This window comes from Brucella sp. GW823-FHT04E01 (assembly GCF_058796175.1).
In genome coordinates, this window is sequence record NZ_JBXAIK010000002.1 from 114,281 (window position 1) to 225,227 (window position 110,947).

The window sequence follows — 110,947 nt, forward strand, 5'->3', positions numbered from 1 at the left end:
ACCCCGAACTCCTGTTTCCAACACATGGCGCATACTTATGCAAACCAAGCTAATTTTGCCTACATAATGAGCACAATTAAATTAGCCCAAAAAATATGCGCATTTTCTTGACGTTACCGCCATTCGGACGTAACTTAAATCCCAGACAGGTTTTCCTGTCGATGCCTTTCGGGGCATTTCCTCCCTAGTCTTTGACCGCGCTCGTATCGTTCGGGCGCGGTTCTTTTTATCTGCGAGAGGCGCTCGTCGGAACGGATTATTCTGCGGCCAGAGGCGGCGCGATAAAGAGATCGTCCGGCAGGGATGTCAGGTCGCTCAGAAACCCATGCAGATCGGCACAGAGCGTTTCGAAACCGGCAAGCTTATGCAGGTTCTGCTCGTTCACATAAAGACTGCGATTGATTTCAATCTGCAGGGCATGACACGCCATAGCAGGCCGCCCGTAATGCTCCGTGATGAACCCGCCCGCATAGGGCTTGTTGTGCGCAACAGTGTAGCCCAGATCCTGCAACAGATCGATGGCAGCCTGCGTCAGCCTTTCACTGCACGAGCGACCGAAACGATCACCGACGATGAAATCCGGACGCGATCCAACTTCGCCGGGCCGTGCGCCGCCGGGCATCGAATGGCAGTCAATCAGAACCGCATAACCGAAACGCTGACGGGTGGACTTAAGCAGTGCATCAAGCGTCTGGTGGTAAGGCTTGTAGAGGTCTTCGATACGGTAAAATGCTTCGGCGAGCGGAATGCGCCCCGGATAAATCAGCTGACCCTCACCGACCAGACGCGGCACCGTGCCAAGCCCGCCTGCAACGCGCGCCGACTGACTATTGACGAAAGGCGGCAATGGCTCGGCGAACATGCGCGGATCGAGTTCATAGGCTTCGCGATTCACATCGAGAAACGCACGCGGAAAATGCGCCTTGAGCAAGGGCGCACCGAGCCGCATGGCGGAAGCAAAAAGCTCATCGACATAACAGTCTTCCGAATGACGTATGCTCAAGGCGTCGAGACGCGACGCTTCGACGAAAGAATGCGGGTAATAGCGTCCGCTATGCGGTGAATTGAAGACGAACGGAATGCGCTGTTCCGCCGGAGCGCATATCTCGAAGGGCGGTATCAGACTAAAATCGCGCTCCAAACTCATTCTTCACCCGTTTTCGGCCGGAACATTCAGGCCATTCGACGACGATCCACGTCAGTATTATAACAAATTACGTCAGGCGGCCCATGCGTGCAAATGGCTGGCAGCCGAATCTTCCGGCCTTTGCATGGCGTGCATATGCGACAATCCTGTCACACTGAACAGCTTGTTGCCAAATACGCGCCATAACAATTAACATTCGCGCGAGCATTCATTCCATATTTACCAAAGAAGCGTTTTCTACGGTGGATATTGAGTCGTTAAGGGTCAGCTTTTGGGCGATGAACACGACACAGAATTCGGACGGAACAATGAAGAGAATCCTTCTAGCTGAAGATGACAATGATATGCGCCGCTTCCTCGTCAAGGCGTTGGAAAAAGCCGGCTATCACGTGACGCACTTCGACAACGGCGCGAGTGCCTATGAAAGATTGCAGGAAGAGCCTTTCTCCCTTCTGCTGACCGATATTGTCATGCCGGAAATGGACGGCATCGAACTGGCGCGGCGCGCGACAGAAATCGACCCGGATCTGAAGATCATGTTCATTACGGGCTTCGCCGCTGTCGCCCTCAACCCCGATTCGGACGCGCCGCGCGACGCAAAGGTGCTTTCCAAGCCGTTCCACCTGCGTGATCTGGTGAACGAAATAGAAAAAATGCTGATCGCCGCCTGAGGCGATCCCACTGATTTGCGGCTCTTTGTTTTGTCATCAACAAAAAGACGAAAAAACTTCATAAAAGGGCATTGACGGGCGCAACGCGATATGGTGTATGCGCCACATCGAATGGGCGTGTAGCTCAGCGGGAGAGCACTACGTTGACATCGTAGGGGTCACAGGTTCAATCCCTGTCACGCCCACCATTCGATCTCATTGAAACTGTTAAGATAATTTTTGCAAACTGAACGTTTGCGCCCAGAATGAGTTTAGCTTAGCAACACGCTAGCAACTTGAAAATTATGATAGCTTTTTGGTACTAACGCAGACAAACGCCGACTCCTTAGCGCGGCTGATTTTCCCTGACGTTCCTTCTGACGATCGGTATTCAATCGTCACATCTCATTGCCAGTCGGGATACTACCCGTCTATCGTGAAATCCAGCAGTTGATACCGATATGATGATCCGGGAGCAAAGCTCGCAATCAGCACACGGCCTTTCTCATGAAATGCTGCATCACATTTGATTAGCGTAGTACTGATGCCACGCTCGCCTATGGGCCGTTCATTGGAACCATTTGGACGGGCCTTTCGTTTTTCCTGTTTCTCTGGCCTTGGTGCTGATGTCTACAGAGAATGGATTGGGTCCATTTCGACCCGAGAGAGCGACAGTGAGAAATTTTGAGAAAGCTCGTGTCCAAATGGTGGAGCAGCTTGTCCATCGCGGTATCCATGACACGCGCGTGCTGGAAGCGATGGGCACATTGGCTCGTGAGAAATTCATCGATGAAGGCTTTATCGAGTTTGCCTATGAAGACACACCTCTACCAATCAAAAATGGCCAAACGATCTCACAACCATATATGACTGCCTTTATGATTGCATCGGCGCATCTGGGTGGGGGTGAACACGTTCTCGAAATTGGAACAGGCTCCGGCTACGCTGCGGCGATCATAGCACAGATTGCCGGTCAGATATTTACTGTCGAACGGTATTCCACCCTTGCCGAAGCCGCGCAACAACGCTTCGAAGACCTCGGCTGCGATAATATCCATGTGCGCACGGGCGACGGCAGCAATGGTTGGCCAGAAGAAGCTCCTTTCGACGCGATAATTGTTGCAGCGGGTGCTCCGGAAATCCCCTCCCCGCTCAAAGAGCAGCTCAAACCAGGCGGGCGGCTCATCATACCGGTCGGCAGTATGGCGGGTACCCAGCGCCTTTTGTGCATCACCCATAAATCTACGGAGGAATTCGACGAGGAAGATCTCGGCGGTGTGATGTTCGTACCGCTTGTGGGAAATAAGGCCTGGCCCGACATGAACTGATATGATTTTGGCCGCGAAGAACGGGAGAAGACCATGATAGAAAACGGATACAAACTTCACAAAAATGGCGATGGTACGTGGTCGGTGATTGACGCTTTCAAGGGTAATCCGATCACGTTCGAAGGCAAGCTGCAGATCGCATTGAACGAAGAAGAGGCAAAGCGGGTTCTCGACTGTCTCAACAGACAGAATCTCGAACGCCACCCCGAAGACGGCAGCGGACGATTACCTTGATCCCTCAGCGCGCTTGAAACACGAAGTGATCAAATGGGGCTATCTTAAATAGTCTGGAAGCGTATCGTCGATGCTTCGGAAAGGAGAAGGAGATGCCGCTCTTCAACGAAGCGAGCCGCATTTATAAGCCAGAAGAAGTGAACTTCATGCGCAGCTGCTTTTCCAACGCCGCGATCATTCTTGAAGAAAGCGACAGGGAATATGCTGCGACTGACCTTTCGTCTGCAATCGTTATGCTTTACCAGAACGGGCTGAGGGATTTGAACTACATCGCGGAACTGGCGTCGCGACTTGCTCACAAGAGATATATGGAGCGTCACCTTGATACGCCCGTCGCAGCGAATGTGAACGTTCTGCCCGGTTCGAAGGCTCCTTCCTGAATTCCGAACCGAACTAGGGTTTGCGGGTTAGTTGCAATCAGGAATTCTGCTCAGCATCTATAAACTTGTTAAAGCGGCTATCCTCCGTTTCTTCGTAGAAAAAAGCCAGCTTTCTATCGTCAAAGATGGCGAAGAAATCATCCCAATTGATTTCCTCCAGATTCTGGTCTTTTTCTGCGAAATCGATACGCAATAGACCGCCTTCACTACCGGTTTCCACCATTGCGGGCCGCCCATTTCGGTCTTCAACCCACTGGCGGATCTCATCGTGGTCACGTGTGATCTGAGCCATGGTTCTACCCTTCCGCTTTAAATTTCTTTGCTTCTTCAAGCAATCTTTGTCGATCTCTTCCAAAACGCTCGATCAACTGCCGAGCCTGCAGCGGAGAAATATCCGAGTTCTCGGCCAGGAACTTGATGTCTTCATCATCCGTCAGTGGGGTAGTTGATTTCTCGTTCATGATTGATCCTCATTTCTGGTGAGCGGGCGCCTGCACCGGCTGGTCGCCGCCCGTGCCGGTCTCTGGTCGGTCATTTTCTACCGGCGGCTTGGTCTTCTGGTCGGCGGAACCTATGGCGGGAGGTGTCTGGATGCCTTGCTTTTGCGTTACCGATCCACCACCGGTCAGGCTCCACCCGAGAAGGAGAAGGAGCAGAACTGCCACTATGACTAATACGAAGCGCGGAAAATATCGGAGCGCTCGCGGCGAAGCCTGTCTCTCCCCTCGTTCACGTTCTGATCGCTTGTTCATGACCACATCCATGAGACTATAAAATATCCGATGACAACCACGGCAATGATGAACCACCAGACCATGTAGGCTGGACCTTCACGCATCTGCGTAGTTTTTCTTGCGGATCGCGCATTCTCTTTCGGTGGCCATGCGCGCAGGCCGGACGCATGACTGGAAGCATTGCTATCATCGGGTTTTACCGGAGCCGCTAACGGCCGTGTCCCGTGATCTTCAGCCGGTTGAGCGCTGCCGCCAGCCTCTGCATCTGTTTCCATTGGCGCTACCGCAGGATCAAAGCCGGGAACCTTGTCGCCGGTTTCACCCCGTTGGATCGCGCCTCTTGCGCGAGCGCCAGAGCTTTTATCCGGTGGAACTGTTTTCATCATTATGGGCCTCTAAGCTCCAACCATGAGGAAAACCAATTGTTCCGCAGAATTTCATTGCTTCAACCTTGCCATTTCCCGCTCCATCATTCGGTGCTCCTTTTCACTCAATGAAACAATCCGAGGTTTGAAAGGTTGGGCCGCCGTCTCAATAAACGGAGGGTTCCATGAAACACGATCCGAAAACCGGCACCACCGATCAGAAGCCGAAATGGGAAGGCCAGCCCGAAAACCGGCCTCGTGGTTACGAACCCGCTGACGACGATCCCGCAAAGAAACGCGATGCCGCGGGGCACAATCTTGCCGATCCTGACCGCAAAAACCTTGCTGATGCGTTGAGTGAACCCAAGCACACCAGGAGAAAGGGAGGTGGAAAATGACAGTATCTTCCCTTCCTCCCCTCAAAGCTATCGCGCTCAATGCCACCTTGAAGCGAAGTGCAGACCAGAATCCATCTTCGACCGACAGGATGCTACATTATCTCGATACACATCTTGTTCCTTATGGCGTGCAAACGGAGCATGTGCGGCTGAGTGAATTCAACATCGAACCCGGCGTTACATCGCGCGAAAGCGAAGACGACGAGTGGCCGGCACTCAGAACCAAAATCCTCGATGCGGATATTCTTATTTTCGGCACGCCGATCTGGCTCGGTCAACCATCAAGCATCTGCAAGCGCGTGCTGGAACGTATGGATGCATTTCTTTCAGAGACCGATGATGCCAACCGAATGCCGTCTTACGGGCATGTCGCCGTCGCGGCAGTGGTTGGGAACGAGGACGGGGCACATTTCGTGTCATCCCAGCTCTATCAGGCGTTGAACGATGTGGGCTTCACCCTGCCTGCCAACGGCGTAACCTACTGGGTGGGCGAGGCGATGCAATCAACCAATTTCGTCGATCTGGGAGAGGTACCCGAAACAGTCGTTTCCGCTAACAAAATACTGGCTGCCAATTGCGTACATCTGGCACGATTGTTGAAGGCCGCTCCTTATCCCGGTTCATAATAACAGGAGGGTGGCGCGCAAAGCATTGTCGGCTGGCCCGGATTGACCGGCCCGGGTGATGGATGTTCAGGTATAGGAAGGGGCGGTATCTGTTCAGGTTCGTCGGGACTGAACGGCCCCTTATCTGGTTGCGGAATGGTCTCCGGCGGCTCAACCGGAATGCCTTCAGGTTCATTTTCAGGAATTTCCGGCGGGTCGGACGCTGCCCCGGAACCCGCAGATAAAGCGATCGTCCACCATTCAGCGATATAGATTTTCACTGGTCCCTCCCTTGTCCAAAGCAGGTTAAGTCCGATCTGGTTTGCCGTAAGCCTTGCGCAATTCTTCCTTGGCGGTTTCCAGCACTTGTTTGCGCGTTTCCGGCAAGTTCTTGCCAGCGCGGTTGATGTAGAAGGTCAGCATGGACATGGCCGAGCGAAACGGTTCCGCCTTGCGTTTGTGGCTCTTGTCAGCCGAGCGTTTCAGGGAAGCTGCGATTTCCTTCGGATCATCCTGCTCGAACACATGCGGTTCGATATCTAACGCGTCGCTGTGTTCGGTCACGTCGGCTGACCATTTCTTTGCCTGGACCATATCAAAACTCCTCTGTTGCAAGTTTCGATAACCGTCGAGGGCAGTTCATGTTCCCCTTTCACTGCTCTACAGCCGTGACCCAGGATTACGCGCAGCTTCGCAAAGCTTCCTGCTCTTATGGAACAAAGTATCTGCCAGCTTGTTCCGGACCATTATTAACCACCCGGGTCTTCGCAATGGAGAAAGTACAATGTTCAATACTGACCCTTCAAACTGCGGGTTGCTCTTTTTCAACAAAGATCGAGTCGGCGCGGGCGAACCGTCCCAGCGCGAAACACGGGACCATCAAGCACGCCCGACGCATGAGCAGTCCAACGCACCTGGCAATCCACACCAGCCCCAACCGAACGATCCGCAAAAGAACTTCGATTTTGACGACCCCAATGGCGCGCGTCCGAATGACCTTGCCAATCCCGGTCCGCGTGTAATGAGACGCGAACGCAGCGATCGAGACTGACCGACCCCTTACAGGAGATGTAAGATGCCTGCGAAATCCAAAGCACAACAACAGGCTGCCGGCGCGGCCTTGGCTGCAAAACGTGGAGACAAATCAAAAAGTCAACTCCGTGGAGCATCCAGGGAAATGGCCAAGTCCATGAGTGAGAAAGAGCTCGAAAAATTGGCCTCCACCAGACAGAAGGGCAAGCCGGAGCATAAGTCGAAGTCCTGACAAAACGGACAGGAAATAACGATGATTATCCTGAAGTGGCTTGCCGTCATCATGTTCGCCGCCGCATTGTTCGGGCTGGGAACCCTGTTCATCACATCGGACAAGGGGGACGTCTCTCCAGAAAGTCCCACCCAACCGTCCAGCTCCCCGACGCAACCCTGATCGCGACTGCTCGCCTGTTTTTTTCGATCGCGCGAAACAAAATTATTCCTAGCGGGTTAGGTGCGCCGTCGTCGCAATTTTCAACCGCACGACAAGAACAGTTCATAACCACAAGGAGGAGCCGGAAATGGCCAGCACCAAGCAACGCAATCTCGATGACCTATTCTACGACACGCTCAAGGACATTTATTATGCGGAGCGTAAGATCTTGAAAACGCTTCCCAAAATGTCCCGAGCGGCCACTGATGAAAAGCTCAAGAACGCGTTCGAAAAGCACCGGGAACAAACCGAAGGACATGTCGAACGTTTGCAGCAATGCTTCGAGATTCTCGGTAAGCGTGCGCAAGGCAAGACCTGTGATGCCATTGAAGGTATTATCGCTGAAGGGGAAGAGATCATCGAAGAGTTTTCGAATAGTCCCGCCCTTGATGCCGGTTTGATATCTGCGGCCCAGGCGGTCGAACATTACGAAATCACGCGTTACGGCACATTGAAGCGTTGGGCCGAAACCCTGGGCCACAAGGATGTGGCGAAACTCCTCGACCAGACCCTGCAGGAAGAAGGTCAGACCGATAAGGACCTGACGAAACTCGCGGAGTCCTCTGCCAATCCCCGTGCGGAAGCCGCCTGAGCGCAGACTTTTCAAGACCGCTAGCGAGGTGATGACATGGAAAGTACCCTATTCCGGGGTGATCCTACGGGAAAAATTCGTGTCGTTTGCCAGTCTTCCGACAGTCCTCACAATGTAGCCAGCGTGGAAGCGTTGGCTGCCCGCCTATGTTCGCTGACCGGCAGGCAATTGCGGCCCACCCTGCAAAGCTTTGACGAGAACAACGAAACGTTTTTCGTACCGACTTTTGCTCTGGTCCGCCAGGACGGGCACCCCGAAATGAGCATTGAGAACTTCTACGGCGGCATCGTTCACCACGGTTTTATGGCAACGAAACTCGTTACCCATCCACACTGGCACGACGATGACAATTTGCCGGAAGGTTGGGCAGGAAACTTTGCAGCTTGTTTACAGGATTGTGTTCTACCCGGCTTTTCGGTCTTTTCACATGGCCATGCACTGGATGCCGCTGGTGCCCTGCTAAAAAAGCACAAGGTTCGATTCAAAAATCCCTATGCGTCCGGCGGCAAAGACCAGACCGTCATCGAAACCGTTCGCGCCCTCGACGGATTTCTGGAAACCGTATCTGATCGCGAAATTGCGAACGGGCTCGTCGTCGAAGAGGATGTTGAAAACTCTACCACCTATTCCGTCGGACAGGTCCAGATCGAAGATCACATCGGAAGCTATCTAGGCCGTCAATATACTTCGCACGACGAGGACGGGAGTAAAGTTTATGCGGGTAGCCGTTTGCGTGTGGTGCGCGGCGGCTGGGACGCTCTGCTTCACCAAGTCCAATCGCCCGTTGCACGCAGGATCGTAGAGAATGCCAGACGTTACGATGAAGCAACTCTTCAACATCTCGGTCTCGTTGCGTCGCGCAGAAACTACGACGTTCTTGTCGGGCCGATAACGGAAAATGGCGTCCGCTGCGGCGTATTGGAACAATCATGGCGTGTGGGAGGTGCCTCCCCTGCCGAAGTTCTGGCATTGGAAAAACTGGCGCAGGACGAAACTGTTACCGCCGTACAGGCAGTATTGCGCGAGAGCTATGGTCAGCCATCTACATTCAACGAGGACGATTTCGTCGTTTACGTCGGCGACGACGATTTCGGACGACCTCTCCACAAATATGCGCGAATAGAGAAAATCTATCATGATCCGTAACGCCACCGCCGTCAGCGTCGACCAGCACGAACTGGCCGCGACTGTCATCTCTCCGGATACCACCATTCCGGGCGTTCTATTTCTGCACGGTTGGGCCGGTAGCCAGGAACGCGATATCGAAAGAGCAAATGCGATATCCTCGCTCGGTTGTGTTTGTCTTACCTTCGACATGCGCGGCCATGGGGAATTGCTGTCCAGCAACAAAACCGTAACGCGCGGTGAAAATCTTGACGATGCTATTGCTGCATATGACCGGCTGGCCAGCCTCAAAATGGTCGAAGACGGTTCGATTGTGGTCATAGGAAGCAGCTATGGAGGGTATCTCGCGACATTGCTGACCGAATTTCGGCCCGTCCGTTGGCTGGCATTAAGAGCACCGGCACTTTATCGTGACCAGCTTTGGCAAGTCCCTAAAGCACGGCTAGACCGCAGTGACCTGCAATCCTATCGTTCGACACTCGTAAAGTTTGATGATAACCGCGCACTTCGACAGGCCCGAGAATTTCTTGGCGATGTACTGCTGGTCGAGTCCGAACACGACATCATCGTCCCACATCCCACGGTCGCAAGTTATCAAACTGCCTTCATCAATTCTCAATCGTTGACCGTTCGGATGATAGGTGGCGCGGATCACGCACTTACCGGAGACCATCATCAAAAGGTCTACAATCAGCTTTTGACCCGTTGGATCAGAGAAATGGTTCTCGGAGCACGCTAACGGAACAATGTAAGGGTTCATTGGTTGGGACAGTCCCTCAGAAACAAGGGAGCCAACGATGAAACGGTCTATTCGAAATCTCGCAGGCGCAGCCTTCTTGCTGCTCGCACCAGCGGCGTTTGCCCAAACTACACCTACTGAAGAACCTCAGACTCCCGCAGTTACCACGCCCGGAGAGAAAAATCCGAAGGCACCGGTGCCTGGGCAGAACAGTTTTACCGAGGATCAGGCAAAGGAACGCCTGACCGAAGAGGGGTTCAGCAACATTATGAATCTTCAACTCGGCGAAGATGGCATCTGGCGCGCCGAAGCCGCGCGTGACGGTCAGCCTGTCAAAGTTCTTCTCGACTTTCAGGGAAACATCACCACGCAGTGACCGGTTGTAGTCGCAACACCATAAAGGAGATGAAAATGGCTTATATCACGGGTCTATTCGACAATCACGACGAAGCCGTCGATGCCGTTAGAGCGCTCGAAGAAGCCGGGATTCCGGCTGAAAATATCAGTCTGATTTCGAATAACACAGATGGTCGATATGCAGGCGAGGCCCTGAAGGACGAAGAGAGCGCAGTCACAGGTGCTGAAACCGGCGCCGGTCTTGGTGCAGTAGCAGGCGGTTGTGCCGGGCTGTTGACCGGGCTGGGCCTGCTATCCATACCGGGTGTCGGTCCGGTCGTGGCGGGCGGTTGGCTCACCGCCACACTGGTCGGACTGGTCAGCGGAGCGACTGCCGGCGGCGTCGCAGGCGGTATTGTGGGCGCTCTCGTGGAAACCGGCGTGCCCGAAGAAGAGGCGCAGGCCTATAGCGAAGCCATTCGCCGTGGCAGTACTCTGGTTGCCGTTCGTTGCGATGAGACGGAGCGAGAGAAGGTCGAAGCTATTCTTGATGATTGGGCGCGGGTCAATATCGGCCAAAGACGCGATGCTTATATCGAAGAAGGATGGGAGAGCTTCAATGCGTCGGGCGCGCCCTACACTGCGGACGAAATTGAACGCGAACGTCAGCGCTGGGGCTAGGCGGATTGACTATGAAAGAAGTAGATCCGCGCAAGGCCCGTCAAGGTTTGAATGGACGGCGTATTCTAATGATACTCATTTCCAGCCTGATACTGGCCGTGATTGTCTGGGGCGCAGTCGAATTTTACGGGAAAATGCGCCCCGGTCGCGGTTTCATGGATGACAATAGCAAGCCGCCTGCATCCACGGAATCACAGACGCCGCCTTCGGCAACAGGTCGGCAATGACAGTACCAGCAATCACCCGTCGCCAACAGAATCTTGAACAAGTCTGCGCGGAAGCGCGGACTTGTCGGCGTTGTGAGCTCTATCAAAATGCAACACAGACGGTTTTTGGCGAAGGGCGCACCGGCGCCCGAGTTTTCTTTGTTGCCGAACAACCTGGCGACAAGGAGGATATTGGAGGAAGGCCCTTGATTGGACCTGCAGGTCGGCTCTTCGATGCCTGCCTAAACGAAGTCGGTATCAAACGCGAGCGATGCTATATTACCAATGCGGTAAAACACTTTCGACATACACAGCGCGGTAAAAGACGCATTCACCAGCGCCCGTCAACCAGCCACATTGAAGCTTGTCGCTGGTGGCTCCAGCAGGAAATTGAACTGGTTGAACCCCACATCATCGTTGCGCTGGGCGCAGTTGCCGCCCGTTCCCTTTTCGGAAAGCCGATGAAAATCGCAGCGATACGCGGCATCCCTCTCGAGTTCGAGAACCACCTTATCCTTGTGACGATCCACCCATCCTACCTGCTACGCTTACGTGCCCAGAGCGGCTTTGATCGCGAACGGGCGATGTTTCTCAAAGAACTGGCCAAAGTCGCGGAGTTCGAGCGCGCCGCCGAAACGTGAAGTTTATTACAGTCGTTTTCCCGGAACATCATTTGCTCTGTCTTGTTAGGCTTATGTCACGCGCGACAAATTCCACTCCCAACAATCAATGGTCTAAAACCACTGAAAGGAAAGAGAATGGCACAGAACCACACGCAAGGTGGCACACACGAACAACACGTGAAAGCCGGCCAGCAAAGCCACAAGAACGATGGCAAGCATGCGAGCAGCGGAGGCGGCGACAAGCAACAGCAGCAGACGTCTTCCCGTGGGGGAACCCATGAGCAGCATGTAAAGGCAGGTCAACAGAGCCATAAGAATTCGTAATTCAAAGGGGCGGTCTCGTGCCGCCCCATTCTCAAACCGGACTTTTGTTCGGAAAGGCTAAGACGATGTCTTTCAAGCCAAATCCCGACTACATGCTGGAGCCGGAACATCTCGTTGAGATGATACCGGCTTTGCGCGCGTTTTCCCGCACATTTTACCGTCAGAAAGAAGATGCTGAGGATCTTGTTCAGGAAACATTGTTGAAAGCACTGGCCAATCGAGAAAAATACGTTCCCTATTCGCCCCTGAAATCCTGGCTTTTCACCATCATGCGCAACACGTTCTGCACGCGTATTCGCATCCAGAACCGTGAAGCACCGGGCGTGAGCGAGTGCGTTTCACCCATAGCTTCAGTCAAAGCCTCGCAGGAGCTGACGCTCGAGGCGCACGACGTGCAAACAGCAATGGAAACCCTGCCTCACAAATATCGCCGCGTTCTGGCATTGGTAGTGTTGGAGGGCAAAAGCTATGAACGAACGGCCCAGCTTTGCGATTGCTCGATCGGAACGGTGAAAAGCCGCCTGCATCGCGCTCGTCATAAGCTCCACGATATCGTGGAACGCGCCTAGATGATGTTATCCAGGCATTTGCATTCGCAAAATCGCGTTGTGGTTCGTGATGCGAAATCAGCACGAGACATATTGTCATTCGGTTTCAGACATGGCCAACTGTTTGTAATGATTAGATCTAGCGATGATACAATGCGTTTATTCTCAGGAAAGCGTATTTTGGTTTTTGAAGATGGTTTTCTGCTTTCAGAGGAAGCAGGAGCCTGTCTGACGAAGGCTGGCGCTGTCGTTCTCGGTCCGGTAAACACGGCTTATCAAGCACTGTATTATCTGGAACGTGAGAGGGTAGACGCTGTTGTTATGGATGTCACTCTGGAACCGGAAGCGGTGCTTCCGGTTGTCGCCGAACTGGAACAGAGCGCCATACCCTTCATATTCGCCCTATCAGACAACCCCATCCTGGACAGCCTGGGCTTCGCAGGATTTGTACTCAGCGCGCGCCACAGAGACCTGTCCACAATAGCGGAAGCATTGTTTCTTCATCGTAACGTGGAACATTAATAGTCCTCCCAAATCTATTGATCACTGTTTCTCCTTCAAATGCTTCTGAACGCCTGGAACAAGCAGCGTATTTCGTTGTTAGGGCGACAGGGTGAAAAGGAAGGACAAGCCGATATGGAAAGCCAATATCCCAAGCCACCATTCGAAACAAAGCAGCAACCGATGCCGGGCATAACCAATAAGATGAATCCGAAACCGGATCACGGCGAAACAACTTATAGCGGTTCGGGGAAACTGAAGGGGTTGAGGGCAATCATTACTGGAGGAGACAGCGGCATTGGTCGTGCGGTTGCGATTGCATTTGCACGGGAAGGCGCGGATATCCTGATTGCTTATCTGGAAGAGGATGAGGATGCACTGGAAACCAAAGCGCTTATCGAGAAAGACGGTCGAAAAGCCGTCTTGATGAAATGCGACATCCAGCATGCCCAAACCTGTCGCGACCTGATTGATCGTGCGGTAGGCGAACTAGGCGGAATCGATATTCTGGTGAACAACGCCGCTCATCAGGCAAGTTTCTCCGAACTCGGTGATATCAGCGACGAAGAATGGGAGCTAACATTTCGCGTCAATATTCATGCGATGTTTTATCTGACAAAAGCGGCCCTTTCTCATATGAGACCCGGCGCTGCGATCATCAATACGGCTTCCATCAATTCAGATATGCCGAATCCAACTCTTCTGGCCTATGCGACGACAAAGGGTGCGATCCAGAATTTTACCGCTGGGTTGGCCCAGCTTCTTGCAGAAAAGGGAATCCGTGCCAATGCGGTCGCGCCCGGCCCGGTTTGGACCCCACTCATACCGTCGACCCTTCCTGAGGACGCGGTACGGAATTTTGGCAAACAGACGCCAATGAAAAGACCGGCCCAACCAGCGGAACTCGCTTCCGCATATGTCATGCTGGCAGACCCGCTATCGAGTTTCACGTCCGGCGCTACAATAGCAGTCACTGGCGGCAAGCCGATTTTGTGATGCGTACTCGTTCGCTTTGCGGCCATGGCTCCATTGCATTGTTATTTTCGTGGATCAATCAGCGCTATGCCGAATTCCGGTCGATAGGTCCGCACCATAGTGCTGGTATTTTCCTTAATCATTACTTCGAGCGTCGGCCGCACCAAGGCTTCAATCAGGTGCCCGCCTTTCGCCTCACCGTTACGCATTCCCAAAACCACATGCAAATGAAGAATCGGACTGCCCTCTTCGCCCAGAGCGCAATCACCCAGCAAGCTGAGTACCTCGCACTGCTCGTCAAGTTCGATCCGGTGATAGTCTTGTCGCTCAAGGTCGAAAAATCCAAGCGTAGCGCGTCGGAAAGCTCCAATCGCGGTCACCGAGGCTGCCGTTAAATCCCTTTTCTGGACAAACCGGGTAAGTGTCGCGACCACCGCTTCTTCCGGAGCGAGAATGACGACGAAGATCCGCTGCCCCGCTCCTTCTCCCAACAGTTTGAATTGCATTATCTGTGCCTCCTGTTTTCGAGTTTTGAAGATGCAACCAATAGCGGGACAAAAAGTTCAGCTTGCCGTCAAAGGAAAATTTGGTCGCAACTCATTTCCAGATTTGTCCGCTACCGTACCAAAAATCATTTGCCGGATCAGAGTGTTATAGAACTCAATCGTCAAAGAGAGTTGGGGGGCACAACGGCGAATAGCTGGTACTTTGCCCGAAGTAGCACAGATGTACGACGAATCTAAACTGCACAACCGCCTGTTGAAGAGCCTGCCTCCAGATATTCTCAATAGTATTTGTTCGTCCCTGGAACCTGTCACGCTTGAGCGTGGTCAAGTTATTGTCAGGGCCAATCAATCGATCGACTATCTATACTTTCTTTGCGGCGGGATCAGTTCGGTCATCGCCGTATCGACCAGAGGTCAGCTGGCAGAGGCTGGCATGGTCGGACGCGAAGGGTTTTCACCAACGTCAGGAGCGGTTGGCGCTACAACCAGCATTCATGAAATTATCATGCAAGTCAGCGGCTATGGTCATCGGATTGCCGTCAGTGCTGCACGAGAGGAAATCAATCGCAACAGCGTGTTTGCCAGTTTGTTGGCCCGTTACATTCAGACTTTTGCCTCACAGGTTTCTTATACTGTCTGGGCCAACGTAAACTTGCATGTTCACGAGCGGCTGGCGCGCTGGCTCTTGATGTCACATGATCGTGTTGACGGAGATGAAATTATCCTGACCCACGACTTCATCGCTCTCATGCTCGGTGTAAGACGCCCCAGCATTACGACAGGACTTCACCTACTGGAAGGCAAAAAACTGGTGCGATCAGAGCGAGGCCGCATCACAATACGTGACCGTAGGGGTCTCGAAGAATTTGCTGGCGAAGCCTACGGAAAACCCGAAGAAGAATATAGCCAGCTTTTCGGCGCTCAAAACTAGACGTCACCGACAGGTTCAAATCCCTGCATCAGCCGCACGTATTCCTTTTCCGGCCAGCCATAGGCATCTCGAGCATAGCGTTCCAGCCCGTGACGATTACGAATAAAGACAACTCCTCGTTCAGACTTGATCAAGCCCAATCCTTCAAGAACATGAAGAGAATTCGTGACACTTGGCCGACGAACTGCAAGCATTATCGACAGGAACTCGTGAGTGATTGCTATTTCTTTGCCTAATATTCGGTCATCACACATCAGCAACCATCGGGCCAATCGTTGCGTGACTTCATGAATGGCATTCGAGACGGCGGTATAGGCAAGCTGAACGGAAAACGCCTCGATAGAGCGGATCATGATCCTGGAAAAACTGCGGCTTTCGTCCATCCACCGCCGAAACTTCTCATAAGGCATTTCATAACCTTGCGCAGCAACCTGAACCAGGACGTCATAAGAACTGTTTTCGACACCAGCGATTGCAGACGTTGGAATATACCCATCGAAGCCGAAAATTCCCGCTTCTGCACGTTTTCCTTCGGCGGTCGTCACAATAACCGAGCCGATACCTGTCGTAAGAAAATAAACTTTCGCGATCGGTTTCCCCGTTTCTGCAAGCACCGTCCCACGCGGAAGTTCCACATAAGTAGTTTCCTGGATAAGGGCTTCATAATCGGAGGGCGGAAGCAAAGCCAAAAGTTTGTTAGCAATGGCATTCTGTGGAGGAAACGGCATTTCGTGATCCTCATTCCATCATCATGAAGTGGAAACACCGCGGAAGGATGGTTGGTTCCGAGAAGCAATCGGTAAACGCTTTTTTCGGTACGCTACCGCACCAATGCGAAAGAACAGGTTTTAAGACTATCTAAGTCCAGTAAACAGCGTATCATTGAAGCTTCGTTTCTTGATGGAGGCTGACATGCCGTTATTTAATGAAGCCAGCAGAATTTACTCATCAGTTGAAGTTAATTTCATGCGTAGTTGTTTTGCTCAATCTGCAATAATTCTCGAAGAAAGTGACCGTTCTTATTCGGCCACTGAGCTCGCAGAGTGCATAATACGACTATATGAAAGCGGCTTGCGTGATCTTAATTACATTTCAGAGCTAGCTGCAAGGCTCGCTCACTCACGATTTGAGATCCGGCATCACGATTTCGCGGCCAACACCGATCACTCGCAGAAATTCGTTTAAGCTATCGTTTCCGAAGACTCTTTTCAGCCGGATACAAGTCGCTTTCGAGTCGCGCTCTTGCTCTGTTAAGCCTGCTCTTGATCGTTCCGACCGTGCAGCCTGCCGCCATCGCAGCCTTTTCGTAACTCAGCCCGCGAAATATCACTAGGTCAAGAACGCTCTTATATGCCGGCGACAGTTTACAGAAAGCCTCCCCGACATCCTGCAATTCCATGGCCCAATCCTGTGATGGGTTGATTGTCGGTCCCTCCCAATCCTCAATTGCATCTTCGCGGCGGGATCTCTTGATCCTGGTGCAGAATGTGTTCTTCATGATCGTGAACAGCCAGGATTTGAGCGATCCATAGGGGACGAACTTATCGCGATTGCACAGAGCTTTTAATAGCGTTTCCTGAACAAGATCCTCTACGTCGGAACGCTGGTGGTACATCGTTCTGGCGAACTGATGAAGCGCAGGTCCAAGTGCCAGCAACTCTTCTTCGAACTCGGATATCGAGGGCATGTGTCTCCTCCTTCCCCAGGTAAGGTAAGGCCCAGCCAGCCAGTTAGTTCCTCCGCAAGGTCTTTCTGTACGATAGCGTACGGTTGTGAAGCGGAGCGCGATGAGCGTGGGAATCAGCCGTATTCGGCTTCGCTCGTCGCTGAAACCTCGGGTATTTCAATCTGGAACGAAAGCAATTCTGGCGGGTTCGGCATATTTGGCAGGAGTTTGGCAAATGACTATGGAAACCCAAGTCGTTTCGATGGAAGACGATGAAGCTTATTCGGTTCAGTTTTTTGACGATGAAGGAACTGCCGTTTCTGTCTACTTCCAGAACCCGCAGCATGTTCACTTGTCAACAGCCGACGCGGTGAACGAAGCAACGACGCGGATGTTGCGTCTGCTTGAGGGCGCCTGTGGGCAAATCGTCGTAGAAAGACTTGAAGGATAACATGCCTCTGGAAACCGGGCTTCTACGCGGAGATTTGCGAGGCGGCTGCATGCATCTATGCATAGACATGCAGAATCTTTTCGGACCTGCTTCGCCTTGGCACGTGCCATGGATTGAAGCGATCTTGCCCAATATCGTGGATATCTGCTCCCAGCGCAGTGAAGAAACGATCTTTACCCGCTTTATACCTCCAAGGTCACCCGACGCTGCCCTGGGAGCATGGAGAGGTTATTACCGCAAGTGGGAAACCCTTACTCTCAATCGTATCGATCCGTCATTCATCGACCTCGTGGACCCGCTAGGAGATTTTTCGCCGCCTGCTGTTGTACTCGATAAGACTGTTTACTCCCCCTGGACCGAAGGCTTCCTCCAGCGATATCTGCACAAAAGGCGCGTTCATACTTTAATCGTTAGCGGAGCGGAGACCGATCTTTGTGTTCTCGCAACACTATTGGGCGCCGTAGATCGCGGATATCGGGTGATCATTGTCCACGATGCAGTATGCAGCGTTTTCGATCAAACCCACGACGCAATTATCTCTCTTTGTCACCAACGATTTAGTGAGCAATTGGAACTCGTCTGCACGGATGAGCTGATCGAATCCTGGCGATAAGACTTGGCAAGGTCACAAACCACGGAACTTTCAAATTGATGAAGGGTTTGACCTGCTCCCCTTGTTGTCCGCGATTATAAGCTCGCCATGGAAAATGGTACACCGGGATGACGCTTTGGTCATTAAAATTGCGGACGGCTTCACGCAGACGGTGAGAACAGTCGCAGATGCCGAGAATATATTGCTGTCTCAATGGAATAGGTTCAAACTAGATAGTCTCAGCGTCGCTATCACGGTCTGCCTTTTATGCACGCACGACATTGGGAGTACCGAAGACGCAAGACTTGCTTTCGAAATGCCGCTTCGATGTCAAGAATTCTGGCTTAACTCTTTGGCTGAGCATGACCTTTCAGGATCCATCTCAAAGCGACCTAAACACGTCAGATACCCATCTGTCAGCCGTATAATAAAGCTCATGACGCGGGGGATTAGAATTAAGCATTCCTGAGCCAACTAAGTAGAGTCAAAAAGACGACCTTCACCCTGCAACTGGCGAAGAGGGGCAGAGAATTTCGCAACAAACCCTTCGGTTCCATAGTCAGCGTCAACCTCACCGGCGCCTAACAGTCCCATTTTTATGAGCTTGGAACCAAACCCGGTCTTAGTTGGCGCGATAACAGGTGGCCCGCCAAATTCAGCCCAACGCAACGAGAAAACTGCATCATCCTGTTTTTTTGACACAGCTACTTCCAACAGCACATGACCCTCATTGTTTGAAAGAGCGCCATATTTGATCGCATTGGTGGTCAGTTCGTGAATTAGAAGCGACAGCGTTGAAGCTCCTTTAGGGCCGATCAGCACATCCGGTCCGCTTATCTGTACGCGATCCGCCACCGCCAGCGCGTTTGTTATTCCGCTCACAATCTGACGAAGCGAACCTTCGGAGCTTTTGCCCAATCGTAACACATCGTGTGCATTTCCGAGTGCAAACAGGCGTCTGGTAAAGGTGTTGATCACTTCTTCATCAGCATTGTTATTGAAAGTCTGACTAGCAATCGCCGCTACTATGCTAAAGGTATTTTTGATCCGATGAGCGAGTTCGGCATTCAGTATGCGAGCATGTTTTTCCGCTTCAACCTTTGTCGTGGTCTCGATGACAGTATCCATCATGCCGGCTATTTGTCCCCGTTCATTATAAATCGGGCTATAGCAGAAGGTAAAATAACATTGCTCGGGGTATCCGTGCCGATCGATGACCAAGGGAAAGTCTTCAATGAAGATGGCTTCACCCGCATAGGCCTTCTGGACCATCGGTTGAATTTCATCCCAAGCCTCGGCCCAAATATCGCGGAATGAAGCTCCCATGCAGTTCTCTTTCTCACCGAGAATCTGTCGGAAGGCATCGTTATAAATCGTGGTGAATTCCGGTCCCCAGATAATGGCCTTTGGGAAATGCGAAGCCAGCATCATCTGAACCGCGGTTATCAGAGAGGTGGGCCAGTTTTCTGGCTTTCCGATTGGATTGCTGTTCCAATCCAACATCCGGATTTCATCGGCCGACTGTCCACGCGCATGCAAGAAAAGCACTGCACTATCCATAAATTTTTCCATACCGGTATGCGGAAGATTCAAAGGCGACCAAGGAAAAACATATTGGATTCAAAGCGTAAATGCCAGGCGAATGTTACTCATGAGACTTCGCAACAAAAAGGCGACCTCGTGGACCGCCTTTTCATATCTCTGAGATAATGCTTGTCAAAACTTGTAAGCTACACCTAAACGAACGTCATGTGTTTTGAACTTGTCTTCGACACTTACATCCGTGCCAAAATCAAAGTCCTTCTTACCATAATCAGTGTAGCGATATTCAAGGCGCAGAATGAGGTTGTCAGTAGCAGCGTAGTCCACACCCGCACCGGCCGTCCAGCCAGTATAGGTTTTGCTTTGCGATACGCTGATTTCATCCACACCGTCCGTTGCTGAAAGCGTGTTTTTCACACTACCGAATGCAACACCGCCCGCGATATAGGGCATGAAGCGATCAAATGCGACACCGGCCCGTGCGCGAACAGCACCCGACCACCGCAACTTGCTCTCAAGGTCACCAGCAATATCTCCGTCAGTAGCGCTGTAGTTGTCCTTTAGATTATTATAGGTGATATCGCCGTCGACACCGAGAATGAAGTTATTGCCGACATCAAAGTTATAACCGGCATAAAGACCACCGAGAAAACCGTCCGGTTTCACACGGAAAGCATCTTCGAATTCCGATTTTCCCCACCCGTAGCCGATCTGCCCACCAATATAAGCGCCAGTCCAGCTAAAAATAGGTTCAGCAACGATTACCGGCGCAGGCTCCTCAACGATAGCGTCAGCAGCTTTCGCACCCGTTGTAGCAATAAGAGCAACAGTTGACGCCAAAAGAAGAGAATTAATTTTCATGGCATTTCTCCGTGACCTAATAAGCCTAAGGTTATTTCGTTATTTAAAAGATAACTCATGAATGAAATATGTCTGTAGTATTAATGTCACAACCAGATCGAGAGCCGACATTTCGCCACCTACTGTTAAAAGCAGTTAATTAAGTCTTTCCGCTAACCTAAAACATGTTGATCGAGCATCATGATGACCAATGGCGTTCTGTGCCTGCCAATCCATAACCGCATCGTGTTGCGAGATCGCGAACCGTCAACAGCCGTCGTCATCCGTTGGTCAGCTCTTTTCCGCATCGATGAAAAGTAGCCATTTCAAAGTGCGACGCTCGGCATCGCTAAGTTCGGGCGCAACTAGCCGGATAGCTCCAGCGGCATCGATCTGCGAGCCAAGTTTTCCGGCCAGCCAGTGTTCGGGGATGGCAGGATGTATGTAAGACTGCCGGCATACCGTTCTTGTATTGCCGAGCATGTGCGCAACCTTATCGATTGCGCTATTAAGCCTTTGCTTTTGCGCCCTGTCACTGTCAGGCAAATCGAGACAGCGTAGCAACTCAAGGGCAGTTGCCGTTGCAGCCCAAGTTCGAAAATGCTTCGACGTGAAATCGGACCGCATAGTCACTCGCAGATAGTCATTTATATCCTGAGAGGAGACGGGACAGCGATCACCCGCCCCGTCAATATATTGAAATAACTGCTGCCCAGGCAGTTCCTGTATGGAGCGTATGATACGCGCAATTCGTTTATCGGAAAGCTTGAGACTCCACATTTTGCCCGATTTGCCAGTAAATGCGAGCCGCAATCCGCCACGCTCATCCCGCAAATGCCGATTGCGAAGCGTAGTGACCCCAAAGCTCTTGTTGTCGCGTGCATAATCTGGATTTCCGACCCGCAGCAATAGTCGATCCATCAGCCAGATGACGGTCGCAACGACCTTTTCACGACAGAGCGAGCGTCGCCGCATATCGATATCGACCACTTTGCGCAGTCGGCTGAGTGCACCGGCGAAATCTGGCAGACTTGAAAATTTGGTTTCCTCCTGCATCGCCATCCACGCGGAGTGATAACGATATTGCTTTCTTCCGCGCGTATCACGCCCGGTTGCCTGTATATGTCCGCGCTGATCGCAACATATCCAGACATCGTTCCAAGCAGGCGGAATGGCAAGCTTAGCAATCCTGTTTCGATCCGCGACTGAAATCGCCTTTTTGTCAAACCGAACATAACGAAACCTGGCTCCACAACGCAGGCGCCTAATTCCCGGCGCGGTGTCGCTGACATGGACCAACTCATGAGCAGCATTGTTTTGTAGCAGCGGAACAGCGGAAGACTTTTTAAGCAATTTGCAACCCCAGTCGTACTTTCCTTGCCGAATAACCACTACAAACCACAACAGGTTCCCAGACGGAAAAAATCTAATCGGGAACTATCGGGCTTCAAACAGGTTATCCTGTTCTTCCGGAGGATCAGTTCGTGCCCCACGCTTTCTGGAAAGGCTATCTCAAACTCTCGCTCGTCACCTGTGCAGTGGAGCTGACACCTGCGACCAGCGAAAGCGAGAAAGTGCGCTTCCACACCCTGAATGTTGAGACCGGCAACCGAGTGATCAGCCGATACGTGGATTCGGTTACGCACAAGCCAGTGCCGGATGATGACGAGGTCAAAGGGTTCGATAAAGGTGACGGAAGTTATGTCATTCTTGAAGAGGATGAGCTGGAGGCTGTGGCGCTTGAGAGCACAAGAACTATAGACATCGACAAGTTCGTACCGCGGGACAGTATCGGCTGGATCTGGTACGACAAGCCGCATTATCTCGCGCCTTCCGACAAGGTGGGCCAAGAAGCCTTTTCCGTCATCCGGGAGGCAATGGTTAAAAGCGCAGTCTTCGGTCTGGCCCGGCTTGTCATGTACCGACGCGAAAGAGCAGTGCTTCTCGAACCGCGCGGTCGCGGAATTGTTTTGTGGACGTTGCGTTTCGGCGATGAAGTGCGGAATGCCACCGACTACTTTTCCACTATTGAAGATAGCAAACCCGACAAGAAGCTTCTTTCCATGGTCCGCAGGCTCATCAAGGGCAAGACAGAAGATTGGAAACCCGATTTTCTTCAGGACCCAATGCAGAAGAACCTTCAGTCGATGATTGCTGCAAAGAAAAAAAAGAAAACGGCATCGGTATCGAAGCCGCGCAAGACGGCACCTGAAACCGAAGGCAATGTTATCAACATCATGGATGCCCTACGAAAAAGCCTTGCCGGTGAAAATACAAAAAGCTGATGCGAAGAGTTCTGCCTATTTCTTCAGCTTAGGCAGCGGCGTTTCCGCGTTGCGAAAATCCTGCCAGGGATCGCTATTCAATGCGGCCAGCCGGTTCGGCGTGTTGACAATAGTAAAATGGGCGGGGCCTATTGCTGACGTCACTTCCTCCCACCCAAGCGGCATGGAAACTGCAGCACCAGGACGTGCCCGCGGCGAATAGGGTGCTACAGCAGTCATGCCGCGCTGATTGCGCAGATAATCAATAAGAATTTTGCCTTTGCGCTTGGCCTTGGAAATCGTCGAAACATAGCGATCAGGACTGTCTGCAGCCATCTGGTCGGCAATAGCCTTTGTAAAGCTCTTGAGGGCGTCCCAGTCGACCTTCGGCTTCAATGGCGCGACCACATGTAGTCCCTTGCCACCGGACGTTTTAACAAACGTCTTCAATCCGAGTTTTTCCAGACGTTCCTTGGTCTCGATTGCGGCTTCGATCACGCGCGACCATGGAACGCCCTCACCCGGATCGAGATCCATTGTCAACGTATCCGGTAGCTCCCAATTTTTGAGCGTAGAACCCCAGGGGTGAATTTCCAGCGTCGCGGCTTGCACCAGACCGATCAGCCCGTTGAAGTCCCGAATGCTGATATAAGGCTCCTCTTCCTTGTTCTCTGGATCTTGAACTTCGATAATATGTTCATTCAACCCCTTCCACGCGTGCTTTTGAAAGAAGTGTTCTCCGTCAATTCCGGTTGGGCAGCGTAACAATGCCAGGGGGCGGTTGACGATGAAAGGTTCGATGCTGGACCAGATAGCGGAATAATAATCTGCGAGACCCTGTTTTGTGACACCTTCGCCCGGCCAGTAAACCCGGTCGGGATGTGTGAGCTTCACGTCGATCTCCTCGGGGCCTTTACTGGAAATACGGGGTGACATGGTTTGCTTCTCCCATATGACGTCCTTGGCAGCCTTATCGTCTCGTACCCCCCTGAAGGACGCGTGACGCAATCGCTTATCGGCAGTCCAGGCACGAAATTCGATTTCCGCTACCAGCAGCGGCGTAACGAACTTGGCTCCGCGCCTTTCATCTGCCGTCAGCGGCACGGCGAATGGGCTCCCTCCCTGCCGCATGGCTTGCAGCCGTTTGTAAAGTTCTTTTGCAATCCTGACCGAAAAGCCTGTTCCCACCCGGCCTACGGGAACCAGCCCCTTCTTATCCTGTACACCCAAAAGGAGCGAACCGATTGCCGCTCGCGTTACCGTCGACGGAACATAGCCTGCAATGACGAATTCCTGTCGTCCAATGCATTTCGACTTACGCCAATCGTTGCTGCGACCGCTTCTATAAGATGCCTCCCTGAGCTTCGACACAATGCCCTCAAGGCCAAGTCCGCAGGCATTCTTCAGTACCGCAGCCCCATCGGCATCAAAGGCCTCGCTGAAGCGAAGTGTTGACGATGATGCAGAAATTAATTTTTCGAGCAACGTTTTGCGCTCAACCAGAGGCGTCTGGCGAAGGTCTTTGCCATCAACATGCAGTAGATCGAAGAGGTAATAAACGAATCGATCAGAACGTCCCTCCCTTAGATCCTCTTGCAAAGCTGAAAAGTCAGACAGTCCCGACTGGCTTTCGACAACGATCTCCCCATCAAATATGGCTTCGTTCACGCTCGTACCAACAAGATCTCTGGCAATCTGCTGGCCAAATTTTTCAGTCCAATCCAGTCCCCCACGCGAATAAAGGGCGACCTTGCCCCCCGCAATATGAGCCTGGATGCGATAACCGTCGAACTTGATCTCGTGAAGCCAGCGGTTTCCATCTGGAGCAACTGATACGAGCGTAGCGAGCTCAGGTTTGACGAAACTCGGCATCGGTCGCTTCTTCGCATTTTTGATATTTGCGCCCCCACCATCCCCTTGAGCGTTCGACTTTTTGTTGATCGAACCAGTTTTCGATGACCATCCTGGCGCTTCGTGTTCGACATCGGCGATGGCGCGGCCGGTTTTTACCGATTTCGGCATCTCTACAAGAATGTCAGGTTCACCAGGATTTCTGGAAAATTCGTCCTCCCCCTTGATGAGGAGCCAATTCTCTCGCTTCTCGTCTGGCTTTCCGTGCATCCGGATCAAATGCCAGCGACCTTTGAGTTTTTCCCCTGTGAGCTCGAACTCAAGATGCCCTTTCTTGTATTGCTGATGTGCATCAGCAGTGGATTTCCAACGCCCTGTATCCCAGACGATAACTGTACCACCACCGTACTCGCCTTTAGGGATCGTGCCTTCGAAGTCCGCATATTCAAGCGGATGGTCCTCCACATGCACGGCCAGTCGCTTTTCGCCAGGAACAAGGCTTGGACCTCGCGTCACCGCCCAACTTTTCAGCACGCCATCCATCTCAAGGCGAAAATCATAATGCAGTCTGCGAGCATCATGTTTTTGCACGACAAAGAGCTCGCGTTTTGTGCGCGAAGACTTACCGCGCGGCTCGTTAGTCAGGGTAAAATCGCGTTTCCTGCGATAGGTTTCGAGTGACTGTCCCATGATCAGCCAGCCTTTTTTCTAGACTTTGTTCCAGATGCCGCCCCGGACTTGGCTTTGCCTTTTATTGCTTTGGTCGCCGCCTGCCCGACCCGACCTAGGTTTGCACTCTTGCGAAGAGCCTCCTTGAGATCGATAACCTCGGCAGTCTTCGGCGCAGCCGGCTTCTTGAGCGGCTTCCCCTCAATCTTCGCCTTTATCAAATCTGCCAGTGCTGCATCGTACCGGTCATCGAAGCCTGCGGGGTCGAAACTGCCCATCTTGGTGTCGATAATATGCTGCGCCAGGTCGAGCATTTCTTGATCGAACTTGAAAGTGCCCAAGTCGGCAAATGCCTCCGCTGCCGCTCGTACCTCATATTCGAAATTGAGCGTCGTGGCTATGAGACCATCATCGTCGGCACGGATCAGAACTTGTCGCGCGCGGCGGAAAAGGACAGTCTCGGCAATTGCAGCTACATTTTCAGATTTCATACCCTCGCGAACGAGTACGAAACCATCGCTGTCGCCGACTGGGGCAAGATAATATGGCCGGTCGAGATAGACATCGTCGATTTCGTCGCATTTGACAAATCGGGTGACATTCAGCGTCTTGTCGCTTTCGGGAATGGCCGCGGCGATTTCCGCTTCGTCGAAACTCAAATAGGTGCCCGACGACACTTCATAACCCTTGACCTGATTTTCCCGCGGCACCGATTTGCCCGTGTCACCGTCAACAAATTCCCGGTTGAGGCGGTTTCCGGTCTCGCGATTTATAAGATTGAATGACACACGATCAGACGTTGATGCCGCGGTGAAAAGTGCAACGGGGCACAAAAGCTGATCAATTTTCAGCTGCCCTTTCCAGTTTGCACGGCGTGCCATCGATTTGGCCCTGCTTCCGCTAAGCGCCATCTTCGCCTGGCCTGGTACCACCGGTACGCTTCAGATAGTGTGCATATGCGAAGCCGCTTACGAGAAGCAGTGGCGGTCCCACCAGAACAATCCAAAACAACAACTCACCCATCTCACTCTCCCCTATGTTTCGTTGAAGACATAGATTTGCTGCGTGAGACAAACTCGGAGAACGCCGCAATTGTTCCGATATTGCTTAGCGACGCGTAATTATAAATATTCTATCTATAATGATAATTGAAGAATCCATGATGTTATCAGAGTTATCTAGAAAAAGCTCGATCACACCTAGCTTTTCAAAAGGGATGAAATCGATCCTTTTGGCAGATATTGAAAGAGCAAAGCCTTCAAAAAATTACAGCATACGCCAAAATGGCACTTTTGCCATATGTCATACATTTCACTGTACCTGTGCACTACCGGCACTTTTGCCATGTCTTTTACCGAGGATCTTTCCACAGCCGTTCGTATAGTTCGGTCTAACCTTTAATCCCGGCACAATACCGCGCTCGAAATGCGGCGTGGGGGTAACTCCACCGTGGGTTCGAATCCCACCCTCTCCGCCATATGCTTCTATAAGTTTCTGATTTTAAGTGTTTTCTTGCTGGTCATCTTCTTGGCCCATCATTCAGCCCATACTGTTCAATTGGATCTTCTCGGTGTAATTTTTTCACGTCAGCGTGTTTCGCCATGAGAATATTCTGATACGCATAAAAGCACATCCGGTGAAATAGTCCTTAATGGTGCAACATATTTGGGCCCAACTGGACCACCCAAACAGCGCTCTATTTTCGCCCGCGCTGGCGCTCAACGCAGGTCTTTGCATCCTTTCCCGGTGCGCATTCGTCTTCCTCTTTTTTCACGCGGTCCTGCTTCTGTGGCTCGGAATTTAGCGGAACGTGAACCGCATCTGGGTCAGACGGCGGCTGATTAGGAGACGGTGGCGGATTGCCTGGCACCTCCGGTTCTTGCGTGCCTGACTGTGTCGGCATACCGGATTCCTGTGCAACTGCTATATTCGGGGCAATCAGTAGTAGCGCAAAAATGACTAAGTTTTTCATTTTCCTACTCCAAGTTTAAATCATGGAACTGCCTCACATCTTCACTCCGCACCTTACGAAAGAAGGGCCTATTGAACCTCGGAAGAGCCTTGTTCGCCGCTGTTCTGAGGAGACACCCCATAATAATAAGGTGTTGCGAAGATAAATCCCAAGATCACAGCAACGGCTAAAATTAAGAACAATACCGACTTACGCATTCATTTCTCCTGTCCAAGACAGACTAAACGAACCGCCACCATTCGGGTTCCGTCCTCTCGACAAACATCTGAAGCGCACTATTTGCCGAAAGCGAAAATAATCAGGGGATCAGGATGTCCAGTTCGGAAGAGACGGAGCCGACAGCAGACGGGCTGAAGGAAAGGCTTCCATCCAAATCAGCCGCCATCCATGAGCTAATCCGACGTGATGGTGAGAAGGAAATCAACCGAGATGCAATGGCGCTTTTCTGGTCAGCCATTGCAGGCGGAATTTCTATGAGCACATCCATGATCGCTCGGGGAATTTTGGAGACTTACCTTCCAGACAGCGATCTTTTCTTCCTTGTGAGCTCCGCAGGATATACGGTCGGGTTCATCATCGTCATCATCGCCAATCAGCAGCTATTCACGGAGAATACGATCACTCCTGTCTTGCCATTTATGACGGAGCCGACGCTGTCTCATTTCGTGAAAATGATCAGGTTGTGGACCATTGTTCTCTTCGGGAACTTGATTGGCGGTGCAATTGCAGCCTTCGTTATGGTTAACATGCCTATTTTCTCGGACGAAGTGACCAGGACGTTTGTTGACATGGGTAAGCACCTTATGGCCAACAGCAGCAATGAACTATTCAGTAAGGGAATAATGTCAGGCTGGCTTATTGCTACGTTGGTCTGGATGCTTCACAGTACAAAGCAGGGGCACATAGCATTAATATTTCTCATCACCTACCTCATAGCTATCGGCGATTTAACGCACATCGTAGTGGGTTCAATTGAGGTGCTGTTTTTACTTATGATTGGAGAAGTCACCCCGTTTGACAGCATCTTTAAGTTCGGGCTCCCAACTTTGTTCGGGAACGTCGTTGGAGGAACGTTCATCTTCGGACTAATTTCGCACGCACAGGTGCGTGCCGACGAATAGTCAGGCGGTTTAGTCATACTGCGCAGCAAGCAGCACCTTTGTTTTTGGTGAAAGGTGCGCTCAAGCAATCCATAGACATTCTTCAAATTCAGTTCTGGGATTTCCAGGCAGAAGCGAATGGGCTGATAGCCATTCTAACGCTTTTGATAATCACCACAATTAATTTGCTATGCCGACCTCATTGAGCGTCGGCGATGACAATTGAGGACCCTCCACATCAAGGCGTCATCAGACCAGGGCTCTTGATCTAGGAAACGCAGCAGAGATTGATGCTTGGCAGAAACCAAGCCCCGGCGATGTCACCGCCGCCAGCGGCTCTACGCTTTCGCGCGCCACTGGGATCATCAACCCAGTACAATAATCCTGAAGGGTTCAGCCCTATCAACATGCCCGATTACTTCGATCAGCGCCTCCAAAAGCGCCTCGAACACACTTTCTTGTCTATTGTGAGTCTTATCCATGCCGACCATCTACGCACGGGGTACATACCGTAGCTGACGTGACGATGTGACGTCCTCTTGCTGCAAGCGATAGGCACACAACGGATGCCGCGGTCAGTTGTCGCGCACGTAAGCGTTGCCTGCGGGATGTCTCTCGTAGAGTTTGCGGTAAACTGCGGCTTCCGTGCTGCGGCTGTTTGGTCTGGACGTGCTTGCCTTCGCACTGTTGATCAAGAGTCAATTGCTCTTTAATTCGTTGCAAGTATCGAGATCAAACCTTGGCCCCCAGTCAAGAGCGCCACCGGGCGGTCAGCACCAAGAAATCTTCCTTTGGAACAGTTATAGCTTCGATGCGTTCCTTAGGAAGGAACAGTAGGGAGGAGGAATGATGAACAATAACGAGATGAAAGCCTGCATTGATGCATGTTTAGCTTGTTATCAGACATGCATCGGAATGGCGTCCACACACTGCCTCGAAGAAGGTGGGGAACATGTCGAACCCACGCACTTTCGAACCATGCTTACTTGCGCCGAAATATGCAGGAGCTGCGCCCATATCATGCTCTTGCGGACGCCTTTGCACCAAGCGGTATGTCGAGCCTGTGCTGAAATATGCGAGGCCTGCTCCAGGAGCTGCGAGGCACTCGACGGGATGGACGAATGTGTCGCCTCTTGTGATCTATGTGCCGCGACTTGCCGGGAAATGGCCGCTTAGTGGCCAGGCATAATATGCAAAAACTCGAACAACTCCTTACTGTTCGCCGTTTCGGTCCGATAATTTAAAAGGAGAATCTTATGGCATGGACCACCGAAAGCATGCTTTCCGAACAGATCTACGCACTGCGCGGAGAGGTCAGCAGCCTATCCTCCCGCCTGTCAGATCATCTCAGCATTTTATCCAGCACGACTGATGACGCGCTCGCATCAACGAAAGACGCTGTAAATGTTCTCGCCGAAGGTGCACGTGAACGTGGCCAACATGTTGTACAATACGCACGAGAAGTCCCAGGCACCGCTCCGCGTGGGTTTCTGTTGGTCTGGTGGCCTTAGTGGCCTACATGCTCATGAAGGGCAGACGCAGCCGTTAACAGTAAAATACAATCGGCCGGCAGCCTACCGCAATAGGCCTAACCGCCGAAACAGCAGCCGGAGGAGAAACCGCGCTAGGGAAGTTATTCCGGTCGTGAACGGAGGCATAGAACGCCCAGTAAAAAGGCCTGCGCACGGCGTTCCAATTAGTATATGCCTTATTCACCCCGGTGATGACTTGAATGCGCGTTACCGACAATCAGGCTGTTTCTTATTGTTTGTCAAATATGTCCCCATAAAGCCTTCAAGAACAGTCAGGGCACGACAAACAAGGGCCTTTTTCTGAAATCTCGGCGGCTCGGCTAGAATGCCCATCTTGCTCGCCAATTCCACCTAACGTCTGCCCAAGGGAACAGCATCTTCAACCCGGTCTAGCAGCGCGCCCAAGGCCGAACGCCGCCCATTATCCTACGAGCCCAGGGCTACTCGTTCGCCAGAGCGTGTCTGTGCAATCACAGACATATCCGGCTCGCTACCGATAACTGCTTCGATCTGATGCTTGTCCATGAGGCTGAACGCAGTTGCCCAGGCATCGGCTCGCGCTGCATCACGGGCAAGCACAGTCACCCGGCGATAAAGTGCCGCTGAAAATCCGGTTTTTGGGTTGAGCAAATGGTTAAACCGTCCGGACTCATCGAACTGAAAGCCCGTGAAGCTGGATGTCGCGAGCGCCTGATTGCGAATCTCAATATACTCTTCGGCAGCAGCTCCGGCTTCCAGATCGGCGATGCCAATGCGCCATGCCGTGCCGTCAGCTCTTGAACCGAGAGCGCGATACTCCCCCATATCGATCAGTGCATGTTCGACCCCTGCCCTTTGCAACAATGCCGTCACGCGATCGGTGACATAGCCCTGCGCAATACCATTTAAAGTCAGAGACATAGATGGCTTGGAGAATGCAATGCGGTTATCATCGAATAGAACGTGACCGAACCCTACCTTTGCAAGCGCTTCGTCCCAAAGCTGTCGCGATGGTCCGTCGGGAGAAGGACGTTCTTGCGAGAAATGCTTTTTCAGACAGTTCCAAAGGGGCTGTACTGTCGGATCGAAAAGGCCGTCGCTGGCCTGCCAGCATTCATGGCAGATACGCAATACCTCGACCAGATCAGGCGAAGGCGATGCCAGCGCCCCATTGCGATTAAGTTTGGTGAGTTCTGAATCCGAGCGATAGAGGCTGAAGATGTTCTCCAACCTTTCCGCTTCTTGAGCAGATTCACGTAGCAACCGTTCGGCAGTCGAACGATCAGGATGATAGAGTATGATCTTGGCAGGTGCCCCCATCGCCTGGCCACGCCAGATGATGGGCTCAGGAAGGTCGAGTGAAACTGCGTGTTTTGGAATGGCCCAGAACACTACTCCAGCCGCACCACCCGCAAGTACAAGCCGACGACTGAGACGCTGTCCACCTTCAATGCGCATGGCTTTCGGCTCCATGATCGGAGGGCCGCACCGACTGACCGCCGAGAACGTAATCCTCCGGTATTTCGGTAAAAGTGCTAATACGGCCGCCCTTTTCCGCAACGAACTTCTCCGCTGCTTCTCGTGTCGAAAACGGTACGGCCTCCTGTGCCCCCATTCCACCTACAGCAGCGCTTTCAATCACGAAAAAGGCTTTGCGCGCGTCGACCCAGTTTTCCGCTCCCGGCTCTTCCCAGCTTGGCGCTTTCGCCATATCTGAAACGTAGATCGCCGCGATCCCCTTCGGCTCCTCAGGCAGCATCGTAAAGGCGAGCGTATCACGGGCGGAAGAGAACCATACTGCCTCGTTTGTCGGCTCTAGAATGATTTGCCCCTTGGGGCCGGGGTGCTCCAGAACATTCATTCCGCAATATCGGCCCATTGCGCTTTCCGTCAGCGCAAAAGGAGCCATCACGGCATCATTCTTTTCGTCCGGAGAACATCCTGCAAGCAGAACCAGAAACAGGGGGGCAAGAAACAGAGCGCGTTTCATAATTCTTTCCTCGAAAAAACCAGCATGGAAAGGGACAGTGGCAGCATGACCCAGAGGCCGAGCGCTAGCGTCAGAGCTGGAGCCGAGAGTGTGGCGTTACCGGCTATTCCGCCCATGCCAGTTAAAGATCCGGCCTGTCCGAGACCGAAATTGAGAAGCCGGTAAGAGTCGGCTGGATTGAGAAGAAGCAGACCGTTGAGTATGCCACCGCCAACAATGCGGCCCTGATCGAAAACCAGCAGAGCAAGAACTGCTGCGTCATAGATCAGCACGAAGAACAGCCAGACGCCGATGGCGATACCTGCTGCCGTGCTCCGCTCCCGCACCAAGGTGCTTGCAAGAAAACCGATGGCGATGAACACGGCTCCCAGCAGGACCGACGAGATAATAAGTTTGAACAGCGACAGCCAGCTTCCAGCATCCACGCCGGACCCGGTCACGATCAGCGCCACAGCCGCCGCGCCGTACCCGAGCAATGTCGCGAAGGACAGAATAGCAAGCTGACCAATGAATTTTCCAAGAACCAGCTGAAACCGGCTTATCGGATAGCTCAGAAGCAGCAGCATCGTACCGCGTTCCATTTCCCCGACAATCGCGTCATGCGAAATGAGAAGGGCAATGAGAGGGATGAGAAAGATAGTCAAGCTGGAGAGGCTGACGATCACAACGTCCAGCTTGCTCGCGGCAACCGAACTCCCGGTGGGTGCGCTGCCGAGAAAAGTCATGCTCAGGGCTAATGCCGCAAGCAGCAAGGTGGTAGCCAGAACCCAGCGATTACGCAGACCTTCCTGTATTTCCTTGGAAGCAATGATGAGAATATTGTTCATTCCGCTGCCTCCGCGAGGGCCGCTTCCCCGGCATTGAGGAAGTGGGCGTACAGTTCGTCCAGCGTCGGCGGAACGAGATCGAGTTCCATGAGATTGTCGTTCATGGCCACGATTTCACGGACAAGAGCCATCTTGCCTTCCGTCGGAGCTTCCGTTTCGAAGATATCCGGGCCGAGACGATGCCAGCGCAATGCAGCATTGGCGGTTGTCGAAGGCAGCCGGGAGACGTCTGGCGTTTGCACCCGTATGCGAAGCGGTAATTGTGAAATCCGGCGCAACGCATCGATGGAGCCATCAGCAATGATCTTGCCCTTGTTCGCGATGATGACGCGCCCGACCTTGGTTTCCAGTTCGGTCAAGGCATGGGATGACATGAGGATTGTCGTGCCTTTGCTCCGCAATTCTTCAAGGACTTCATAGAAGCTCTGACGCAAGGCGGGATCGAGACCGGTCGTCGGCTCGTCAAGCAACAGAACGGACGGTTGCCCGAGCAATGCCTGAGCAAGCCCCAGTCGCTGGCGCATCCCCTTCGAATAGGTGCCAACCCGCCTGTTCGCAGCATGGGCGAGGCCGACGCGCTCCAGCAACTCTACATTTTGGGCAACCGGCATTCTCTTGAGCCGCGCATAGAAGCCGAGCGTTTCCGCTCCCGTCAGCGCCAGATTGAAAGAGACGTGCTCAGGCAGATAGCCAAGCCGCAATCTGGCGGCAAAGGCACCGGTCGCTGGATCCTCGCCCAACACGCGAACCGCGCCCTTGGTCGGGCGGATCAGACCGAGCATGAGCTTTATCATCGTCGTTTTTCCAGCACCATTATGGCCGACCAGCGCAATGCTTTCTCCAGCGTGGAGGCGAAAACTCGCATCGCTGATGGCATTGAACCCGCCATAGGACTTTGTGACCTGATCAAGAATGACAGTCTCAGTCATTTGGTTTTCCTTTCGCCGGATCGGCCGGATGCGGCGGCTTCATAAGGGGATAGCTATCGACGACACCGCCCGGCAAAAGCGCCGGGAACTGGGTCTGTGCCCAGCGGATTGTCTCGATTGCCGGACTATTGATGAGAATTTTTGCCTGTGGCGCAGTCCACAAAACCTTGTCGATCAGATCATTGGGCCGGTAAGGACTATCTGCGACACCGTCACCATTGAGATCGAAGGCCGGATTATCGCTCCAGTAATTGCCGCGCCCTTTGACCGACCAGTCGAGGTTGCGCGTGCCGACATATTTCACCTGATTGCGGTTGTTGATGAAGGCGTTGCCGCTCATGGCATTGCCCTCGGAACCGGCAGTAAAGTGAATGCCTATGCTGCAGTTCTCGAAACTGTTTTCGGTGAACTTGTTCTTGTTGGCATTGTAAATGAAGACGCATTTTTCCGGACCGAGCCGCGAGGTTTCGCCCGTCTGGGTTTCCGTCTGGTCGTCCGCAGGAAGACCGTGTTCAGCCTTCTGAACACCGGCATCAAGCCAGCGATCTATCGGTTGCATGCGCCCGATCACGCGATTACCGGAAATGACCGAACTGTTTGCATAATTGAGCAACAAGCCATGATCCCGGTCGCCGTCAGACAGGTTGTCCAGCACCTTGAGACGGTTGGTGTACATGATCGCGAAACCAACCGAATTGTTGCGCGAAACATTGCCGATGACCTGACTGTCATCCGTGTACATGTAATGGACGGCGAACCTGACATTCTCCATCACATTGTCGCGAAAGATATTCTTGCGGCTGGCATTGGTATAGATGCCGTCGCGCCCGTAGCGAATGACGTTGCCGATAACCTGTGCGCCGGGCGCATTCCAGATGGAAACGCCGCTACCGGTTTGGGCCATGCGCACGCCTCGACGGCCAACGATCTCATTGCCGCTCGCGATGGAATTTGCGGCGCCGTGCAAATAAATCCCGTAGAGGTTATTGATTAGTCTATTGTTCTCGACGCGTGCGCCCGTGGCGGTTTTGGCCACGAGAATTCCGGAGTTGAGGTCGGGCATGTTATCGCCCGAACCGCGCACTTCCAGCCCGCGCACGATAGCGTCCGGTGCGTTGACCGTTATGGCATTGCCCGAGCCAAGTCCGTCCACAATGGCGCCTGGTTCGCCAGTCAGTTCAATGGCGCGGTCGATCGTAACCGCGCCATTGTGCTTGCCTTTCAGAAGCCGGACGACATCGCCCGGCTCCGCTTTGTCGATAGCCGCCTGTACGCCTTCGCCTGCTACGACATCGATCTGCCGTGCCTGCAAACCGTCGCAAAGAACGACGGTCAGCAGCATTGCGGCACTGAAGGACTGAAACCGGCGGGGGAACCTCATGGCAGTCAGGCCTTCTTCGGTTCCACGAGCATCCGGCCCTTCATTTCCATGTGCATGGCGTGGCAGAACCACGAGCAGTAATACCACCACACGCCCGGCTTGTTGGCCGTGAAGGTGACAGACGCGGTCGCCTGTGGTCCGATCTCCATGTTGACCCCGTAATTGATGATGGCGAAGCCGTGCGTAAGATCTTCGATCTCGTCGATATTGGTGACATACACCGTCACCTCATCGCCCTGCTGGACGGTGAACTCGGTGAGACCGAAGGCTGGCGCGGCAGACGTCATATAAACGCGCACCTTGTTGCCATCCCGGATCACCTCATTGGCGTCCATCAGGTCGAGGCCATCGGCTTTCGCCTGAGTGACAGCATCGGCGAAGAATGGATCCTCACGGTTCCAGAAGTTGACGGGATTGATCTTGGAACGATGAACAATCGTTGCATCGTGCGGTTCGGCAAAACTTGGCCCGTCATGGACAATCACCATCTTCTCACCGGAAATATCGATGAGCTGGTCATTTTCCGGCTTGAGCGGGCCGACATTGAGATAGCGATCCTTGGAGAACTTGTTGAGCGAGATCAGCCACTGACCGTCGGCTTCCTTGGTTTGCCCCATGGAAGTGTGATTGTGACCGGGCTGATAATGCACATCGAGTTTCTGACGGATCGGATCGACCTTTTCACCCTTGAAGGCTCGCTTGGCGTCCTCGATATTCCATTTGCAGATCTGGCTGTCGATGAAGAGCGTTGTATAGGCGTTGCCCTTGCCATCATAAGCCGTATGCAATGGCCCAAGTCCGAGTTCAGGTTCCGCAACCACAGCATCGCGGGGCTTGATCTTGTCGTCGAAAAGTTCATCGAACTTGCGAACGTCGAACACGGTAACGGTCGGCGACAACTTGCCGTTGGCAACCACATGGATACCGTCTGGCGCAGTGTTGATGCCATGCGGGCTGTTCGGCACAGGAATGTAACGCGTATATTTGGAACCGTGACGTCCATCGATGACCGGCACACCGTTGATTTCCTTGAAATCACCCTTGGCAACCGCCTCTTCGATACGCTTCAGGTTGAAGATGACGATCCAGTCCTGCTCGCTCGACATCATTTCGGCGAGCGTCGTACCCTCTTCCGAATTGTAGCAGGTGGCAAAAGCATATTTGCCCTGATAATCGCAGTCGACATTATCCAGATTACCATCGACCATGATCTGCCAGGCAACCTTCATGGTCTCGCCGTCAACGGCCGTGAAGATCGCGTGATATTGCTTGGTATCGGTCAGATTGCTGCCGTCGTTTGGGATCGGCGCGCGATCTTCACCGTTGCAGAAGACATATCCGGTTTTCGGATATTTCTGCACGCGCAAACCATGCACGGTGTGCTGGTTCGGGAGCTGAATGATCTTGTCGCATTTCATCACATCAAGACGGATGCGGCAGACACGCGTATTGGCCTTGTCGTTGGCATAGAGATAACGCCCGTCATAGGTGCCTTCCGTGAAGGACGGGTGCGGGTGGTGCAAGTCACCATTCAGGAAAATGCCACCGCGATCCTTGAGGAACTCTTGGTCCTGCGGCAGAAGGCCTTCGGTCAGCACCTTAAGGCTTTCATTTGTCTGGCCCCAGCCGGTCGCACTATCGCGATTGAACACTGGAATGCGCATCAGTTCGCGCATTGATGGCAAGCCGACAATACGGACCTCACCGCTCTGACCGCTGGAAAAGAAGACGTAATATTCGTCCAGTTCTCCGGGCTTCACCTCTGCACTGTGGCCAGCACCGCCGGCAGCAGCCATTGCCGGTTCGGTTGAACCTGCAAACAGCGCGCCACCAAGACCACTTGCGCCGGCAGCAGCCACAAAGGCTGACGAGCCGAGCAGCTGTCTTCGACTAAGCTGCGTTTTTTTGGTTTCTTCAGACATGCTTCTCTCCTTTAAAAAAGTCAGACAGCAGGACCGGTATCGGCAACGCCTTCAACCGGTTTTCCTTTGACTGAGATGACGGGTCTGGCCGGTCCACCGCCACGTTCGGCAGCCGCTACGAGGGGGGCATTGCGGGCTGCGAATTTTTCACGCTTCACGCGCACCTGGATCATGTGCGGGCAGCGCTGGTCGTCGTGATAGAGTTCCTGACAATGCATGCAGTAAATGCATTCATTGACATTGATCTGCCCCTCCGGATGGATCGCCTCGACCGGGCATTCCTTGGCACAACGGTGGCAGGGCGAACCGCATTCCGGCCAACGTTTCAGCCATTCGAACATGCGGATGCGTCCGGGGATGGCAAGAGCCGCGCCGAGCGGGCACATATAACGGCAGTAGAAGCGCTCGATGAACAGGCCTGCAGTCAGAAGTGTCAGCGCATAAATGACGAACGGCCACTCACGTGCGAATTTGAGAATTATCGAGGTCTTGAACGGCTCGACTTCTGCAAACACTTCTGCCAGCGCAACCGAATAGAGCGACAACCCAAACAGGCCGAGGAAGATCATGTATTTGAGAGGCCAGAGACGCTCGTGCAGTCCCCATGGAAGCTTGACCTGCGGCACCTTCAGCCATTGGGCGAGATTATTGGTAAGTTCTTGCAGGGCGCCAAACGGGCACAGCCAGCCGCAGAAGGGGCCACGCCCCCAGAACAGCAGCCCCGCCGCCACCGATGCCCACAGAATGAAGATCAGCGGCGATGTCAGGAAAAATTCCCAGTTAAAGCCGGTAATCAGGGAGTTGGTGAAGGTCAGGACGTTGACGACCGACAATTGTGCATTGTTGTAGAAACCAAGCCAGACAAGGATGAACAGAAGATAGCTGCGCCGCAGCCAGGTGAAGAAGCGCGGATGCCTAACCAGACTGTTCTGGAAGAAGAAGATGCCGACAAGAACCGTGATGGCAAAAGCGGTGATGACCACATTGGCACGATTCATCTCCCACATCCGGACCCAGAGCGGATTGCCCTCGCCCAGAATGTCGGCTGCATTGGCTTCGCCGACCGGTTGCGGCTGACGCGGTGCATCTGCAGTCGTTGCTGCAGGCTGCGCGGGAGCTGGTTCCGGCTGCTTCGCCAGATATTTTTCCGGCAAACTGTAGCCGAGATCGTAACTGATATTGGCCTTGTCCCGCGCACCGAAACCGCGCTGTACCAGAAGCTGCAGATCCCACGGTTCTGTCACGTCGAAGCCAAACCCGTCAGGCACCTCGAACAGTGCTATCTCGCGCAGACGCGGTGCGCCTTCGGCCATGATATCGCCGATACGGGTATGGTTCTTGTCGCGGAAACGTACGCCCTGCCCGTCCTGCATCAACTCGATGCGGTCAAAGATACCGCCGCGCACATATCCGGAGCCCTTGAAAGAATAGGCTCCGTCGCCCGCAACCAGGATCGCCTGACGTCCTGGCTTCAGCCGCTTTTGCAAACGTTCGAAGCCATCCTTGCCAAGCAAGCTGATACCGATCGATGGCACCGATACTGGCGCAACATAAAGCTCGATGAATTCGTCTTCGGGATTGGTTGTTTCGGGGTTTTCGGCGGCACGATCATGTTTGGCGTCACGGAATGCCTGTGTAACGTCACCAACCGACAGTTTCAGGCTGCGGACCGAACCGTCACCGATCAGTGCCTGCCAGTCCTGCTCATCACGGATCTCCAGATCAACCGTGCGCTGCGCATCGGCTGCGGCGACCTGCACAGGCGCATTACCGAGCCGCCCACTACGAACGAGCCCGACGGCCGAACGAACGACGCTGTCTCCCATGACGAGCACAGTAACCGTGGCACCGCTGACGATTTCCACCTGCGGAGGCTTGTTCTGGCCAGCCGCGACAGCACTCATGTCACTGTCGACCAGCGAGTTCAGCGCAGCCACAACCTTCGCTTCGGGAATGCCGATCAGCACGATCGGCTCTTTGTGGTCGACCAGTTTTATGCCGCGTATGACGCCTTTGGTATCAATGCCGACGACAATATGGATAGGCTTGCCGGAATAACCGATGGAACTGGTGAAATCAGAATTCAAATAAGCATAACCGATTACCTCACCCCGCTTCATCAGTGGTGCGATTGGCGGCTCGCCCTGCGGCTTGCCGATAGCATCGGCCTCTTTGAAGAGCGCGCTTGCCTCAACCTTGGGAAGGTATTTTTCCAGATCAGCGGCGGATGCTGTGGTCTGCCAGCAGAGCGCCAGAACCATCGCCGCCAACGCGACGACCCTGGCGGCTTCTAGTAAAAATGAAAATGGCTGACTGACACTTGGAAAACCCTGTTCCGGCAGTCGGAAAGCAGGCGCGACCATACGGCCCAATAATGCTATTTTCACGTCCAACCTGCATTTGCTCTGCTATTATTTGCGAGCATGTCTTTCGGTTGGAAATTATCGGATCAGACAGAGAGTTCATTGATTTGGAACAAATACAATAAGAAATCACCCAACAACTCGACAAGCAGAAATCCAAAGTGTTAAAGGCTCGCCGACACAAAGCCGAGCAAAGCATCCGAACGCGGCTTTCTAGAATCCTGCTATGAACCTAAGGTATCTCGCCGCGCAGATGGCTCGACAGGAAGCCCAGATTGTCCTGTCCCCAATAAACTTCATCTTCATAGATGTAGGTTGGAAATCCGAATACGCCCTTTTCGACGGCAATCTCGCGATCATTTCGCCATTTTCCCTGGACGTCCTCGTCCTGCTCCCGTGACAGGAGATAGGCCCCGTCGAAGCCTGCGATGTCAGCCACCGCGCGGCGGACATTCGGTTGCCCTATATCCTTCGCTTCTTCCCAGAAGGCATGTTGCAGCGCCCGCACCAACTGCAACCAGTTCTCGCCGGCAAGATAGGCGGCGATCACCAAAAAGGAAGCAGACGTCGGGTCGCCGAGTGCCGGGCGATTTTCCACCAGCAAAGGTTTACCACGAAACTTCGCCCATCGTTTCAGATCACGCGTGCCGTAAGCACGGCGCGCATCGGGACGGTTTCTGGCGAATATTCCGCCATTCTCCTCGATGACAGTCGCCAGATGAGGCTTGATTTCAACCAGATGTCTTGAGGACAGCTCCTCCAACGTATCCAGCCCGAGATATGACCACGGCGATCCGATGGAGAAGAAATATTCGACAGTTTTGGGCACTTTCGATCCTTCAGTTACAGGGAAACAATATTCGGCTCAGTTGAACTTCGGCAGTCCCGGCGGGTTTGTTTCGGATCGGGGAAGCGCTTCTTCATCCAGCTGCCAGCGCTCGAGAATTCTGGCATAGGCTCCATCCTCAATCAGACCATTGGTAGCCACCGTCAGTGCATCGGCCAGACCGCTCCCCTTGCGGGTTGTGATCGCGACATCGGAACGATCCGGCCAACCTGCGCTCAATGTTCCGACCCGCTTGATATTCTTGTCACGCGCTGCAATGAAAACGAGCTGCGCATGAGGCTGCACAATCACGTCGGCCCGTCCTGACCGGAGCGCAAGCAGGCTTGCGGCTTCATCGTCGTAATATTGCAATTCAATCGGTTTCAGACCGGCGGCAACGTTTTCCTCGCTCCATTTGACGAGAATGCGCTCCTGATTTGTCCCCGCACCTGCAATGATGCGCAAACCCGCAGCATCCATCGGTTCCTTAATAGAGGTGACCGGACTGTCCGACTTGACGAAGAACCCGTGCAGACCCTGGCGATAAGTCGAAAAGTCGAATTTTTCCTTGCGTTCCTCGGTCACGCCAACGTTTGAAATGACGGCATCATACTTGCCGGAAGCCAGCCCCAGCGGCCAGTCGATCCACGCCACCGGAACGAGCTCCAGCTGCAGGCCCAGACTTTCAGCGATCGCAGAAGCATATTCCGGATCGGCGCCGACGACCGTTCGCGCATCAGTGGCATAAGTCGCCAGAGGCGGGCCACCGGGAGCCACGGCCACGGTAAATTTACCCGGCGCAACGAATTTGAAGTCAGCGGGAATGGCTGTGGCCGCCGTCTCATTCTTCTTCGTATGAATACGACCCGGTTGCTCCGGAGAAAGGTCGAAACCGTCTCCTGCCACGGCCGTCAGAACCGGAAATGCCACCCATGCAAGGGCCGCGATCAACAGAGCTCCTGCTCTCATGTAAATTTTCTCCAGTATCACAGAAATATGCGGGTCAGTTCGCGTCCCCTCGAACCGACCCGCCCCTCAACTTTCAACTCATGAGCCGCTCTTCGGCAGTCCCTGCGGGTTGGTTTTGGCTTCGGTGATTGCTTCCGGTCCAAGATTCCAGGTTTCCAGAACCTTCTGATATGCCCCGCTTGCGATCAAATCATTCAGGACATCGGTCAGCGGCTGGGCAAGGCCACTTCCCTTGCGCGTCGTGACGGCAATTTCAGCCGTAATCGGCCAGCCCCCGCTCACAGTGCCGACCAGCTTCGTCTTGCCGTTAATGCCTGCAGAGTAAGCTTGCGTCGCATTTACGCTGAAAACGGCGTCGGCGCGTCCGCTCTGGACGGCGAGATCCTTGACCGCATCATCATCGTAATACTGCACCTCAACGGCTTTCAGACCGGCAGCTACGTTCTGGCGGTCCCATTCCAGCAGGATTTTTTCCTGATTGGTGCCCGCATCTGTGATGACCTTGAGACCGGCAATATCTTTCGGAGACTTGATCTCGCCGATCTCGCTGTCGGATTTCACATAGAAGCCAAGCTCATCCTTGCGATAGGTGGAGAAATCGAATTTCTCCTTACGTTCTTCCGTCACCGTCACATTCGAAATCACTGCATCGAACTTGCCAGAGGAAAGACCCAGCGGCCAGTCAGCCCATGCGACAGAAACCAGTTCCAGCTGGAGGCCCAGACTATCGGCGATGATCTGCGCCAGATCGACGTCGTAACCGATGACGGTCTTGGAATCCGACGCATAGTCATGCAGTGGCAGATGTCCGCTGGTGCTTATGCCGATAGTCAGAACGCCGTCCTTGACGAACTTGAAGTTCCTGATTTCCTCGACACGCTTGGCGATCTTCTCGACGCGCAGCCGGTTCGGCTGTTCCGGGCTGAGATCGAACTTTCCCTCGCTGCGCGCAGCACCGGAACCAAGCAACCCAATAGCGATAACTCCGGCGGTCCAGTAGCCCGCTTTTCTGATAAATGTCATTTCCCGTCTCCTTGTTGTGTCGGTTCTTCCAGCACCGGTTCAAAGAACCTTGGCCAGAAATTCACGTGTGCGCGGATGCTGCGCGTCGTTGAAAATGCGGGATGGCGGACCGGCCTCTACAATCTGCCCGGCTTCCATAAAGACAACCGTGTCGGCAACTTCACGCGCAAAGCCGGTCTCGTGAGTAACGATCACAAGGGTAGTGCCAGTACGGGCAAGTTCCTTGATGACGTCGAGCACCTCACCGACCAGTTCCGGATCAAGCGCCGAAGTCGGTTCGTCGAACAGGATGACCTTCGGACGAAGCGCCAATGCCCGCGCTATCGCCACGCGCTGCTGCTGCCCTCCGGACAATTGACGCGGATAGGCTTCAACCTTGTCACTGAGGCCGACACGCGCCAGCAGATCAAGCGCCAGCCGGACCGCTGCATCCCGCGCAAGACCGCGTACCTGGATCGGCGCTTCGATGATGTTTTCAAGAACTGTCATGTGCGGAAAGAGATTGAAGTTCTGGAACACCATCGCAATATCGGCACGGCGTTTGAGAATGTCCTTTTCCTTCAACTCATAGAGCGTGTCTCCGTCCTGACGATAACCGACCAGCGCGCCATCAACGGCAATGAAGCCTTCATCCACACGCTCCAGATGATTGATCGAGCGCAGCAGCGTGGACTTACCGGAGCCGGACGGGCCGAGAATTGCCGTCACACTGCCTGCCGGAAGGGACAATTCCACATGGTTCAGCACCGTGTTCGGGCCGAAGCGCTTGGAAATATCGTGGATATGAATAGGTGCGCCTGCAGACACTGTGCCGACATCGCGGAAACCCGCGACCGGAACCGTCTTGTGCACTTGTCCCGACAACTCCGAGGTCAGCGGCAAGGAGCGCTTGTAGCGATTGAAGAATGCCTGGAATGGCAGGGGAACCGGATTGCGAACCGCACCCTTGGCGAAATAACGCTCGATATAATACTGCGCCACCGAAAGCACGGTCATGATGACCAGATACCAGACCGTCGCGACCATGAGCAGTGGAATGACTTCCAGATTGCGCCGGTAGATCACCTGAACTGTGTAGAACAGCTCCGGCAAGGCGAGCACATAGACCATGGAAGTGCCCTTGGCGAGACCGATGATCTCGTTGAAACCCGTCGGAAGGATGGAACGCATGGCCTGTGGCAGAACAATTCGCAAGGCTTGACGGTTGCGCGGCAGGCCAAGCGCGGCAGCAGCTTCATGTTGACCCTGATCGACGGAGAGAATGCCGCCGCGTACGATTTCGGCGAAGAAGGCTGACTGGTTGAGGGTCAGGCCGAGAAAGGCAGCTGCAAACGGTGTCAGCAATTGCACCGTCGGGTAATCGAACAATACGCGATCTGTGAGAGGCACACTCAGCGTGATGTTCGCATAGAGGTAACCGAGATTGTTCAGGATAAGCAGCAATACGATCAGCGGTATGGAACGCAACAACCATATATAACCCCAGGAAAGGCCCGAAAGCAGCGGCGACCTCGATACACGGGCTAAGGCCAGCAGCGTGCCGAGAATGGAACCTGATACAGCCGCGAGTGCTGTCAGCAGCAGCGTCCGCCCGAGGCCGACGAGCACCGGTTCGGCAAAGAACCATTCAGCAAAAACGTTCCAGCCCCACTGCGGATTGGTAAAGATCGAATAGAGCACAAGCCCGATCACGAGGGCCGCGAACACACTACCCACAAAGCGTGCTGGATGCTTTGCCGGAACGATCCTGTAGCGCGAATAGTCCTGCTTGCGCTCCACGGGGCGGGTTGCAATCTGCACGTTTGAGAATTCTGTCGTTACTGCCATCTGGTCATTCCTTGGCCTTCAGCCCTGTGATGATGTTCACTGGCTGGCGATATGTTGTCGGTCCGTGATGTGACGATCGTTGCCGCGCCCGAGCGGAGCGGCCAGATGGCCGATCTCCTTTTCAAAAGGCAGCGTCTTGTAAATTTCAGGATCCGCACCTGTGTCGAAAAGCGCCGTATAGCCGTTGTGAAGATAGAGACCGACGGCTTCAGGCTGACGGAAGCCGGTCGTCAGATAGATGCGGGAATAGCCCTGTCTTGCCGCCTGTTCTTCCAGTTCCACGAGAAGCTTGCGCGCCAGCCCCTGTCGCCGCAGATCCGACCGCGTCCAGATGCGCTTGAACTCCGCAGTACGCGCATCAAAAGCCTTAAAGGCACCGCCGCCGATGGTTTCACCGTCCCGGATCAACAGCACAAAATTACCGCCGGGGGGTGCAAACGCCTCGGGCGGATAGCGGTTCATTTCTGCCGCCGCACCTTCCGCGTTGAAATAAGTGCCGTAACGACTGTCATATTCATACAGAAGCTCATCGATGAGCGGCTTCGCACGTGGATCAAGAGAACTGGTGTACAGAAAGATATCGCTCATCATCATCACCGTCTGTTTTCGTTGAGAAAGGCTTCGGCAAGCTGCACCCAATAGAGGGCAGCTGGCGCGATGATCTGATCGTTGAAGTTGTATTCGGCGCTGTGCAGCGGCGCGCTGTCGCCGTTACCGACGAAGAGATAGCTGCCGGGCTTTGCCTGCAGCATGAAAGCAAAATCCTCGCTGGCAGTGCGTGGCGCAAATGCGCTGTCTAGAGCGTCATCGCCGAAGGCGTCGACTGCAACCTTGCGGGCGAATGCGGTCTCCTCAACCGGATTGATGACAGAAGGAAAGCCCAACCTATAGTCGACCTCCGCAACGGCACCAAAACTTTCAGCCTGCGCGCGAGCAAGCGCCGGGATGCGTATCTGCAATCCGCGCCGCACCTCTTCGCTGTAGGAACGGATCGTCAGTTGCAGTTCCACCGAACCAGGAATGACGTTCGAAGCTTCACCGCCATGAATGGAACCGACCGTGACAACCGCCATTTCACGTGGATCGACATTGCGCGAAACGATGCTCTGCAAGGCGGTAATGAGAGACGCAGCGGCGACAATAGGATCGACAGCATTGTGCGGTTCAGCCCCGTGACCACCCTTGCCGACGATCTTGATGACAGCCTTGTCTACAGATGCCATCGCCGGTCCGGCGACAAACCCGAAACGTCCTGCGGTGACACCCGGCCAGTTGTGCAATCCGAACACGGCATCAGCGGGAAACCGTTCGAAAAGCCCTTCGCTTATCATCTTGCGTGCTCCGGCACCGATTTCTTCTGCCGGTTGAAAAACAAGATCGAGCGTACCGCTGAAATTCCCCGCCTCGGCCAGATATCGCGCAGCCGCGAGCAGGATCGTCGTATGCCCGTCATGACCGCAAGCGTGCATCACACCTTTGTTTCGGCTGGCATAGGGAAGCCCCGTTGCCTCTTCTATCGGTAGAGCGTCCATATCTGCCCGGATCGCGAGACGGCGCTGACCTTCCCCCCGCACCAAGGTTGCAACCACGCCGGTTCCCGCAACTCCCGTCGTGACGTCATAGCCCCAGGAAGCGAGTTTTGAAGCAATGAGGCGGCTCGTGCGATGCTCGTTGAAGGCAAGCTCCGGATGCTGATGAATGTCATGGCGAAGCGCTATGAATTCATCGAGATGCGCGGCAATGTCTTCTCTGGCGGCATCAAGCCTGTTGCGGGATCGGGAGGTAACATCCATGAAACCGGCTCCTCAGGCTCGCGCAACCTTGTTTACCGGTTGTTCGGCCGCCGACGAATAACGGCTTTCGCGGAACGGCAGCCCCAGATGATCGCGTAGCGTTTCACCTCTCAGTTCCGGGTTGAAATAGCCACGCTCTTCCAGAATCGGCAGTACATGTTGGATGAAATCATCGAGACCTTCCGCAATGACGGGAAAGCCGAGAATGAAACCATCGGCGGCTTCGCTTTCCACCCAATCGATCAGTTCATCGGCAATGGCTTTCGCCGTTCCAATAAAGGCGGTGCGGGGTGTCGCGACGTCGAGTGCGATCTCGCGTAATGTGGCACCGGTTTCCCTTGCCGTCTTCTTGATGCGATCTGTTGTGGCGCGGAAACTGTTCTTGCCGATCTCGCCGAGTTCAGGGAAAGGCTCGTCGAGCGGATAGATGCTGAAATCGTGATGATCGAAGAAGCGACCGAGATAAAGCAGCGCCTCTTCGACCGACACCAGATTACGGATCGCCTGATACTTCGCGTCGGCTTCCTCCTGCGTCCGCCCGACGATCGGGCCAATACCGGGGAAAATTCCTACATCGGAAGAACTGCGCCCCTGTGCAACGGCACTTTGCTTTACCTGCCTGTAGAAAGATCGCACGTCCTCAATCTTGGCACCGTTCGTAAACACCGCATCGGCATGTTTACCGGCAAGCCGGATGCCCGAATCCGACGATCCGGCCTGAAATACCACTGGCTGCCCCTGCCTGGAACGGCCGATATTCAGCGGTCCTTCGACATTGAAAAACCGCCCTTTGTGATTAATGCGACGTAACTTGTTTGTATCGACATAGACGCCGTTTTCGCGATCGCGGACGAAAGCATCGTCATCCCAGGAATCCCAGAGCCCTTTGATGACGTCGAGATATTCGTCCGCGATTTCATAGCGTAGTTCGTGTTCCGGATGCGGGCGCCCGTAATTACGGCCTGACCCCTCCAGCGGGGAGGTGACAGCATTCCATCCGGCGCGTCCGCCAGAAATAAGATCCAGCGAAGCGAACTGGCGCGCGATGGTGAAGGGGTCACTGTAGGACGTCGATACCGTACCTACCAAACCAATTTTTGAGGTGGAAGCCGCGAGTGCCGAAAGGATCGAGATCGGTTCAAAACGATTGAGGAAATGCGGTATCGACTGTTCATTGACGTAAAGTCCGTCAGCAACAAAGGCGAAGGCGATCCCCGCTGCCTCTGCCTTGCGCGCGGCATTGACGAAGAACTCGAAATTGGTGCTTGCATCGGCGGGTCCACTTGGATGCTTCCATGCGTTCATATGGCCACCGGCCCCCTGCAGCATGACGCCAAACGTGATTTGTTTTCGTTCACTCATGTCTTTTCTCCAAGGAAGAGTTCGACGCCATGCGTCTATCTTGCAGTTCCGGTCGCGCTGCATCCGCACCGAGCAGCTAGACGTTTTCCATGGGGAGCAGCGTAAGCACCCGTCGGCCTGCCGATAAGAAAAGTAATTCTATAATTTTTATATACTTTAAAATTGCAATGCAGCATAAAGCGGCACAATACAGAATATGCCATAGAGTCAATTAGATAGCGTGATTATGACGTCATTCATTCTTGTCCGTGACAAGCTCAAAAGAAAAATCTGACTGAAAAGAGGTGGATTTGGAGACGTCTGTTCCTTGAGGAAGAATGTTTGGTGGCCCACCATTCAAACATGGATACGAGCTATACCTATATCATCATCGCCCTGCTCCCGTTTCTGCTTTGGAGCGCGATTATCTTCGTATTGTCGGAAGCCGACATCCAAGCCGATTGCCGGGACTCCGAGGATATGAATGACGATCGCCCGACCGACGATCAGATGGCCGATATCGTGACCATTCCCTACGGTCTAATTTTCCCGCTTTATTATCATACACCGACCGCATCGCGCGAAATCGGTTAAAACAGCCACTATACTGCGACACTCGGCCAGCCACGGTAAGCTATTAATTCTCTCGATTTCATGCAAAGCATTCCGGCGAAACATCGGCGGAGTGGTTATGCTTACGAAGAAGGGCAAATACGGTCTGAAGGCTCTGGCTCATCTCGCCGCACTTGAACCGGGAGAAAGTGCGTTCGTCGCCGATATTGCCACCCAGAACAATATCTCCAAGAAATTTCTCGACGCAATCCTGCTGGAATTGCGCAATGACGGCATTCTGCGGTCGAAGAAAGGTCCCGGTGGCGGTTATAGCCTTTCCAAGCCTGCGTCGGAAATTACCATTGGTCAGGTCGTCCGTGTTCTCGACGGACCACTGGCACCAATCCGTTGCGCCAGCCGCACAGCGTACGAGCCGTGCAACGACTGCGCGGATCATCGCGCCTGTCAGGTGCGCCGGTCCATGCTGCTGGTGCGCGAAGCAATAGCAGGTGTTCTCGATAGGATGACGCTGGAACAGTTTACCCGCAACGGTGGGTTGGAAGACGACCGCTCTGCGCCCGCTTGGGCGCAGTTAAGCGCCTGATATAGCGTCCAGAAGGCGATAGCCGCCATTGTGATATAGAAGCGGTTCACCGGAACCCGTAACGATTTTCAGAACGCGACCGATCACGATTGCATGTGTATGGCGTTCGATCACGTCTTCCACGGCGCAATCAACGGAAGCCAATGCGCCAGCAAGTGCTAGCGCACCGCTTTCTAGTGCATACCATTCAGCATCCGCGTAACGTTCAACGCCCTTGATGCCACCCTTGCCAGCAAAACGATCGGCAACGGACTGATGGTCGGAGGACAGCACATTCACGCAGAAATGGTTATGGCGACTAATCGCCGACCAGACCGATGAACCGCGATTGATATTTACGATAATCGTTGGCGGCTCAACCGAAAGCGCTGTGGCTGACGTCACTGTCGCCCCGGTGCGCCCTTCATCGAAACCCGCCGTGACAACGCTCACGCCACCTGCAAGCTGTCTCATGGCTGCTTTGAGTTCGCCTGGAGAAACCTCAATATCTTCAGGCTCTTCAACATATTGCGGAATACTCTCGCGGAGATATGTTACCGTTGATCCCATCTCTGTTTATTACTCCAGATTTATCAATCTGCCATACGGTAGCAGCGCTCGGCAAATTGGCCGAGAATGCCATTTCTATAATCGACTGATTTTGTAGAAAATTAGAACCCGCCTCTAAAACGGAAGTAGATGTGCGGCGGTGTCACTATGTGCCACTGATTAATGCTCGCAGCAGTTACGCTGAAAGACCCAAATTACTTACAATTTTGGTTCATTAGAACCGTCTCGAAACATACTCAGAAACAGATCTTGAAATTTGTTTCATGACTTTATTCCAATCGTAATTGAATTGATCGGAGGGCTAACCTGCCCAAACGACACTGAGTTCTGGTTTCCTTGTGCCAGATGCGGGAAGCAACCGCCCAAAGTCCGTGAGGATTTGCGCATAATCCTCTGCGTGGAATTCATAGGGAAGCTCCAGGCGGAATTCAGACACAAGCGGCAGAACCGGGTCGACTGCCAGCTTTTCGAGAATTTCTTCCGTCGTCCCGACAATATCAGGCAAGAACAGCGTACGGCGTGGACCATGAGAAAGCCCCGTCCGCTTATCACGTTCAGCCGCAAATTCCGCATAACGACGACGCGCGTCCGGGCTGGCGCCATCTGTTGGCAATATCACACGCCCAAGTGCGACGCGTGGCGCACGTTCATGCGCCCATTCCTGACGGAAACGTTCAATCAATGCTTTCTGCGCAGTCAGAAAACTGTCGGTGTTTTCACCGCTGACAATATTTCCAGTCAAAAGATTAAAGCCGGCTTGTCCCGCCCATTTGGCAGAATTTTGCGAACCCCCGCCATACCACAGGCGTTCGGTCAGCCCTTCCGCAAACGGTCTCAAACGCGGGATTTGGGCACCAGCGGCATTGCCTGCCTCCGTCTTGCCGGACAGTGGCTCTGAACGTAGGGCACGCGCCAGCTTTTCAGCCCGTGAATGACTGTAATCTGCAATTGGAACAGCATCGACGAAGTCCGCGATCAGATGAGCGAAGGGCGGTTCGCCGACTGAAACACCAACATTCAGCCTGCCATTCGAAAGCAGATCGACCGTCGCCAGATCCTCAGCCAGACGAAACGGATTTTCATAGCCAAGCTGAATAACCGCGGTGCCAAGACCAATCCGTTTTGTCCGCTGCGAAGCTGCTGCGAGAAAGGTGGCGGCGGATGAAATGCCGCGCTCCAGATGGCGCTGCCGCACCCATGCACTGTCGTATCCCAGCCGCTCTCCATGCTCGAAAAGCTGCAATGTATCCTCTAAACCCTGCGCGGGATCATTTTCGCGATGACTGCCAGGAATGAGAAAGGCAAAATGTCCAATGTGTGAAAGGGGCATGGTTTGTTTCCCTGCTCATGCAGCGGCTTCGCGATAGCTTTGAAGCCGCGCCAGAATGTTTGCTTCCTGCACCACCTTACGCTCCTGTACACGCTGGGTTGCTTCTTCGAAGGAGGCTGATGCTGGATAAAGTGGCGAGGAGATCGGCTGGCCCAATTTGGTGCCAATGTGCTTTTCAAAGGGCAGTGAGCGATATTGCAGAACATCGACGGATGTATCGAAAAGCGGACGATAGCCGAGTGCGATGTAGAGCGCAGTTGCTTCTGGTTGGCGGAAGCCCGTAGACAGATAAGCGCGCGTATAGCCCAGATTGCCTGCACTTTCTTCGAGCGCCAGCACAATGCGGCGCGCCAGCCCCTGCCTGCGCAAATGCGACGCGGTCCAGATACGTTTGAGCTCCACGGTTTCATCGTCGTGGCTCATATAGGCGCCACCGGCAATGGTTTCCCCATCGCGTTGAAGCAACAGGAATCCGCCAAGCGGCGGCGCAAATGCGTCCGTGGGGTAACGCAGAATTTCTGCGCGCGCGCCACCGGATCGGTCCAGATCGGCATAACGAAGATCATATTCGTGAGCCAGGCCATCGATAAGGGGCTGCGATGCCGGATTCAAAAGAGAGGACTGTACAATAATATCAACCATGGAAAGCCTCCGCTGAAACAAATGCTGCCCGACTTTGTTGAGTGGGAGCAAAAAGCCGCCGTCGAACAGTATCTTCCTTTAACGGTGCCTCTTTGCTTGCACGTTTGCACGGCATGAACGTTTAATGAGCGTGCAAATATTGGAAGATCGTTGCTCGATTAATATTCTACAAAAAACATAGATTACTCCTCATCAAATTGTTGATGAGGATGAAATGCCCTACGCGCTCAGTTTTCTCGATAAAAGTCCCATTCATGACGGCGAAGCGGCTCAAACGGCACTGGCCCGCACGATAAAGCTTGCGCAGAAAGCAGAAACCGCAGGTTTTCATCGCTTCTGGGTGGCTGAACATCACAACTCACCAGAGCTCGCCAGTTCATCACCGGAAGTGTTGATCAGCTTTTTGCTGGCACATACCAAACATATCCGAATTGGTTCAGGCGGCGTTATGTTGCAGCATTACAGCACCTACAAGGTCGCAGAAAATTTCAATCTCCTGTCTTCACTGGCGCCCGGACGTGTCGATCTGGGTGTGGGCAAAGCCCCTGGGGGACTGCCGCTTTCAACCCGTGCCTTGCAGGGCGCCTATGCCCCTGATCGGAAACCATCCTTCAATGAGCAACTGATTGAGTTAGATAAATTTCTCGACCAAAGCCCGGAAAATACCGCCGACCGGAACGGCCTTGCCGCTTATCCGGTTCCGCCACAAAAACCTGAACGTTTCCTGCTGGGTGCGAGCGTCGAAAGTGCTGAGCTTGCCGCACGTCTCAACTGGAACTTCGTCTATGCGGCTCATATTCAGGGTGACCCGACAGCCATAAAGGAAGCCGTTGACGCCTATCAGGCAATCACAAACCGTCCTGCCATTTTAGCTGTCGGCGTAATCGTTGCGGAAAGCGATGCCGAGGCAGAGAGGCTTGCAGTTGATATTCGGCGCTTCCGTGTTGCAGCCGAAGGTTTGCAGCCGGTCAACGTCGGCAGCCACGAACAAGCGCTCGAATATGTAAGGCAGGCAGGCGCCACGCAATACACGATTGAAGAACGCACGCCACGTGTGATCCGTGGCACGGCCATCCACGTTCACACTGAGCTTCAACGCCTGCACCGTGAGTTTGGCATCGCTGAGTTTGTCATCGACTGCCCGGTTTCCGAAGGAAGCCATCGGCTCAAAACGATCGAACTTCTCGCCGAAGCGCGCCCGGCCATAGCGGCATAACTCTGCCACTTTCCCGACACCGGATGGTGGTTACACATCGGTTGACGCTATGGGAGAATAGGCAGCGAGTTCACCAAAATCTGCTTATTTGCTCATTCATTATCGGGCATGCCGTTCTGCTTGAGGTCGGCAAACTTGATAGCCATCGTTGGGTTACCGCGCGTGAGCCGCTTTACCGTCAGGTCCTCTGCCTTGTCGTTTGCAAGCCGCAAGTTGTTGGCCGACTTGTGAAGCGCTTCCTTCGTTTTCTCCAGATCCTTGATGGCCTCGTCGATGCGTTTGACTGCTTCCTCAAAGCCATCTGAAGCCAGACGCCAATTACGCCCGAATGCGGCTTTAAAGTCATCAAGCTGGGATTCGAAGTTTGTTATGTCGACATTTTGCGCCTTCACCAGTGCCAGCTCATTCTTGTAGTGGAGCGAGTTCATCGCCGCATTGCGCAGCAGCGTGATGATCGGGATGAAAAACTGCGGTCGGACGACGTACATTTTCGGATAGCGGTGGGATACGTCAATGATCCCGGTGTTGTAGAGCTCATTCTCGGGCTCAAGCAACGAGACCAGAACGGCATATTCACAGCCTTTCGCGCTCCGGTCCTTGTCTAATTCTTTGAGAAAGTCTTCGTTCTTCTTCTTGGTAGCCGTCTCGTCATTTTCGTTCTTCATCTCGAACATGATCGAGACGATTTCAGAACCTGCATCGTCCATGTCGCGGAAGATGAAGTCGCCCTTGCTACCGTTGCGCGCATCGTTATCCTTCTCAAAATACGCACGGGGGAAAGCCGTCGCACGAATGCGGTCAAACTCGATTGAGCAGTGCTGTTCCAGCGTCTCGCCGATCATTTTTGTCGATAGTTTCGCTTTCATATCCCTCAGACGCTCGATTGCGTCGTTGCGATCCTTCAGCTGCGTTTCGTACTTGTCCCTGAGTGCAGTTTCAGCAAGCTGTTTTTCGAGCGTGATCCGAGCAAGCCCATTCTTCAGTTCGTCACGCTCTTTCTCAACCGTATTGACGGCTTCGGTGACCGCGAGCTTCTGCGAAAGCTCCCCTGCATCGAGCCTGGCCTTCAGGCTCTGGATCTCCGCGTCTTTAGTGGTGGCTGCTTTCTGTAGTTCGGCAATAAGCTTTGCCTCGGCCAGTTTTGATGCAGCCTCCTGCTCCCGTCTTGCTTTCTCAAGCTCATGCAAAAGAGTATCGCGTTGTTTTTCGACAGCACTCAGCGCCTCAGCAACTGCGAGTTTCTGCGCGACTTCACCGGATTCAAGTCTTGCCCTCAGTTCCTGGATTTCAGAATCCTTGGCTGCGGCAGTCTTCTGCAATTCATTGGCAACTTTAGCCTGTGCAAGCTCAACAGCGTTACGCTTGTCCTGATCAGCCAACTCCAAGCGCTCATGCAGCTGCTTCTCGAAATCACTGTCACGCACCTGCTTCAGGATATCGGCATAGCCCGTCTCATCGATCTTGAATGCCTTGTTGCAATGCGGGCAGATGATTTCATGCATGATTATTTCCATTAGCCTTGGCCAGACGCTCTTGGAGAAACTCCGAGAGCTGCTATTGATCCGTCATCTTGTGAACGATCACTGTCTACGCGGTCAAGGTCATTTACGGTTGCTTAACCAGGCCTGCGGTCTAGCGAACCGAAGAACCCGGCTGAAATCAGCCACGCTACAACATGAAGCAGTGCTCGCCGACTGACAGCACAGATGACCGATTGATGGTCAAACGGCTGTACCAACGAATGGATAGCGCATCCGGCTTGCTTGTAATTTTAGTTATCGGCTTTAAACCAATAAATACGTCGTGGCCTGCGGGTCGAAGCCAACAATACGCTTACCTTCGTTGAAGGCAGTCAGCAGCTGTTCGCGAAGCGACAACCTTGCATTCATTGCCGCCGCCGGATCAACTGCAAGCAGGTGATCGATATCGCCCGGTATTTTCACGCGTCGAGCATCTGCGGGAAACTCAAGTTTCTGGCCTCGAGATCGAGCTTCTACACGCAGATCGTCCAATTGCCAGTCAGCCACGATCCGGTCCGAAGGCAACCCAGAATTGATGCCGACCATAGGGCCGTAATAGTCGATATGATAAGTGGACGATGTGGCCCCGAGGCTCGCAATGTTCAGACTGGCATTGACCGCCCGGATCGGATCATAGGTCCAGCGCACATGCGTAATGCCTCTCGCAAGGCACCAATCGCGCTGGAACCACTTCATCCGCGCGCCAAGTTTCAAGCCTCTTGCTTCCGGAAGAACCGCCAGACGGTGAGAATGCTGAACGCCCGGCGTTGCGCTTGGGAAACCAAAGATGAAGCCTATCATCTTCCCGCCATCGAACGCTCCGGCGACAAGGCCGCCTTCGTGCTGGATCGCAAGCAATAAGTCTGAGGCATCGACAGGATCGTCCTCTCCCCACACCAGCCGCTGCACGTTCTCCGAATCCTTCATCTCGTCGAGAGAGGCGAGCTCGCGGACCAATATTTCGCTCATGCGACGAAATCCTCGCGATGGCTGGTGACCGTATCGAGAAATGCATAATCCAAGGTCACACCGATACCCGGACCGTTCTTGGGAACGGCCATTCGTCCATTTTCGGCTTCCAGCGGCTCGTTGACAATATCGCGCGGGAAGTAGCGGCTGGCGGACGATGTGTCCCCCGGTTTGGTGAAATTTGGCAGTGTGGACAGGTGAATATTGTGCGCCCGACCAATGCCTGCTTCAAGCATCCCACCGCACCATACAGGCACATCAAAGGCTGCGCAGACATCGTGAATTGCGCGTGATGCACTATGTCCACCGACTCGACCCACCTTGATATTGATGACACGGCAAGCTCTTGCGACAAGCGCCTTGCGCGCATCCACCGAAGACCGGATGCTCTCATCCAGGCAGATGGCAGTCAGCAGCTTTTCCTGCACATGGACATGATCGGTAATATCATCGAAAGCCAGCGGCTGTTCGATGTAATCGAGTGCGAAAGCATCCATCGCTTTCAGAAGCGGCAAGTCGGAAAGCCGGTAGTCTGTATTGGCATCAACCGTCAGCTTGGCTTCCGGGAAGCGCTCACGCACCGCCTGAATCATAGCGAGATCATGACCGCGCTTGATCTTCAGCTTAACGCGCTTGTAACCGGCATCGAGCGAGGCAGCGACCCGGTCAATCGTCGTTGGAATATCGGCAATGCCAAGGCTGACACCCACGTCGATAGCATCGCGAACGCCACCAAGCGCAACGCTCAATGGTAGGTTCAGTGCTTTTGCCCACAGGTCCCATATCGCCATCTCAACCATGGCCTTGCTCATTCTGTGTCCGCGCCATGGATCGAGAATGGCTGCAAGATCGGCGGGGCCGTTAAAGCGTTTGCCAACAATCTGGGACAACAGCACATCGCGCAGGAAAGAGAGCGAACCGGAGATGGTCTCCTCCAGATAATCCGGCAACGGATCCATCACACCTTCGGCATAACCTTCCAGGCCTTCAGCCCGCAAGGTGAGGATCGGAATGATCTTTTCAGTCATTGTTCCGGTGGAAATCACGAAAGGCACGAGCAGCGGCAAACGTATGACCCGTATTTCAGCCGCCTCGATTTTTAACCCGGCGAAGATTGGCGCTACGTGCATCGGACACTCCATCCGTGAGTACAAATGATCAATCTGGTCCAGGAGTTCCACGGTGACGAAACGTCATCCTAATTGTTCCCCTCGACCGAATTAAATTCCCTGTTCGCTGTCAAAAGTCCAATAGTTTCGTCAGCACTCTTACTGATGCTGATCCGACAGTGTGTCCAGGGGGAAAACCGGACGCCGCAGGCAAGCGTAGACCCGTCTCGACAGGTCCGGTGAGCTCAGACCACCAGCATCGGTAACAATGATCTGTGTTGCAATCGGGCCGAACGCCCCTTTGAAATGCTGCATTGATTTGACCGCCAGAACGGATTTTTCCTTCGGCTCGACGCCGACGATACGGAAAATGTTCTGATCAAGCATCTGCATGCGTTCCGACACGATCATAATATCGATCCCCTCCACACGCAGGCACACGGCTTTTCCGGTCGTTCCAGGCAAACCTGTAAACATCGGCCCTTCAAAGACGAAGGTACCGTCGCTGACCGACATGACACGGCCTGTCACAGTCAAAGGACCGCCACCAACAGATGGATCGGATTTGCCGCCAATCGTCACCGTAACAGTCTCGCCTATCGCCTTGGCTGCAATCTCTGCCACCGCTTCAGGGTCGAGAAGCGCGCCTGCGGCGGCATTGGTCACACCCGCCTGAAGCATCGCCGCAATGAGCGCAGTACAATCGCTATAGGCCCCCGAGCCGGGATTGTCGGAGAAATCAGCGACGACAATCGTGCCTTCAGCACCCCGGGCCTCCTTCAATTGCCGGATACATTCATCGAGAAGCATCGGCTGCGACCACTGATCCTTATAGGCCCAGATTTCGTCGCACATCTTGTCCGCGACATCGCTAGCGGTTTGTCGGCTAACGCATTTACGATCGAAGGTCACGATCACACTCGGCCCAGCCGCCCAGACATCAGCATCGGTAAATCCGGCATTGACCGCCACATTCAGGATTCCCGGTTGTTGCATCTCACGGCCTGCACTTTCGAGCAGGCGGCACATCGGACCGTTATCTGTCGTGCGACCATCATCACAACCGAGAAGCATTGGTGGGCGCCCAATGGCCAGCGCAGGTTCGATTTCCCCTTTCATCGCTTGATCCAGCAACGAACAGGCCTCAACTCCGACCTCACTCATATCGATATGAGGATAAGTCCGGAATGAAACGGCGATCTGCGCCAGATCAGCCAGTTCATCAAAAATATTCGCGTGAAGGTCTAGGGTGATGGCGATCGGAACATCGTATCCGACCACGGACCGGATCTCCCGCAGGAACTGGCTGTCGCCATCCTGATCGGTCTCCGTCACCATGGCACCATGCAGGGCAACAAATATACCGTTAAAAGGTCCGGCTTCCTTCAGCCGTCGCAAGCACTCGCCGGTGATTTCCTGACGCGCAGTTTCAAGCACCGGTCCGTTCGGCTCCGCATGGGCTGCGGTGATATAAACAGGCGTCCAGCCCTTTTCATCCGCGACCTTTATCGCGCCACCGACCTCAGAGCCGGTACCTCGGAAATTGGCTGGAATCTCATCGCCCTTGAAATAATGCGACGCCCGAAAATCGCTGATGCTCGTGCGATTTTGCGTGAAGGTATTACTTTCATTGATGAGTTCGATGATCGCAACACGATAGGACACGGATCGACCTTTCTTTTGTCGGCGAAGACCACTCTGTGTTGGTCGAAACGAAATGGCTGAGGCCTGACTATGCCACACGCAGTGAGCACCTGATCTGATGTGGTGTCTCAAATCAGGCACTCTGTATGTGAGGGTGGAGCGAACTACTTCGCGAAGATTTCGCTCGCGAATTTCGGCTTTTCCCTGATGTCGAAATCAAAGTACTTGGCACTGATCTTGTCGTAGCTACCGTCCTGGATGATCTCCGCAAGCGCCTTGTTGACGCGCGTGCGCAGTTCATCGTCATCCTTGCGGAAGGCCATTCCGGCACCCAGAGTTCCATCTAGAAGGAACTCGTTGCCGACAAATTCGCAGCAATCCGCACCCTTCTTAATCCAGTCGCTGAGCGCGAATTTGGATTCCAGCAAGAGGTCAATGCGGCCGTTCTCGATATCCAGGAAGGCTTCTTCCAGTGTCGGATATAGCTTCACCTCATTATCCGGGAAAAAGCGCTGCAAAGCATCGACGGCGATGGAGCCAGTCTGGGTGCCTATGACCTTGCCCTTGGCACTTTCAGGCGTCACATCCTTCAGGCCAAGCTCCTTCAAAGCGACAAACCGCATGGTGTTGTAGTAATACGGATCGGAGAAGCTGACCTGCTGCATACGCGATTCAGTAATAGCCATCGAAGAAGCCATGATGTCGAACTTCTTTGACTGAAGCGCCGGAATAATTCCGCTCCACTCGTTGGCGCTCCATACGCAATCAGCTTTCAGTTTTTCACAGATCGCATTGCCGACATCGATATCAAAACCTTTGAGCTGCCCGCTCGGATCCAGATAATTGAAAGGGGCATAGGCACCTTCGGCTCCCATGCGGATTTCTTCGGCATGGGCTGGAAGGGCACCACATACGGCGATAAAGGCGGCAACAATTCCCATTTTAGCTTGCTTAAGCACGTTTCGTTCTCCTGTTATATGCCCTTACCGGCTTCGTCGCCTGCGCGCTGTCATCCATGATCAGGAACAGCAGAGCTCAAACACCCAGGGGCAGTTTTTATTGATTGACGATTATGCTTGTGCCGTGGGTCGATCAATGCAAAAGATCTATTCAATGGTATTAAAAAAATTCATAATGATATGACGTCAAGGGCGAAGCGGCGAAAACTCCCAAGCTTGAGAGCCTTAAGGGCTTTTGAGGCCGTTTCGCATTGCCAAAGCTTCACTGCCGCCGCAGAAGAGCTTGCAGTCAGTCAGGGCGCTGTGAGCCATCAAATCAAGCTTCTGGAACAGGCTTTGGGTTGTCAGTTGCTTATTCGCGGCTCGCGCGGTGTATCCGTTACCGCAGAAGGTGCGCTTCTGCTGGAGGTTTGTGCTCGGGCATTTGATGAAATCGGTGCAGTTACGACGCTGATCGGACAGGACAACAAGACCCAAATTCTCCGGGTTCGCGCCGGTCCTTTTTTCGCAATGGAAGTGATCGCAAGCAGGATAGCTGGCTTCTTGAAGCAAAATCCAGGCATCCAGCTTCACTTGAATAATCTCGATATAGATTCCATCGCTCAGGATAGAGAAGACGCACAGATAAAGTATTGTCTGCATCCGCCTGCAGGCATGTACAACATCGAACTTCTAAAAGAAAAACTGGTACCTGTCTGCAGCCCCTCACTTCTGGCCAATGTGACAAATCCAGAAGACCTTCTCGTGAATCCTGACATTCCTCGCTTGCATTATCGGGACGTAAACGACTGGAAAAGATGGATATCCCACCACGGATTTGATGATTTAACCGCCAATTCAAACCTCTTTTTTGACGATCAACACACATTGTTGGCGGCTGCTCGTTCCGGACAGGGCATTGGTTTTTCTCATCGGCCTCTGGTCGAAAACGACGTGCAGCGCGGAAGCCTCCGCATCGTGTCCGAGCGATATTTCGAGCCCAAGGAATCCTACAAGTTTATATGCAGCCACGAAAACATTGCCTCCAACCCGGCGTTGCAGCTCTTCCGCGACTGGCTTGTCAAAGAGGTTTCGACCATCAGTTAGGTTCAGACAGTTATCCCAGATGGAGGAGGTAGCGGATTCACGCTTGTCCAGCGGCAGTCGTTTACGATCTGCTGACGCAGATATGCATCCCGAACCGCTGCTCGTTCGCAATTGCAAGGCCGCCGCCACTATGCGTGGCGGCCGTTTGGTCATGCTCAGAGGTTTTCCTTGTAGAATGGAATCAGCTTCGCCAATGCCTTTCCGACCGGTTCCGGCTTGTCATAAAGATCGTAGTGCGACCAACCCTCGACGACGACCAGTTCCTTCTTCTTCGAGGCCGCCCGTTCGATTATTTCGCAGCCATCACGGTACGCACCGAAAGCGCCTACCTGATCACCGACCACTATGCAGAGAGGTTGTGTCAACAAAACTTCAGCGAGGTGGAATGCGTCCCAGCCAACTGCCGCCGCCTGATGCGACAGGAGCGAGCGGTTCAGACCGTTCGGCTTCTGGCCACGCGGCGTGCGGTAATATTCGGTCGCTTCCAGCGGGTCACGGTCGGTAACACCGGCAGCACGGGCTTCCTCGACAGAATTGGCCAACAAATTGTCGACGTGGAGAGATCCGCCGCGAGCCTCAGCGGTCCGTTGCTTAGCCATTGCCTCCAGAGCACCGATTGGGTTGAGGCCGGTGAAGTTGCCCCGCATCAGGCGACCATAGTTCGCGCCGGTAACAGTGCCCACTGCCTTGATGCGACGCTCGGTCATAGCAGCGTTGATCGAGTAACCACCACCACCGCAGATGCCGAGGACACCGATGCGATCCTCGTCGACATAGGGAAGCGTCACCAGATAATCGGCCACATGGCGAAAGTCCTCCACGCGCAATGTTGGGTCTTCGATGAAACGCGGCTCACCGCCGCTGGCACCCTGGAAGCTCGCATCGAAAGCGATGACAACGATGCCCTCCTTGGCAAGAGCAACACCATAGACGTTGCCTGAGGTTTGATCCTTGCAGCTTCCGATAGGGTGTGCGCTGATGATAGCCGGATATTTTTTCGACTTGTCAAAGTTTGGCGGGAAATGGATATCGGCGGCAATATCCCAATACATATCGTGATTACGGATTTTCACGGTTTCCATGATGGGTTCTCCTTGATTTCGGTATTAAGAGGCATTTCATCGGCTGATGGGCTGGCGCTTTCACATGAAGGCCGGCTTGTCGCCATCGGTGTTGGGCTTATTCACGCCGATGTTACGATCGCCGAGTGCGCCCGGCGCTTGAAGCAATTCAACGACGAGGGCTGCCACACTCTTCCGGGCGACTTCGGTACCCTTGAACGGCTCGTTTCGCTCGGTAATTTCGTAGTCGACCTCGTCGACATCAGTCAGCCAGGCAGGCCGCAGGATGGCATAGTCCAGCCCCGAAGCTTCAATGGCATCGGCAGCCTTGCGGTAAGGCGGCAGGTATTCACCGATTTCCCGCTTGTTCCAATCGCCAAATTTGCCCGGCACTTCATCATAGATGCCGAGAGTGGTGCAGAAGATCAGCTTGCAAACACCGGTGCCCTGCATAGCATTGATGATGGCATCAGCCTGTGCGTCGACATCACCGGCAAGGTTGGCATAGACCACATTCTGGCCGAGCATCGCTTCCTTCAGTTTGGCAGCGTTGTGAACGTCGCCTTCAATGATGCGGGCATTAACGGTTACGTCGCGGCTCAACTTCCCCGCGTCGCGTTGGAACAGGGTCAGTTCGGCATCGTCGCGACTGACAAGCATGTCGACGACATGCCGGGCAATCTGCCCGCTCGCACCAAGGATCAGGATTTTGACCACATCATTCTCCCTGCAGTTTATTGCATGGAATTAAATATAAGCCAGTAGACGGCAAGGAAAAATGGGGGCACTCTTCAATGAGTTTGAAGCAGTAGTTCATAATGAGCGCACATGGACCGCAATCTCCTTCCTGCCCTCGCCGCTTTCGCGGAAGTCGCCCGCGAAGGAAGCTACACGCGCGCCGCCGGCCGGATTGGCATTTCTCCGTCGGGTCTGTCGCAAGCAATCAGAACCCTGGAACAACAGCTTGGCGTGCGTCTGCTCAACCGGTCGACACGTTCGGTGTCACTGACGGATGACGGCAGGAAGCTGCTGTCTCAGGTCGAGCCAGGGCTGGCAATGATCTCGCATGCGGTGGTCGCGGTTGGCGAAGCGCGCGATAAGCCGAGTGGTGAGATCCGGCTGAATGCGCCGCGCGTCGTCGCGCATCATTTCATCGAACCACATCTGGGTGAGTTCGCGCGCAGATATCCTGAAGTGCGTGTTGAACTGTTCGTTGACGATGGATTGGGAGACATTGTGCGGGAAGGCTGCGATGCGGGCATTCGTCTGCGCGAAAGCGTGACAGACACGATGGTTGCCGTACCGATCACGCTTCCTGTTTCGCTGGCTATCGTCGGCTCGCCAGCTTATTTCGCAGCCAATCCACCCCCGAAACGGTTCGAGGATCTGGCAGACCATAATTGCCTCGGCTTTCGCCAAACCAGCAGCGGGACCGTTTTTCGCTGGGAACTGACGGATCCCCGCTCGGGCGAAGAGCAGCTGTTTCAGCCTTTCGGAACATTTGCCACCAATAGCGACGACGTCATGTTGAGCGCCGCACTCCAAGGTGTCGGTTTGGTAATGCACCTGGACTTTGCTGTCCGTCAGCATCTGGCCTCAGGCGCATTGGTGCGGGTGATGGAGGAGTGGTGCCTGCCTTTCGAGGGCTTCAATCTCTATGTGTCATCGCGCGAGCAAATGCCGGCCAAACTACGCGCCTTCGTCGATTTCCTCGTCGAGAAACGGCGGCAGCTGGAACCATAACCAGCTTGGTGTCAGTCGGCTTTTCAGCAAGAAGCGCGTCGCCTCGCCCCCAAACCCTCCGTTCCTCCCTATCCGATCTCGGCTTTCGGGTGAATGTCAAAGCCATCGAGCTCGAAATGAAGGCGCAAAACAGACGCCGACTTAATCAATAGTATTCCATCCTATGCGTCGCCAGCCCAACTGTTTCAGGCCAACATTGTCGAGCTGTTGATCACAATAAGCGCCCCGGCAGATTTGATCTGAAAAACAGAACCCGACGATGCGTAACCAAGTGGTTTAGCGCGATGCCGGGTTCTGCCAACATTTCCTCCAGATTGTGAAGGGCCGATCAGCTGATAAAGAGCCGGAGGACCAGAGTCTTCGTCATGGGCAGAACTTTATCAGCCACTCGCTGATCTTCTTATGTGTTTGCCGAAACAAAAGCCGACATGCTGGTGATCAGCAGCATACCGACAGTTGCGCCTGCATCCTGAAGACCGATGGTCTTTTCCTGAAAAGCTGCGGCCTTGCCGTGCTGGGCAACCATCGTTTTAGTCGCTTCAAGCGCATCTTCGGCGGCCTTGGCCGCAGCTGCAAGCGCATCTGCCAATGAAGCACCCGCTGCGGCTTGGGCTTCAAGCGTCACGGCGATCGGATCAAGGACATCGAGAAGCGTCTTGTCTCCGACCTTTGCCTTGCCACGCTCGGCAATGCCATCGCGATAGGCACGCCAAAAGGCGGCAATCTCTGCAGTGCCCAACTCGTCGATACCATCGCAGGCCTTGCTTGCACGCAAGAAGCCCGTTGCGGTCAGCGTACCCATGGTCGATGGCGCAACGCGTGCCATGGTAGTGCCAGCTGTGCGCAGAAGCTTGGCGATGCCTGCAGCTTCACCTTCCGCTTGGACAGCTTCTGAAGCTGCGGCAAAGGCCTTGCTCATGGTGATGCCGAGATCGCTGTCGCCAACCTTACCGTCCAGCGCGATAAGGAATTCGCGCTGTTCTGCAAAAAGCTGCTTCCAGCTGTCGAAGAGATTAATCAGATCAGATGCTGTAATGACGTTCATGACTGCACCTCAACCCGCAAAATGCTTGAAGAATGGGGTGTTAGCGGAAGCGGCAACCAGCGGTTCCAGTTCATCATCGAGATGCAGCACGGAAACTGACGCGCCAGCCATTTCCATGGAAGTGGCAAACTCGCCGATCCAGACATGCTTGACCTTGATGCCACGCTCGTCAAAGAGCTGCGAAACGCGACGGAACATGATGTAAAGCTCTTCAAGCGGCGTGCCACCAAGACCATTGACCAGCACGGCTACTTCATCGCCCTTGGCATAGGTCTGTTCGGCGAAAATACGTTCCATCAGTTCGTCGATGACTGCATCTGCGCTGGCAAGCTTCTTGCGGCTGATGCCCGGTTCGCCATGGATGCCCATGCCGATTTCCATTTCATCTTCGCCGATGGAGAAGGTGGCGTGACCGATCTCCGGCACAACGCAGCTGGAAAGTGCAACGCCCATGGTGCGGGTGCGCAGGCGTGCCTTATCGGCAAGGCGTGTTACTTCATCAAGCGACAGACCGTTGGCTGCTGCTGCACCGGCTGCTTTGTAGACAAAGAAGATACCAGCGACACCGCGACGCTTGTGTTCTTCACCGACAACCGAGGACGCCACATCATCATTGCCGACAACCTGTTTGACGGCGATGCCATCGAGATCGGCAAGTTCTGCGGCCATATCGAAATTGATAATGTCGCCACTGTAATTGCCATAGATGTAGAGAACGCCAGCGCCCTGATCGATAGCCTTGGTGACCTGATACATCTGTTCCGAGCTTGGCGACTGGAAGACGCCGCCGACAGCCGCGCCATCGATCATGCCTTCGCCGATATAGCCCAAGAACAGCGGCAGGTGGCCTGAGCCACCGCCAGTTGCAATGCCGACCTTGCCGGATTTGGTATTGGCTGTAACCATGCAACGCTTGTCGTTGTCGACAAAGGTAAGCTCGGGATGCGCCCGATAGATGCCTTCAAGCATCTCATCCACGAAATTGACGGGATCGTTCAGGAATTTCTTCATGATTTCCTCTTGAGAGTATCGGGTTATTTCTTGCGTTGGCGGGTGACGAAGAAGGCGGCAGCCAGCAGAATGAAGCAGCCGACGACAAGACGCTGCCATGTGCTGGGGATGCCGACGAGCACCAGAACACTGTTGATGACGGTGATGAGCAGCACACCGAGAAGGGTGCCGAAGACTGTGCCGGTGCCGCCGGTGATGCGTGCACCACCTAGAACCACAGCGGCGATGACCGCGATTTCGGTTCCGACGAAATCGAACGGGCTCGACTGGCGATTGGCGCAGACATGGATGATGCCTGCAAGTCCGGCCAGACCACCTGCATAGCCGAACAGGAAGATATGGATGGTGCGCAGGTTGTAGCCGAGGCGGCTTGCGATCTGGCTGTTACCACCCATCGCAAAAATCGCGCGGCCCATCAAAGTGCGGTTCAATATCCACCAGGTCAGGATTGCGGCCGCAGGCAGCACCAGAAAGTAGAATGGCATGGTGATGGTGGCACCGGTCGCCGATTCAAACTGGAACAGCGGCAGGCGACCGAAGGCGCCCATTGTCGGGGGCAGGGACATGATCCAGACCGTGCCGACAAAGGCCAGCAGGAAGCCACGGAAGAGATATTGCGTGCCGATGGTGACGATCAGTGACGGTACGTTGAGGTAATGCACCAGGAGACCATTGAGGACGCCGAGGAAAATACCGCCCGCAATCGCCATCAGAATGATGAAGATGATCGGCAGTTCCGGCATATAGGCCTGCACCAGAAGCGTCAGCGAATAGACTGTCGTGGCAGCAATCGCCGTAAAGGAAACATCAATGCCACCAGCGGCGAGAATGATGAAGACGCCAAGCGCAAACAGGCCCATCACCACACTGGCACGGCCAATATCGATCAGTGTCGAGGCTTGCAGGAATGCAGGGTTGATGATCGAGACAATCGTGCAGATTGCCACGAGCAGAAAGAAAGTGATCGATTCCGGGCGCCTGCGAATGAAGTCACCCAGTTTGAAGGAGTGGGCGGTCCCCAAGTTATTTTGGCCCACATCCTGTTGATACTGTGACGCACTCATTAGGCAACTTCCTTCTGCGACGACATCATGGCTTGATAAAGCTGATCTTCGGTGGCCTGTGCAGCATCCAGTTCTGCGACGATGCTGCCTGAGTTCATGACGAGAATTCGGTCGGCATTCTGCAGAAGCTCCGGCAGATCATCGCTGACGATGATGAGGCCCATGCCAGCTTCGGCCAGCGCCTGAATTGCGCGGTAAATTGTGTCTTTCGATCCCACATCGACGCCGACGGTCGGGCCGTGCAGCACCAGAAGCTTGGGGCCAATGCTCAGCCAGCGACCGATCAAAACGCGCTGCTGATTGCCGCCCGAAAGCGCGCCAACCGGCAGGTCCAGATTGGTGGTGTTCAGCCGCATCTCTTTCATCAGCGAGGCGGCGATGTTGCGGCCCTGTTTCTGATCGACGATGCCAAGGCTGTTGCAGAGCTTTCTGAAGATCAGAGCGATCTCGTTTTGAAAGATCGATTTATCGAGGAAAAGGCCTTCTGCAAGGCGGTCTTCCGGCACATAGCCAATGCCACGCTCGATGGCTTCCGCCGGGCTTTTAACTTCGGTCTTTTGACCTTCGAGGCGGATTGAACCTCTATCAGCAGGTACAACGCCGGTGATTGCCATGGCCAGCTCGTTGCGTCCGGAATCTGCAAGGCCGGTAATGCCGAGGATTTCACCCTTACGAAGGGTAAAGCCAATGTCCTTGAAGCCCGATGCGGTAAGGCCGTCGAGTTTAAGCAGTTCGGCATCGCCGGGCTGTGCCGTGCGATAACGCTCAGCGTCGATTTCCCTGCCGATCATCAGCTCGGACAGCTGCTTCTTGGTGTAGTTTTCGATCGGGCCCTGCGCCACGCACTGGCCGTCGCGGAAGACGACTGCATTGCCGCCGATGCGATAGCATTCATCAAGCTTGTGGGTGACGAACAGCACCGCGACGCGTTCTGCGCGCAGGCGTTCGACAACTTCAATCAGATTGTCCACTTCGCGACGGGTCAGCGATGTGGTCGGTTCATCCATGATGACGAGCTTGGCGCGCGTTGCAATGGCGCGGGAAATAGCAACCAGCTGGCGCATGGCAAGCGGCAGCTCGGAAACGATTGTGTTCAGGAAGGCTTTGTCAGTTGGCAGGCCAACCGTGCTCAATGCCCGTTCCGCAGTCTCGCGAAGCTGCGAAAGCTTGACGCTGCGGAACAGTCGGCCATTGCTTTCAACAAGCTGCTCATTCAGCGCTACGTTTTCAGCGACGGTCAGATTGGGGATAAGTGACAGATCCTGATAGACGGTCTCGATACCGGCTGCCAGCGACTGGATCGGGTTCAGCGAAGTATAGGTTTTGCCATCGAGAATGATCTCACCTTCGCTGGGTGCATGTGCGCCGGACATGATCTTGATGACCGTGCTCTTGCCGCAGCCATTTTCACCCAACAGGTGATAGGCCTGGCCAAGATCGATTGTCAGATCAATGCCGCGCAGCGCGTGAACGCCGCCAAACCGCTTATGGATGTTGCGCAGTTCGAGAAAACGATCCGGCGACCGGTCGCTGCTCGTCCCATTCTTCGTCGTAGTTGACACGTTAAATTCCTTTGTCGCCGCACCGCTCGCCAAAGCGATTGGGCTGGCTGTAGGACCGTTGGCTTTCGTTCGCCACGCGCTAATGTCTTGATTTTAGATAGTTCGTTTGGTTCAGGCGCCCGGATGCAACGGGGCATCCGGGCTTTTGACACCACCGCGTGCGGCTGAACGATGTCCGCACACGATGGTCAGTCAGCCTGTAGCAGCGCTCTTAGAAAAGGTGTTCCTTGTAGGTCGCCTTGTCAGCGATAACCATGCCGTTACCGATGACGAGCAGGCCTTCACCGGCACCCTTTTTGACGCTGACCTTGTTATAGCCTTCAACGCCGAGGTCGGTGCCTTCCTTGACTTCCTTCTTTTCGAGCAGAAGCTTGGCAACCGCATTCATAGCCATGCCAGCCTTCTGCGGATCCCAGAAGCCGATTGCTGTGATCGCACCGGATTCCAGCAGATCAGCTGAAGGGTTTGGCAGACCGGTGCCGACCAGGCATACCTTGCCGCTCAGGCCAGCTTCATCGATAGCGCGGCCAACGCCGAGAACGTCGTTACCGGCAGAGGTCTGGAAGCCCTTCAGGTCAGGATGCTTGCGCAGGATTTCCTTGGCCTTTTCATAGGTGCCGTTGGCATCGTCGAAGGATTCGTTGTTCGGATCGACGAGCTGCATGTCAGGATACTTCTTGGCGTTTTCTTCGCCCGAACCAACCCACTGCATGTGCGTGCGACTGCCGAGCGAGCCAACAAAGGTGGTCCACTTGCCGCTCTTGCCCATGCATTCTGCCAGACGCTCATTGAGCGCTGTGCCGTAATCGGCATTATCGAAGGCTTCGACATCGGCCATGGTGTTGACCTGGTTGTCGGCTTCATGGGTCACAACAACGATGCCGCGTTCCATGGCGCGCTTGAAGGTGCCTTCAAGAACAGCTGGGTCCATAGGAACGACTGCAAGTGCGTTAACGCCCTTGGCAACGAGGTCCTGAACGATCTGAAGCTGCTGTGCTGCGTCTGCCGTTGCCGGCCCGCTCTGTGTTGCAACCACATCCGGGTTGGCCTTCTGATAGGCTTCAACGCCTGTGTTCATGCGGTCGAACCAAGGAATACCGCTGATCTTGACGACCGTTGCGATGACCGGCTTTTCCTGTGCGACGAGCGTGCCCGCGCTGCCCGCGACGATCGCTGCACCAATGATGGTTCCGGTGAGCAGTTTTTTCGTTGTTGCTTTCATCATTTCCTCCACACTTACCATCCCCCAAAGTCTATGTTCGGGTGCCTGAGGGTTGAGCACCGATGTTTCCCTTTTGGCGATTGCCGAGGGTAAAGAATCCCGCGATGTCGTATTTTCCGACGGCAAGGAAGGCGAGCAGCAGCAGGCCCCAGGCGAAGTCGCGGACGAAGTTGGAAAGGCCGCCGAAGTTGAGCAGGCTAGACATGAGCTGCAAAGCAATAGCGCTCAGCACCACGCAGATGACACGGCCATAGCCACCTTCAGGCTTCACGCCCGCCATGACGGCGATGAGAATGGCGACCAGCAGATACGAGCTGCCATAGTCGAACTTCACGTTGACGTTGCGCGCTGCAATAATGATGCCTGCAATCGCTGCGAGAAATCCACTCGTGGCATAGGTCGCAATCAACACGCCATTACGCGGGAAACCAGCAAAGACAGCGGCTTTCGGATTGGTGCCCATCAGCATCAGCCAGTAGCCATAAGGTGTGAAGCGCACGACCGCTGCGATCAGCAAGGCTACCGCTATGAAGATCAGGAAGCTGATCGGAACAGCCAAAAACATGTCATTGCCGATGCGCGACAGAAGATCGGGGCTGCCGACCATGACAGCGCGACCACCAGACACAACAACCGCAAGACCCGTAAAAGCCATCTGCGTGCCAAGCGTGCAGAGGATCGGGGTGATGTTGAAGCGCGCAATCAGGATTCCGTTGACGATGCCGCCCGCAAGACCGATCACCAGTGCCAGTCCGATAAAGGCGAGGCTGAAGCCAAGCTGGTTTTCGGCGCTTGAGATAAACATCGAAACGATGACAGCAGAGAGCACACCGGAAAGGTTGGCTAGCGCAATGCCCGAGAGATCGATCCCGCCATTGCCAGCGCACATGGCCAACATGACGCCGATTGCCAGAAGCCCGATTTCAGGCACCTGACCTGCCATGGACTGCAGATTGAACAGGGATAGGAAAGATCCTCCCGAAATATACGCGCCAAGCGCGAGCAATCCGAGATTGATGACAACAAGCATAGCAAGCTGATTGCTTGTCTTCTGCATGGTCTCCTCCTACCACGTTTAGTAAACAAAACTGTTATTCACTAAATAAATGACGAGATGGCATACAGCTGTCAAGCGCAATATCGGCAAATTTCCGTTGCCTGTGGATCGATTTTACCCTAATCGGTTTAATTATCGCTCATATTGTTTACTAAACATATGATTCATATCAGGATGCAAAATCGAACGTTTGCCGTTGAAAAGATGGGGCCTGTTAATTCTTGATCTGAGACCAAAACCGGCAACATATTGAATCTGGTGCCAATTGCGGATTTGAAGTTCCCGAGAGCAGATGCCATACAAATGGCAGATATTCTCGTTCCCGGAGCCTATGTCCTTAACCGAATTCCTATAATCGTGCGGAGCATATGAAAAAGAAAAAGTCTTTTACGATCAGAGACATCGCAGAGACTGCCGGCGTTTCTCCGGCTACGGTTTCGCTTGTGCTCAACGGTAAGGGCGAAATTTCGGGCGAAACGCGTGCACGTGTCCTCGAAGCCGTTTCCAGACTGAACTATGTTCCACGCGCGTCAAAAACTGCGCCAAGCACCGGGGAGACGATCCGCTTTCTCAAGATTGCCAAGCATGGCGAGACGGTCAACCGCGATCACAGTGTTTTTGTCTCGGATTATATTGACGGCATGTCCTCGGAAGCGACGCGCCGAAACTATACGCTGGAAGTGGTAAGTTTCGACGGGCAGCCGATAAGTGCAGTAGCGGAATCGCTTGCCGGTGCGCCAGTGCGCGGTGTGATCGCGCTTGGGACCGAGCTTTCGGCGGCAGACATCCACATGATACAGGGGCTCGGCCTGCCCACAGTCTTCATCGATACCTTTTATGAGGTCATTGAAGCCAATTTCGTCGACATGAACAATGAGGACGCCGTCTTCAAGGTTCTGTCGCGCTTCAAGCAGCTTGGTTTTTCGCGGATCGGTTTTGTCGCCAGTCATACGGAAACGACAAACTTCCGTCTTCGTCGCGATGCGTTTTTCAAGAATATGCAGCGTCTGGACCTGAAGGTTCAGGAGCGCGATATCCTTTCGGTTGAATCGACCTATGAAGGCGCCCATCGCGATACTTGTGCGATGCTGCATTCAGGACTCGATCTGGCCGAGTGCTATTTCTGCACGAACGATATCATCGCCTATGGCTTCATCCGCGCACTGAAGGGCAAGGGTCTTCGTATTCCTGACGATGTTTCGGTGATTGGCTTCGATAATCTGCCGCAAAGTGCAACCATGGAGCCGGGTCTCACAACGGTTGACGTATCCAAACGGAAAATCGGAAATCTCGCAGTTACCGTTCTCGACGACCTGATCAATACAGCGGAACCGCAACCGCCGGTAAAGATACTGGTTGGGGCAAACCTGATCCTGCGGGCGAGTGAGACTGCACTTACCCCGAAAGCCGCCAGAAGCCGTGAATCTGGCTAGCGTAAGGAAATGTGCCCGATAGAGCTGGAAAATCATATTATGAAACCGGTGAGTAGCTGGTAAGCAATCCGGGTCCGACAGACCAACTTCAGAAAGACAAAAAATTGTCCAGAAACCCTCCTCGCAATCAGGCCGGTTTTGCAACACGTGCGATCCATGTCGGTCAGGAACCTGACCCTTTGACCGGAGCCGTGATCCCTCCGATCTATCATGCGACGACCTACGTGCAGGATGGCATAGGAGCGAGCAAGGGGTACGACTATACCCGCAGCGGCAATCCGACCAGAAACGGTCTTGAACGCTGTCTTGCCGATCTCGAGGGCGCGGCAGCAGCTTTCGTTTTCCCGAGCGGGCTTGCCGCGGCCGCAACATTGCTGGAGGCGCTTCCGGCCGGTTCGTCGATATTGGCCCATAACGATCTCTACGGTGGTGTCTACCGACTGCTGGCCGATGTCAGACCAGTCACCGCCGCGCACAATGTGAATTTCGTGGATTTTTCCGACGAAGCTGCACTGCGCCAGGCTGTCCTCGACCATAAGCCAGCTCTGCTTTGGTTTGAGACCCCGTCCAATCCAACGCTTCGCATTGTCGATCTGTCGCTGGTTGCTGAACTTGGCAAACAGGCCGGTGCAATTACGGTTTGTGACAGCACCTTCTCATCGCCGGCAGGCCAGCGTCCAATCGATCATGGAATTCATGTGGTTGTACATTCGGCAACGAAGATGCTGAACGGGCATTCGGATCTTTTGGGGGGCGTGGTCGCGGTTTCTGCAAACGCACCCGCCAAGCTTGCCGAACGGGTTGGTTATCTGCAGAACGCCCTCGGCTCGGTCATGTCACCGACAGATTGCGCTCTTCTGCACCGTTCGCTGAAAACCCTGGAAATCCGCAGCATAAGGCAATCGGAAACGGCACTGAAGCTGGCGACCAGTCTCGAAAAAAGAGCTGAAGAACTGGGACTGACCAAGGTTGTATATCCTGGCCTTGCCAGCCATCCGCAGCATAAACTGGCCGCTGAACAAATGATCAATTTCGGCTGCGTCATTTCTATCGAGGTTTCCGGGGACCTGACACGCGTCGAACGTATTCTGACTTCGACCCGTTATTTCCACTTTGCAGTCAGCCTCGGAAGCGTGGAAAGTCTCATTCAGCATCCATATTCCCTGACCCACGCGGTTGTGCCTGAAGACCAGAAAAACCACCTGGGAATTGGCGCTCAGCTCATTCGCATCTCGATCGGCCTGGAAGATCCGGAAGATCTGGAAACCGATCTGGTGCAGGCACTCTCAAGCAACCGGTAATCGCCCCCATCTTGAACTTTTGCAACTGAGCCACTGTGCCGGGTGGCTCACACGCTTCTTCGATCGCAAGGAAAATTCCCGCCTTATTTGAGATACAACAAATCCGGTTTGTGACTGTCACTCTAGAATGGCTCGAATGATGATGCGGCTGTCATCATCATGCTTCGAAGCCTGACAGCCACGGAACAATCAGATGTCGGCAGAACCTGTCTCACTTTCCCCCGTAATTGATGTTCGCACCATACCGCCCATTTCGCGGCATGCGACGATCTTCTCGATGATCGATTCGCTTGAACCCGGCGAAGCGCTGGAAATCATCAATGATCACGATCCGGTGCCACTGCACCACCAGCTTGAAACCCGCAATCCGGGTGCATTCTCGTGGGTCTACAAGGAAACCGGTCCATTATGGCGGGTCGAAATCGGTCGCCGAAAAGGCCATCATGGTGCTGACCATGAGTGCACCTGCGGCAATCACTGAAGTCTTGTAGGCACAACGTCCAGGACGAACTGAGATGATCGGCGCGACGCTTTCCCGTTGGACCCTATCCTACTTTACCGCTTCGCTGGCTTTCCTTGTCTTTGGACTTGCCTTGATGGCAGGCGGTTTCGGCTTTCCGGGTCATGGAATTCGCGCTGCGGAAACACTGATAGTTGTGCACGCCATCGCTATTGGATGGCTTGCACTGCTCATGAGCGGCGCACTCCTGCAATTTGTGCCGGTTCTCGTGAACAAATCCCTGTGGGGAAGCCGGGCAAGCCTCCCGGCTTTGCTTCTGCTCGTGACAGGCTTGTCCGGCCTGCTCATTGGTTTTGCGGGCATGGCTGGGCTGACGGAGAGCCCGGCATGGTTGCTTCCGGTCTCTGGCATCCTGTTGACCTGCGGATTTTCCACCATTTTCGCCATACTGGGCATGACGCTCTGGCTCGCTCGCCCAATCGCCTTGCCCGCGCGGTTTGTTGCGGCAGGCATCTGCTGCCTTATGACAACAGCTCTGCTTGGCAGTGTTTTCACCTTCGCGCTCTCCGGCTTTACGGAGCAAGCCGTTCTGCTCGATATTGCGGGAGCGGCATTGCCGGTTCACGCAGCGCTTGGTCTCGGTGGCTGGATGACTTTCACAGCTATGGGTGTAAGCTACAGACTACTGACAATGTTCATGTTGTCCCCTGATGCTGCGCGGCAAACAACCAGAATTATCTGGTGGGAAGGCGCTGCTGCCCTGACCATCCTCGCTGTCGGAATTGTCGTTGTCGCCTTGGAAAGGGGATCGGTCGAAATCGCCGTCACGGCGGCTCTCATTCCCGGAATCGCCTGCATTGCGCTCTATATCGTCGATATTCAGACGATCTACCGGCAGCGCAAGCGCAAGACGATAGAATTGAACAGTGCCGCCAGTATTCCAGCCTTCATCGCGCTAGGGCTCTCGCTTCTTCTGGCAATTGCCCTGTTCTGGACAGGCACTACCGATGCGATGATTGCAGCCCTCGTCTATCTGTTCGCCTTCGGTTGGCTGACCGGCCTCAGCCTTGCCCAGCTATACAAGATCGTGCCGTTCCTGACCTGGCTCGAATGTTATGGTCCTGTCATGGGCAGGGCACCGACGCCGCGTGTGCAGGATATGGTCAGCGAGCGCCGCACACGTCAGTGGTTCTCTCTTTATTATACTGGCGTTGCCGTCGCGACGCTGGCTTTGATTGCCGAATATCCAACCGTGTTTCGTTTGGCCATTACGTTGAATCTCATGGCGATCCTTGCATTGATCGTGCACTTCTTCCGCGCCCGGCGGCTTCTCGATGTACCGCACGGCCTACGCCTGCCAAAAGGGGCAACCCTGCCACATCTCATCTATGCCGGTGAACCAATTCTCAGGAGATCGAAATGACACTCTCAGTTCAGGACATCACGCATCATGTGCTGGACGTGCGCCCTCTGATCAAGGGCGGCGTGGAACCGTTCAATGCCATCATGGAAGCAGTTGACGGTCTTTTGCCGGGACAAAGCCTCCTGCTGATCGCCCCGTTCAAACCGGCACCGCTTTTCAGTGTCATGGAGCGAAAAGGCTTTTCCGCAAAAGCGGAGCCGCTGGAGGATGGCGACTGGCAAGTCCTGTTCAGTCCGGCGATGGACGCCGCGCCTGAACTGCGGTTCTCGGACAATGTCGGTTCACCGGATGTCTGGCCTGAACCATCACGCTATCTCGATTGTTCGGACATGCAGCCGCCGGAACCAATGGTGCGCATTCTTGCGGAAGTGGAAGAGATGCCTGCAGGCGCGGTTCTGTTCGCCCTGCTGCACCGCGAACCTTTATTCCTCTTTCCCGAACTCGAAAACCGTGGTCACGAATGGGTCGGCAATTTCGATGAGACCGGCACCGCCTATCGTATAATGATCCGTGTTGGAGATGCGAGGTAGTCGTCATGCAACACACGGTACATGACCAGCTGGAGAGGCAGATCATCGAACATCTGCGTCTGGTGCTCGATCCCGAACTTGGGTTCAACCTCGTTGACCTTGGCATGATCTACAGTATCGACATTGGTGATGGCGGAACTGTCGATATCAGTATGACGACGACAACGCCCGGTTGCCCGGCTGCGGGTTATCTGACTGATGCCGTTCGTGCGAGCGCCGAATCTGTCGAAGGGGTTCATGCAGTCAATGTCGAACTGACCTACGAGCCGGAGTGGATTCCGGAGATGGCGATGCCTGAAGTACAAGCGCGATTTGGAGATTAATCTCCCGACGCATATCCGCATCATCGAAACCAGCGAACAGAGCCAATCTGTTCGCTGGTTTCACTTTTGGCCAAACCCCTTCGGCTGAGCCTTTGTTCCAGCGCAAATAAAGCGGGACAGACGTCAATCAGCCAGCTTAAGTCATTGATATTAAACGTCTAATATTACCCAATTTTTTGTATCACCTTGATCGCAGTCAAGGAACATCGAAGTGCCTCTTCCTATAGTCGGCATGACAGAGCAGGAAATGCTCGGTCCTATCGTAAAGGAGAGTATCGATGGCCGAACAGATGCAAATCAGTCGCCGCACCATATTGGCAGGAGCCGCCCTGGCTGGGGCGCTTGCGCCGGTTCTGGCAACCACATCCGCCTGGGGACAAGGCGCGGTGCGGAAGGCAACTGCGGCAGAAATAGCAGCACTTCCACGCCAGAAGGTGGAGCTTGTGGACCCTCCCTTCGTGCATGCCCATAGTCAGGTTGCAGAAGGCGGACCCAAGGTGGTCGAATTCACCATGGTGATCGAGGAAAAGAAGATCGTCATCGATGATGCGGGAACCGAAGTTCACGCCATGGCATTCAACGGCACCGTACCAGGACCGCTGATGGTCGTGCATCAGGACGATTATCTCGAACTGACACTCATCAACCCTGAAACCAACACGCTGATGCACAATATCGATTTCCATGCGGCAACCGGTGCATTGGGCGGCGGCGGGCTGACCGAAATCAATCCGGGAGAAAAGACCATCCTGCGCTTCAAGGCGACCAAGCCCGGCGTCTTCGTCTACCACTGCGCACCTCCCGGAATGGTTCCCTGGCATGTCGTATCGGGCATGAATGGTGCGATCATGGTGCTGCCGCGCGAGGGTCTGCATGACGGCAAAGGCAAAGCGCTGACCTACGACAAGATTTATTATGTCGGCGAACAGGATTTCTATGTACCGCGCGACGAGAACGGCAAATACAAGAAATACGAGGCGCCCGGCGACGCTTATGAAGACACCGTCAAGGTCATGCGCACCCTCACTCCGACCCATGTGGTGTTCAACGGCGCTGTGGGCGCACTGACTGGCGACAAGGCCATGACGGCGGCGGTTGGCGAGAAAGTCCTGATCGTCCACTCGCAGGCCAACCGCGATACGAGACCACATCTGATCGGGGGGCATGGGGATTATGTCTGGGCGACCGGCAAGTTCAATACGCCGCCCGACGTCGATCAGGAAACCTGGTTCATTCCGGGTGGTGCCGCCGGAGCAGCCTTCTACACGTTCCAGCAGCCCGGCATCTACGCCTATGTGAACCACAATCTGATCGAGGCTTTTGAACTCGGCGCTGCCGCCCACTTCAAGGTCACGGGTGAATGGAACGACGATCTGATGACGTCGGTTCTCGCACCATCTGGCACGTAAAGCGAATGTATGAAGGCGCTTCGCCTCCCAGAGCGCCTTTGGCAAACCTGGAGCGGCTCCAGTCAAAACGGAATCGGAACCGCTCTCTCCCTCTGCACGCATTATCCACGCGAAACCGCTTCGCACATTCGCTGGAAATGCTCTGGCCATGCTTTAGGATGAAAGGCTCGGGACTGCATCCATCTGCCTCCCGGACGGATGCGGTCCCCTGATATCCGATGAACGAAGGCAAAGGAAAAAAGTGTCTGCGCGAGCTTGCCGTGGCCGTTCCGGCGGTTCTGCTGGCAGTCATCGCGGGATTGATCGTCGTTGATGTCGTCGGACGTCCGGACCGCACAATGCCGGACGCGTCGGCCGTTGGTCCGGAAATGATCGTTATCGCTCCTCGTACCATGACGTATCGGGCCGATGGCGACTTTCAGAAGAACAATTACCCCGTTGACGCCCCATTGACGACCCGCAAGCTGCAGCGGGCATTCGAGATCATGAAGTATCAGGTCAGCACATCTGACTATGAGCGCTGCGTCGCCGACGGCGACTGCCAGTCTGCCGAGGCCCTGCCGCACAATCACGACGCATCCGATGCAGAGGGTCCGATCGTTGGCGTCAGCTATGATGATGCGCAAAATTATGCCGACTGGCTTTCACGCAAAACCGGCGAAATCTGGCATCTGCCGACAGACGAGCAATGGGCATTCGCTGCCGGCTCGCGCTTTCCCGACGACGCCCTTGGCATTGAGGACGATGCTGCGGCCAATCCGGCAATCCGCTGGCTGAGAGACTATGAAAAGCAAAGCGCTCGCAAGCTGGACAGGAGCCCGACCAGACGCCCCACCGGCGCTTTCGGTATCAACGAGCTGGGCGTAGCCGATATCGCAGGCAATGTGTGGGAATGGACGCAGACCTGCCACCGCCGCGTCAATATCGATGCCTACGGCAAGCAGGTCGCGGAAGTGCCATCGTGCGGCGTTTATGTCGTCAATGGCAAGCACCGCGCTGCGATGAGCTCGTTCATTCGCAACCCGAAAACCGGAGGATGCAGCGTCGGCGTTCCACCCGACAATCTCGGTTTCCGGCTTGTCCGAGACAACCGCTGGTATGCTGTGGTATGGAAGCGCATCCAGAACATCGGCGCATGAGGGATTAATTGTGAATGCCCGATCCCCGGCTCCGAAAACAATTCCAAGCCCGCCTTGCTGTGCTAAGGTAGATACAGGGTCTTGGAGTGTGAGAAACGCAATGTCCTTGATAGATCGCGGACTAGTCAGGAAACTGTCCTTGTTCGCCAAAATGAGTGATGGCGAACTCGATAAGCTTGTCTCGTATGCAACTACAAAGCGCGTTCCTCCGGGAGAGGCGATTTTCGAGCAAGGCGACGATGCCGTTCTTTTCTACCTCCTCCTGCACGGGCGGTTGAAGGTCAATCAGATCACCCCGGACGGACAGCAGATCATCGTCCGCATGGTGCATCCGGGGGACCTTTTCGGCTTTGCCCGAGCCTTGCAGAGAAGCGATTATCCCGGCACAGCGATTGCCGTGGCGGAAAGCATCGTACTGGCCTGGCCAACCGGGCTTTGGGATTATTTTGTCGAGCAGAATCCCGGTCTGGCAATGAATGCGATCCAGACAATCGGCAAAAGGCTGGAAGAAGCCCACACACGTATCCGTGAGATGTCGACGGAAGAAGTGGAACGGCGTGTCGCGCACACCGTTCTGCGCCTCGCCCGTCAGGCTGGCCGGAAAGAAGATGACGGCATCCGGATCGATTTTCCAATCACCAAACAGGATATCGCCGAGATGACCGGAACGACACTGCATACAGTGTCACGCATTCTCACGGGCTGGGAAGCGCAAGGATTTGTTCGGGGCGGCCGCCAGAAACTGACCGTACTCAATATGTCAGGTGTGAGACGGCTTGCCGACGGCGAACGGTAGAACAGCCGGAAACACGGTATGCCGAACGGAAGACGCCCGGCATATCGCCTTCGTCTCATCCAAAAACTTCCCGCTCCTCGGATTTCGCTGCCAGCAGCGCCTCTATCATCAGTTTTTCCGACAGGATGTGGCGGCGTACGCTCTCCATAAAGCCACGTACCATGTATGAAATGGTGTCGGAAGCAAGACGGCAACGACCGTCTGCAATTGCCATCAATGTCTGTGACAATTCCTCGGCGGCCAGCCGGTCACAACGATGTTCCGCCTTCAGGCGTTCAATGATGGCGTTGGCGAAATGGGAATGAGCCTGCCGGCTGAAATCTGGAAACAGAACTTCTTCTTCAAGCGCATGGGTTTCACCAACAAGACGCGGAATGAGCGTCGAGATTCGCCGGTATTCCTGCACAGAGGTGCCGGTCTCGAGATCCTCAGCGATTTCTTCCAACTGCAGACACAGTTCCAGCAGATCATGATGGTGGGCCTCGAGGCGACTGATATCGGTCGCGTGCAAGACTGGCGGCGCATCCATGATTCTTCCCTCTACCTACTGACCAAGGAAAAGAACGGCTGCAATCACGATGGAAGCCGCAACGGCGGAGAGCGTGCCCGCGCCTTGCAAAGCGCCCATACGATAAAGAACCAGTGAAAAGCCGATGATCGCCGGTGTTGCGACCATGAGCCCGATCTGTGCATCCGTCATTGAAATTTCCTTTTCTATGGCGAGGATACAATGTCGTCGTCAGTGCATTTCTTCTTTGCCAAAACGCAAAGAAGGCCTGAACTGCGGGCGCTAGGCATGTTCCATGTCTGGAACCGAAGATTTGGCCATAACTGCAATCAACGCGGAGGATCGCGCGGAAGATGATCTTCTGCTCTGGATCCTCGTGTGGAGCGAACTCGTTGCCTTCGCAATCCTGCTGATTGCGTTCATGGTGATGTCGGCCATCAATGTGGAAGGCGTTGCGCAGTTGCGCGCGCATCTCAGCCCCGGCCTCGCTGCAGCCAACACCGTTGTGCTGCTGATGAGCGGCTGGCAGGCGGCAATTGCCGTGCGCAGACGTCACAATGCTAGTCAGGCTCGCCGTCCGCTTTTATATGCCGCCCTTTTCGGCCTCGTTTTTGTAGCAATCAAGCTCGTCGAATATTCGCATGAAATCCAGTTTGCTGGTGATGAAGCAACTGGTTCGTTCTTCGAGCTTTATTTTCTCCTGACCGGTTTTCACCTCATGCATGTGCTGTTCGGATCGATCATTCTGGCGCTGGTCGCATGGCGACCATCTGCTTCCAATGTTCTGCTGATCACGACGCTCTGGCACGCGATTGATCTCGTCTGGCTGGTGATGTTTCCTGTCCTTTATCTTGCCTGAGGCCCGCAGTGTCCGATCGTGACCATTCATCCCTGACCCGTACATTCGTCGTTCTGATCATTCTCGCTATGAGCGGTGCATTTATCGCAGGCACCAGCGCCGGGATGCTCGCAGCTATCGTCATTGTACTGATCCTCGCTTTTGCCAAAGGCTGGTTCGTCATCCTCGACTTCATGGAAATGCGCGGAACCGACGGCATATTGAAGCCTGCCTTGCTGGCTTGGCCCGCCGTTCTGCTCACACTGGCACTGGTGCGTTCTGTCGCAGTGCGCTTCCTCCTCTGAGCAGCACGCTATCTCTTTGTTTTTACGTATTATCCGACGCAAAGCCGCTTCGCACTTTTGGCTCGGAAATGCTCCAGTCTTTGCCAAATCGCAAAGAAGGCTTTCCTCCGACCGATAGAACAGTCCTGTCCCGTGATGCTGGCGAGGGGATTGACCAGCCGCACTATCGACGGGGGATTTGATGCCGAGGCTCCGCCTTCGGCCAATGAAAGGACGAAGGGGATGGCAGAACGCCTAACCAAGACCGGCGCACGAAACGTCTTCTACGGCGGGTCTATTTTCTTTTTCGCGATCTTCGTGGGGCTGACGGCGCACAGCCATTACTACATGAAAACCACCTCCACGGATGAATCGACGCTGACCGATGCGGTCGCGCGCGGCAAGCACATCTGGGAGAAAAACTCCTGCATCAATTGCCACACACTGCTTGGCGAAGGCGCATATTTTGCACCCGAGCTTGGCAATGTCTGGAAGCGCTGGGGTGGCGAAGAAGACCCGGAAGGCGCACGCGAGACGATGAAAGCCTGGATGCAGGCGCAGCCCACGGGGATAGAAGGGCGTCGCCAGATGCCCCAGTTCAACCTGAGCGAACAGGAACTCAACGATCTGGCTGATTTCCTCGAATGGACCAGTCGCATCAAGACGCAGAACTGGCCGCCCAACGAGGCAGGCTGAGCGCGGGATGAACGGAGTTTTATGATATGAAATATGAAAGCCAAAAGGTCGCGATGCTCTATTTTTATGGAGCGCTCGTGCTGTTCATCGCGCAGGTCGCATTCGGTGTTCTCGCCGGTACGATCTATGTTCTGCCCAATACGCTGTCAGAGCTGTTGCCCTTCAACATCGTTCGCATGATCCACACCAATGCACTGGTCGTCTGGCTGCTGATGGGCTTCATGGGTTCGACCTATTATCTTCTGCCGGAAGAAACGGAAACCGAGCTTTACAGCACCAAACTCGCCGTCATCCAGTTCTGGCTGTTCTTCGTGGCGGCCGGTGTCGCCGTTGTCGGCTATCTGTTCCATGTTCACGAGGGGCGTGAATTTCTCGAACAGCCATTCATCATCAAGGTCGGCATCGTCGTCGTCTGCCTGATCTTCCTGTTCAACATCACGTTGACGGCGCTCAAGGGCCGCAAGACGACCGTGACCAACATCCTTCTGTTCGGTCTGTGGGGCCTTGCCCTGTTCTTCCTGTTCGCCTTCTACAATCCGATCAATCTCGCACTCGACAAGCTCTACTGGTGGTATGTCATCCATTTGTGGGTTGAAGGCGTGTGGGAACTCATCATGGCGTCGATCCTCGCCTTCCTGATGATCAAGCTGAACGGCATCGACCGCGAAGTCGTCGAAAAATGGCTCTATGTCATCGTCGGTCTGGCGCTGTTCTCCGGCATTCTCGGAACAGGTCACCACTATTACTGGATCGGTGCACCGGGCTACTGGCAGTGGATCGGTTCGCTGTTCTCGACACTGGAAGTCGCTCCGTTCTTCACCATGGTCATCTTCACCTTCGTGATGACATGGAAGGCCGGTCGCAAACATCCAAACCGTGCAGCCCTTCTCTGGTCCATCGGTTGCTCGGTGATGGCCTTCTTCGGTGCGGGCGTATGGGGCTTCCTGCACACGCTGTCGTCGGTCAACTATTACACCCACGGCACGCAGCTTACCGCCGCCCACGGACACCTCGCCTTCTTCGGTGCCTATGTCATGCTCAATCTCGCAGTCATGGCCTATGCGATCCCGGAACTGCGCGGACGGGCGCCATACAATCAGATGCTCTCCATGGTGAGCTTCTGGGCCATGTGCACGGCCATGTCCGTGATGACCTTTGCACTGACCTTCGCAGGTGTTGTCCAGACCCACCTGCAGCGTGTTCTGGGTGAAAGCTTCATGGTCGTGCAGGACCAGCTGGCGCTGTTCTACTGGATCCGTCTCGGCTCAGGCGTCGTCGTGGTGATCTCGGCCTTCATGTTCATCTGGGCCGTCTTGGTTCCGGGCAAGGAACGCCGCGAAAATACCTCCGGCTTCGTACAACCCGCTGAATGATCGACACCAAGCCCCGCCATCAGGCGGGGCTTCATTGCCTGATACAAAGGAAAACGGCCATGAACCCCATTCTCAGAAATGTAGAAAATGCCAATGTCTCGATCCCACCATACAGCCCGTCCGGCAATGAATGCACGCTCTTCGAAATGGCCTGGACGCGCAAGCTGCCACTGCTTCTCAAAGGACCGACCGGCTGCGGCAAGACGCGGTTTGTAAGCCATATGGCCGCAAAACTCGGCCTGCCGCTTTCTACGGTTTCCTGCCATGACGATCTGGCGGCTGCTGATCTGACCGGGCGCTATCTGCTGAAAGGTGGCGATACAATATGGGTCGACGGTCCGCTGACCCGCGCAGTGCGTGAAGGCGGTATCTGCTATCTCGATGAGATTGTCGAGGCGCGCAAGGACGTGGCCGTGGTTCTGCACCCACTGACTGACGACCGCCGTCTTCTTCCATTGGAACGTACCGGCGAGTTGCTTGAAGCACCGGACCGCTTCATGCTCGTCGTATCTTATAATCCGGGTTACCAGAACCTGTTGAAATCACTGAAGCCGAGCACGCGCCAGCGCTTCGTCGCCATTGAATTCGACTTCCTGCCCAAGGAACAGGAAATCGCGGTAGTGAGCGAAGAGAGCGGCCTCGCGGCTCAAAAGGTTGCGCCACTGGTGGCGTTGGCTCACCGGCTGCGCGGGCTGAAAGGCCATGATCTGGAAGAAGGCGTTTCAACCCGTCTGCTGGTCTACTGCGCCACGCTGATCGACGCCGGCATGTCGCAACGCGAAGCGGCGCGTGCCGCGATGATCGAGCCGCTGACCGATGAGCCTGACGTGAAAGCCGCTTTGATTGAAGTTGCCGATGCAATGCTGAAATAGGCGGGCATATCATGCTGGATTTTCTGGAACTGGAGGAAACCGTTGGCCGGGCCTGGCACCGCCTGATCGGCAAGACCGGATCGTGGCCGCATTATCCCCAGCACGCCGTGCAGCTTGGCGATATTCGCCAGAAGCTCGCCATCTGCTTTCGTGGTTTTGGTGGCGATGTTGCCGTACAGATTGCCCCGGCCCGTGCGCGAACCTCAGGGCACAGGCTGGGCTTGCGGCAGCGCATGGCTCTGGGCGAAGAGAAACTTAGTCAGCCGTTGCGGGATGAAGCGACATTGATGCTGCCGCCCGAAATTGCGCTCTTTCCAGATCGAACGCTCAATTACGATCTCTATGTCTGGCTCACGGGCTATATGGCGGTTATGCCGACTGAAGTGGGCGAGCTTCCGCATGACCCATTGCGCCGTAATCTTGCAGCGCTTGCAGTGGCATCGGATACGGTTGCGAAGACTTGCCGGATATTTCCGGGCCTGCAGAAACGTTATGCGCGATTGTGCGAAGCGGTGTTGGCTGTGCGCCCCAAACGTCCGCTCTATGGTCTGGAGCAACAAGTGGAGGAGCGCATTCTGGCGCTTCTGAAACAAGGCGCAGGACTGCCGGACGACAGTCTCCCTACGATCTTTCCGCATTGCGCACCCGCGAGCTATCTGCCCGCTCTGCCCGTCCCGCTCTGGCCGGAGTTGATCAGACGCGAAGAGACCGCGCCGCGCGATAACGATGACCAGCCAGTGCTGAACAGCAAGGCGGACGGTGTCGAAACCGGACGGCAGATTGCCAACCGCGAGAAGCAGAATCCGAGGCTGGCCGACAGAAGCCCGTTCATTCTCAATCGCTTTGAGAAAATCCTTGCCATGGCGGAGATGGTGAGCGTCGACAGGCCAACGGACGATAGCGACGAGCAGAATGCAAAATCTGCAGATGAGCTTGACGATCTTACATTGGGCGAACGCAAGGGCAGACCTGCGGCCCGTTTCCGTTTCGATCTTGATCTGCCGCCTGAAGCGGTCGATCGAACGGCTCTCGCCGCCAAACTGACCTATCCGGAATGGGATTACCGCAAGGCAACCTATCTTCCCGACCATTGCAGTGTTCTGGCAGCACCAGCGCAGGACCGTGAAGAAGCGCTGGAACTGGATGATGAAGCGCAAAGCCTTGTGCGCCGGGTTCGCCGCCAGTTCGAGATCCTGCGGCCAGGCCGCGAATTGATGCGTGCGCAGCTCGATGGCAACGATCTCGATCTCGATGCCGTGGTCCGTTCACGATGCGATTTTGCCGCCGGAGGACAGGGCAGCGACCACGTGCACCTGATGAGCCGACCCAAGGCAAACGACCTTGCCGTCACCATTCTGGTCGATGTGTCGCTATCCACCGATGCGTGGATCGTTAATCGGCGTGTGCTGGATGTGGAAAAGGAGGCGCTTCTGGTTCTGGCCAATGGCATTGCTGCCTGTGGCGACCGATGTTCCATCCAGACCTTTACCTCGCGCCGTCGTTCATGGGTGCGGGTTGAAACGGTAAAGGACTTCGACGAAACTTTCGGTCCTGCCGTAGAACACCGGATTGCGGCGCTGAAGCCCGGTTTCTACACGCGCATGGGAGCCGCCATCCGTCACGCAACAGCAAAGCTTGCCGAACAGCCCAACAGAAAGAAGCTTCTGCTGGTCCTGACGGACGGCAAACCGAACGATGTTGACCATTATGAAGGCCGGTTCGCACTCGAAGACAGTCGCAGGGCCGTTGCTGAAGCACGCACAACAGGCGTCAACGTCTTTGCCGTGACCGTTGATCGGGAGGCGAATGCATACCTTCCCACGCTTTTCGGCCGTAGAAACTACGCTCTTGTCGCCAAACTGTCGAAACTGCCTGTCGCTCTACCGGCGATCTATCGAATGATGACCGGATGAGTAATCGTCACGGACAGCATTTCAAGTCAGTGAACAGGGCATGTAACTTGCCGGTGTCTTTGACACCTTGAGTACCGAAGCAGGCCAACCCGCCGCCAGTGATCAATGGCGACGGGTCCGAGAAGCGATTTGAATAAAGTCGCCTACAGGCTGTTCACCAGACGGTGCGAGACATTTTTCACGACCGTATAATGATGCAGTCCTTCGGCGCCGCCTTCGCGGCCAAGTCCGCTGTCTTTGATACCGCCGAACGGCGTCTCGGCAACAGAAGCCTCAAGCGTGTTGATGGAGACGTTTCCAGCTTCCAGTCCCGTCATCAAACGGTCCACATTTTCCGCTGAGTTTGCGAAACCATATGCCGCCAGACCAAACGGCAGCGAATTCGCCTTTTCAATAGCCGCCTCAAGAGAGGCAACCGGATTGATCAGCGCCAGCGGACCAAATGGCTCCTCCGACATCGCGCGGGCATCGTCCGGCAGTTCAGCCAGAGCCGTTGGCGGGAAGAAATAGCCATTGTTCTTCAGGCGACGACCACCGAAAAGCAGTTTCGCACCTTTCGCTTCTGCATCGCTGACCAACTCTTCCAGCGCCATGACGCGGCGATCATTGGCAACCGGGCCCATCTGGACCCCCTCATCCATGCCGTTACCCACACGGATCGATTGCGCTGTTTCGATGAAAGCCGCAGTGAAACGTTCATAATGGCTTTCATGAACGAAGAAGCGCGTCGGCGAGGTGCATACCTGACCCGAGTTGCGGTATTTGCGGCGCGCCGAGGCAATACCCGCAACGACCGGATCGGCATCCTCGCAAACGATGACGGGAGCGTGGCCGCCAAGTTCCATCAGCGCCGGTTTCATGTGGCGCGCAGCGATTTCGGTCAGGTGTTTGCCGACGGCAGTCGATCCGGTGAACGCAATCGCCCGGATTTCGGGGCGCGGAATAAGAAACTGCGAAATATCGGCAGGAACGCCGAAGACCAGATTCAGCACACCGGCTGGCAGGCCTGCATCCTCGAATGCACGCGCAATATGTGTCACCGCCGTCGGTGTTTCCTCGGAAGCTTTCAGAATAATGGAGCAACCCGCAGCCAGAGCACCCGCAATCTTGCGTGCTGGCTGGCTCATCGGGAAATTCCACGGCGCAAACGCTGCGACCGGACCGATTGGCTCGTGCACGACGATATAGCGAATGCCGGGCGCGCTCGGAATGACGCGGCCATAGAAACGAATGCACTCGCCAGCGTCCCATTCGAAGAATTCGCAGCCGCGAATAACCTCAAGCCGGGCTTCGCTGATCGGTTTCCCGTTTTCCAGTGTAATCGCGCGTGCGATCTCTTCCTGCCGCTCGCGCATGAGCGCCGAGGCCTTCATGATGATCGCAGCACGGGCCGCAGGCGCAGTGTTGCGCCAGACCTGATAACCGTCCCACGCCGCCTGAAGTGCCGCCTCCAGATCCTCGCGTTCCGCGACCGCAACCTGCCCGATTTCAGTCTCGTCTGCGGGATTGATGATGGGAAGCGTATTGGCGGTCTTGCGCCATTCACCACCTATGAAAAGCTGCACGTCGGATTTTTGCATCAGAAAGCCTCTGCAATCTAAAAATTCGGGCCACGCCCAGATCATCGTTACGGTCAGAATGGGATGTTTTAATTCATGCGACAATTCATCTTAAAACCATATATCCATGAGGATAACCGCATGAATTAGTATAAAGCTGGCAAGTTTTGCCCGCGCGAAACCGCCAGCCGCGCTTCGCTACGCGACCGTACAATTTCTTTTCGAAAGCCGATCAGAGCACCGACCTGATCGAATCAGATCGGTGCTCCAAATGTTTGCTTTGAACCGCGCATCTTTTCCGAAACCCGTTTCACACTTTTCGGAATACGCTCTAACACTACAGTTGCAAATTCGTCAGGCCGTGGCGAAAAGAGTGATTTTCGAGTACCGGAGCGGAGCGTACTTAAAGGTACGTGAGCACCGGAACGCAGATAAAGCGCTCTTTGCAGCCCGGCATCACGAAGAATGCAACTATAGTGCTAACCGATGTTGCGAATACCGGCGAGCAGAGCCCGCGACATCTCGGTTTCGGACGAGCACCAGTCCATCAGAATATCGTAATGGTTCCGGTTTGCGACCTCGATGGTTTTCGCCTCTCCGCCTGCTGCAGCCCAGCCTTCGGCATAAGCGCGGGACTGACGCTTGAAACCGTCAGCCTCATGTTCTGCCCATGCCACGGCAATCGGACAACCGCGCACGGGAATGTGGCGGATCGGGCTGAGCTGATCGACATCGGCGGGCCCGAGATTCAGCCATTCCTGCGGAAAGGTTGCCGCCAGTGGTGCAAGCTCGAAAAGCCCGCTGACCGGCATGGCAAACTTCACAACATCCGACGGCAAACCGAAATCGTCCTGCCAGCCTTCTGCAACAAGCGCACCAGCAAGATGACCACCTGCCGAACTCCCCCCAACCGCTATCCGGTCCGGATCGAGGCCGTACTCCCCACCGTGACGCCAGACGAAGGCCAGAGCTGCGCGCACCTCCCGCGTAATTTCCGCAAGGGAGACTTCGGGCGCCAGACGATAATCGACGACAACGGTCGCAATACCTTCGGCCGCGAGCATCCCCGCCATCATGGCGGAATCTTCCTTTGATAGCGCGCGCCAGTAACCGCCATGAACAAACACGAAGACCGGACACGGTCCGCTCCGGGAAGGCGGGCCGAAAATATCGATCCGCTGTCCGCTTTCTTCATCATAGACGACGTCGAAATGCCGGCCCCAATCGGCCCGGGGCGCGATGCTTGTCTCGCGATAGCGCACCATTTCGGCGGCGAAGGCTTCCGGCGAAACGGTGGCCTTGGCATTGTAATCGCGATCAAGGCGGGCAGGCTCGAAGCCTGCTTCTTCAGTGAGTTTTATCATGCGTTGAACACGCTGATGACGTTGGCCACATTCGCAGGCTGTTCAAGCGTCGGGAAATGGGTCGTACCGGGGAGCTTCTTGGGCTGGAACCACGGATTGCGAGCCGCAAAATCCACCTGTGCCTGCGTATATTCCGGCTCGAATGGCTGCGAGTAAATATGGGTGATGGAACGGTTTTCGGCCATGGCCGCCATCCGCTGCATGGGGCTGCCCCATTTGCGATAGGCTTTGCCGATCTCCCGCCCCGAGCGGGCCCACATTTCATAGGAATAGCCCGCCATCTCGTTGTTCACGTGATTGACGATATCAGCGTTCTTCGTGTCACCGATCCAGTAATCGAAGAAGCCTGCACGACCATTCTCCCAGACCTGCCGGTCCTGAATACCGTCGATCAGTTCGAAGAAGGTTTCGTTCGGCTGGTTCATGATCCAGTCAATAACAACCGATTTCGGCACGCGGCTTGACCCCAGCCGGTCGGTGACTTCGATATTGGCCCAGCCGCCATGAGAGGTCGAGACGGGAAGAAAGGTCTCAAGCTCCAGCGCGTCGGCGAAAGCAACAAGATCGTCGGCTTGCTGGTTGATGTCGAAGTCGCCGTCATGGTCGCGATGGTCGCCGTGACCGCGCCAGTCGAAGCGGATGACGCGATGATTCTTCGCCAGTTCCGGCGCCAGTGTCTTGAACAGGCGGTGATCCTGGCACCATCCAGAAAGCAGCACGATGGCCGGGCCGCTTCCGGTTTCATCCCAGGAAAATATATTGTTGCCAATTTTCATCGAGTTCATGGAAATCTCCATCATCCGGCGTTTCAGGCTGCGCCTGTTGGAATATGCAAAGCGGTCTTCATGCGTTCGGCACCAAGCGGAGCGCATTTCCCGGTAATTTTCAGCACTTGCGAGCGCACGTCGTCGGGCCAGTAATTCATGTCGCCCAGTCGCTCCGCAGTATCCTGCGTATGTTCGGTCAGCGGGCGTTCGCGCGCCTCCCAGGCAGCCAGCGCTTCGCTCACATCCGCATGTTCGTCCAGCGCAACCGCCAGCCCGAGCGCATTCATAAGAGCGCAACCACCACCTTGTCCGAGATAAGGCGGCATCGCATGAGCGCCATCACCGAGGATCGCCACCCGGCCCTTGCTCCATGATTTCAGCTTCAGGACTTCGAATGCATCCCACCGCCCCGCATCGCCGAAACGAGCGATCAAAGATGCAAGGTGCGGGAAACTTTCGGTCCAGAGCGCGGTATCGACCGGTGTGCGATAGGCCGCCTCGTCTTCAACCGATGCGCAGAGTGCGATATAGAGATCGGTCTCGCTGGCGGGCGTATAAAGAATACGGCGTGAGCCGGAGAAATGCTCGATATAGCGCGGCAGATCTTCAACGGGAGCGTCTGCGCTATCACGCTTTATCATCATACGCACGGCACCATAGCCAAGCGGTTTGCGGTACATCATGAGATCGAGCGAATCCCTGACCTTGGAATTGATGCCATCCGCCCCGATGACCAGATCGGCGGCAAGGCGCTTACCATCGGCCAGCAGCAATTCACCTTCCGGTGTTGCCCCGACAGCTTCCGCGCCAGTGACGACTTCAACGCCCGCGCGACGCGCAGCATTGAGCAATGCCGTCAGCAATGTCTCACGCAGGATCGTTATAAGGCGCGCTGGTCCGTTGCCATTGATTGGAATCTCTTCCATCGTTTCGTTGAGGTGATCGCGCGTATGAAACTCCGGCCCCTCATGAGCGCCGATCACGGCCTCGTCGTAAGCGCCGAGGGCCTTGAGCACATGCAAGCCATTGCTCCAGATATAAATCCCGGCGCCGAATGTGCGCAGATTGGGCGAGCGCTCATGCACCCTTACGCTCCATCCGCGTTGGGCGAGCGCTGTGGCAGAAGCCAGCCCCGCAATGCCTGCGCCAGCGATCTCCGCGTGACGTTTCGTCATTCCAATTCTCCTCAACCCATTTCGAAGAGAGATTTCCAAGTCCTGCCGACAAAGGAAAGTGAATTCTGACCGCGACAGATATGAGGAAATAGAATATCTGTGAGCGGACATATCCTTGAGGAGGCGATATGGCATTGCTCACCAATCATCTGACGATCCGGTATATCCGCATCATCGATGCGATCGACGAGGAGCGCAGCATTGCGCGCGCTGCCGATCGTTTGAACGTTACCCAATCCGCGGTCACCAAGGCATTGCAGGAAATCGAAGCCCTGACCGGATTGCGGCTTTTCACGCGCACCAACAGGGGCGTTGTCCCGACCCATGCGGGCATGCAGCTGACCACAGATGCAAGACGTCTTCTGGCTCATCTGATGGTGGCCGAACAAAATCTTGCCGATCTGCGCGATGGGACAGGCGGACGGCTGGCCATCGGAACCCTGCTTTCTGCATCTGCCGATCTGCTTCCCAGAGCCATCGCCAAAGTCCGGCGCGACAATCGCCGCATCGTGGTCAAGGTCGTGACGGGAACGGATGATGTCCTGATGCCAGCATTGCGGGCGGGAGAACTCGACATGGTGATAGGTCGCCTTTCCGAGCGGCATGAACCGGTCAATCTCGTGCAGGAGGTCCTGATTCCGGATAATGCCGTCGTCGTCGTGCGCCGCGACCATCCATTGACGCTGCGCCCCGCACTTCGCCTTCATGATCTGATCGAGTGGGACTGGATCTTGCCACCGAAGGAAACCAATCTCCGCCTCCAGATTGATCGCACATTCCGCGAGGAAGGCGTTCCGCCGCCTGCACAGTCCGTCGAATCCGTCTCGCCGCTCATCAATAGGGGCTTGCTCTTGCAGGCGGATTATATTTGCGTCATGCCCGCGCAGGTGGCGCGGATTGAAGAAGCGTCGGGACAGCTTGCCATCCTGCCGGTCCAGCTTGGCGCGACTTCCGGCTTTCTGGGGATCACCACCCTTCCTGAGAGCAACCGTTCCGCCACGGCCGACCTGTTCATTCAGGTGCTTCGGGAAATTGCCCGGACAGGTTGAAGACAGGTTCCCTCCCACCCCGAACACACCCTTCTGATATTCCTGAGCCTCATAGCAGTGCGAAGAGTGTTCAGTTTACGGATTTCAAGTTTCAGCATGAAATAACCGGCAAGACCTCCTGTCCGAAACAGCGTTTTCAAGCGCGGGACAGAGAAAAGGTCGTGAAGGGCAATCAAGAGAGGAACTTTCATGCTCAAGCTTTCACTGCTTGGTGCTTCGGCACTCTGTCTATCTCTGGCCGGAACTGTCGCGGCTTTCGCCAAGGAACCCGTCACCATCGGCATGATCACAACCTTGTCCGGCCCTGCCGGTTATCTTGGGCAGGACATTCGGGACGGTTTCCAGCTCGCAATTGATCAGAATGGCGGTGAACTGGGAGGCAAGCCGGTCGCGCTCAAGGTCGAGGATGACGGCCTCAAGCCGGGCAATGCCAAGCAGATTGCCGAAGCCATGTTGTCCGAACAGGGCGTAAAACTCTTTACCGGCATGGTCTTCGCCAATGTCGCCGGTGCGGCTCTGCCAGATATTCTCGACGAAGGCGGCATCTATATCAGCCCCAACACCGCCTCTGCCGAATTTGCAGGCAAGGAATGCCACCCGAACTATTTCGTCAGCTCCTGGCAGGATGACAGCCAGGGAGAAAGCGCTGGCGCGCTGGCGCAATCAATGGATTATCCTTCGGCATTCCTGATCGCGCCGAATTATCAGGCCGGGCGCGAGACGATGGATGCGTTCAAGCGCTTCTACAAGGGCAAGATCATCGGCGAAGTCTATACCCAGATGGACCAGACCGACTTTGCCGCTGAAATCGCGCAGATCCGTGCCGCAAAGCCAGCGATGGTCTATGAATTCGAACCGGGCGGCATGGGCATTGCGTTTCTGCAGCAATATCAGCAGTCAGGTCTGCTGAAAGAAATCCCGATGGTCGTCCATCCGGCATCGCTCGATCAGGTGATCGTCAATGTTGTCGGAAAGGCAGCCGACGGCGTACGGGTGACCAGCCACTGGAACGACGATTTTGACAATCCGGAAAACAAGAAATTCGTTGCCGCCTGGAAAGCGAAATTCGGGGATCGCCCGATCACCTATTATGCCGCACAAGGCTATGATGCCGCGCTGATGATGGGTGCCGGACTTGCTGGCGTCTCGGGTGACGAGATCGATGCCAAGACATTCCGCAAGGCATTGCTTTCCGCGCAAATTCCTTCCGTGCGCGGAGAATTCAAACTCGGACCGAACCAGCATCCCGTTCAGGATTGGTATGCGCTGGGCGTGGCCGAAGGCGCCAACGGCAAGCCTTATCTGAAGACCGAGAAGAAAGTCCTGACCGCGCATGGCGATATCTATGCCGCACAATGCAAGATGGATGCGGAATAAGGCTTCCGAATAGAAAAAGCCCCGCTACTGCGGGGCTTTTCGTTAAGCAACTGCATCAGATGACCGTCGTGGCGACACGGTTCTCGATCGCGCGCACAAGGTTGAGCGCGGTCATTTCAGACGATTTCGGGTTGGTCGCAAGCGGACCATTTTCAAAACGCAGATGCATCCGACCGAAATCGCCTTCGGCAATGATCTCATGCGTGTTGAGACGCGCTGCCGGGTCTGCAACCAATGTGACACGGGTACGATCAAGACCAATCCCTGCGAGTGAAGTAATCACCGCGACATTGGCATTTTGCGGAAAAGCATCGGCTGCCTTGCGGGCCGTATCCGTGAAGAAGACCGTGGCCTCACTGATTTCATCGAGCGGCACCAGCTGGGCAGCCTGCGTCCCCGCCCATGCTTTTGCAGGCTTGATGATGCGATGCTCGACACTTTCAATCGAAAGCCGGCTTGCAGCCGAAAGCGCATCAATGCCGCCCAGCGCACCGGGTGGGATAATAAGCTTCGTGCCGCTGGCCGCAGCCGCATCCTTCAGCCTTTGAAACAGGGCATCGTCGACGAAAGCCGATGTCGATGAAACCGCAAAATCCATTCCGGCGGAAAGCGCCGCCTCGCCCCACAGCAAGACGCTGGGGCGACCTGCCGCTTCCACCACGAGACTTGCGCCGCTGGCTGCAAGCTCGGCAGGATTTTCGATAAGCACGGCACCCGCAGGCAATCCGTCACGGGATGCCGACCGGTCACGCACCGCCACCGCGCCGATCCTTACTGGACTTTTCCGCTCGGCGAGAAGGTCCGCAACCCGCTTGCCGATAGCGCCCCATCCAACGAGGACGATCGTCTCAGATCCCGACATAAGCATGCACCTGCTCACGGTCGCGTTCGAGATCGGCACTCGTCCCGCGCCAGACCGTTCGGCCTTTCTCGACAATATAGTGGCGATCCGCCAACTTCTTCAAAACCGCGATATTCTTATCGATCAGAAGGATCGACTGGCCCATTTCGCGCAATTGCATGATGCAATGCCAGATTTCCGTGCGGATGACGGGGGCAAGCCCTTCCGTCGCTTCATCGAGGATCAGAAGATGCGGGTTCGTCATCAATGCACGCCCGATGGCCAGCATCTGCTGTTCGCCACCTGAAAGCGTGCCCGCCGTCTGATCCGCCCTCTCCTGCATGCGCGGGAAAAGCGCATATATCTTGGCAAGATCCCATGGCGACTGTCGCTTGCAGCGGTTGGATGCGGTTGCGACCAGATTTTCCCGCACGGTCAATGTCGGGAAAATCTGTCGGCCCTCCGGCACAAGACCGACGCCAAGGCGTGCCACTTTTTCGGGGCTGTAGCTGGTCGTGTCGCGCCCCGCGATCTGGACCTGTCCCCCTTTTGGAGCGAGCAGACCCATCAATGTGCGTATGGTGGTGGTCTTGCCCATGCCGTTGCGGCCCATGAGGGTGACCAGTTCCCCTTCATTCACCTCCAGCGAGACGTCGAACAATACCTGAGAATGGCCATAGGCGGCCTGAAGTCCTTCGATTTTCAGCACAGTTCCTCCTCCCCGCCGAGATAGGCTTCCCGCACAGCTTCACTTGCCCGAATGTCTTCCACCGTACCTGTGAGGATGAGGCGACCATAGACCAGCACCGATATGCGGTCAGCGAGCGCAAACACCGCCTCCATATCGTGCTCGACGAGCAGCATCGAAACCTTGCCGCGCAGCCCCTGCAAAAGCTCGATCATTTCCTGGCTTTCGACATGGCCGAGACCAGCCATCGGTTCATCGAGGAGCAGAAGCTTCGGCTTTCCGGCCAGCGCCATCAGCAGTTCCAGCTGCTTGCGCCCACCACTCGACAGATCGCCTGCAAGCTTCTCCGGGTGATTGGCCAGACGGCTTCCGGCAAGGATTGCATCAACCTCACGCCAGATGGCGCTGCGGCCTTTCAGACTGTCGAGAATCCGGAAATTGTGCCCCTCGCGCGCCTGCACCGCCATCGCGATGTTCTGGCGCACACTCATATCGTTCAGGAGCGTCGATATCTGGAATGTGCGTCCCAACCCGCGCCCGACACGCGTTGCTGCGGGTAGATTGGTGATATCTTCACCCATCAGGCTGATCGTCCCCGATGTGGGCGTCAGCTCACCACACAGCTGGTTGATGAGCGTGGACTTGCCCGCTCCGTTCGGGCCGATCAGGGCATGGATATGCCCTTCCGTGACGTCGAGCGTCACATGATCCGTCGCGACCAGTCCGGCAAAGCGCTTCACCAGATCGCGGACCTGCAATATCGTCGTCATGCGGGCACCTCAACTTTCCGGTCTTTGCGAAACGGACGGCAAAGCGCGCGCCAGCCGCCGACAATGCCGCCCTTGGTTCCCAAAACAACGACGAGCAGAATGATGCCCATGGCAAGCTGCCAATGTTCAGTCCAGGAGGCGAGATAGGTCTGCAGGATCAGGAAGGCGGCTGCTCCCCAGATCGGCCCGAAGAACGTGCCGACCCCACCCAAAATGACCATCACCATCAACTCGCCCGATTTGGTCCAGTGCAGCGTATCCGGGCTTGCAAAACGCATAAAGATGGTGAGAAGCGCGCCAGCCAGACCAGCGCCCATTCCGGCAAGGACAAAGCCGTAAAGCTTGTAGCGATAGGTTTCGATCCCCATGGCCGTCATGCGCCGCTCGCTCTGGCGAATGCCGGAAAGCACCGCGCCATAGGACGAATGGACAACCCGCCACAGGAAAGCGAAATACAGGATCATCGAAACGAGGATGACATAATACATCGTCGTCTTGTCACGCAGGCTGAGGCCGAAAAGATCATTTGCCCGGCGCACGATGATACCGTCTTCGCCGCCATAGGTTTTGAGCGAAACGAAGAGGAAGAACAGCATCTGGGCGAAGGCGAGCGTAATCATGATGAACTGCACGCCGGAAGTGCGCAGCGCCAGCGCACCGATGACCAGCGCGGCAAGACCTGCCACCAGCATTGCCGCCGGAACGGTGATCAGAAACTGGTCGGAACCCGGAATGAAGCCGAAAAGCAATGTCTCTTCCGCGTGGTGGAAATAAAGGATACCCACGACATAGGAGCCGATCCCGAAGAAGGCGGCATGACCGAAGGAAACCATCCCGCCATAGCCGAGGATCAGATTGAGGCTGGCCGCGGCGATGGCATAGATCATGATTCGGGCGACAAGGCTGGATGCAGCCGTCTGCCCCAGCGCTTCGGCCCCGAAGGGGAAAAGTGCAAGCGCCACGCAGCCGAGGAAAACAAACAAAATACGATATGACATGATTCAGGCTCCCACCGGAAAGAGGCCTCTCGGGCGGAACAGAAGAACGATGGCCATCAGCAGATAGATGCCCATGGACGCAATGCCCACGCCAAGCGCGTCAGCTTCGGCCCCGGCCATGAATTGACGCAGAATGGAAGGCAGAAAGGCGCGCAGGCAGGTATCGATGATACCGAGCGAAATACCGGCAATGAAGGCTCCCTTGATCGAGCCAACGCCGCCAATAACCACGACCACGAAGGTGGCAAGCAGGATTTGCTCGCCCATACCGACCTGAACGGCAAGGATCGGTCCGGTCATGAATCCTGCAAGACCCGCAAAAGCCGCACCAAGCGCAAACACCAGCGTATAGAGCAGACGGATATCCACGCCGAGCGCGCGGACCATATCGCGGTTGGTCGACCCTGCCCGAACCAGCATGCCGATGCGGGTGCGGTTGATGAGCAGATAAAGACCACCGGCAACCAGCAGGCCAGCCACAATGATGAGCAGCCGGAACGGCGGATAGCTCAGGCCTGAAAACAGTTCGATCGGCTGCGAGAGCGATGCAGGCAACTGCGTGAAAATCGGTTGGCGGCCAAAGATCAGCACGGTCAGCTCATTGAAAATCAGAATGAGCGAAAAAGTCGCCAGCACCTGATCCAGATGATCGCGCTGATAGAGCTTTCGCATGACGCCAAGCTCGATCACGATACCGGCAATCGTCGCGGCCAGAATAGCTGCGGGCAAGCCCAACCAGAAATTCCCGGTCTGCACGGCCACCCAGGTGCCGATGAAAGCGCCGATCATATAGAGCGAGCCATGAGCGAGGTTGATGACGCCCATGATCCCGAAGATCAGCGTCAGCCCTGCTGCCAGAAGGAACAACATGACGCCGTAGAGAAGGCCATTCAAAAGTTGCTCGAAGATGAGTGTCATTGGAGGAAACGACCTTCATGAGAAATGAAAAGAAGCGTGGCGCGCACTTTCGCGCGCGCCGGACGGTGGCTGTCAGAGCTTGCACTCTGCAGAATAGGAATCACCGTAATTTTCGATCAGCTTCTTCTTGATCCTGGTGGTCGGGTTGCCGTCCTCGCCCTTGACGACATCAAGGAGATACCAGTCCTGCAACGGATGCTGGTTCGGACCGAAGGCAAAATTGCCACGCACGGACTGGAAGTCAGCCTTCCGCAGCGCTTCGCGCACCGCATCGATATCGTCAACGCCGCCGGTCTGCTTCAAGGCAGAAGCAATCAGGCGAGCCACGTCGTAGCCTTGCGTGCCGTAATAGGTCAGAGGCCGGTCAGGATAAGCGGCTTTCCACTTTGCCACGAGTTCCTTGCTCGCCGCATTGTCCATATCCGGGCTCCAGTGGCTGGTGGCCATGATTCCGACCGAAGCGTCACCCAGTGATTTGAGGATCACAGCATCGCTGGACGGTTCGGAAAGAACCATCGGAATCTTGCCGAGAAGGCCTGCCTGCTGATACTGGCGCATAAACGCAATGCCCATGCCGCCTGGATGAAACTGGAAGACCACATCTGGGTTTGCGGCGCGAATTTGCGCCATCTCAGCCGAATAGTCGGTCTGGTCGAGCTGGGTGTAGATTTCACCGACAACTTCGCCCTTGAACCGGCGCTTGAAGCCAGCCAGCGCATCCTTGCCTGCCTGATAGTTCGGCGCAAGAATGAAGGCGCGCTTGAACCCTTCCTGTTCCGCAGCAATGCCCGATGCCTCGTGGAGCGAGTCATTCTGCCAGGAAACCACGAAGTAATTCGCATCGCAGCCCTTGCCCGCCATGTTCGATGGCGCGGCGTTGGCGCTGATATAGATACTGTCATTATCGATGATGTCCGGCACGGTTGCGCCGGCTACATTCGAGAAGATGATGCCGGTAAAAAGCTTGACGCCGTCTTCCGACATGAACCGCTCGGCGATCTGTCGTCCGTTGCCGGGCTTGGCCGCATCGTCCTCGACCTTCAGTTCAACCGGCACACCGCCGAGTTTGCCGCCTTCGGCATCGATGGCGAGCTTCATGCCATCGCGCACGTCCTGACCGAGATAACCTCCCGGACCTGACAAGGTCGTAATCACGCCAATCTTGACCGGTTCAGCAGCAGCAGCACCGGTCGTCAGCCCCGCCAGCAGGCCGATCATCAGGAGTTTGTTTTTCATTTCATTTCCCCTTGTCTTTTTATGGATGGGTGCCCGGCAGTTCCGCCGGGCATGCCTCGTCAGAGCGCAACCCAGCCTTCCGGCGGGTTCTTGCCGGGGTGGACGGTATTGCAATGTGGGCAGGTCCGCAGTTTCTCATCGTTGTAGAAAGCAGCGTAAAGCGGCGGCAGATCGTCGACGATGGATTCCAGATCCACTTCGGCGCGATGAACGAGACCGCTGCATTCGAAGCAATACCATTCGACGGCATCGAGAACGCCTTCAGGACGGGCCGGTTCGATCACCAGACCGATGGAACCTTCCTGCGGGCGCTGCGGCGAATGACGGATATGCGCCGGCAGAAGGAAGATATCGCCTTCGCGGATCGGCACGTCGTAAAATTCGCCCGTCGACGTGTCATGCAGCTTCAGCAGCATGTCGCCCTTGAGCTGGTAGAAGAACTCTTCGACCGGATCGTCGTGGTAATCGGTGCGCTTGTTCGGGCCGCCAACGACCGTCACCATCAGGTCCGCGTCCTTGAACACCAGCTGATTGCCGACAGGCGGCTTCAGCAGGTGCTTGTGTTCATCGATCCATTTCTGGAAATTGAAAGCGCTGAGTTTTGTCATTCTTGTTCCCCTTTTCGGTTCGATCAGGACAGTTTGAGACCGCAGCTATCAAATGCCTCCCGGATTGCCCGTTTTTCAGCGTCGGTCAGCTCAAGCATCGGCGCGCGAACAGGTCCACCAACCTGGCCGAGCAGCTCCTGCCAGTATTTTTGATGCGAAGTGGGCTTTTCAGCCGGTCGCGTCGACTTGAAGGCATGACGGACAGGCTCGAGGCTCTGCCAGACGGCGCGCGCCTCGGCCTCTTTGCCCGCAAAGGCCAGGTCGGTATAATCGCGCATGCGGCGATCAACCTTGGTCTGCAGCGTGTAGGGCGGTGAAGAGCAGAGATAGAGCTGCCAGCCCAGTTCGAGAATATTATCCAGCCATTCGTCTTCCGATGCGGTCGAGACCAGAATGCGGTCGCCTGCAAGTTCCGTGAGCTTGCGATACATGTCGCGTGGGACCGAATATTTGATCGCGACGACGGTTTCTATATCGGCCAGACGATTGCAGAGCTCAGGGCTCATCAGATAACCGCTATCCGGATGCGACCAGAGTGCAAGGCCGATATCCACCTTGGAGGCAATGGTTTCATAGTAGCGCAGCAGCGTTTCGTCCTGCGCACGCAGGAAATGCAGAACCGGTGCATGGACGACGATATAGTCCGCGCCGCAGGCCTGCGCATGCTTGGCCAGATCGATAACCACATCCATGTTCTGGTCCGAGCAGGACATGATTGTCTGCGCCTTGTCACCTACTGCCGAGACAGCCAGATCGAACATGCGCTTGCGCTCGTCAACCGACATCGAGAAGAATTCGCCCTGCTTTCCCGCGACGAAAAGTCCGTCAATGCCCAGATCGTTGATCCAATGGTCGACATTCTTGCGAAAGCCGCCTTCATCGATCGATCCGTCCTGATTGAAAGGCGTGTTTGCCGCAGCCCAGATACCGCGCATCGTAGCGCGCGAATGGGCCTTGGCGTTCTGACGGTCATACTTCATCGGAATCCTCGCTTCGGGGCGGGTCACTCCAAACCCGCGTCTCCCTGATCGAGCCTGACTTTCTTTCATTCGAGAAGTCTTGTAAGTAGAATATATTCATAAACAAAAACTCATAAGTGAGCCGATGCGTCCCACTCTCCGCCAGATTGAATGTTTTCAAGCCGTGGTCGAACTGGGAAATTTTTCCCGCGCAGCCGAGCGTGTCAGGACGACCCAGGCCAATCTTTCCCACACGATCCGTGATCTGGAAACGGTGCTGGACGCGCGGCTTTTCGACCGGACGACACGGCGCGTCAGCCTGACGGATGCAGGACGTGCCTTTGCCGAAGGTGCGCTTGCCGGTCTTGCCGAAATTGACCGCGCCGCCGAAGTCGTGCGCGATCTGGGGAAATTGCGGCGCGGTCAGGTCAGCATCGCAGCCCCGCCTTTGCTGTGCACGACGGTGCTTCCTCATCTGGTTCGCCGCGTGGCTGATGAACACCCCAACCTCGTCATCAAGATCGAGGATGTCGGGCCTGAAATCGTCATCGAACAGGTTCGCAACGGGCGTTGCGACCTCGGCGTTGGCACGTTTTCCGGTGAAGATTCCGACGTCGAAAGCCAGATGGCACTGCGCGATCAGCTGATGATTTTCGTGTCGCCCCATCACGATTTCGCCGGGCATGAGCAGGTCCGTTGGGCAGAACTCGACGATCAGCCCATCATTACGCTTACCCAGAAAAGCAATATCCGGCTTTTGACGGAAATCGGCTTCGAACAGGCAAAACTGGCGCTTCGACCGCATATGGAGGTCAACCAGATTCACTCGGTGTTGTCGCTGGTCGAGGTCAATGCCGGTATCGCTGTTCTACCCGCCTATGCCTTTACCGCGCTGCGCGGTCGCGGCATCGTGGCCCGCCCCCTGACGGACCCGGCCATCGTGCGCGAGGTGCGCCTTATCACGCCCCGCGACCGCGAACAGTCTGCAGCCACCGTCGCCGTACGATCCATCCTGCGAAACCTGCTGCGTCAGATGATCCCCGAAATTCCCGGAACCGGCAGCGCCAGTTAAACCACTTCTACGCATGCCTCCCGAGCCTTTTGAGCTTGCTTCACGAGCCTTTGCGCGTTCAAATGCTGCCGCACCGCTGTTTAGAATCATCTGAAAAAGTCGATACTGAACAACCCGTTGAAGGTCGGTCGCGTCGCAAGCAAGGGAATGCAGCCTCATGAATACATACGGAAAACTATTTTCAGCCGCGCTGGTTGCGGCTGCGCTCAACAGCACGGCGGTCGGACAGGTCTTTGCCAAGACGTTGATCTATTGCTCCGAGGCATCTCCTGAAATGTTCGATGCGGCGCAAACGACATCCGGCGCCGTGTATGACGCGTCGGCGCGCAATGTGTCCAACGGACTTATCAAGATCAAGCGCGGCTCAACGGAACTGGAACCCGGCCTCGCGGAAAGCTGGGACGTTTCTGCCGACGGCAAGGAATATACGTTTCACCTGCGAAAGGGCGTGAAGTTTCACACCACGAGTTTTTTCACTCCCACGCGTGAATTCAATGCAGACGATGTGATCTTCACGTTCGACCGTCAGGGGAACAAGGACAATCCCTACTACAATCAGGGTACATGGCCGCAATTCGGAGCTTATTCCTTCCCGTCGCTGATCGAGAAAATCGAAAAGATCGACGATCACACGGTCAAGTTTGTGCTGGCGCATCCCGAAGCGACGTTTATCTCGACGCTGTCGCTGACATTCGCCGTCATTCAGTCCAAGGAATATGCCGACAAGCTGGTCGCCGAAGGCCACATTGCGGAGTTCAGCCAGCAGCCAGTCGGAACCGGCCCTTATCAGTTTGTCGCCTATCAGAAGGATAGCGCCATCCGCTATCAGGCCAATCCCGACTACTGGGCGGGCAAGCAGAAAATCGACAATCTCATCTTTGCGATCACGCCGGATGCGGCAGTGCGCTATCAGAAACTGAAGTCGGGCGAGTGCCATGTCATTGCCGCTCCCAATCCCGCCGATATTGCGGAGATGAAGAAAGACCCGGCCGTCGAAATGCTGCACAAGGAAGGTTTGAACCTGTCCTTCCTAGCCTACAACACCCAGCAAAAACCGTTTGACGATGTGCGTGTCCGCAAGGCGCTGAACATGGCAGTCAACAAGGCTGCTATCATCGATGCAGTGTATCTCGGCTCTGCGGTCGCTTCGGTCAATCCGCTCCCGCCCAGTGTCTGGGGCTACAACAAGAACGTCAAGGACGACGCTTACGATCCTGAACAGTCGCGCAAGATGCTCGATGAAGCGGGCGTCAAAGACCTGAAAATGAAGATCTGGGCCATGCCCGTGCAGCGGCCCTATATGCCGAATGCGCGCCGTGCAGCCGAGCTCATTCAGTCTGACTTCGCCAAGGTGGGGGTAACGGCGGAAATCGTCACCTATGACTGGGGCGAATATCTCAAGCGTTCGCTGGATAAGGACCGCGATGGTGCCGTCATGCTTGGCTGGACCGGTGGCATTGCCGATCCCGACAACTTCCTCGCCGCTCTTTTGAGCTGCCAGGCCATCGGCAGCGCCAATCGCGCAAACTGGTGCGATCAGGACTTCGAGAAGCTCATTCAGGCGGCCAAGCTGACCACCGATCAAGCCGAGCGCACCAAGCTCTACGAGCAGGCGCAGGTCGTGTTCAAGGAACAGGCTCCCTGGCTGACCATTGCTCATCAGATTGTCGAGCAGCCGATCAGCAAGAAAGTCAAAGACTTCCGCATCGATCCCTTTGGCGGCTATCTGTTCGAAGATGTCGACGTCGAAGAATAGGCTTCGTCCTCCGCCGGTTTGATGACCGGTGATGAAATTCTGGGTAGCGGGCATAGAGCATAATCCGACCGGAGTGAAACGAGGATCGATAAGATTATGCTTTGGAAAGAAAGTTTAGAGCGCCGATCTGATTGAATCAGATCGGCGCTCTAAACGCCCGCTATTCTTCTTTGGTTCTCGGATCAAATCCGGGCCGATTCCGACCAATAACCGAGAAAATATAATGGATATCGTAGACCGCTTTCTAGCCTATACCCGCATCAACACGACCGCTGTGCCGAATGCAGGCAACCTCCCGTCGAGCGAGGGACAAACCGATCTCGCAAAGTTGCTCGCCAGCGAAATGCGCGCCATGGGTATGGATGTTGAAGAGCGTGACCACTCGATTGTTGTCGGCACATTGCCTGCCAATGTCTCGAATGCCGATCAGCAGTTTCCGACGATTGCATGGGTCGCCCATCTCGATACGTCCGGCGAATATACGACCGATACCCGTGCTCATGTGGTCGATTATCGGGGCGGAGATATCCTGCTCAACGAAACGACCGGTGCTGTCATGCGGCTTGCCGAGTTCCCGGAGCTGGAACGTTATGTCGGGGACCAGATCATCGTGACGGACGGCACCAGCCTGCTCGGCGCCGATAACAAATCTGCCATTGCCGAGGTCATGCATGCCATGCAGATCCTGACCACGCATCCCGAAATCGAGCACGGCACGGTCAAGGTTGTTTTCGTTCCCGATGAGGAAATCGGATTGCTCGGAGCCAAGGCGCTCGACGTCGCGTCCCTGAACGCCGATTTCGCCTATACGCTCGACTGCTGTGCGGTTGGCGAGATCGTGTATGAAAACTGGAACGCCGGTGAATTCCGCCTCACCTTCAAAGGCCAGCCAGCCCATCCGATGTCGGCCAAGGGCAAGCTGCGCAATGCCATTCTCTACGCCCAGCAATTCATTGCCATGATGCCGGGCGGCGAACGCCCAGAATATACGGAAGGTACCGAAGGCTATTATTGGGCCAAGGGCATTCAAGGAACAGTCGCCGAGACCAACCTGATCATCGACATTCGCGATTTCACGAAGGACGGTTACGAAACACGTCGTGCATTCATCGAAAACCTCGCCGCAAGTTTCAACCAGCTTCATGGCGAGGGCACGGTTCATGTAGACTACAAGGCTGTCTACCGGAACGCTGCCGAGAGCCTGGAAGGCGAAAATCGCTATCCGGTCGTTCTTGCCCTTCAGGCCATGAAGGCAATAGGCGTGACACCGACACCGCTGCCGATGCGCGGCGGCTATGACGGTGCGGTGCTGTCCGAAAAAGGACTGCCATGCCCGAACCTGTTCTGCGGCGCGCACAACTTCCACTCGATTTACGAGTTTCTACCGGTCGGTTCGCTTAACAAAGCCTCCGAAATGGTCATCGAAATACTGAAGAGCGCACGGATAACCGACAAAAGCATTGGTTGATCCGACACAGACATTGAGGAGACGTGAATTCATCTCGTCTCCTCGCTCTGTCTATGCCTTCGGCCACCGGCAAAGCGGTTCTGTTTTAGAGCATTTCCTGTTTTGATTGAATCATTAGAAATGCTCTATCTGTTTGTTTTTACGCATGTCTCCCGAAACCGGTTCCCACTTTCGGGAGACATGCTCTAGTATCCTATTGCAGCACCAGCGACGGCACGGCTGTCGATAGCGCCGTAATAGCGGTTGTCACCACCCTTTTCGATTGCTGCCATATCCTTGCCGCCGACAAGAATGCCAGCTGCCTCGCCCCAGACCGGCCAGTCAGCGTCTTCCCCGACCGTATAGCCCATGCCGGTCAGCAACCGGATCGTATCCGGCGAAAGCGCGTTCGCTTCCATATAGACCCGATCCGGCAGCCACTGGTGATGGATGCGCGGGGCATCGATAGCCTCCTGAATGTCCATGCCGTGATCGATGACATTCATGATCGCCTCAAGCGTGATCGTGATGATGCGCGAACCGCCGGGGCTGCCTATGACCATGAACGGCTTGCCATCCTTCGATACGATAGTCGGACTCATTGAGGACAACGGTGACTTGCGCGGTTCGATGGCATTGGCTTCGCCTTGTATGAGACCATAGAGATTGGCCACGCCCGGCTTGATGGTGAAGTCGTCCATCTCGTTGTTGAGGAGAATTCCGGTGCCCTCAGCCACCTTGGCCGTGCCGAACGATCCGTTCAGCGTATAGGTCACGGCGACAGCATTGCCGTCCTTGTCCACGATGGAATAATGTGTGGTTTCGTTGGACTCCTTGAATTCAGCTGGCTTCAGCGCCTCGCTGACACCAGCGCGATAAGGGTCGATACGACTGCGAATTTCTGCAGCATAGGCCTTGCTGGTGAGCTTCTCGATCGGATTGTCAACGAAATCAGGGTCGCCCAGCGCCGTGTTGCGGTCCACATAGGCGTGGCGCATCGCTTCCACCATCAAACGCGTGGTTTCCGCGGAACCATACCCCAGATAGGAAATCGGGTAACCCTCAAGCACGTTCAGGATTTCACAAATGATCAGTCCGCCCGAAGAAGGCGGCGGCGACGAAACGATGTCATAGCCGCGATAGCTGCACTTGACCGGTTCGAGCTCACGGACCTTGTATTCTTCGAAATCGGCCTTGGCGAGAATGCCGCCATTCTCCTTGCTCGATTTGACAATCAGATCGGCGATATCGCCCTGATAGAAGGTCGATGGCCCCTTTTCCGAAATGGCCGAAAGCGACTTTGCCAGATCCGGCTGGACAAGCCTCTCGCCCAACGGAATCGGTTTTCCGTCTTTCAGGAAGATTTTCGCCGCCGCCGGGTCTTTCGCCAGTCTTTCATTGCCGTCAGCAAAGGAGAGAATATCGCCCAGTTCAAGCGTAAAGCCATCCTTGGCAAGTTTCAGTGCCGGGTCGATCAGCTCCTCGCGCTTGCGGGTGCCATATTTTTCGCGTGCTTCCTCAAGGCCAGCCACCGTGCCCGGCACGCCGATGGCGAGATAGGTTTCAGTGCTGGCGCCTTCGACCGGCTTGCCATCCTTGTCCAGATACATGGTCTTGGTGGCGGCGAGCGGCGCACGCTCGCGAAAATCAAGAAAGGTGCTCTTGCCGTCCTTGAAGCGGATCGTCATGAAACCACCCCCGCCGAGATTACCGGCAGTCGGATAGACAACCGCTAGTGCATAGCCGACAGCGACAGCCGCATCGACGGCATTGCCACCGTTCTTCAGCACATCGATACCGACTTGCGACGCAAGATGCTGGGCCGTAACCACCATGCCGTTCTGGCCTTCGGCCGGGGCTGGCGATGCCGCATGAGCCGATGGCAGATGGCCTGCAACGGCAATGACAGCGGCAAGGGAAAGCGATTTCAGTCTGTAATGCTGCATGTCTTTCCTCCCATGTGTTCTCCCGGACGGGAGTCCCGACAACAACGTCCGCAATATCTTGCGCAAAAGCAAGCGTGAGAAATTCTATCCAGCCGAACTTGCGGATAGAGCGCTAAGAGATGATAATGCGAAGTATTCGGTTCAGATGCTGCTGGAGTTGCAGCCGAACCCGAAGCCCTAGCCAGTTCCTTCCGGAACACTCTGGCCATTCGGGCTGTATTTCCATTCCATTTCTGATGATGCGATCTCACCTTGCAGGAGAAATCCATGACCTATGCTCAATGCGCATGCGGAAATCTGACAGTAACGCCCCACGGGCCACCGCAATTGACGGCACTGTGCCACTGCTTCGCCTGTCAGCGGAGAACAGGTTCGCCATTCAGTGCAAATGCCTTCTATGCGATAGACTGCGTTGAAATTTCAGGCGCATCGACAGAATTCATTCGGACGGCGGAAAGTGGCCGCAAGGTCCGGATGCATTTTTGCCCGGCTTGCGGCTCGACTGTCTATTGGCTGCCTGATGCGGCCCCTTCCGTAATCGGCGTGGCAGTTGGCCTTTTTGCCGATTCGGCTTTTGCCCAGCCCACCCTATCTGTATTCGAGCAATCGAAGCATGAATGGGTGTTCCTTGATGAAACGATGGAGCACTTTCCACGTTTGCCGGAGAACGACTAGAGCATGTCTCTCGAAAGAGGAAACCGGTTTCGGAATAAAGACGTGCGTAAAAACAAACGGATAGAGCATTTCCTATGATTCAATCAAAACAGGAAATGCTCTGGCGGCCTGCTTCAGACAGATCGTCAAACTATTCCGATCATTCTTCTGGAACTTTACGCACCGGTCGTTGCCAGCGTTCGTAGCAGGGTTGAGAAAGTGAGGGAGCGGTTCGCGTCAGACTGGCTGTCGCTGATGCCGTCGTTTCGCGACAGCGACTTGCGGACATTGCTCGGACTATAGCCAAAATGCTGCGTGAATGCCCGCGTGAAATTGGCTGCCGTATCGAAGCCAAACAGCTGCGCTATGTCGGACACCCTGCGGTTTTCGGATGCATCCGCAAGCATCTCATGTGCTGCAAGCAAACGCTTCTGGCGAATATAGTTGAGTACCCCGCCCGAGCCTTCGAACAGCTGATAGAGATGCGTGCGTGAGATGGCGAGCTCCTTGCTCAGTGCATCGGGCGTGAGTTCACGGGACGTGAGATTTTTCTGGATGAAGCGTCTGGCCTTGGTCATCAACCCCAGAGAAGCCCCGAGAGACGCATTGTGTTCGCTCGCATCGTTTTCCTTTACCAAAGGGGCGATCGTGTCAAATACGATCTGACGCAGGGCGTCGCGCAGCTCCGGCAGGTCTTCGCTTCTGATATGGTCAAGCCCCGCCTGGATCGTCGATACGAAATCGATCAGCAGCTTGGCGCGATAGCCTCCAAGCGTCGCATTGTTGCACGCTTCCGGCATACCGCCCAGACCGGCGAAATGATCGACCGGAATGATCAGCAGCACCACGTCCGTTGCCAGCGCACGACCGCGAAACGGATAACCAAACGAACGGATATTGATCATGCCGGGCTCGTTTTCCGCCACACGATCATCCACCGCCGTCCATGTGCGACCGCTTCGCAGAAAACTGATCTGCCAGTGATCAATCGGGCTGAAACGAACCTTTTCCGCTGTACGTTCATAACTGAATGGAGGAACAGTCTGTTCTATCAGCAGCATGCCGCGCAGATCCCAGACTTTCTGGGTAACGGCAAAACCGTCTTCGGCGTTCACACCATCCGGCATCCGCACATCATAGAGGGGAGCCACGTGCTGTTGCCATGTGGGAAACTGTGCGCAGGGTTCCAGCTCTTCGGTCGTAAAGACCAGCGGGGTCAGAATATTGGTGCTTCGGGCATCTTCTCCAAGGGGCGCGAGTGGAACGCGCACTGACTGGCGGCGCTCCACAAAATCGGGCTTCAGATCACGCGAGGCCTTGTCGCTCGGGGATGTCACGGCAACTCCCTAAACCAACCCGGAGGCTCGAGGCGCGGTAATGGCGACCCAAGCCCTGCGTTGATAGTAGCATTTGCACGTATAAAATCAAAATAAGCTGGAACACTATCAGCCACGTAACCGTTCAGACCGGTAGCCGACGTTTCCTCTTACGCGCCGACAACCCCGCTTTCCCGGCCTTTTCCCAGATTTGGCCGGAAGTGTCGGAGCGCGCAAAACGGTCTCTGAAATGAGTTGATTGCATCCCATTTGATGAAAATTTTCAGGAAAATCCGGCCAGAATATTAAAACGCGTCCGATAGAAAGCACGGTAATAACAACCGGAGGCAATCGCATGAACAATGTATTTGCATATACTGTGCGCCGCGAAAGCTTGAAATGGGCTGCCGCTATTGTCGTTGGACTGTCCGCTTCATTATGCCTGACGGCAGGCGCCGAAGCCAAGGATGCCCGCAAGCAGAAAAGCGAAACGGTTTCCGTTTACCTCGTCAAGTACAAGGTGAATAGCCAAGCGCGCTACAACAAGCCTGCATCGGCCAAGGTCATCAGGGTTTCCGCCACGCAATATGCGGCCGGTACGCCCTATGTGTGCACGCCGAGCGGTTTCGGGCAGAAATCCCGCTGCTTCATCCGCGATTAGAGCACAATCCGACCGGCGTGAAACTGTTTTCGGAATGCGCTCCATGGCATACCGGCTCGCAAGAACTCCATACAGATCAGCGAGCCGGCATGCTTGCCTGGCGATTATCTCGCCTTGGCTTTCATGATCGCCAGTCCCTTGCTAACACGGTCGCCGCGCAGCAGCTTGGCGGCCTCATCGGTCGGGCGTGGCGGATTGTTGCGGAAGACATACCAGCTGCCGCCCAGTGAGCGCTTCTGATAGATGACGCCATCTTTCTCGCGATGGAGGAAGCAGGTCGTATCGCTGCCGCCGCCCATCTTGTTGACCCAATAGGCCTGCAGGCAAAGCTTGCCGCGATTGGTGGCATACCAGCGCCCCTGCCCGTAAGACCACGCCCTGCCTTTCTGCGACCAGGCGATGAAACGATGTCTGTCGGCAGAGAAATAGCCGCCGCCATCCTTCCATTTCCATGACTTACCGGAATAGAGCGCCTCAATCGCGTCGGCTGATAGCGGTGCAGCCGCCGCAGCCTTGATGGCGATCGGGTCCTCGGTTTTCTGTTTCGGCGCCGCATCGGCAGCGCCTGCCAGAAGAAGTACGGACAGCGCCGCACTTACGGTTCTCAAACGGATCGAAAACATTGTCGTATTCCTGTTCAGACGTTGGAGCATTTCCAGCAAAAGTGCGAAGCGGTTTTGCGTGAGGTAAATGCGACATCAATCAAGCGGATGGTTCGCAACCCGCCAGTCGGGCCGCCCGACACCCCGTGGCCACGGATAGACTTCGCGGTCGTTGAAGTAGACGGTCGCAGTCAGCTCCGGAAATTCGGGCTGCGGCTTGTTGGTTTCCTGTGCCCAGGCCCGGACATAGGCGTCGCTCCCTTCATAACCGAGCTCAGCGATAACAATCGGCTTCTTGAAGCCTACCACCCGGTCGTATCCCGGTTTTGTCCGTTCAACGAATGTGGACGCATGTCCCAGTTCCAGCATATCGTAAGGTTCGTAGCCGAACACCGACAGGCCGATCACATCGACATAACCATCGCCCGGATAATAGGCCTCGAGCCCCGCATCTCCCTTCGGCGACCACATATACTTGGCATTCGGCAATGACTTGCGGCAGACATTGACCGCATGCTGATAGGCACGGACATAACCCTGTGCCGACCAGTAGGACCAGGTGAACTGGCCCGTCTTGTCGTCCATTTCCTGCGCCCAGCGAATGGTCACAGGGCTCTTCAGCTTCGAAGCAGCGGAGCAGACGGCGGCCATGTTTGTATCGTAATGCCCCCGCACGATTCCGCTCAGGAGATCATCCGGTGCAACGCGCCAGTCGCGAGCCCATGACCAGGGTTCGACGGTGATCAGCAGTTCGCGGCCCCGTTCCTGCGCATAGGCATCAGCGGTTGACAGGCTCGTCAGGTCCACATCCTCCCACGGAAGGAACAGATGTTCGATGCGGGAATTGGGATCGTTGGTGAAATCCCCGTGCGGATCATAGGCCCCGAACTTGATGGATTGCGGGGTAATGACCGGGCGCTTGTCGTGGAACATGTTGCGGGTGTCGACATTGGCACCCGAAACACCGCTCGCTGCGTAAACTGCGGTTGAAAGCAGCCCACCGCAAAGAATTGCTGTTGCTATTTTGTATGAGGTTTTCATCGCCGCCTCCTTTATTGTACGGGCGATTGGGCAACGGGCAACGCCAGATTCAGCGCTTCCGTTTTGGGCGTTATTGTTTCGATGGAGAGGAGCTTGCGCGCCTCGTCATCCTTGTTTCCGCCGGCATGGCGGAAGACGTACCAGACACCGTCCGGCTCACGTTTCTGATAGATCGTCCCATCGGCGATACGGTGAGAGAAGCAGGTCTTGTTCGGGAAGACGCCCTGAGCCAGATGCCATTTCGCATCGAAGCACATCTGGCCCGACCAGGTGATCCGCCAGCGACCTTCGGCCCATGCCTTGCCCTTCTCGCCATCGACACGGGCGGTGAAACGGCGGTTCTGGCTTTCCATCCGGCCAGCGCCGTCAGCCCACTGCCAGTTCTTGTCGCGATAGAGTAGGTAAAGCTCGGCAGGCGTCATCACACGGGCGCCGTCGGGCAAACCATCTGCCGGAACCGTTGCCGCTCCAGCCGGTCCGCTTAGCCCCGCAAGCAGGACAACCAGCGGCAAGATACATCTGCTCCGATCAGTGTTCCGACCAGATCGGGACCGTTGGCCTTCAAACATCACATGTTTCATTTGAACCTCCCACGACCTTCAGGTTGCGCGCACCCGCCAAGGGTTCTTGCGATTGACGGATGCGCGCGTGCGGCAGAACGTTTGTTGGTCTTGTTTCCTGCCGCAGTTGAACAGGGCGGCCGATTGTCGAAATCCGGAAGCCCAGATTCTCGGCAACCGCCGGTGAAAAGACATTGCGCAAGTCGACGAGTACGGCGTCCCGCATGACCTGTTTCATCCGAACGAGATCAAGCTTGCGGACACTGTCCCATTCGGTCACGACCACTGCCGCATCGGCAGTGCTCAGGCACTCGTAAGGATCGTCGTAAAACTCAACATCGCTGAGAAGACGGCGTGCATTCTCCATTCCGGCGGGATCATAGGCCCGGATGCTGGCACCAAAGCGCTGCAAGGTTTCGATGAGCGGAATGGACGGTGCGTCGCGCATATCATCCGTATCGGGTTTGAACGTCAGGCCGAGGACGGCAATCGTCCGGCCTTCGACACTGCCGCCGAGCGCATCCAGCACCTTCAGCGCCATGCGACGCTTACGCGCTTCATTGACGGTAACCGTTTCCTCGACCAGTCGCAGGGCGACCCCGTGATCCTGCGCGGTGCGCAAAAGCGCTATCGTATCCTTTGGAAAACAGGAGCCACCATAACCCGGCCCCGCATTGAGAAAACTGGTGCCGATACGCTTGTCCAGTCCCATGCCGAGCGCCAGCTCGGTGACATCGCTGCCGACTTCCTCACACAGATCCGCCAGTTCGTTGATGAAGGTGATCTTGGTGGCAAGAAAGGCATTGGCTGCATATTTGATCAGTTCCGATGTCCGGCGCTGCGTGATCACGATTGGCGTCTTTGCGGTCTCAAGCGGCGGAGCATAAAGGGCGACGAGCGCAGAACGAGCGCGCTCATCTTCCACGCCGATGACGACGCGATCGGGCTCGAGGAAGTCGCGGATCGCGACACCCTCACGGAGGAACTCCGGATTGGAAGCAACAGAGAATGTGCCGGGTCGGCGCACCGAGCCGATGATCTTCTGCACCACATCGCCTGTGCCGACCGGAACGGTGGACTTGACCACGACGACACTATGGTCTTCGATCAACGGCGCAAGCTCGCGAGCGGCCATATAGACGAAGGACAGATCGGCATCGCCGTGACCTGCCCGTGCCGGTGTGCCGACGGCGATGAAGACAAGCTCCGCGCCCTTGACAGCTTCCGCCAGATTGGTCGTGAAGCTGAGCCGACCAAAGGCGAAATTGCGCTCCACCAGCTCGTCCAGTCCCGGCTCA

General features: G+C 55.0%; 121 protein-coding genes and 1 tRNA gene (2 of these 122 cut by a window edge). 54 read left to right on the forward strand and 68 right to left on the reverse strand.

The annotated features are described in order from the left end of the window. Together hisN and AC1RHM_RS05945 are read right to left on the reverse strand one after the other, a co-directional pair. Position 1, reverse strand: a 1-nt sliver of a protein-coding gene (gene hisN / locus AC1RHM_RS05940; protein ID WP_043061998.1) for a histidinol-phosphatase. 782 nt of this gene lie to the left of the window's left edge; a 1-nt sliver of its 783-nt coding sequence is all that appears in the window; its start codon straddles the left edge of the window (only 1 of its three bases is visible, at position 1); its stop codon lies beyond the left edge, outside the window. A gap of 255 nt (positions 2-256) precedes the next feature. Next, positions 257-1,147: an N-formylglutamate amidohydrolase gene (locus tag AC1RHM_RS05945; protein WP_166942327.1), complete on the reverse strand. Its 891-nt coding sequence runs from the start codon at positions 1,145-1,147 to the stop codon at positions 257-259. Positions 1,148-1,455: 308 nt separating this feature from the next. Here AC1RHM_RS05945 and cpdR point away from each other — a divergent pair, with 308 nt between their 5' ends. The 5 genes from cpdR to AC1RHM_RS05970 all read left to right on the forward strand — a co-directional run bounded on the left by cpdR (position 1,456) and on the right by AC1RHM_RS05970 (position 3,739). After that, positions 1,456-1,818: a cell cycle two-component system response regulator CpdR gene (cpdR, locus tag AC1RHM_RS05950; RefSeq protein ID WP_002966536.1), complete on the forward strand. Its 363-nt coding sequence runs from the start codon at positions 1,456-1,458 to the stop codon at positions 1,816-1,818. A gap of 113 nt (positions 1,819-1,931) precedes the next feature. After that, a tRNA-Val gene (locus tag AC1RHM_RS05955) sits at positions 1,932-2,006 on the forward strand. Between the two features lie 372 nt (positions 2,007-2,378). Then, entirely contained in the window at positions 2,379-3,125 is a 747-nt protein-coding gene (locus AC1RHM_RS05960; protein ID WP_235920914.1) for a protein-L-isoaspartate(D-aspartate) O-methyltransferase, read from the forward strand. 33 nt (positions 3,126-3,158) lie between these two features. Next, on the forward strand, positions 3,159-3,359 hold the full coding sequence (locus AC1RHM_RS05965) for a hypothetical protein (RefSeq protein ID WP_036588034.1): 201 nt from the start codon (positions 3,159-3,161) through the stop codon (positions 3,357-3,359). A gap of 92 nt (positions 3,360-3,451) precedes the next feature. Next, positions 3,452-3,739: a hypothetical protein gene (locus tag AC1RHM_RS05970; protein ID WP_151665128.1), complete on the forward strand. Its 288-nt coding sequence runs from the start codon at positions 3,452-3,454 to the stop codon at positions 3,737-3,739. Between the two features lie 37 nt (positions 3,740-3,776). Here the strand turns inward: AC1RHM_RS05970 and AC1RHM_RS05975 are convergent, their stop codons facing one another. Together AC1RHM_RS05975 and AC1RHM_RS05980 are read right to left on the reverse strand one after the other, a co-directional pair. Beyond that, positions 3,777-4,031 carry a hypothetical protein gene (locus AC1RHM_RS05975; RefSeq protein ID WP_151665129.1) on the reverse strand — a complete coding sequence of 85 codons (255 nt, stop codon included), beginning with the start codon at positions 4,029-4,031 and terminating at the stop codon, positions 3,777-3,779. Between the two features lie 4 nt (positions 4,032-4,035). Continuing rightward, positions 4,036-4,200 (reverse strand): hypothetical protein, encoded by a 165-nt coding sequence (locus tag AC1RHM_RS05980; protein ID WP_166942330.1) that lies wholly within the window; start codon positions 4,198-4,200, stop codon positions 4,036-4,038. An 18-nt stretch (positions 4,201-4,218) separates the two neighbouring features. Here AC1RHM_RS05980 and AC1RHM_RS05985 point away from each other — a divergent pair, with 18 nt between their 5' ends. Further along, on the forward strand, positions 4,219-4,413 hold the full coding sequence (locus AC1RHM_RS05985) for a hypothetical protein (protein ID WP_155269254.1): 195 nt from the start codon (positions 4,219-4,221) through the stop codon (positions 4,411-4,413). A gap of 74 nt (positions 4,414-4,487) precedes the next feature. Here the strand turns inward: AC1RHM_RS05985 and AC1RHM_RS05990 are convergent, their stop codons facing one another. Further along, the gene (locus AC1RHM_RS05990) at positions 4,488-4,859 is read right to left on the reverse strand and encodes a hypothetical protein (protein WP_071630645.1); all 372 of its coding nucleotides are present in this window, start codon (positions 4,857-4,859) and stop codon (positions 4,488-4,490) included. 164 nt (positions 4,860-5,023) lie between these two features. Here AC1RHM_RS05990 and AC1RHM_RS05995 point away from each other — a divergent pair, with 164 nt between their 5' ends. Both AC1RHM_RS05995 and AC1RHM_RS06000 read left to right on the forward strand, forming a co-directional pair. Continuing rightward, positions 5,024-5,236, forward strand: a complete 213-nt coding sequence (locus AC1RHM_RS05995) for a hypothetical protein (protein WP_151665131.1) — start codon at positions 5,024-5,026, stop codon at positions 5,234-5,236. Beyond that, complete coding sequence (locus tag AC1RHM_RS06000; protein WP_151610352.1) at positions 5,233-5,862, forward strand: flavodoxin family protein; 630 nt, start codon at positions 5,233-5,235, stop codon at positions 5,860-5,862. The genes AC1RHM_RS05995 and AC1RHM_RS06000 overlap by 4 nt, the downstream gene beginning before the upstream one ends. Here AC1RHM_RS06000 and AC1RHM_RS06005 read toward each other — a convergent pair. Both AC1RHM_RS06005 and AC1RHM_RS06010 read right to left on the reverse strand, forming a co-directional pair. Continuing rightward, positions 5,847-6,122 carry a chitin-binding protein gene (locus tag AC1RHM_RS06005; protein ID WP_151610351.1) on the reverse strand — a complete coding sequence of 92 codons (276 nt, stop codon included), beginning with the start codon at positions 6,120-6,122 and terminating at the stop codon, positions 5,847-5,849. The genes AC1RHM_RS06000 and AC1RHM_RS06005 overlap by 16 nt on opposite strands. Before the next feature lie 25 nt (positions 6,123-6,147). Continuing rightward, positions 6,148-6,435 carry a DUF3175 domain-containing protein gene (locus AC1RHM_RS06010; protein ID WP_012093580.1) on the reverse strand — a complete coding sequence of 96 codons (288 nt, stop codon included), beginning with the start codon at positions 6,433-6,435 and terminating at the stop codon, positions 6,148-6,150. 190 nt (positions 6,436-6,625) lie between these two features. Here AC1RHM_RS06010 and AC1RHM_RS06015 point away from each other — a divergent pair, with 190 nt between their 5' ends. The 10 genes from AC1RHM_RS06015 (at position 6,626) to AC1RHM_RS06060 (ending at position 11,626) form a co-directional block, all read left to right on the forward strand. Beyond that, a complete protein-coding gene (locus tag AC1RHM_RS06015; protein WP_036588037.1) occupies positions 6,626-6,892 on the forward strand; it encodes a hypothetical protein in 267 nt (88 codons plus the stop codon). Between the two features lie 24 nt (positions 6,893-6,916). Then, positions 6,917-7,105: a DUF3008 family protein gene (locus AC1RHM_RS06020; protein WP_043061992.1), complete on the forward strand. Its 189-nt coding sequence runs from the start codon at positions 6,917-6,919 to the stop codon at positions 7,103-7,105. A 21-nt stretch (positions 7,106-7,126) separates the two neighbouring features. Next, entirely contained in the window at positions 7,127-7,267 is a 141-nt protein-coding gene (locus AC1RHM_RS06025) for a hypothetical protein (RefSeq protein WP_155269255.1), read from the forward strand. A 127-nt stretch (positions 7,268-7,394) separates the two neighbouring features. Continuing rightward, a complete protein-coding gene (locus AC1RHM_RS06030) occupies positions 7,395-7,898 on the forward strand; it encodes a YciE/YciF ferroxidase family protein (protein WP_012093582.1) in 504 nt (167 codons plus the stop codon). A 36-nt stretch (positions 7,899-7,934) separates the two neighbouring features. Then, positions 7,935-9,044, forward strand: a complete 1,110-nt coding sequence (locus AC1RHM_RS06035; protein ID WP_166942332.1) for a DUF3182 family protein — start codon at positions 7,935-7,937, stop codon at positions 9,042-9,044. Further along, positions 9,034-9,762 (forward strand): alpha/beta hydrolase family protein, encoded by a 729-nt coding sequence (locus AC1RHM_RS06040; protein WP_036588041.1) that lies wholly within the window; start codon positions 9,034-9,036, stop codon positions 9,760-9,762. Before AC1RHM_RS06035 ends, AC1RHM_RS06040 begins: the two co-directional genes overlap by 11 nt. Positions 9,763-9,820: 58 nt before the next feature. Next, complete coding sequence (locus tag AC1RHM_RS06045; protein ID WP_012093585.1) at positions 9,821-10,138, forward strand: PepSY domain-containing protein; 318 nt, start codon at positions 9,821-9,823, stop codon at positions 10,136-10,138. A 35-nt stretch (positions 10,139-10,173) separates the two neighbouring features. Next, entirely contained in the window at positions 10,174-10,779 is a 606-nt protein-coding gene (locus tag AC1RHM_RS06050) for a hypothetical protein (RefSeq protein WP_492332493.1), read from the forward strand. An 11-nt stretch (positions 10,780-10,790) separates the two neighbouring features. Then, a complete protein-coding gene (locus tag AC1RHM_RS06055) occupies positions 10,791-11,006 on the forward strand; it encodes a hypothetical protein (protein ID WP_071630653.1) in 216 nt (71 codons plus the stop codon). Further along, positions 11,003-11,626 (forward strand): UdgX family uracil-DNA binding protein, encoded by a 624-nt coding sequence (locus tag AC1RHM_RS06060; RefSeq protein ID WP_012093587.1) that lies wholly within the window; start codon positions 11,003-11,005, stop codon positions 11,624-11,626. The genes AC1RHM_RS06055 and AC1RHM_RS06060 overlap by 4 nt, the downstream gene beginning before the upstream one ends. A gap of 93 nt (positions 11,627-11,719) precedes the next feature. Here AC1RHM_RS06060 and AC1RHM_RS06065 read toward each other — a convergent pair whose 3' ends face one another. After that, positions 11,720-11,920, reverse strand: a complete 201-nt coding sequence (locus tag AC1RHM_RS06065) for a hypothetical protein (protein WP_036588048.1) — start codon at positions 11,918-11,920, stop codon at positions 11,720-11,722. A gap of 77 nt (positions 11,921-11,997) precedes the next feature. On the opposite strand from AC1RHM_RS06065, the gene AC1RHM_RS06070 reads away from it, so the two are divergent. The 3 genes from AC1RHM_RS06070 to AC1RHM_RS06080 all read left to right on the forward strand — a co-directional run bounded on the left by AC1RHM_RS06070 (position 11,998) and on the right by AC1RHM_RS06080 (position 13,977). Further along, entirely contained in the window at positions 11,998-12,501 is a 504-nt protein-coding gene (locus AC1RHM_RS06070; RefSeq protein ID WP_043061987.1) for an RNA polymerase sigma factor, read from the forward strand. Between the two features lie 159 nt (positions 12,502-12,660). Further along, positions 12,661-13,002, forward strand: coding sequence for a response regulator (locus tag AC1RHM_RS06075; RefSeq protein WP_264811586.1), 342 nt, complete (start codon positions 12,661-12,663; stop codon positions 13,000-13,002). Positions 13,003-13,116: 114 nt separating this feature from the next. Then, positions 13,117-13,977, forward strand: a complete 861-nt coding sequence (locus AC1RHM_RS06080) for an SDR family oxidoreductase (protein WP_151644285.1) — start codon at positions 13,117-13,119, stop codon at positions 13,975-13,977. A gap of 41 nt (positions 13,978-14,018) precedes the next feature. On the opposite strand, the gene AC1RHM_RS06085 is transcribed toward AC1RHM_RS06080, so the two are convergent. After that, a complete protein-coding gene (locus AC1RHM_RS06085; protein ID WP_012093592.1) occupies positions 14,019-14,462 on the reverse strand; it encodes a PPC domain-containing DNA-binding protein in 444 nt (147 codons plus the stop codon). A 220-nt stretch (positions 14,463-14,682) separates the two neighbouring features. Here AC1RHM_RS06085 and AC1RHM_RS06090 point away from each other — a divergent pair, with 220 nt between their 5' ends. Continuing rightward, a complete protein-coding gene (locus AC1RHM_RS06090) occupies positions 14,683-15,393 on the forward strand; it encodes a Crp/Fnr family transcriptional regulator (RefSeq protein WP_012093593.1) in 711 nt (236 codons plus the stop codon). Here the strand turns inward: AC1RHM_RS06090 and AC1RHM_RS06095 are convergent. After that, complete coding sequence (locus tag AC1RHM_RS06095; protein ID WP_036588053.1) at positions 15,390-16,121, reverse strand: Crp/Fnr family transcriptional regulator; 732 nt, start codon at positions 16,119-16,121, stop codon at positions 15,390-15,392. The genes AC1RHM_RS06090 and AC1RHM_RS06095 overlap by 4 nt on opposite strands. Positions 16,122-16,579: 458 nt before the next feature. Further along, complete coding sequence (locus AC1RHM_RS06100; protein WP_151616077.1) at positions 16,580-17,080, reverse strand: sigma-70 family RNA polymerase sigma factor; 501 nt, start codon at positions 17,078-17,080, stop codon at positions 16,580-16,582. Positions 17,081-17,180: 100 nt separating this feature from the next. On the opposite strand from AC1RHM_RS06100, the gene AC1RHM_RS06105 reads away from it, so the two are divergent. Beyond that, a complete protein-coding gene (locus AC1RHM_RS06105) occupies positions 17,181-17,510 on the forward strand; it encodes a hypothetical protein (RefSeq protein ID WP_151610342.1) in 330 nt (109 codons plus the stop codon). 1 nt (position 17,511) lies between these two features. Then, positions 17,512-18,123, forward strand: coding sequence for a cysteine hydrolase family protein (locus AC1RHM_RS06110; protein ID WP_151665133.1), 612 nt, complete (start codon positions 17,512-17,514; stop codon positions 18,121-18,123). Positions 18,124-18,576: 453 nt separating this feature from the next. On the opposite strand, the gene AC1RHM_RS06115 is transcribed toward AC1RHM_RS06110, so the two are convergent. From AC1RHM_RS06115 to AC1RHM_RS06125, 3 genes are all read right to left on the reverse strand, one after another. Then, positions 18,577-19,662: a PAS domain-containing sensor histidine kinase gene (locus AC1RHM_RS06115; protein WP_318283834.1), complete on the reverse strand. Its 1,086-nt coding sequence runs from the start codon at positions 19,660-19,662 to the stop codon at positions 18,577-18,579. A 156-nt stretch (positions 19,663-19,818) separates the two neighbouring features. Next, positions 19,819-20,505, reverse strand: a complete 687-nt coding sequence (locus tag AC1RHM_RS06120) for an outer membrane protein (protein WP_166942338.1) — start codon at positions 20,503-20,505, stop codon at positions 19,819-19,821. A 270-nt stretch (positions 20,506-20,775) separates the two neighbouring features. Further along, positions 20,776-21,888, reverse strand: a complete 1,113-nt coding sequence (locus AC1RHM_RS06125; protein WP_264811583.1) for a DNA topoisomerase IB — start codon at positions 21,886-21,888, stop codon at positions 20,776-20,778. A gap of 80 nt (positions 21,889-21,968) precedes the next feature. On the opposite strand from AC1RHM_RS06125, the gene ku (AC1RHM_RS06130) reads away from it, so the two are divergent. Further along, positions 21,969-22,769, forward strand: coding sequence for a non-homologous end joining protein Ku (gene ku / locus AC1RHM_RS06130; protein WP_166942341.1), 801 nt, complete (start codon positions 21,969-21,971; stop codon positions 22,767-22,769). A gap of 15 nt (positions 22,770-22,784) precedes the next feature. Here ku (AC1RHM_RS06130) and ligD read toward each other — a convergent pair whose 3' ends face one another. The 4 genes from ligD to AC1RHM_RS06150 all read right to left on the reverse strand — a co-directional run bounded on the left by ligD (position 22,785) and on the right by AC1RHM_RS06150 (position 27,437). Further along, positions 22,785-25,289: a DNA ligase D gene (gene ligD / locus AC1RHM_RS06135; protein ID WP_166942344.1), complete on the reverse strand. Its 2,505-nt coding sequence runs from the start codon at positions 25,287-25,289 to the stop codon at positions 22,785-22,787. 2 nt (positions 25,290-25,291) lie between these two features. Then, a complete protein-coding gene (ku, locus tag AC1RHM_RS06140) occupies positions 25,292-26,149 on the reverse strand; it encodes a non-homologous end joining protein Ku (protein WP_036588067.1) in 858 nt (285 codons plus the stop codon). A gap of 815 nt (positions 26,150-26,964) precedes the next feature. Beyond that, positions 26,965-27,240, reverse strand: a complete 276-nt coding sequence (locus tag AC1RHM_RS06145; protein WP_036588070.1) for a hypothetical protein — start codon at positions 27,238-27,240, stop codon at positions 26,965-26,967. Positions 27,241-27,308: 68 nt separating this feature from the next. After that, on the reverse strand, positions 27,309-27,437 hold the full coding sequence (locus AC1RHM_RS06150) for a hypothetical protein (RefSeq protein ID WP_255354098.1): 129 nt from the start codon (positions 27,435-27,437) through the stop codon (positions 27,309-27,311). Positions 27,438-27,551: 114 nt separating this feature from the next. On the opposite strand from AC1RHM_RS06150, the gene AC1RHM_RS06155 reads away from it, so the two are divergent. Together AC1RHM_RS06155 and AC1RHM_RS06160 are read left to right on the forward strand one after the other, a co-directional pair. After that, the gene (locus AC1RHM_RS06155) at positions 27,552-28,361 is read left to right on the forward strand and encodes a formate/nitrite transporter family protein (RefSeq protein WP_043061980.1); all 810 of its coding nucleotides are present in this window, start codon (positions 27,552-27,554) and stop codon (positions 28,359-28,361) included. An 828-nt stretch (positions 28,362-29,189) separates the two neighbouring features. Then, positions 29,190-29,516, forward strand: a complete 327-nt coding sequence (locus AC1RHM_RS06160; protein ID WP_080692090.1) for a four-helix bundle copper-binding protein — start codon at positions 29,190-29,192, stop codon at positions 29,514-29,516. 782 nt (positions 29,517-30,298) lie between these two features. Here AC1RHM_RS06160 and AC1RHM_RS06165 read toward each other — a convergent pair. The 14 genes from AC1RHM_RS06165 to AC1RHM_RS06230 form a co-directional block, all read right to left on the reverse strand. Continuing rightward, the gene (locus AC1RHM_RS06165) at positions 30,299-31,309 is read right to left on the reverse strand and encodes an FAD:protein FMN transferase (RefSeq protein WP_151665138.1); all 1,011 of its coding nucleotides are present in this window, start codon (positions 31,307-31,309) and stop codon (positions 30,299-30,301) included. Then, positions 31,299-31,841: a nitrous oxide reductase accessory protein NosL gene (locus AC1RHM_RS06170; protein ID WP_166942347.1), complete on the reverse strand. Its 543-nt coding sequence runs from the start codon at positions 31,839-31,841 to the stop codon at positions 31,299-31,301. Before AC1RHM_RS06170 ends, AC1RHM_RS06165 begins: the two co-directional genes overlap by 11 nt. Then, complete coding sequence (locus AC1RHM_RS06175) at positions 31,838-32,668, reverse strand: DUF2705 family protein (RefSeq protein WP_151665139.1); 831 nt, start codon at positions 32,666-32,668, stop codon at positions 31,838-31,840. Before AC1RHM_RS06175 ends, AC1RHM_RS06170 begins: the two co-directional genes overlap by 4 nt. Further along, positions 32,665-33,597 (reverse strand): ABC transporter ATP-binding protein, encoded by a 933-nt coding sequence (locus tag AC1RHM_RS06180; protein ID WP_036588257.1) that lies wholly within the window; start codon positions 33,595-33,597, stop codon positions 32,665-32,667. The genes AC1RHM_RS06175 and AC1RHM_RS06180 overlap by 4 nt, the downstream gene beginning before the upstream one ends. Further along, positions 33,590-34,978 (reverse strand): nitrous oxide reductase family maturation protein NosD, encoded by a 1,389-nt coding sequence (locus AC1RHM_RS06185; protein ID WP_166942349.1) that lies wholly within the window; start codon positions 34,976-34,978, stop codon positions 33,590-33,592. Before AC1RHM_RS06185 ends, AC1RHM_RS06180 begins: the two co-directional genes overlap by 8 nt. Positions 34,979-34,983: 5 nt before the next feature. Next, complete coding sequence (gene nosZ, locus AC1RHM_RS06190) at positions 34,984-36,900, reverse strand: TAT-dependent nitrous-oxide reductase (protein ID WP_036588251.1); 1,917 nt, start codon at positions 36,898-36,900, stop codon at positions 34,984-34,986. A gap of 20 nt (positions 36,901-36,920) precedes the next feature. Next, positions 36,921-39,161, reverse strand: coding sequence for a regulatory protein NosR (locus tag AC1RHM_RS06195; RefSeq protein WP_036588276.1), 2,241 nt, complete (start codon positions 39,159-39,161; stop codon positions 36,921-36,923). Between the two features lie 334 nt (positions 39,162-39,495). Further along, entirely contained in the window at positions 39,496-40,092 is a 597-nt protein-coding gene (locus AC1RHM_RS06200; protein WP_029928802.1) for a 2-hydroxychromene-2-carboxylate isomerase, read from the reverse strand. A gap of 36 nt (positions 40,093-40,128) precedes the next feature. Further along, positions 40,129-41,058, reverse strand: a complete 930-nt coding sequence (locus tag AC1RHM_RS06205; RefSeq protein WP_166942352.1) for a transporter substrate-binding domain-containing protein — start codon at positions 41,056-41,058, stop codon at positions 40,129-40,131. A 78-nt stretch (positions 41,059-41,136) separates the two neighbouring features. Then, positions 41,137-42,081, reverse strand: a complete 945-nt coding sequence (locus AC1RHM_RS06210; RefSeq protein WP_010660646.1) for an ABC transporter substrate-binding protein — start codon at positions 42,079-42,081, stop codon at positions 41,137-41,139. A 39-nt stretch (positions 42,082-42,120) separates the two neighbouring features. Continuing rightward, positions 42,121-43,908, reverse strand: coding sequence for an amino acid ABC transporter permease/ATP-binding protein (locus AC1RHM_RS06215; RefSeq protein WP_320109268.1), 1,788 nt, complete (start codon positions 43,906-43,908; stop codon positions 42,121-42,123). A 36-nt stretch (positions 43,909-43,944) separates the two neighbouring features. Continuing rightward, positions 43,945-44,496, reverse strand: a complete 552-nt coding sequence (locus AC1RHM_RS06220) for a GNAT family N-acetyltransferase (protein WP_036588272.1) — start codon at positions 44,494-44,496, stop codon at positions 43,945-43,947. Between the two features lie 5 nt (positions 44,497-44,501). Then, positions 44,502-45,701: an amidohydrolase gene (locus AC1RHM_RS06225; RefSeq protein ID WP_166942361.1), complete on the reverse strand. Its 1,200-nt coding sequence runs from the start codon at positions 45,699-45,701 to the stop codon at positions 44,502-44,504. 12 nt (positions 45,702-45,713) lie between these two features. Continuing rightward, a complete protein-coding gene (locus AC1RHM_RS06230; RefSeq protein ID WP_166942364.1) occupies positions 45,714-47,063 on the reverse strand; it encodes an NtaA/DmoA family FMN-dependent monooxygenase in 1,350 nt (449 codons plus the stop codon). 324 nt (positions 47,064-47,387) lie between these two features. Here AC1RHM_RS06230 and AC1RHM_RS06235 point away from each other — a divergent pair, with 324 nt between their 5' ends. Together AC1RHM_RS06235 and AC1RHM_RS06240 are read left to right on the forward strand one after the other, a co-directional pair. Next, positions 47,388-47,636 carry a hypothetical protein gene (locus AC1RHM_RS06235; protein ID WP_010660641.1) on the forward strand — a complete coding sequence of 83 codons (249 nt, stop codon included), beginning with the start codon at positions 47,388-47,390 and terminating at the stop codon, positions 47,634-47,636. Positions 47,637-47,733: 97 nt separating this feature from the next. Next, entirely contained in the window at positions 47,734-48,198 is a 465-nt protein-coding gene (locus AC1RHM_RS06240) for an RrF2 family transcriptional regulator (RefSeq protein ID WP_010660640.1), read from the forward strand. Here the strand turns inward: AC1RHM_RS06240 and AC1RHM_RS06245 are convergent. The 3 genes from AC1RHM_RS06245 to AC1RHM_RS06255 form a co-directional block, all read right to left on the reverse strand. Further along, positions 48,187-48,747, reverse strand: coding sequence for a flavin reductase family protein (locus AC1RHM_RS06245; RefSeq protein ID WP_166942367.1), 561 nt, complete (start codon positions 48,745-48,747; stop codon positions 48,187-48,189). The two genes, AC1RHM_RS06240 and AC1RHM_RS06245, sit on opposite strands and share 12 nt — an antisense overlap. Before the next feature lie 301 nt (positions 48,748-49,048). Next, entirely contained in the window at positions 49,049-50,077 is a 1,029-nt protein-coding gene (locus AC1RHM_RS06250) for an LLM class flavin-dependent oxidoreductase (protein ID WP_010660639.1), read from the reverse strand. A 15-nt stretch (positions 50,078-50,092) separates the two neighbouring features. After that, a complete protein-coding gene (locus AC1RHM_RS06255) occupies positions 50,093-50,719 on the reverse strand; it encodes a GNAT family N-acetyltransferase (RefSeq protein WP_029928788.1) in 627 nt (208 codons plus the stop codon). Between the two features lie 214 nt (positions 50,720-50,933). Between AC1RHM_RS06255 and AC1RHM_RS06260 the strand changes: the two genes are divergently transcribed. Next, complete coding sequence (locus tag AC1RHM_RS06260; RefSeq protein WP_029928786.1) at positions 50,934-51,935, forward strand: LLM class flavin-dependent oxidoreductase; 1,002 nt, start codon at positions 50,934-50,936, stop codon at positions 51,933-51,935. 92 nt (positions 51,936-52,027) lie between these two features. Here AC1RHM_RS06260 and AC1RHM_RS06265 read toward each other — a convergent pair whose 3' ends face one another. The 5 genes from AC1RHM_RS06265 to AC1RHM_RS06285 all read right to left on the reverse strand — a co-directional run bounded on the left by AC1RHM_RS06265 (position 52,028) and on the right by AC1RHM_RS06285 (position 58,136). Continuing rightward, on the reverse strand, positions 52,028-53,437 hold the full coding sequence (locus AC1RHM_RS06265; protein ID WP_010660636.1) for a DUF2130 domain-containing protein: 1,410 nt from the start codon (positions 53,435-53,437) through the stop codon (positions 52,028-52,030). Positions 53,438-53,719: 282 nt separating this feature from the next. Continuing rightward, entirely contained in the window at positions 53,720-54,424 is a 705-nt protein-coding gene (locus AC1RHM_RS06270) for a GNAT family N-acetyltransferase (RefSeq protein WP_029928784.1), read from the reverse strand. After that, on the reverse strand, positions 54,421-55,554 hold the full coding sequence (menC, locus tag AC1RHM_RS06275) for an o-succinylbenzoate synthase (protein WP_029928781.1): 1,134 nt from the start codon (positions 55,552-55,554) through the stop codon (positions 54,421-54,423). Before menC ends, AC1RHM_RS06270 begins: the two co-directional genes overlap by 4 nt. Positions 55,555-55,692: 138 nt before the next feature. Beyond that, the gene (locus tag AC1RHM_RS06280; protein WP_492332494.1) at positions 55,693-57,198 is read right to left on the reverse strand and encodes a M81 family metallopeptidase; all 1,506 of its coding nucleotides are present in this window, start codon (positions 57,196-57,198) and stop codon (positions 55,693-55,695) included. A gap of 143 nt (positions 57,199-57,341) precedes the next feature. Then, positions 57,342-58,136 carry an ABC transporter substrate-binding protein gene (locus tag AC1RHM_RS06285; protein WP_235784269.1) on the reverse strand — a complete coding sequence of 265 codons (795 nt, stop codon included), beginning with the start codon at positions 58,134-58,136 and terminating at the stop codon, positions 57,342-57,344. A gap of 117 nt (positions 58,137-58,253) precedes the next feature. Between AC1RHM_RS06285 and AC1RHM_RS06290 the strand changes: the two genes are divergently transcribed. Then, complete coding sequence (locus AC1RHM_RS06290) at positions 58,254-59,222, forward strand: LysR family transcriptional regulator (RefSeq protein ID WP_235784268.1); 969 nt, start codon at positions 58,254-58,256, stop codon at positions 59,220-59,222. A gap of 155 nt (positions 59,223-59,377) precedes the next feature. Here AC1RHM_RS06290 and AC1RHM_RS06295 read toward each other — a convergent pair whose 3' ends face one another. Further along, positions 59,378-60,304, reverse strand: a complete 927-nt coding sequence (locus AC1RHM_RS06295) for a prolyl oligopeptidase family serine peptidase (protein ID WP_166942370.1) — start codon at positions 60,302-60,304, stop codon at positions 59,378-59,380. A gap of 60 nt (positions 60,305-60,364) precedes the next feature. Further along, the gene (locus AC1RHM_RS06300; protein ID WP_029928772.1) at positions 60,365-61,000 is read right to left on the reverse strand and encodes an SDR family oxidoreductase; all 636 of its coding nucleotides are present in this window, start codon (positions 60,998-61,000) and stop codon (positions 60,365-60,367) included. A gap of 111 nt (positions 61,001-61,111) precedes the next feature. Here AC1RHM_RS06300 and AC1RHM_RS06305 point away from each other — a divergent pair, with 111 nt between their 5' ends. After that, positions 61,112-62,026 carry a LysR family transcriptional regulator gene (locus AC1RHM_RS06305; protein ID WP_036588216.1) on the forward strand — a complete coding sequence of 305 codons (915 nt, stop codon included), beginning with the start codon at positions 61,112-61,114 and terminating at the stop codon, positions 62,024-62,026. 400 nt (positions 62,027-62,426) lie between these two features. Here AC1RHM_RS06305 and AC1RHM_RS06310 read toward each other — a convergent pair whose 3' ends face one another. The 6 genes from AC1RHM_RS06310 to AC1RHM_RS06335 all read right to left on the reverse strand — a co-directional run bounded on the left by AC1RHM_RS06310 (position 62,427) and on the right by AC1RHM_RS06335 (position 68,987). Then, the gene (locus tag AC1RHM_RS06310) at positions 62,427-63,071 is read right to left on the reverse strand and encodes a dihydroxyacetone kinase family protein (RefSeq protein WP_029928767.1); all 645 of its coding nucleotides are present in this window, start codon (positions 63,069-63,071) and stop codon (positions 62,427-62,429) included. 9 nt (positions 63,072-63,080) lie between these two features. Continuing rightward, positions 63,081-64,082, reverse strand: coding sequence for a dihydroxyacetone kinase subunit DhaK (locus tag AC1RHM_RS06315; RefSeq protein ID WP_029928765.1), 1,002 nt, complete (start codon positions 64,080-64,082; stop codon positions 63,081-63,083). A gap of 23 nt (positions 64,083-64,105) precedes the next feature. Then, positions 64,106-65,146 carry an ABC transporter permease gene (locus tag AC1RHM_RS06320; RefSeq protein ID WP_029928763.1) on the reverse strand — a complete coding sequence of 347 codons (1,041 nt, stop codon included), beginning with the start codon at positions 65,144-65,146 and terminating at the stop codon, positions 64,106-64,108. Beyond that, a complete protein-coding gene (locus tag AC1RHM_RS06325; protein WP_029928761.1) occupies positions 65,146-66,708 on the reverse strand; it encodes a sugar ABC transporter ATP-binding protein in 1,563 nt (520 codons plus the stop codon). Before AC1RHM_RS06325 ends, AC1RHM_RS06320 begins: the two co-directional genes overlap by 1 nt. Positions 66,709-66,919: 211 nt before the next feature. After that, entirely contained in the window at positions 66,920-67,930 is a 1,011-nt protein-coding gene (locus AC1RHM_RS06330; protein WP_010660622.1) for a substrate-binding domain-containing protein, read from the reverse strand. A 31-nt stretch (positions 67,931-67,961) separates the two neighbouring features. After that, positions 67,962-68,987 carry an ABC transporter permease gene (locus tag AC1RHM_RS06335; RefSeq protein WP_010660621.1) on the reverse strand — a complete coding sequence of 342 codons (1,026 nt, stop codon included), beginning with the start codon at positions 68,985-68,987 and terminating at the stop codon, positions 67,962-67,964. A 368-nt stretch (positions 68,988-69,355) separates the two neighbouring features. Between AC1RHM_RS06335 and AC1RHM_RS06340 the strand changes: the two genes are divergently transcribed. The 9 genes from AC1RHM_RS06340 (at position 69,356) to AC1RHM_RS06380 (ending at position 77,801) form a co-directional block, all read left to right on the forward strand. Continuing rightward, positions 69,356-70,420, forward strand: coding sequence for a LacI family DNA-binding transcriptional regulator (locus AC1RHM_RS06340; RefSeq protein ID WP_492332495.1), 1,065 nt, complete (start codon positions 69,356-69,358; stop codon positions 70,418-70,420). Positions 70,421-70,524: 104 nt separating this feature from the next. After that, on the forward strand, positions 70,525-71,721 hold the full coding sequence (locus AC1RHM_RS06345) for a trans-sulfuration enzyme family protein (protein WP_029928759.1): 1,197 nt from the start codon (positions 70,525-70,527) through the stop codon (positions 71,719-71,721). Between the two features lie 193 nt (positions 71,722-71,914). Next, positions 71,915-72,202: a DUF2249 domain-containing protein gene (locus AC1RHM_RS06350; protein ID WP_029928756.1), complete on the forward strand. Its 288-nt coding sequence runs from the start codon at positions 71,915-71,917 to the stop codon at positions 72,200-72,202. Positions 72,203-72,236: 34 nt separating this feature from the next. Then, positions 72,237-73,604 carry a hypothetical protein gene (locus AC1RHM_RS06355; protein ID WP_010660617.1) on the forward strand — a complete coding sequence of 456 codons (1,368 nt, stop codon included), beginning with the start codon at positions 72,237-72,239 and terminating at the stop codon, positions 73,602-73,604. Next, the gene (locus AC1RHM_RS06360; protein ID WP_010660616.1) at positions 73,601-74,134 is read left to right on the forward strand and encodes a DUF2249 domain-containing protein; all 534 of its coding nucleotides are present in this window, start codon (positions 73,601-73,603) and stop codon (positions 74,132-74,134) included. The genes AC1RHM_RS06355 and AC1RHM_RS06360 overlap by 4 nt, the downstream gene beginning before the upstream one ends. 5 nt (positions 74,135-74,139) lie before the next feature. Then, a complete protein-coding gene (locus tag AC1RHM_RS06365; RefSeq protein ID WP_010660615.1) occupies positions 74,140-74,457 on the forward strand; it encodes a metal-sulfur cluster assembly factor in 318 nt (105 codons plus the stop codon). 278 nt (positions 74,458-74,735) lie between these two features. Further along, entirely contained in the window at positions 74,736-75,866 is a 1,131-nt protein-coding gene (gene nirK, locus AC1RHM_RS06370) for a copper-containing nitrite reductase (protein ID WP_010660614.1), read from the forward strand. A 218-nt stretch (positions 75,867-76,084) separates the two neighbouring features. Then, on the forward strand, positions 76,085-77,005 hold the full coding sequence (locus AC1RHM_RS06375; RefSeq protein ID WP_036596261.1) for an SUMF1/EgtB/PvdO family nonheme iron enzyme: 921 nt from the start codon (positions 76,085-76,087) through the stop codon (positions 77,003-77,005). A 100-nt stretch (positions 77,006-77,105) separates the two neighbouring features. Continuing rightward, a complete protein-coding gene (locus tag AC1RHM_RS06380) occupies positions 77,106-77,801 on the forward strand; it encodes a cyclic nucleotide-binding domain-containing protein (protein ID WP_166942373.1) in 696 nt (231 codons plus the stop codon). Between the two features lie 55 nt (positions 77,802-77,856). Here AC1RHM_RS06380 and AC1RHM_RS06385 read toward each other — a convergent pair whose 3' ends face one another. Both AC1RHM_RS06385 and AC1RHM_RS06390 read right to left on the reverse strand, forming a co-directional pair. Next, on the reverse strand, positions 77,857-78,330 hold the full coding sequence (locus AC1RHM_RS06385) for a hemerythrin domain-containing protein (protein WP_029928753.1): 474 nt from the start codon (positions 78,328-78,330) through the stop codon (positions 77,857-77,859). A gap of 15 nt (positions 78,331-78,345) precedes the next feature. After that, a complete protein-coding gene (locus AC1RHM_RS06390; RefSeq protein WP_010660610.1) occupies positions 78,346-78,501 on the reverse strand; it encodes a hypothetical protein in 156 nt (51 codons plus the stop codon). A gap of 103 nt (positions 78,502-78,604) precedes the next feature. On the opposite strand from AC1RHM_RS06390, the gene AC1RHM_RS06395 reads away from it, so the two are divergent. The 6 genes from AC1RHM_RS06395 to AC1RHM_RS06420 all read left to right on the forward strand — a co-directional run bounded on the left by AC1RHM_RS06395 (position 78,605) and on the right by AC1RHM_RS06420 (position 84,285). After that, complete coding sequence (locus AC1RHM_RS06395; RefSeq protein ID WP_010660609.1) at positions 78,605-79,168, forward strand: cytochrome c oxidase subunit 3 family protein; 564 nt, start codon at positions 78,605-78,607, stop codon at positions 79,166-79,168. 8 nt (positions 79,169-79,176) lie between these two features. Beyond that, positions 79,177-79,452 carry a cytochrome C oxidase subunit IV family protein gene (locus AC1RHM_RS06400; RefSeq protein ID WP_029928748.1) on the forward strand — a complete coding sequence of 92 codons (276 nt, stop codon included), beginning with the start codon at positions 79,177-79,179 and terminating at the stop codon, positions 79,450-79,452. Positions 79,453-79,674: 222 nt separating this feature from the next. Beyond that, complete coding sequence (locus AC1RHM_RS06405) at positions 79,675-80,127, forward strand: c-type cytochrome (RefSeq protein WP_010660607.1); 453 nt, start codon at positions 79,675-79,677, stop codon at positions 80,125-80,127. Between the two features lie 26 nt (positions 80,128-80,153). Beyond that, the gene (locus tag AC1RHM_RS06410; protein ID WP_029928747.1) at positions 80,154-81,500 is read left to right on the forward strand and encodes a nitric-oxide reductase large subunit; all 1,347 of its coding nucleotides are present in this window, start codon (positions 80,154-80,156) and stop codon (positions 81,498-81,500) included. A 59-nt stretch (positions 81,501-81,559) separates the two neighbouring features. Further along, entirely contained in the window at positions 81,560-82,372 is an 813-nt protein-coding gene (locus AC1RHM_RS06415; RefSeq protein ID WP_010660605.1) for a CbbQ/NirQ/NorQ/GpvN family protein, read from the forward strand. An 11-nt stretch (positions 82,373-82,383) separates the two neighbouring features. Continuing rightward, positions 82,384-84,285: a nitric oxide reductase activation protein NorD gene (locus AC1RHM_RS06420; protein WP_029928744.1), complete on the forward strand. Its 1,902-nt coding sequence runs from the start codon at positions 82,384-82,386 to the stop codon at positions 84,283-84,285. Between the two features lie 143 nt (positions 84,286-84,428). On the opposite strand, the gene AC1RHM_RS06425 is transcribed toward AC1RHM_RS06420, so the two are convergent. From AC1RHM_RS06425 to AC1RHM_RS06440, 4 genes are all read right to left on the reverse strand, one after another. Then, entirely contained in the window at positions 84,429-85,865 is a 1,437-nt protein-coding gene (locus AC1RHM_RS06425; protein ID WP_010660603.1) for an NAD-dependent succinate-semialdehyde dehydrogenase, read from the reverse strand. Between the two features lie 458 nt (positions 85,866-86,323). Further along, positions 86,324-87,208 (reverse strand): alpha/beta hydrolase, encoded by an 885-nt coding sequence (locus AC1RHM_RS06430; protein WP_029928741.1) that lies wholly within the window; start codon positions 87,206-87,208, stop codon positions 86,324-86,326. Beyond that, entirely contained in the window at positions 87,205-87,993 is a 789-nt protein-coding gene (locus tag AC1RHM_RS06435; RefSeq protein WP_029928739.1) for an alpha/beta hydrolase, read from the reverse strand. Before AC1RHM_RS06435 ends, AC1RHM_RS06430 begins: the two co-directional genes overlap by 4 nt. A gap of 23 nt (positions 87,994-88,016) precedes the next feature. Then, positions 88,017-89,150 carry an FAD-dependent oxidoreductase gene (locus AC1RHM_RS06440; RefSeq protein WP_029928737.1) on the reverse strand — a complete coding sequence of 378 codons (1,134 nt, stop codon included), beginning with the start codon at positions 89,148-89,150 and terminating at the stop codon, positions 88,017-88,019. A gap of 128 nt (positions 89,151-89,278) precedes the next feature. Between AC1RHM_RS06440 and AC1RHM_RS06445 the strand changes: the two genes are divergently transcribed. After that, positions 89,279-90,199 carry a LysR substrate-binding domain-containing protein gene (locus AC1RHM_RS06445; RefSeq protein WP_166942376.1) on the forward strand — a complete coding sequence of 307 codons (921 nt, stop codon included), beginning with the start codon at positions 89,279-89,281 and terminating at the stop codon, positions 90,197-90,199. Between the two features lie 189 nt (positions 90,200-90,388). Further along, positions 90,389-91,576 carry an ABC transporter substrate-binding protein gene (locus AC1RHM_RS06450; protein ID WP_029928735.1) on the forward strand — a complete coding sequence of 396 codons (1,188 nt, stop codon included), beginning with the start codon at positions 90,389-90,391 and terminating at the stop codon, positions 91,574-91,576. 55 nt (positions 91,577-91,631) lie between these two features. On the opposite strand, the gene AC1RHM_RS06455 is transcribed toward AC1RHM_RS06450, so the two are convergent. The 8 genes from AC1RHM_RS06455 to AC1RHM_RS06490 all read right to left on the reverse strand — a co-directional run bounded on the left by AC1RHM_RS06455 (position 91,632) and on the right by AC1RHM_RS06490 (position 98,615). Then, positions 91,632-92,438: an aspartate dehydrogenase gene (locus tag AC1RHM_RS06455; protein WP_029928733.1), complete on the reverse strand. Its 807-nt coding sequence runs from the start codon at positions 92,436-92,438 to the stop codon at positions 91,632-91,634. Continuing rightward, complete coding sequence (locus AC1RHM_RS06460) at positions 92,425-93,126, reverse strand: ABC transporter ATP-binding protein (RefSeq protein ID WP_012093676.1); 702 nt, start codon at positions 93,124-93,126, stop codon at positions 92,425-92,427. The genes AC1RHM_RS06455 and AC1RHM_RS06460 overlap by 14 nt, the downstream gene beginning before the upstream one ends. After that, positions 93,120-93,875, reverse strand: coding sequence for an ABC transporter ATP-binding protein (locus AC1RHM_RS06465; protein ID WP_029928730.1), 756 nt, complete (start codon positions 93,873-93,875; stop codon positions 93,120-93,122). Before AC1RHM_RS06465 ends, AC1RHM_RS06460 begins: the two co-directional genes overlap by 7 nt. Next, positions 93,872-94,873, reverse strand: a complete 1,002-nt coding sequence (locus AC1RHM_RS06470; protein WP_010660593.1) for a branched-chain amino acid ABC transporter permease — start codon at positions 94,871-94,873, stop codon at positions 93,872-93,874. Before AC1RHM_RS06470 ends, AC1RHM_RS06465 begins: the two co-directional genes overlap by 4 nt. A 3-nt stretch (positions 94,874-94,876) precedes the next feature. Then, complete coding sequence (locus tag AC1RHM_RS06475) at positions 94,877-95,791, reverse strand: branched-chain amino acid ABC transporter permease (protein ID WP_010660592.1); 915 nt, start codon at positions 95,789-95,791, stop codon at positions 94,877-94,879. Positions 95,792-95,863: 72 nt separating this feature from the next. Next, entirely contained in the window at positions 95,864-97,027 is a 1,164-nt protein-coding gene (locus AC1RHM_RS06480) for an ABC transporter substrate-binding protein (protein WP_010660591.1), read from the reverse strand. A 59-nt stretch (positions 97,028-97,086) separates the two neighbouring features. Continuing rightward, positions 97,087-97,635, reverse strand: coding sequence for a 3-hydroxyanthranilate 3,4-dioxygenase (locus tag AC1RHM_RS06485; protein ID WP_010660590.1), 549 nt, complete (start codon positions 97,633-97,635; stop codon positions 97,087-97,089). 23 nt (positions 97,636-97,658) lie between these two features. Next, on the reverse strand, positions 97,659-98,615 hold the full coding sequence (locus AC1RHM_RS06490) for a dihydrodipicolinate synthase family protein (RefSeq protein ID WP_029928726.1): 957 nt from the start codon (positions 98,613-98,615) through the stop codon (positions 97,659-97,661). A gap of 124 nt (positions 98,616-98,739) precedes the next feature. On the opposite strand from AC1RHM_RS06490, the gene AC1RHM_RS06495 reads away from it, so the two are divergent. From AC1RHM_RS06495 to pepT, 3 genes are all read left to right on the forward strand, one after another. Next, the gene (locus tag AC1RHM_RS06495; RefSeq protein WP_010660588.1) at positions 98,740-99,666 is read left to right on the forward strand and encodes a LysR family transcriptional regulator; all 927 of its coding nucleotides are present in this window, start codon (positions 98,740-98,742) and stop codon (positions 99,664-99,666) included. Between the two features lie 157 nt (positions 99,667-99,823). Then, entirely contained in the window at positions 99,824-101,422 is a 1,599-nt protein-coding gene (locus tag AC1RHM_RS06500; protein WP_029928723.1) for an ABC transporter substrate-binding protein, read from the forward strand. A gap of 223 nt (positions 101,423-101,645) precedes the next feature. Then, positions 101,646-102,890, forward strand: coding sequence for a peptidase T (gene pepT, locus AC1RHM_RS06505; RefSeq protein ID WP_029928721.1), 1,245 nt, complete (start codon positions 101,646-101,648; stop codon positions 102,888-102,890). A gap of 185 nt (positions 102,891-103,075) precedes the next feature. Here the strand turns inward: pepT and ggt are convergent, their stop codons facing one another. Continuing rightward, positions 103,076-104,815, reverse strand: coding sequence for a gamma-glutamyltransferase (ggt, locus tag AC1RHM_RS06510; RefSeq protein WP_166942382.1), 1,740 nt, complete (start codon positions 104,813-104,815; stop codon positions 103,076-103,078). A 267-nt stretch (positions 104,816-105,082) separates the two neighbouring features. On the opposite strand from ggt, the gene AC1RHM_RS06515 reads away from it, so the two are divergent. Further along, positions 105,083-105,490: a GFA family protein gene (locus AC1RHM_RS06515; protein WP_166942384.1), complete on the forward strand. Its 408-nt coding sequence runs from the start codon at positions 105,083-105,085 to the stop codon at positions 105,488-105,490. 155 nt (positions 105,491-105,645) lie between these two features. On the opposite strand, the gene AC1RHM_RS06520 is transcribed toward AC1RHM_RS06515, so the two are convergent. Then, positions 105,646-106,806: a helix-turn-helix domain-containing protein gene (locus tag AC1RHM_RS06520; RefSeq protein WP_036588186.1), complete on the reverse strand. Its 1,161-nt coding sequence runs from the start codon at positions 106,804-106,806 to the stop codon at positions 105,646-105,648. 334 nt (positions 106,807-107,140) lie between these two features. Between AC1RHM_RS06520 and AC1RHM_RS06525 the strand changes: the two genes are divergently transcribed. Beyond that, a complete protein-coding gene (locus AC1RHM_RS06525) occupies positions 107,141-107,446 on the forward strand; it encodes a hypothetical protein (protein ID WP_010660582.1) in 306 nt (101 codons plus the stop codon). 104 nt (positions 107,447-107,550) lie between these two features. Here AC1RHM_RS06525 and AC1RHM_RS06530 read toward each other — a convergent pair whose 3' ends face one another. From AC1RHM_RS06530 to AC1RHM_RS06545, 4 genes are all read right to left on the reverse strand, one after another. Then, positions 107,551-108,069, reverse strand: coding sequence for a DUF995 domain-containing protein (locus AC1RHM_RS06530; protein WP_029928707.1), 519 nt, complete (start codon positions 108,067-108,069; stop codon positions 107,551-107,553). 75 nt (positions 108,070-108,144) lie between these two features. Then, positions 108,145-109,089: a glycoside hydrolase family 26 protein gene (locus tag AC1RHM_RS06535; RefSeq protein WP_010660580.1), complete on the reverse strand. Its 945-nt coding sequence runs from the start codon at positions 109,087-109,089 to the stop codon at positions 108,145-108,147. 11 nt (positions 109,090-109,100) lie between these two features. Further along, positions 109,101-109,658, reverse strand: a complete 558-nt coding sequence (locus AC1RHM_RS06540) for a DUF995 domain-containing protein (RefSeq protein WP_376752917.1) — start codon at positions 109,656-109,658, stop codon at positions 109,101-109,103. After that, positions 109,651-110,947: the 3' portion of a UDP-glucose dehydrogenase family protein gene (locus AC1RHM_RS06545; RefSeq protein ID WP_029928702.1), read on the reverse strand. The gene runs 140 nt beyond the window's last position; 1,297 of the gene's 1,437 nt are visible here — the last part of the coding sequence; the start codon falls outside the window, past its right edge; the stop codon is at positions 109,651-109,653. The genes AC1RHM_RS06540 and AC1RHM_RS06545 overlap by 8 nt, the downstream gene beginning before the upstream one ends.

Bases quoted from the DNA above. Each gene is read 5' to 3' on its own strand.
- pepT (WP_029928721.1), top strand. From the start codon at position 101,646: ATGGATATCGTAGACCGCTTTCTAGCCTATACCCGCATCAACACGACC.
- AC1RHM_RS06375 (WP_036596261.1), top strand. From the start codon at position 76,085: ATGAACGAAGGCAAAGGAAAAAAGTGTCTGCGCGAGCTTGCCGTGGCC.
- AC1RHM_RS06525 (WP_010660582.1), top strand. From the start codon at position 107,141: ATGAACAATGTATTTGCATATACTGTGCGCCGCGAAAGCTTGAAATGG.
- AC1RHM_RS06215 (WP_320109268.1), bottom strand. From the start codon at position 43,908: ATGGCAGTAACGACAGAATTCTCAAACGTGCAGATTGCAACCCGCCCC.
- AC1RHM_RS06225 (WP_166942361.1), bottom strand. From the start codon at position 45,701: ATGGATGTTACCTCCCGATCCCGCAACAGGCTTGATGCCGCCAGAGAA.
- AC1RHM_RS06515 (WP_166942384.1), top strand. From the start codon at position 105,083: ATGACCTATGCTCAATGCGCATGCGGAAATCTGACAGTAACGCCCCAC.
- AC1RHM_RS06040 (WP_036588041.1), top strand. From the start codon at position 9,034: ATGATCCGTAACGCCACCGCCGTCAGCGTCGACCAGCACGAACTGGCC.
- ligD (WP_166942344.1), bottom strand. From the start codon at position 25,289: ATGGGACAGTCACTCGAAACCTATCGCAGGAAACGCGATTTTACCCTG.
- AC1RHM_RS06070 (WP_043061987.1), top strand. From the start codon at position 11,998: ATGTCTTTCAAGCCAAATCCCGACTACATGCTGGAGCCGGAACATCTC.
- AC1RHM_RS05995 (WP_151665131.1), top strand. From the start codon at position 5,024: ATGAAACACGATCCGAAAACCGGCACCACCGATCAGAAGCCGAAATGG.
- AC1RHM_RS05965 (WP_036588034.1), top strand. From the start codon at position 3,159: ATGATAGAAAACGGATACAAACTTCACAAAAATGGCGATGGTACGTGG.
- AC1RHM_RS06390 (WP_010660610.1), bottom strand. From the start codon at position 78,501: ATGACGGATGCACAGATCGGGCTCATGGTCGCAACACCGGCGATCATC.
- AC1RHM_RS06250 (WP_010660639.1), bottom strand. From the start codon at position 50,077: ATGCCCCTTTCACACATTGGACATTTTGCCTTTCTCATTCCTGGCAGT.
- AC1RHM_RS06540 (WP_376752917.1), bottom strand. From the start codon at position 109,658: ATGTTTGAAGGCCAACGGTCCCGATCTGGTCGGAACACTGATCGGAGC.
- AC1RHM_RS06210 (WP_010660646.1), bottom strand. From the start codon at position 42,081: ATGACATTTATCAGAAAAGCGGGCTACTGGACCGCCGGAGTTATCGCT.
- AC1RHM_RS06120 (WP_166942338.1), bottom strand. From the start codon at position 20,505: ATGAAAATTAATTCTCTTCTTTTGGCGTCAACTGTTGCTCTTATTGCT.
- AC1RHM_RS06405 (WP_010660607.1), top strand. From the start codon at position 79,675: ATGGCAGAACGCCTAACCAAGACCGGCGCACGAAACGTCTTCTACGGC.
- AC1RHM_RS05945 (WP_166942327.1), bottom strand. From the start codon at position 1,147: ATGAGTTTGGAGCGCGATTTTAGTCTGATACCGCCCTTCGAGATATGC.
- AC1RHM_RS06415 (WP_010660605.1), top strand. From the start codon at position 81,560: ATGAACCCCATTCTCAGAAATGTAGAAAATGCCAATGTCTCGATCCCA.
- cpdR (WP_002966536.1), top strand. From the start codon at position 1,456: ATGAAGAGAATCCTTCTAGCTGAAGATGACAATGATATGCGCCGCTTC.
- AC1RHM_RS06470 (WP_010660593.1), bottom strand. From the start codon at position 94,873: ATGTCATATCGTATTTTGTTTGTTTTCCTCGGCTGCGTGGCGCTTGCA.
- AC1RHM_RS05975 (WP_151665129.1), bottom strand. From the start codon at position 4,031: ATGGCTCAGATCACACGTGACCACGATGAGATCCGCCAGTGGGTTGAA.
- AC1RHM_RS05980 (WP_166942330.1), bottom strand. From the start codon at position 4,200: ATGAACGAGAAATCAACTACCCCACTGACGGATGATGAAGACATCAAG.
- AC1RHM_RS06205 (WP_166942352.1), bottom strand. From the start codon at position 41,058: ATGAGAGCAGGAGCTCTGTTGATCGCGGCCCTTGCATGGGTGGCATTT.
- AC1RHM_RS06380 (WP_166942373.1), top strand. From the start codon at position 77,106: ATGTCCTTGATAGATCGCGGACTAGTCAGGAAACTGTCCTTGTTCGCC.
- menC (WP_029928781.1), bottom strand. From the start codon at position 55,554: ATGCACGTAGCGCCAATCTTCGCCGGGTTAAAAATCGAGGCGGCTGAA.
- AC1RHM_RS06020 (WP_043061992.1), top strand. From the start codon at position 6,917: ATGCCTGCGAAATCCAAAGCACAACAACAGGCTGCCGGCGCGGCCTTG.
- AC1RHM_RS06420 (WP_029928744.1), top strand. From the start codon at position 82,384: ATGCTGGATTTTCTGGAACTGGAGGAAACCGTTGGCCGGGCCTGGCAC.
- AC1RHM_RS06465 (WP_029928730.1), bottom strand. From the start codon at position 93,875: ATGACGACGATATTGCAGGTCCGCGATCTGGTGAAGCGCTTTGCCGGA.
- AC1RHM_RS06260 (WP_029928786.1), top strand. From the start codon at position 50,934: ATGCCCTACGCGCTCAGTTTTCTCGATAAAAGTCCCATTCATGACGGC.
- AC1RHM_RS06095 (WP_036588053.1), bottom strand. From the start codon at position 16,121: ATGCCGTTTCCTCCACAGAATGCCATTGCTAACAAACTTTTGGCTTTG.
- AC1RHM_RS06425 (WP_010660603.1), bottom strand. From the start codon at position 85,865: ATGCAAAAATCCGACGTGCAGCTTTTCATAGGTGGTGAATGGCGCAAG.
- AC1RHM_RS06315 (WP_029928765.1), bottom strand. From the start codon at position 64,082: ATGAAGAAATTCCTGAACGATCCCGTCAATTTCGTGGATGAGATGCTT.
- AC1RHM_RS06255 (WP_029928788.1), bottom strand. From the start codon at position 50,719: ATGGTTGATATTATTGTACAGTCCTCTCTTTTGAATCCGGCATCGCAG.
- AC1RHM_RS06000 (WP_151610352.1), top strand. From the start codon at position 5,233: ATGACAGTATCTTCCCTTCCTCCCCTCAAAGCTATCGCGCTCAATGCC.
- AC1RHM_RS06410 (WP_029928747.1), top strand. From the start codon at position 80,154: ATGAAATATGAAAGCCAAAAGGTCGCGATGCTCTATTTTTATGGAGCG.
- AC1RHM_RS06295 (WP_166942370.1), bottom strand. From the start codon at position 60,304: ATGGAAACCGTGAAAATCCGTAATCACGATATGTATTGGGATATTGCC.
- AC1RHM_RS06490 (WP_029928726.1), bottom strand. From the start codon at position 98,615: ATGAAGTATGACCGTCAGAACGCCAAGGCCCATTCGCGCGCTACGATG.
- AC1RHM_RS06450 (WP_029928735.1), top strand. From the start codon at position 90,389: ATGCTCAAGCTTTCACTGCTTGGTGCTTCGGCACTCTGTCTATCTCTG.
- AC1RHM_RS06105 (WP_151610342.1), top strand. From the start codon at position 17,181: ATGAGCGTGGGAATCAGCCGTATTCGGCTTCGCTCGTCGCTGAAACCT.
- AC1RHM_RS06155 (WP_043061980.1), top strand. From the start codon at position 27,552: ATGTCCAGTTCGGAAGAGACGGAGCCGACAGCAGACGGGCTGAAGGAA.
- AC1RHM_RS06080 (WP_151644285.1), top strand. From the start codon at position 13,117: ATGGAAAGCCAATATCCCAAGCCACCATTCGAAACAAAGCAGCAACCG.
- AC1RHM_RS06350 (WP_029928756.1), top strand. From the start codon at position 71,915: ATGTCGGCAGAACCTGTCTCACTTTCCCCCGTAATTGATGTTCGCACC.
- AC1RHM_RS06170 (WP_166942347.1), bottom strand. From the start codon at position 31,841: ATGAAACGCGCTCTGTTTCTTGCCCCCCTGTTTCTGGTTCTGCTTGCA.
- AC1RHM_RS06090 (WP_012093593.1), top strand. From the start codon at position 14,683: ATGTACGACGAATCTAAACTGCACAACCGCCTGTTGAAGAGCCTGCCT.
- AC1RHM_RS06195 (WP_036588276.1), bottom strand. From the start codon at position 39,161: ATGGTTCTGGCGCTCTGCTGGCAGACCACAGCATCCGCCGCTGATCTG.
- AC1RHM_RS06355 (WP_010660617.1), top strand. From the start codon at position 72,237: ATGATCGGCGCGACGCTTTCCCGTTGGACCCTATCCTACTTTACCGCT.
- AC1RHM_RS06050 (WP_492332493.1), top strand. From the start codon at position 10,174: ATGGCTTATATCACGGGTCTATTCGACAATCACGACGAAGCCGTCGAT.
- AC1RHM_RS05970 (WP_151665128.1), top strand. From the start codon at position 3,452: ATGCCGCTCTTCAACGAAGCGAGCCGCATTTATAAGCCAGAAGAAGTG.
- AC1RHM_RS06180 (WP_036588257.1), bottom strand. From the start codon at position 33,597: ATGACTGAGACTGTCATTCTTGATCAGGTCACAAAGTCCTATGGCGGG.
- AC1RHM_RS06440 (WP_029928737.1), bottom strand. From the start codon at position 89,150: ATGACGAAACGTCACGCGGAGATCGCTGGCGCAGGCATTGCGGGGCTG.
- ggt (WP_166942382.1), bottom strand. From the start codon at position 104,815: ATGCAGCATTACAGACTGAAATCGCTTTCCCTTGCCGCTGTCATTGCC.
- AC1RHM_RS06230 (WP_166942364.1), bottom strand. From the start codon at position 47,063: ATGAGTGAACGAAAACAAATCACGTTTGGCGTCATGCTGCAGGGGGCC.
- AC1RHM_RS06335 (WP_010660621.1), bottom strand. From the start codon at position 68,987: ATGCAGAAGACAAGCAATCAGCTTGCTATGCTTGTTGTCATCAATCTC.
- AC1RHM_RS06115 (WP_318283834.1), bottom strand. From the start codon at position 19,662: ATGGATAGTGCAGTGCTTTTCTTGCATGCGCGTGGACAGTCGGCCGAT.
- AC1RHM_RS06430 (WP_029928741.1), bottom strand. From the start codon at position 87,208: ATGATAAAACTCACTGAAGAAGCAGGCTTCGAGCCTGCCCGCCTTGAT.
- AC1RHM_RS06175 (WP_151665139.1), bottom strand. From the start codon at position 32,668: ATGAACAATATTCTCATCATTGCTTCCAAGGAAATACAGGAAGGTCTG.
- AC1RHM_RS06445 (WP_166942376.1), top strand. From the start codon at position 89,279: ATGGCATTGCTCACCAATCATCTGACGATCCGGTATATCCGCATCATC.
- AC1RHM_RS06055 (WP_071630653.1), top strand. From the start codon at position 10,791: ATGAAAGAAGTAGATCCGCGCAAGGCCCGTCAAGGTTTGAATGGACGG.
- AC1RHM_RS06065 (WP_036588048.1), bottom strand. From the start codon at position 11,920: ATGGCTCTGTTGACCTGCCTTTACATGCTGCTCATGGGTTCCCCCACG.
- AC1RHM_RS05990 (WP_071630645.1), bottom strand. From the start codon at position 4,859: ATGATGAAAACAGTTCCACCGGATAAAAGCTCTGGCGCTCGCGCAAGA.
- AC1RHM_RS06365 (WP_010660615.1), top strand. From the start codon at position 74,140: ATGCAACACACGGTACATGACCAGCTGGAGAGGCAGATCATCGAACAT.
- AC1RHM_RS06245 (WP_166942367.1), bottom strand. From the start codon at position 48,747: ATGGGATCAACGGTAACATATCTCCGCGAGAGTATTCCGCAATATGTT.
- AC1RHM_RS06485 (WP_010660590.1), bottom strand. From the start codon at position 97,635: ATGACAAAACTCAGCGCTTTCAATTTCCAGAAATGGATCGATGAACAC.
- AC1RHM_RS06110 (WP_151665133.1), top strand. From the start codon at position 17,512: ATGCCTCTGGAAACCGGGCTTCTACGCGGAGATTTGCGAGGCGGCTGC.
- AC1RHM_RS06330 (WP_010660622.1), bottom strand. From the start codon at position 67,930: ATGAAAGCAACAACGAAAAAACTGCTCACCGGAACCATCATTGGTGCA.
- nosZ (WP_036588251.1), bottom strand. From the start codon at position 36,900: ATGTCTGAAGAAACCAAAAAAACGCAGCTTAGTCGAAGACAGCTGCTC.
- AC1RHM_RS06045 (WP_012093585.1), top strand. From the start codon at position 9,821: ATGAAACGGTCTATTCGAAATCTCGCAGGCGCAGCCTTCTTGCTGCTC.
- ku (WP_036588067.1), bottom strand. From the start codon at position 26,149: ATGGCACGCCGTGCAAACTGGAAAGGGCAGCTGAAAATTGATCAGCTT.
- AC1RHM_RS06320 (WP_029928763.1), bottom strand. From the start codon at position 65,146: ATGAGTGCGTCACAGTATCAACAGGATGTGGGCCAAAATAACTTGGGG.
- AC1RHM_RS06220 (WP_036588272.1), bottom strand. From the start codon at position 44,496: ATGAGCGATATCTTTCTGTACACCAGTTCTCTTGATCCACGTGCGAAG.
- AC1RHM_RS06480 (WP_010660591.1), bottom strand. From the start codon at position 97,027: ATGAAAAACAAACTCCTGATGATCGGCCTGCTGGCGGGGCTGACGACC.
- AC1RHM_RS06475 (WP_010660592.1), bottom strand. From the start codon at position 95,791: ATGACACTCATCTTCGAGCAACTTTTGAATGGCCTTCTCTACGGCGTC.
- AC1RHM_RS06535 (WP_010660580.1), bottom strand. From the start codon at position 109,089: ATGAAAACCTCATACAAAATAGCAACAGCAATTCTTTGCGGTGGGCTG.
- AC1RHM_RS06145 (WP_036588070.1), bottom strand. From the start codon at position 27,240: ATGAAAAACTTAGTCATTTTTGCGCTACTACTGATTGCCCCGAATATA.
- AC1RHM_RS06240 (WP_010660640.1), top strand. From the start codon at position 47,734: ATGCTTACGAAGAAGGGCAAATACGGTCTGAAGGCTCTGGCTCATCTC.
- AC1RHM_RS06030 (WP_012093582.1), top strand. From the start codon at position 7,395: ATGGCCAGCACCAAGCAACGCAATCTCGATGACCTATTCTACGACACG.
- AC1RHM_RS06265 (WP_010660636.1), bottom strand. From the start codon at position 53,437: ATGCATGAAATCATCTGCCCGCATTGCAACAAGGCATTCAAGATCGAT.
- AC1RHM_RS06530 (WP_029928707.1), bottom strand. From the start codon at position 108,069: ATGTTTTCGATCCGTTTGAGAACCGTAAGTGCGGCGCTGTCCGTACTT.
- AC1RHM_RS06340 (WP_492332495.1), top strand. From the start codon at position 69,356: ATGAAAAAGAAAAAGTCTTTTACGATCAGAGACATCGCAGAGACTGCC.
- AC1RHM_RS06385 (WP_029928753.1), bottom strand. From the start codon at position 78,330: ATGGATGCGCCGCCAGTCTTGCACGCGACCGATATCAGTCGCCTCGAG.
- AC1RHM_RS06435 (WP_029928739.1), bottom strand. From the start codon at position 87,993: ATGAACTCGATGAAAATTGGCAACAATATATTTTCCTGGGATGAAACC.
- AC1RHM_RS06160 (WP_080692090.1), top strand. From the start codon at position 29,190: ATGAACAATAACGAGATGAAAGCCTGCATTGATGCATGTTTAGCTTGT.
- AC1RHM_RS06310 (WP_029928767.1), bottom strand. From the start codon at position 63,071: ATGAACGTCATTACAGCATCTGATCTGATTAATCTCTTCGACAGCTGG.
- AC1RHM_RS06185 (WP_166942349.1), bottom strand. From the start codon at position 34,978: ATGAGGTTCCCCCGCCGGTTTCAGTCCTTCAGTGCCGCAATGCTGCTG.
- nirK (WP_010660614.1), top strand. From the start codon at position 74,736: ATGGCCGAACAGATGCAAATCAGTCGCCGCACCATATTGGCAGGAGCC.
- AC1RHM_RS06270 (WP_029928784.1), bottom strand. From the start codon at position 54,424: ATGAGCGAAATATTGGTCCGCGAGCTCGCCTCTCTCGACGAGATGAAG.
- AC1RHM_RS06035 (WP_166942332.1), top strand. From the start codon at position 7,935: ATGGAAAGTACCCTATTCCGGGGTGATCCTACGGGAAAAATTCGTGTC.
- AC1RHM_RS06305 (WP_036588216.1), top strand. From the start codon at position 61,112: ATGGACCGCAATCTCCTTCCTGCCCTCGCCGCTTTCGCGGAAGTCGCC.
- AC1RHM_RS06395 (WP_010660609.1), top strand. From the start codon at position 78,605: ATGTCTGGAACCGAAGATTTGGCCATAACTGCAATCAACGCGGAGGAT.
- AC1RHM_RS06085 (WP_012093592.1), bottom strand. From the start codon at position 14,462: ATGCAATTCAAACTGTTGGGAGAAGGAGCGGGGCAGCGGATCTTCGTC.
- AC1RHM_RS06015 (WP_036588037.1), top strand. From the start codon at position 6,626: ATGTTCAATACTGACCCTTCAAACTGCGGGTTGCTCTTTTTCAACAAA.
- AC1RHM_RS06495 (WP_010660588.1), top strand. From the start codon at position 98,740: ATGCGTCCCACTCTCCGCCAGATTGAATGTTTTCAAGCCGTGGTCGAA.
- AC1RHM_RS06455 (WP_029928733.1), bottom strand. From the start codon at position 92,438: ATGTCGGGATCTGAGACGATCGTCCTCGTTGGATGGGGCGCTATCGGC.
- AC1RHM_RS06360 (WP_010660616.1), top strand. From the start codon at position 73,601: ATGACACTCTCAGTTCAGGACATCACGCATCATGTGCTGGACGTGCGC.
- AC1RHM_RS06060 (WP_012093587.1), top strand. From the start codon at position 11,003: ATGACAGTACCAGCAATCACCCGTCGCCAACAGAATCTTGAACAAGTC.
- AC1RHM_RS06100 (WP_151616077.1), bottom strand. From the start codon at position 17,080: ATGCCCTCGATATCCGAGTTCGAAGAAGAGTTGCTGGCACTTGGACCT.
- AC1RHM_RS06025 (WP_155269255.1), top strand. From the start codon at position 7,127: ATGATTATCCTGAAGTGGCTTGCCGTCATCATGTTCGCCGCCGCATTG.
- AC1RHM_RS06010 (WP_012093580.1), bottom strand. From the start codon at position 6,435: ATGGTCCAGGCAAAGAAATGGTCAGCCGACGTGACCGAACACAGCGAC.
- AC1RHM_RS06165 (WP_151665138.1), bottom strand. From the start codon at position 31,309: ATGCGCATTGAAGGTGGACAGCGTCTCAGTCGTCGGCTTGTACTTGCG.
- AC1RHM_RS06150 (WP_255354098.1), bottom strand. From the start codon at position 27,437: ATGCGTAAGTCGGTATTGTTCTTAATTTTAGCCGTTGCTGTGATCTTG.
- AC1RHM_RS06500 (WP_029928723.1), top strand. From the start codon at position 99,824: ATGAATACATACGGAAAACTATTTTCAGCCGCGCTGGTTGCGGCTGCG.